Source organism: Octadecabacter sp. B2R22, assembly GCF_018861045.1.
In the GTDB taxonomy this organism is placed as follows: Bacteria; Pseudomonadota; Alphaproteobacteria; order Rhodobacterales; family Rhodobacteraceae; genus Octadecabacter.
Genome location: NZ_JAHKQJ010000007.1, coordinates 749,250 through 864,272, shown reverse-complemented (window position 1 = coordinate 864,272; position 115,023 = coordinate 749,250). Strand labels below are relative to the sequence as shown.

General features: G+C 55.7%; 109 protein-coding genes and 2 tRNA genes (2 of these 111 running past the window's edge). 46 read left to right on the top strand and 65 right to left on the bottom strand.

Features of this window, described 5'->3' with window-relative positions; translation table 11 throughout:
* On the top strand, positions 1–1,401 hold the 3' portion of the coding sequence (gene uvrA / locus KO486_RS09705; protein ID WP_216037031.1) for an excinuclease ABC subunit UvrA. Its footprint begins 1,455 nt before the window's first position; only the last 1,401 of its 2,856 coding nucleotides appear in the window; its start codon lies off the left edge, out of view; it ends in the stop codon at positions 1,399–1,401.
* Here uvrA and mmsB read toward each other — a convergent pair whose 3' ends face one another.
* Genes mmsB through KO486_RS09690 form a run of 3 tightly spaced genes read right to left on the bottom strand, consistent with a single transcriptional unit; the run spans position 1,402 to position 4,424 of the window.
* Entirely contained in the window at positions 1,402–2,262 is an 861-nt protein-coding gene (gene mmsB / locus KO486_RS09700) for a 3-hydroxyisobutyrate dehydrogenase (protein ID WP_216037030.1), read from the bottom strand.
* A complete protein-coding gene (locus KO486_RS09695; protein ID WP_216037029.1) occupies positions 2,259–3,302 on the bottom strand; it encodes an enoyl-CoA hydratase/isomerase family protein in 1,044 nt (347 codons plus the stop codon). Before KO486_RS09695 ends, mmsB begins: the two co-directional genes overlap by 4 nt.
* 3 nt (positions 3,303–3,305) lie before the next feature.
* Positions 3,306–4,424, bottom strand: a complete 1,119-nt coding sequence (locus tag KO486_RS09690) for a carboxylate-amine ligase (protein WP_216037028.1) — start codon at positions 4,422–4,424, stop codon at positions 3,306–3,308.
* A 162-nt stretch (positions 4,425–4,586) separates the two neighbouring features.
* On the opposite strand from KO486_RS09690, the gene KO486_RS09685 reads away from it, so the two are divergent.
* Positions 4,587–5,048 (top strand): DsrE family protein, encoded by a 462-nt coding sequence (locus KO486_RS09685; protein WP_216037027.1) that lies wholly within the window; start codon positions 4,587–4,589, stop codon positions 5,046–5,048.
* A gap of 63 nt (positions 5,049–5,111) precedes the next feature.
* On the opposite strand, the gene KO486_RS09680 is transcribed toward KO486_RS09685, so the two are convergent.
* The 3 genes from KO486_RS09680 to KO486_RS09670 form a co-directional block, all read right to left on the bottom strand.
* A complete protein-coding gene (locus KO486_RS09680) occupies positions 5,112–5,684 on the bottom strand; it encodes a L,D-transpeptidase (protein ID WP_216037026.1) in 573 nt (190 codons plus the stop codon).
* Between the two features lie 79 nt (positions 5,685–5,763).
* Complete coding sequence (locus tag KO486_RS09675; protein WP_216037025.1) at positions 5,764–6,102, bottom strand: cupredoxin family copper-binding protein; 339 nt, start codon at positions 6,100–6,102, stop codon at positions 5,764–5,766.
* Between the two features lie 110 nt (positions 6,103–6,212).
* Positions 6,213–6,659, bottom strand: a complete 447-nt coding sequence (locus KO486_RS09670; protein ID WP_216037024.1) for a hypothetical protein — start codon at positions 6,657–6,659, stop codon at positions 6,213–6,215.
* 225 nt (positions 6,660–6,884) lie between these two features.
* Between KO486_RS09670 and KO486_RS09665 the strand changes: the two genes are divergently transcribed.
* On the top strand, positions 6,885–7,322 hold the full coding sequence (locus KO486_RS09665) for a CBS domain-containing protein (RefSeq protein ID WP_216037023.1): 438 nt from the start codon (positions 6,885–6,887) through the stop codon (positions 7,320–7,322).
* 62 nt (positions 7,323–7,384) lie between these two features.
* Entirely contained in the window at positions 7,385–7,885 is a 501-nt protein-coding gene (gene coaD / locus KO486_RS09660; protein ID WP_216037022.1) for a pantetheine-phosphate adenylyltransferase, read from the top strand.
* A gap of 62 nt (positions 7,886–7,947) precedes the next feature.
* Here coaD and KO486_RS09655 read toward each other — a convergent pair whose 3' ends face one another.
* The 5 genes from KO486_RS09655 to gap (KO486_RS09635) all read right to left on the bottom strand — a co-directional run bounded on the left by KO486_RS09655 (position 7,948) and on the right by gap (KO486_RS09635) (position 11,487).
* Positions 7,948–8,109, bottom strand: coding sequence for a hypothetical protein (locus tag KO486_RS09655; RefSeq protein ID WP_216037021.1), 162 nt, complete (start codon positions 8,107–8,109; stop codon positions 7,948–7,950).
* A 228-nt stretch (positions 8,110–8,337) separates the two neighbouring features.
* Entirely contained in the window at positions 8,338–9,339 is a 1,002-nt protein-coding gene (gene gap / locus KO486_RS09650) for a type I glyceraldehyde-3-phosphate dehydrogenase (protein ID WP_216037020.1), read from the bottom strand.
* A gap of 102 nt (positions 9,340–9,441) precedes the next feature.
* A complete protein-coding gene (locus tag KO486_RS09645) occupies positions 9,442–9,585 on the bottom strand; it encodes a hypothetical protein (RefSeq protein WP_216037019.1) in 144 nt (47 codons plus the stop codon).
* The gene (locus tag KO486_RS09640; RefSeq protein WP_216037018.1) at positions 9,582–10,433 is read right to left on the bottom strand and encodes a hypothetical protein; all 852 of its coding nucleotides are present in this window, start codon (positions 10,431–10,433) and stop codon (positions 9,582–9,584) included. The genes KO486_RS09645 and KO486_RS09640 overlap by 4 nt, the downstream gene beginning before the upstream one ends.
* Before the next feature lie 52 nt (positions 10,434–10,485).
* The gene (gene gap / locus KO486_RS09635; RefSeq protein WP_216037017.1) at positions 10,486–11,487 is read right to left on the bottom strand and encodes a type I glyceraldehyde-3-phosphate dehydrogenase; all 1,002 of its coding nucleotides are present in this window, start codon (positions 11,485–11,487) and stop codon (positions 10,486–10,488) included.
* A gap of 293 nt (positions 11,488–11,780) precedes the next feature.
* Between gap (KO486_RS09635) and KO486_RS09630 the strand changes: the two genes are divergently transcribed.
* On the top strand, positions 11,781–12,749 hold the full coding sequence (locus KO486_RS09630; protein ID WP_216037016.1) for a DUF808 domain-containing protein: 969 nt from the start codon (positions 11,781–11,783) through the stop codon (positions 12,747–12,749).
* A 12-nt stretch (positions 12,750–12,761) separates the two neighbouring features.
* Here KO486_RS09630 and KO486_RS09625 read toward each other — a convergent pair whose 3' ends face one another.
* Together KO486_RS09625 and tkt are read right to left on the bottom strand one after the other, a co-directional pair.
* Positions 12,762–13,358, bottom strand: coding sequence for a DUF4329 domain-containing protein (locus tag KO486_RS09625; protein ID WP_216037015.1), 597 nt, complete (start codon positions 13,356–13,358; stop codon positions 12,762–12,764).
* An 87-nt stretch (positions 13,359–13,445) separates the two neighbouring features.
* The gene (gene tkt / locus KO486_RS09620; RefSeq protein ID WP_216037014.1) at positions 13,446–15,467 is read right to left on the bottom strand and encodes a transketolase; all 2,022 of its coding nucleotides are present in this window, start codon (positions 15,465–15,467) and stop codon (positions 13,446–13,448) included.
* 255 nt (positions 15,468–15,722) lie between these two features.
* Between tkt and KO486_RS09615 the strand changes: the two genes are divergently transcribed.
* Together KO486_RS09615 and zapA are read left to right on the top strand one after the other, a co-directional pair.
* Positions 15,723–16,238: a hypothetical protein gene (locus KO486_RS09615; RefSeq protein WP_216037013.1), complete on the top strand. Its 516-nt coding sequence runs from the start codon at positions 15,723–15,725 to the stop codon at positions 16,236–16,238.
* Positions 16,225–16,605, top strand: a complete 381-nt coding sequence (gene zapA / locus KO486_RS09610) for a cell division protein ZapA (RefSeq protein WP_216037012.1) — start codon at positions 16,225–16,227, stop codon at positions 16,603–16,605. Before KO486_RS09615 ends, zapA begins: the two co-directional genes overlap by 14 nt.
* Before the next feature lie 3 nt (positions 16,606–16,608).
* Here zapA and KO486_RS09605 read toward each other — a convergent pair whose 3' ends face one another.
* The 7 genes from KO486_RS09605 to KO486_RS09575 all read right to left on the bottom strand — a co-directional run bounded on the left by KO486_RS09605 (position 16,609) and on the right by KO486_RS09575 (position 21,529).
* A complete protein-coding gene (locus tag KO486_RS09605) occupies positions 16,609–16,956 on the bottom strand; it encodes a hypothetical protein (RefSeq protein WP_216037011.1) in 348 nt (115 codons plus the stop codon).
* Positions 16,957–16,965: 9 nt separating this feature from the next.
* The gene (gene grxD, locus KO486_RS09600; RefSeq protein ID WP_216037010.1) at positions 16,966–17,325 is read right to left on the bottom strand and encodes a Grx4 family monothiol glutaredoxin; all 360 of its coding nucleotides are present in this window, start codon (positions 17,323–17,325) and stop codon (positions 16,966–16,968) included.
* Positions 17,322–17,546, bottom strand: a complete 225-nt coding sequence (locus tag KO486_RS09595) for a hypothetical protein (RefSeq protein ID WP_216037009.1) — start codon at positions 17,544–17,546, stop codon at positions 17,322–17,324. Before KO486_RS09595 ends, grxD begins: the two co-directional genes overlap by 4 nt.
* Positions 17,547–17,602: 56 nt before the next feature.
* The gene (locus KO486_RS09590) at positions 17,603–17,797 is read right to left on the bottom strand and encodes a hypothetical protein (protein ID WP_216037008.1); all 195 of its coding nucleotides are present in this window, start codon (positions 17,795–17,797) and stop codon (positions 17,603–17,605) included.
* On the bottom strand, positions 17,794–18,030 hold the full coding sequence (locus tag KO486_RS09585) for a BolA family transcriptional regulator (RefSeq protein WP_216037007.1): 237 nt from the start codon (positions 18,028–18,030) through the stop codon (positions 17,794–17,796). The genes KO486_RS09590 and KO486_RS09585 overlap by 4 nt, the downstream gene beginning before the upstream one ends.
* Positions 18,031–18,100: 70 nt before the next feature.
* Positions 18,101–20,260 carry a phosphoribosylformylglycinamidine synthase subunit PurL gene (gene purL / locus KO486_RS09580; RefSeq protein ID WP_216037006.1) on the bottom strand — a complete coding sequence of 720 codons (2,160 nt, stop codon included), beginning with the start codon at positions 20,258–20,260 and terminating at the stop codon, positions 18,101–18,103.
* 357 nt (positions 20,261–20,617) lie between these two features.
* Positions 20,618–21,529: a LysR family transcriptional regulator gene (locus KO486_RS09575; protein WP_252734636.1), complete on the bottom strand. Its 912-nt coding sequence runs from the start codon at positions 21,527–21,529 to the stop codon at positions 20,618–20,620.
* A gap of 159 nt (positions 21,530–21,688) precedes the next feature.
* Here KO486_RS09575 and KO486_RS09570 point away from each other — a divergent pair, with 159 nt between their 5' ends.
* From KO486_RS09570 to KO486_RS09525, 10 genes are all read left to right on the top strand, one after another.
* Positions 21,689–25,102, top strand: coding sequence for an indolepyruvate ferredoxin oxidoreductase family protein (locus tag KO486_RS09570; protein ID WP_216037004.1), 3,414 nt, complete (start codon positions 21,689–21,691; stop codon positions 25,100–25,102).
* Between the two features lie 63 nt (positions 25,103–25,165).
* A complete protein-coding gene (locus KO486_RS09565; RefSeq protein ID WP_216037003.1) occupies positions 25,166–26,056 on the top strand; it encodes a lysophospholipid acyltransferase family protein in 891 nt (296 codons plus the stop codon).
* Complete coding sequence (locus tag KO486_RS09560) at positions 26,056–26,865, top strand: aspartate/glutamate racemase family protein (RefSeq protein WP_216037002.1); 810 nt, start codon at positions 26,056–26,058, stop codon at positions 26,863–26,865. Before KO486_RS09565 ends, KO486_RS09560 begins: the two co-directional genes overlap by 1 nt.
* Positions 26,866–26,918: 53 nt before the next feature.
* Positions 26,919–27,947 carry an N-acetyl-gamma-glutamyl-phosphate reductase gene (argC, locus tag KO486_RS09555; RefSeq protein WP_216037001.1) on the top strand — a complete coding sequence of 343 codons (1,029 nt, stop codon included), beginning with the start codon at positions 26,919–26,921 and terminating at the stop codon, positions 27,945–27,947.
* A 9-nt stretch (positions 27,948–27,956) separates the two neighbouring features.
* Positions 27,957–28,424 (top strand): cytochrome c maturation protein CcmE, encoded by a 468-nt coding sequence (ccmE, locus tag KO486_RS09550; RefSeq protein WP_216037000.1) that lies wholly within the window; start codon positions 27,957–27,959, stop codon positions 28,422–28,424.
* A 78-nt stretch (positions 28,425–28,502) separates the two neighbouring features.
* Positions 28,503–29,114: a holin-associated N-acetylmuramidase gene (locus KO486_RS09545; RefSeq protein ID WP_216036999.1), complete on the top strand. Its 612-nt coding sequence runs from the start codon at positions 28,503–28,505 to the stop codon at positions 29,112–29,114.
* Complete coding sequence (locus KO486_RS09540) at positions 29,105–29,680, top strand: holin family protein (RefSeq protein WP_216036998.1); 576 nt, start codon at positions 29,105–29,107, stop codon at positions 29,678–29,680. Before KO486_RS09545 ends, KO486_RS09540 begins: the two co-directional genes overlap by 10 nt.
* Positions 29,681–29,746: 66 nt before the next feature.
* Complete coding sequence (locus tag KO486_RS09535) at positions 29,747–31,792, top strand: heme lyase CcmF/NrfE family subunit (protein WP_216036997.1); 2,046 nt, start codon at positions 29,747–29,749, stop codon at positions 31,790–31,792.
* On the top strand, positions 31,789–32,235 hold the full coding sequence (locus tag KO486_RS09530) for a cytochrome c-type biogenesis protein (RefSeq protein WP_216036996.1): 447 nt from the start codon (positions 31,789–31,791) through the stop codon (positions 32,233–32,235). Before KO486_RS09535 ends, KO486_RS09530 begins: the two co-directional genes overlap by 4 nt.
* A 79-nt stretch (positions 32,236–32,314) precedes the next feature.
* Positions 32,315–33,091 (top strand): enoyl-CoA hydratase-related protein, encoded by a 777-nt coding sequence (locus KO486_RS09525; protein WP_216036995.1) that lies wholly within the window; start codon positions 32,315–32,317, stop codon positions 33,089–33,091.
* 29 nt (positions 33,092–33,120) lie between these two features.
* Here KO486_RS09525 and KO486_RS09520 read toward each other — a convergent pair whose 3' ends face one another.
* The 4 genes from KO486_RS09520 to gltX form a co-directional block, all read right to left on the bottom strand.
* Positions 33,121–34,365 (bottom strand): calcium-binding protein, encoded by a 1,245-nt coding sequence (locus tag KO486_RS09520; protein ID WP_216036994.1) that lies wholly within the window; start codon positions 34,363–34,365, stop codon positions 33,121–33,123.
* A 140-nt stretch (positions 34,366–34,505) separates the two neighbouring features.
* Entirely contained in the window at positions 34,506–35,645 is a 1,140-nt protein-coding gene (locus tag KO486_RS09515) for a calcium-binding protein (protein WP_216036993.1), read from the bottom strand.
* 382 nt (positions 35,646–36,027) lie between these two features.
* Entirely contained in the window at positions 36,028–37,320 is a 1,293-nt protein-coding gene (gene gltA, locus KO486_RS09510; protein ID WP_216036992.1) for a citrate synthase, read from the bottom strand.
* A 96-nt stretch (positions 37,321–37,416) separates the two neighbouring features.
* Complete coding sequence (gltX, locus tag KO486_RS09505; protein WP_216036991.1) at positions 37,417–38,820, bottom strand: glutamate--tRNA ligase; 1,404 nt, start codon at positions 38,818–38,820, stop codon at positions 37,417–37,419.
* A 188-nt stretch (positions 38,821–39,008) separates the two neighbouring features.
* On the opposite strand from gltX, the gene KO486_RS09500 reads away from it, so the two are divergent.
* Positions 39,009–41,000: a ComEC/Rec2 family competence protein gene (locus tag KO486_RS09500; protein ID WP_354667492.1), complete on the top strand. Its 1,992-nt coding sequence runs from the start codon at positions 39,009–39,011 to the stop codon at positions 40,998–41,000.
* Here the strand turns inward: KO486_RS09500 and lexA are convergent.
* The 7 genes from lexA to KO486_RS09465 form a co-directional block, all read right to left on the bottom strand.
* Positions 40,997–41,698, bottom strand: coding sequence for a transcriptional repressor LexA (gene lexA / locus KO486_RS09495; protein ID WP_216036989.1), 702 nt, complete (start codon positions 41,696–41,698; stop codon positions 40,997–40,999). The two genes, KO486_RS09500 and lexA, sit on opposite strands and share 4 nt — an antisense overlap.
* 87 nt (positions 41,699–41,785) lie before the next feature.
* A complete protein-coding gene (gene glp, locus KO486_RS09490) occupies positions 41,786–42,970 on the bottom strand; it encodes a gephyrin-like molybdotransferase Glp (protein ID WP_216036988.1) in 1,185 nt (394 codons plus the stop codon).
* Complete coding sequence (gene moaC / locus KO486_RS09485; protein ID WP_216036987.1) at positions 42,967–43,446, bottom strand: cyclic pyranopterin monophosphate synthase MoaC; 480 nt, start codon at positions 43,444–43,446, stop codon at positions 42,967–42,969. Before moaC ends, glp begins: the two co-directional genes overlap by 4 nt.
* 5 nt (positions 43,447–43,451) lie before the next feature.
* On the bottom strand, positions 43,452–44,258 hold the full coding sequence (trpC, locus tag KO486_RS09480; protein WP_216036986.1) for an indole-3-glycerol phosphate synthase TrpC: 807 nt from the start codon (positions 44,256–44,258) through the stop codon (positions 43,452–43,454).
* Between the two features lie 79 nt (positions 44,259–44,337).
* Positions 44,338–44,574: a hypothetical protein gene (locus tag KO486_RS09475; RefSeq protein ID WP_216036985.1), complete on the bottom strand. Its 237-nt coding sequence runs from the start codon at positions 44,572–44,574 to the stop codon at positions 44,338–44,340.
* Between the two features lie 3 nt (positions 44,575–44,577).
* Positions 44,578–45,606, bottom strand: coding sequence for an anthranilate phosphoribosyltransferase (gene trpD, locus KO486_RS09470; protein WP_216036984.1), 1,029 nt, complete (start codon positions 45,604–45,606; stop codon positions 44,578–44,580).
* Positions 45,603–46,196: an aminodeoxychorismate/anthranilate synthase component II gene (locus KO486_RS09465; RefSeq protein WP_216036983.1), complete on the bottom strand. Its 594-nt coding sequence runs from the start codon at positions 46,194–46,196 to the stop codon at positions 45,603–45,605. The genes trpD and KO486_RS09465 overlap by 4 nt, the downstream gene beginning before the upstream one ends.
* 170 nt (positions 46,197–46,366) lie before the next feature.
* Here KO486_RS09465 and KO486_RS09460 point away from each other — a divergent pair, with 170 nt between their 5' ends.
* The 4 genes from KO486_RS09460 (at position 46,367) to KO486_RS09445 (ending at position 49,511) form a co-directional block, all read left to right on the top strand.
* Positions 46,367–48,010, top strand: a complete 1,644-nt coding sequence (locus KO486_RS09460) for a divergent polysaccharide deacetylase family protein (protein ID WP_216036982.1) — start codon at positions 46,367–46,369, stop codon at positions 48,008–48,010.
* A 6-nt stretch (positions 48,011–48,016) separates the two neighbouring features.
* Positions 48,017–48,508: a hypothetical protein gene (locus KO486_RS09455; protein ID WP_216036981.1), complete on the top strand. Its 492-nt coding sequence runs from the start codon at positions 48,017–48,019 to the stop codon at positions 48,506–48,508.
* A gap of 29 nt (positions 48,509–48,537) precedes the next feature.
* A complete protein-coding gene (locus KO486_RS09450) occupies positions 48,538–48,984 on the top strand; it encodes a hypothetical protein (RefSeq protein ID WP_216036980.1) in 447 nt (148 codons plus the stop codon).
* Between the two features lie 122 nt (positions 48,985–49,106).
* On the top strand, positions 49,107–49,511 hold the full coding sequence (locus KO486_RS09445; RefSeq protein ID WP_216036979.1) for a hypothetical protein: 405 nt from the start codon (positions 49,107–49,109) through the stop codon (positions 49,509–49,511).
* 52 nt (positions 49,512–49,563) lie between these two features.
* Here the strand turns inward: KO486_RS09445 and trpE are convergent, their stop codons facing one another.
* The 5 genes from trpE to fabI all read right to left on the bottom strand — a co-directional run bounded on the left by trpE (position 49,564) and on the right by fabI (position 55,544).
* Positions 49,564–51,066 (bottom strand): anthranilate synthase component I, encoded by a 1,503-nt coding sequence (gene trpE / locus KO486_RS09440; protein ID WP_216036978.1) that lies wholly within the window; start codon positions 51,064–51,066, stop codon positions 49,564–49,566.
* Positions 51,067–51,079: 13 nt separating this feature from the next.
* Positions 51,080–52,927 (bottom strand): peptidyl-prolyl cis-trans isomerase, encoded by a 1,848-nt coding sequence (locus tag KO486_RS09435; RefSeq protein ID WP_216036977.1) that lies wholly within the window; start codon positions 52,925–52,927, stop codon positions 51,080–51,082.
* A 79-nt stretch (positions 52,928–53,006) separates the two neighbouring features.
* Entirely contained in the window at positions 53,007–54,173 is a 1,167-nt protein-coding gene (locus tag KO486_RS09430) for an aminotransferase (protein WP_216036976.1), read from the bottom strand.
* Between the two features lie 2 nt (positions 54,174–54,175).
* A complete protein-coding gene (gene gpt / locus KO486_RS09425; RefSeq protein ID WP_216036975.1) occupies positions 54,176–54,694 on the bottom strand; it encodes a xanthine phosphoribosyltransferase in 519 nt (172 codons plus the stop codon).
* Positions 54,695–54,731: 37 nt separating this feature from the next.
* Positions 54,732–55,544, bottom strand: a complete 813-nt coding sequence (gene fabI, locus KO486_RS09420) for an enoyl-ACP reductase FabI (RefSeq protein ID WP_216036974.1) — start codon at positions 55,542–55,544, stop codon at positions 54,732–54,734.
* Between the two features lie 157 nt (positions 55,545–55,701).
* On the opposite strand from fabI, the gene pdxH reads away from it, so the two are divergent.
* The 5 genes from pdxH (at position 55,702) to KO486_RS09395 (ending at position 62,230) form a co-directional block, all read left to right on the top strand.
* On the top strand, positions 55,702–56,322 hold the full coding sequence (pdxH, locus tag KO486_RS09415) for a pyridoxamine 5'-phosphate oxidase (RefSeq protein ID WP_216036973.1): 621 nt from the start codon (positions 55,702–55,704) through the stop codon (positions 56,320–56,322).
* 124 nt (positions 56,323–56,446) lie between these two features.
* Complete coding sequence (locus tag KO486_RS09410) at positions 56,447–56,971, top strand: cold shock protein (RefSeq protein ID WP_216036972.1); 525 nt, start codon at positions 56,447–56,449, stop codon at positions 56,969–56,971.
* A gap of 8 nt (positions 56,972–56,979) precedes the next feature.
* Positions 56,980–57,435 carry a DUF192 domain-containing protein gene (locus KO486_RS09405; RefSeq protein ID WP_252734635.1) on the top strand — a complete coding sequence of 152 codons (456 nt, stop codon included), beginning with the start codon at positions 56,980–56,982 and terminating at the stop codon, positions 57,433–57,435.
* Positions 57,436–57,495: 60 nt separating this feature from the next.
* A tRNA-Pro gene (locus KO486_RS09400) sits at positions 57,496–57,572 on the top strand.
* 983 nt (positions 57,573–58,555) lie between these two features.
* Positions 58,556–62,230, top strand: a complete 3,675-nt coding sequence (locus tag KO486_RS09395; RefSeq protein WP_216036970.1) for a vitamin B12-dependent ribonucleotide reductase — start codon at positions 58,556–58,558, stop codon at positions 62,228–62,230.
* A 426-nt stretch (positions 62,231–62,656) separates the two neighbouring features.
* Here the strand turns inward: KO486_RS09395 and KO486_RS09390 are convergent, their stop codons facing one another.
* The 6 genes from KO486_RS09390 to tyrS all read right to left on the bottom strand — a co-directional run bounded on the left by KO486_RS09390 (position 62,657) and on the right by tyrS (position 68,068).
* The gene (locus KO486_RS09390; RefSeq protein WP_216036969.1) at positions 62,657–63,076 is read right to left on the bottom strand and encodes a cupin domain-containing protein; all 420 of its coding nucleotides are present in this window, start codon (positions 63,074–63,076) and stop codon (positions 62,657–62,659) included.
* Positions 63,077–63,172: 96 nt separating this feature from the next.
* Positions 63,173–64,447, bottom strand: coding sequence for a phosphopyruvate hydratase (eno, locus tag KO486_RS09385; RefSeq protein WP_216036968.1), 1,275 nt, complete (start codon positions 64,445–64,447; stop codon positions 63,173–63,175).
* A gap of 50 nt (positions 64,448–64,497) precedes the next feature.
* Positions 64,498–65,400, bottom strand: a complete 903-nt coding sequence (locus KO486_RS09380) for a DMT family transporter (RefSeq protein WP_216036967.1) — start codon at positions 65,398–65,400, stop codon at positions 64,498–64,500.
* A gap of 10 nt (positions 65,401–65,410) precedes the next feature.
* Entirely contained in the window at positions 65,411–65,827 is a 417-nt protein-coding gene (locus KO486_RS09375; protein ID WP_216036966.1) for a Fur family transcriptional regulator, read from the bottom strand.
* A 74-nt stretch (positions 65,828–65,901) separates the two neighbouring features.
* The gene (locus KO486_RS09370) at positions 65,902–66,669 is read right to left on the bottom strand and encodes a GNAT family N-acetyltransferase (RefSeq protein ID WP_252734633.1); all 768 of its coding nucleotides are present in this window, start codon (positions 66,667–66,669) and stop codon (positions 65,902–65,904) included.
* A 148-nt stretch (positions 66,670–66,817) separates the two neighbouring features.
* The gene (tyrS, locus tag KO486_RS09365) at positions 66,818–68,068 is read right to left on the bottom strand and encodes a tyrosine--tRNA ligase (RefSeq protein ID WP_216036964.1); all 1,251 of its coding nucleotides are present in this window, start codon (positions 68,066–68,068) and stop codon (positions 66,818–66,820) included.
* Between the two features lie 61 nt (positions 68,069–68,129).
* On the opposite strand from tyrS, the gene KO486_RS09360 reads away from it, so the two are divergent.
* Entirely contained in the window at positions 68,130–69,239 is a 1,110-nt protein-coding gene (locus KO486_RS09360) for an anhydro-N-acetylmuramic acid kinase (RefSeq protein ID WP_216036963.1), read from the top strand.
* Here KO486_RS09360 and KO486_RS09355 read toward each other — a convergent pair.
* The 6 genes from KO486_RS09355 to soxR all read right to left on the bottom strand — a co-directional run bounded on the left by KO486_RS09355 (position 69,231) and on the right by soxR (position 76,217).
* Positions 69,231–70,949: a glycosyl transferase family 90 gene (locus KO486_RS09355; protein WP_216036962.1), complete on the bottom strand. Its 1,719-nt coding sequence runs from the start codon at positions 70,947–70,949 to the stop codon at positions 69,231–69,233. The two genes, KO486_RS09360 and KO486_RS09355, sit on opposite strands and share 9 nt — an antisense overlap.
* Before the next feature lie 62 nt (positions 70,950–71,011).
* A complete protein-coding gene (locus KO486_RS09350) occupies positions 71,012–72,562 on the bottom strand; it encodes a trimethylamine methyltransferase family protein (RefSeq protein ID WP_216036961.1) in 1,551 nt (516 codons plus the stop codon).
* A gap of 238 nt (positions 72,563–72,800) precedes the next feature.
* Positions 72,801–73,643 (bottom strand): TPM domain-containing protein, encoded by an 843-nt coding sequence (locus KO486_RS09345; RefSeq protein WP_216036960.1) that lies wholly within the window; start codon positions 73,641–73,643, stop codon positions 72,801–72,803.
* 11 nt (positions 73,644–73,654) lie between these two features.
* Positions 73,655–74,467: an isocitrate lyase/phosphoenolpyruvate mutase family protein gene (locus KO486_RS09340; protein WP_216036959.1), complete on the bottom strand. Its 813-nt coding sequence runs from the start codon at positions 74,465–74,467 to the stop codon at positions 73,655–73,657.
* Positions 74,468–74,570: 103 nt separating this feature from the next.
* Positions 74,571–75,743, bottom strand: a complete 1,173-nt coding sequence (locus KO486_RS09335) for a pyridoxal phosphate-dependent aminotransferase (protein WP_216036958.1) — start codon at positions 75,741–75,743, stop codon at positions 74,571–74,573.
* 42 nt (positions 75,744–75,785) lie between these two features.
* The gene (gene soxR, locus KO486_RS09330) at positions 75,786–76,217 is read right to left on the bottom strand and encodes a redox-sensitive transcriptional activator SoxR (RefSeq protein ID WP_216036957.1); all 432 of its coding nucleotides are present in this window, start codon (positions 76,215–76,217) and stop codon (positions 75,786–75,788) included.
* A gap of 74 nt (positions 76,218–76,291) precedes the next feature.
* Between soxR and KO486_RS09325 the strand changes: the two genes are divergently transcribed.
* Positions 76,292–76,687, top strand: a complete 396-nt coding sequence (locus KO486_RS09325) for a VOC family protein (protein WP_216036956.1) — start codon at positions 76,292–76,294, stop codon at positions 76,685–76,687.
* Here KO486_RS09325 and KO486_RS09320 read toward each other — a convergent pair.
* Positions 76,684–77,349 carry an alpha/beta hydrolase gene (locus KO486_RS09320; protein ID WP_216036955.1) on the bottom strand — a complete coding sequence of 222 codons (666 nt, stop codon included), beginning with the start codon at positions 77,347–77,349 and terminating at the stop codon, positions 76,684–76,686. The two genes, KO486_RS09325 and KO486_RS09320, sit on opposite strands and share 4 nt — an antisense overlap.
* Positions 77,346–77,693 carry an MmcQ/YjbR family DNA-binding protein gene (locus tag KO486_RS09315; RefSeq protein ID WP_216036954.1) on the bottom strand — a complete coding sequence of 116 codons (348 nt, stop codon included), beginning with the start codon at positions 77,691–77,693 and terminating at the stop codon, positions 77,346–77,348. Before KO486_RS09315 ends, KO486_RS09320 begins: the two co-directional genes overlap by 4 nt.
* Positions 77,694–77,927: 234 nt before the next feature.
* Here KO486_RS09315 and cysS point away from each other — a divergent pair, with 234 nt between their 5' ends.
* Genes cysS through KO486_RS09300 form a run of 3 tightly spaced genes read left to right on the top strand, consistent with a single transcriptional unit; the run spans position 77,928 to position 81,741 of the window.
* Complete coding sequence (gene cysS / locus KO486_RS09310) at positions 77,928–79,382, top strand: cysteine--tRNA ligase (RefSeq protein WP_216036953.1); 1,455 nt, start codon at positions 77,928–77,930, stop codon at positions 79,380–79,382.
* The gene (gene cimA / locus KO486_RS09305; RefSeq protein WP_216036952.1) at positions 79,379–80,995 is read left to right on the top strand and encodes a citramalate synthase; all 1,617 of its coding nucleotides are present in this window, start codon (positions 79,379–79,381) and stop codon (positions 80,993–80,995) included. The genes cysS and cimA overlap by 4 nt, the downstream gene beginning before the upstream one ends.
* A complete protein-coding gene (locus KO486_RS09300; RefSeq protein ID WP_216036951.1) occupies positions 80,992–81,741 on the top strand; it encodes a squalene/phytoene synthase family protein in 750 nt (249 codons plus the stop codon). Before cimA ends, KO486_RS09300 begins: the two co-directional genes overlap by 4 nt.
* Here the strand turns inward: KO486_RS09300 and KO486_RS09295 are convergent.
* The 3 genes from KO486_RS09295 to cobA are packed head-to-tail and all read right to left on the bottom strand — an operon-like array spanning position 81,738 to position 85,167.
* Entirely contained in the window at positions 81,738–82,994 is a 1,257-nt protein-coding gene (locus tag KO486_RS09295; protein WP_216036950.1) for an MFS transporter, read from the bottom strand. The genes KO486_RS09300 and KO486_RS09295 overlap by 4 nt on opposite strands.
* 52 nt (positions 82,995–83,046) lie before the next feature.
* Positions 83,047–84,309 carry a cobyrinate a,c-diamide synthase gene (locus KO486_RS09290; RefSeq protein WP_216036949.1) on the bottom strand — a complete coding sequence of 421 codons (1,263 nt, stop codon included), beginning with the start codon at positions 84,307–84,309 and terminating at the stop codon, positions 83,047–83,049.
* Positions 84,310–85,167, bottom strand: a complete 858-nt coding sequence (gene cobA, locus KO486_RS09285; RefSeq protein ID WP_216036948.1) for a uroporphyrinogen-III C-methyltransferase — start codon at positions 85,165–85,167, stop codon at positions 84,310–84,312. It lies immediately after the preceding gene.
* A gap of 109 nt (positions 85,168–85,276) precedes the next feature.
* On the opposite strand from cobA, the gene KO486_RS09280 reads away from it, so the two are divergent.
* From KO486_RS09280 to KO486_RS09250, 7 genes are all read left to right on the top strand, one after another.
* The gene (locus KO486_RS09280; RefSeq protein ID WP_216036947.1) at positions 85,277–86,338 is read left to right on the top strand and encodes a cobalt-precorrin-5B (C(1))-methyltransferase; all 1,062 of its coding nucleotides are present in this window, start codon (positions 85,277–85,279) and stop codon (positions 86,336–86,338) included.
* Positions 86,335–87,075, top strand: a complete 741-nt coding sequence (locus tag KO486_RS09275) for a cobalt-precorrin-6A reductase (protein WP_216036946.1) — start codon at positions 86,335–86,337, stop codon at positions 87,073–87,075. Before KO486_RS09280 ends, KO486_RS09275 begins: the two co-directional genes overlap by 4 nt.
* The gene (locus KO486_RS09270; protein ID WP_216036945.1) at positions 87,072–87,701 is read left to right on the top strand and encodes a DNA-3-methyladenine glycosylase; all 630 of its coding nucleotides are present in this window, start codon (positions 87,072–87,074) and stop codon (positions 87,699–87,701) included. The genes KO486_RS09275 and KO486_RS09270 overlap by 4 nt, the downstream gene beginning before the upstream one ends.
* On the top strand, positions 87,698–88,366 hold the full coding sequence (locus KO486_RS09265; protein ID WP_216036944.1) for an alpha/beta fold hydrolase: 669 nt from the start codon (positions 87,698–87,700) through the stop codon (positions 88,364–88,366). The genes KO486_RS09270 and KO486_RS09265 overlap by 4 nt, the downstream gene beginning before the upstream one ends.
* A gap of 69 nt (positions 88,367–88,435) precedes the next feature.
* A complete protein-coding gene (locus tag KO486_RS16445; RefSeq protein WP_216036943.1) occupies positions 88,436–89,155 on the top strand; it encodes a GGDEF domain-containing protein in 720 nt (239 codons plus the stop codon).
* 178 nt (positions 89,156–89,333) lie between these two features.
* Entirely contained in the window at positions 89,334–89,924 is a 591-nt protein-coding gene (locus tag KO486_RS09255) for an HNH endonuclease (RefSeq protein WP_216036942.1), read from the top strand.
* Between the two features lie 347 nt (positions 89,925–90,271).
* Positions 90,272–90,835, top strand: a complete 564-nt coding sequence (locus tag KO486_RS09250; protein WP_216036941.1) for a hypothetical protein — start codon at positions 90,272–90,274, stop codon at positions 90,833–90,835.
* 626 nt (positions 90,836–91,461) lie between these two features.
* Here KO486_RS09250 and KO486_RS09245 read toward each other — a convergent pair.
* Positions 91,462–92,784: a VPLPA-CTERM sorting domain-containing protein gene (locus KO486_RS09245; protein WP_216036940.1), complete on the bottom strand. Its 1,323-nt coding sequence runs from the start codon at positions 92,782–92,784 to the stop codon at positions 91,462–91,464.
* Between the two features lie 280 nt (positions 92,785–93,064).
* Complete coding sequence (locus tag KO486_RS09240; protein ID WP_216036939.1) at positions 93,065–94,969, bottom strand: tetratricopeptide repeat protein; 1,905 nt, start codon at positions 94,967–94,969, stop codon at positions 93,065–93,067.
* A gap of 642 nt (positions 94,970–95,611) precedes the next feature.
* On the opposite strand from KO486_RS09240, the gene zwf reads away from it, so the two are divergent.
* The 4 genes from zwf to KO486_RS09220 all read left to right on the top strand — a co-directional run bounded on the left by zwf (position 95,612) and on the right by KO486_RS09220 (position 101,280).
* A complete protein-coding gene (gene zwf / locus KO486_RS09235) occupies positions 95,612–97,066 on the top strand; it encodes a glucose-6-phosphate dehydrogenase (RefSeq protein WP_216036938.1) in 1,455 nt (484 codons plus the stop codon).
* A 3-nt stretch (positions 97,067–97,069) separates the two neighbouring features.
* Positions 97,070–97,744 (top strand): 6-phosphogluconolactonase, encoded by a 675-nt coding sequence (gene pgl / locus KO486_RS09230; RefSeq protein WP_216036937.1) that lies wholly within the window; start codon positions 97,070–97,072, stop codon positions 97,742–97,744.
* A gap of 9 nt (positions 97,745–97,753) precedes the next feature.
* Positions 97,754–99,370, top strand: a complete 1,617-nt coding sequence (pgi, locus tag KO486_RS09225; protein ID WP_252734632.1) for a glucose-6-phosphate isomerase — start codon at positions 97,754–97,756, stop codon at positions 99,368–99,370.
* A gap of 245 nt (positions 99,371–99,615) precedes the next feature.
* Positions 99,616–101,280, top strand: a complete 1,665-nt coding sequence (locus KO486_RS09220; RefSeq protein WP_216036936.1) for a calcium-binding protein — start codon at positions 99,616–99,618, stop codon at positions 101,278–101,280.
* Here KO486_RS09220 and KO486_RS09215 read toward each other — a convergent pair.
* From KO486_RS09215 to KO486_RS09185, 7 genes are all read right to left on the bottom strand, one after another.
* Complete coding sequence (locus KO486_RS09215) at positions 101,277–101,747, bottom strand: thioesterase family protein (protein ID WP_216036935.1); 471 nt, start codon at positions 101,745–101,747, stop codon at positions 101,277–101,279. The genes KO486_RS09220 and KO486_RS09215 overlap by 4 nt on opposite strands.
* Entirely contained in the window at positions 101,744–102,094 is a 351-nt protein-coding gene (locus KO486_RS09210; RefSeq protein ID WP_216036934.1) for a RidA family protein, read from the bottom strand. The genes KO486_RS09215 and KO486_RS09210 overlap by 4 nt, the downstream gene beginning before the upstream one ends.
* Before the next feature lie 27 nt (positions 102,095–102,121).
* Positions 102,122–102,195 (bottom strand) — tRNA-Gly (locus tag KO486_RS09205).
* A 67-nt stretch (positions 102,196–102,262) separates the two neighbouring features.
* Positions 102,263–102,793, bottom strand: a complete 531-nt coding sequence (locus KO486_RS09200; protein ID WP_216036933.1) for a GNAT family N-acetyltransferase — start codon at positions 102,791–102,793, stop codon at positions 102,263–102,265.
* Positions 102,790–104,829 carry an ASKHA domain-containing protein gene (locus KO486_RS09195; RefSeq protein ID WP_216036932.1) on the bottom strand — a complete coding sequence of 680 codons (2,040 nt, stop codon included), beginning with the start codon at positions 104,827–104,829 and terminating at the stop codon, positions 102,790–102,792. Before KO486_RS09195 ends, KO486_RS09200 begins: the two co-directional genes overlap by 4 nt.
* Before the next feature lie 100 nt (positions 104,830–104,929).
* Entirely contained in the window at positions 104,930–105,883 is a 954-nt protein-coding gene (gene speB / locus KO486_RS09190; protein ID WP_216036931.1) for an agmatinase, read from the bottom strand.
* Positions 105,884–105,914: 31 nt separating this feature from the next.
* Positions 105,915–106,979 carry a calcium-binding protein gene (locus tag KO486_RS09185; RefSeq protein WP_216036930.1) on the bottom strand — a complete coding sequence of 355 codons (1,065 nt, stop codon included), beginning with the start codon at positions 106,977–106,979 and terminating at the stop codon, positions 105,915–105,917.
* A 209-nt stretch (positions 106,980–107,188) separates the two neighbouring features.
* On the opposite strand from KO486_RS09185, the gene guaB reads away from it, so the two are divergent.
* The 3 genes from guaB (at position 107,189) to KO486_RS09170 (ending at position 112,290) form a co-directional block, all read left to right on the top strand.
* Positions 107,189–108,637, top strand: coding sequence for an IMP dehydrogenase (gene guaB, locus KO486_RS09180; RefSeq protein WP_216036929.1), 1,449 nt, complete (start codon positions 107,189–107,191; stop codon positions 108,635–108,637).
* Positions 108,638–108,649: 12 nt separating this feature from the next.
* Positions 108,650–109,810 carry an RsmB/NOP family class I SAM-dependent RNA methyltransferase gene (locus KO486_RS09175; RefSeq protein ID WP_216036928.1) on the top strand — a complete coding sequence of 387 codons (1,161 nt, stop codon included), beginning with the start codon at positions 108,650–108,652 and terminating at the stop codon, positions 109,808–109,810.
* Positions 109,811–109,959: 149 nt separating this feature from the next.
* Positions 109,960–112,290 (top strand): ATP-binding protein, encoded by a 2,331-nt coding sequence (locus KO486_RS09170; protein WP_303435030.1) that lies wholly within the window; start codon positions 109,960–109,962, stop codon positions 112,288–112,290.
* Between the two features lie 10 nt (positions 112,291–112,300).
* On the opposite strand, the gene KO486_RS09165 is transcribed toward KO486_RS09170, so the two are convergent.
* The 3 genes in view from KO486_RS09165 to KO486_RS09155 are tightly spaced (at most 26 nt apart) and all read right to left on the bottom strand, a layout consistent with a single transcriptional unit that may run on beyond the window.
* On the bottom strand, positions 112,301–113,281 hold the full coding sequence (locus tag KO486_RS09165) for an ROK family protein (RefSeq protein ID WP_216036927.1): 981 nt from the start codon (positions 113,279–113,281) through the stop codon (positions 112,301–112,303).
* Positions 113,281–114,603, bottom strand: coding sequence for a GH1 family beta-glucosidase (locus tag KO486_RS09160; protein ID WP_216036926.1), 1,323 nt, complete (start codon positions 114,601–114,603; stop codon positions 113,281–113,283). The genes KO486_RS09165 and KO486_RS09160 overlap by 1 nt, the downstream gene beginning before the upstream one ends.
* Before the next feature lie 26 nt (positions 114,604–114,629).
* Positions 114,630–115,023 carry the end of a substrate-binding domain-containing protein gene (locus KO486_RS09155; RefSeq protein ID WP_216036925.1) on the bottom strand. It continues 635 nt past the right edge of the window, so 394 of the gene's 1,029 nt are visible here — the last part of the coding sequence; its start codon lies off the right edge, out of view — the gene reads right to left on this strand; its stop codon occupies positions 114,630–114,632.

Sequence of the window (115,023 nt, the reverse complement as noted above, 5' to 3'; positions counted from 1 at the left end):
TTAAGCCGTAATTCCGGCACGTTGTCTGGTGGTGAAAGCCAGCGCATCAGGCTGGCCAGTCAGATTGGGTCGGGGTTGCAGGGTGTGCTTTATGTCTTGGATGAACCCAGCATTGGGTTGCACCAGCGCGACAATGACCGCCTTTTGACGACGCTGAAGAACCTGCGCGATCAGGGCAATACGGTGATTGTGGTCGAACACGACGAAGAAGCCGTGCGTGAGGCGGACTACGTCTTTGATATTGGTCCAGGGGCAGGGGTCCACGGCGGGCAGGTGGTGGCCAAAGGCACGCCAGCTGAAATTATTGCCAACCCGAACAGTATCACGGGGGACTACCTTGCGGGACGTCGTGAGATTGCGGTGCCTAAGGTGCGCCGCAAGGGTAACAAAAAGAAGGTTACTGTGAAAAAGGCGAGCGGGAACAATCTGCAAGCCATCACAGTTGATTTTCCTTTGGGCAAGTTCGTCTGTGTAACGGGCGTGTCTGGTGGTGGTAAATCCACGCTGACGATTGAAACCCTGTTCAAGACGGCCTCCATGGCGCTGAACGGCGCGCGCCAAACGCCTGCGCCGTGTGAAACCATCAAAGGGTTAGAGCACCTCGACAAGGTTATCGACATTGACCAACGTCCTATTGGACGGACACCTCGTTCGAACCCCGCCACCTATACGGGGGCCTTTACGCCGATCCGTGACTGGTTCGCAGGTTTGCCAGAAGCCAAAGCGCGCGGATATAAACCAGGGCGGTTTAGCTTCAACGTAAAGGGTGGGCGCTGTGAGGCCTGTCAGGGCGACGGTGTCATCAAGATCGAGATGCACTTTTTGCCGGACGTCTATGTTGAATGCGAAACCTGTAAGGGCAAACGCTACAATCGGGAAACCCTCGAGATCATGTTCAAAGGCAAAAGTATTGCCGATGTTTTAGATATGACCGTCGAGGAAGCGCAGGGCTTCTTTAAGGCCGTGCCAAGTATTCGTGACAAGATGGATGCGCTGATGCGGGTCGGTCTGGGATACATCAAAGTGGGCCAGCAAGCGACGACGTTGTCGGGCGGTGAGGCGCAGCGTGTGAAGCTGTCCAAAGAACTGGCCAAACGGTCCACAGGTCGCACATTGTATATTTTGGACGAACCAACCACCGGTTTGCACTTCGAAGATGTTCGAAAATTGCTAGAGGTGCTGCATGAGTTGGTCGAGGGCGGCAACACGGTCGTGGTGATTGAGCACAATCTTGACGTCGTGAAAACCGCCGACCATGTGATCGATATCGGCCCTGAGGGCGGCGACAAGGGCGGGACCGTGGTGGCCGTCGGCACACCTGAACAGGTGGCTGAGGTTGAGGGGTCACACACGGGCCGCTACCTCAAAGAGATGCTCGCGGCCCGCGTGGCAGCTGAGTAGTCAGTCGCCTGCGAGGAATGGCAGCATGGCCGAGAAATCCATGCCGCCCATGCCCTGAAGCTCGACGAAGTCGGCATAGACTTCTGTGGCGCGTTCACCCATCGGGGTGGATGCGTTTACGGCACCTGCGGCTTGCTGGGCGAGACGCAGATCTTTGAGCATGAGTGATGCTGCAAAACCAGGGATGTATGAATTGTCAGCTGGCGTCTCTGGTCCCACGCCTGGCGCGGGGCAATAGGCGTTCATGGACCAGCTGTAGCCTGATGATGTGCTCACGACGTCAAACATCTTTTGGCGATCAAGGCCCAGCTTGTCGGCCAAAGCAAAGGCTTCGCAGGTGGCGATCATTGTTGCGCCGAGTATCATGTTGTTGCAAATTTTGGCAGCCTGACCTGCGCCTGCCTCGCCGCAATGCACTGCCTTTTGACCCATGATATCGAACAACGGATCGGCAATTGCAAAGGCAGCATCGCTGCCGCCCGCCATAAATGTCAGCGTGCCGTTTGTGGCACCACCAATGCCGCCAGAAACAGGCGCATCGACGGACAAAAGCCCTGTTTTTTCAGCGGATGCAGCCACATCTCGGGCTGATTGGACATCAACGGTAGAGCAGTCCAGATGGAGTGCGCCCTTGGTCATGGCGGGGTGAATGTCTTCGGCGACAGAACGCAAAATGTCACCGTTTGGCAGCATGGTGATCACCACGTCCGCCCCATCTACAGCGGCTGCAACAGTTGGCGCACAGGTGATGTCATCGGGTGCAGCCATGGTATCAAAGCCCGTGACGGTATGGCCGGCGGTGATCAAACATCGTGCCATTGGGGCACCCATGTTTCCGAGACCGATAAAGGTGATTTTCATTCTTGGGCTCCTGTTAGATCCAGTGGTGGTTTTGTGGGGTAGCTCATGGCTAGAACGTCCGCGCCGGTGACGTCTGACCAGTCATCGTGACGCCATTTCGGTTGGCGGTCTTTGTCAATAATCGCGGCGCGAATGCCCTCAAGGAAGTCGCTGTGTTCCATACCGCGTGATGTGAACCGGAATTCATGATCCAGCGCCGCTTCGATCGTGTCGGCCAAGCGCACTTTATGGATCAGGGCCACTGTCGCACAGAGCGAAAGAGGTGAATGCCGCTGCATTAATTTCTTCCCATGGGCGATTGTTTCGGGGGGCGCGTCTGGCATAGCGCGCCAAATGTCGCCCATGGTTTCGCCGCCAAAGACAGCGTCGATGTCTGCTTGCCATCCCTTAAGGCGACTGTCGGGGTGGGGTTTGGCGATAGCATCAACAGCCGTCCAATCGCCTGTTTTGCAAAGGTTCAGGATCAAAGAGTCCCAATACTCGCGTGGGACAAAGTAGTCTGCAAACCCAGCGTAGATTGCGTCCCCTGCGTCCAACCTGTCTGCGGTCAGCCCGATGTATTCCCCCAGACGCCCCGGTGCGCGGGCAAGGATCAGGGATCCGCCGACATCGGGGACCAGACCGATGGACACTTCTGGCATCGCGATCTGACTGTTTTCACAAACGATACGGTGAGAACCATGACAGCCGACACCGACGCCACCGCCCATGGTAAAGCCCTGCATGAAGGTGACGACGGGTTTGGGGAAATTGAACAGCTTGGCGTTCATCCGGTACTCGTCGCGCCAAAACCGTTCACCGTAGCTGTAATTCTTGCGGGCTCCGTTGTCATATAAATCTTGGATGTCCCCCCCAGCGCAAAAGGCTTTGTCGCCTTGGGCATCAATCACAACAAGTTTGATGGCATCGTCGCCAGCCCAAGTGTCGAGCGCAGCTTCAATCGCAAGGCTCATGTCCCAAGTGAGTGCGTTCAACGCATCGGGACGGGTCATGGTGATACGGCCTGCGCGGCCTTCTGTGCGGATGTGGATGTCGTCCAAGATTCAAATATCCATGCTAAATTCGGTGATAAGATGATCAACGACGGCGTTTGTTTTCGTCGCTTTGTCGCCTTTGGTGGCGTGAAACACCGCGCGTTGGCGTTCGCTACTTGTGCCGTCAGACAGGATGGGCCGCAACCCTTCCAATTCAGTGATGCAGTGTAACGCGTCGGCGTCCTGTTCGACCAAGCCCATAAGTTCGTTGAACAATTCTGGGTAAGGCACAATTTCGCCACGGCCAAAGTCGATCAATCCTTTGGTGGTTCCGTAGCGCTGCGCGCGCCAGCGATTTTCACGCACCAGAAACGTGTCATAGCGCCGCCAGCGTTGGTTTTTCACCCGCAATCGCCAAAGCATCCGGCACAGACATTGCACCAGCGCAGCAATTCCGACGGCATGGCCGAGGCGGGGGGAAACGTCGCAAATACGGGTTTCCAATGTCGGAAAGCTGGCGGAGGGGCGTAAGTCCCACCAGATTTTCGAGCTGTCCTCAATCACGCCGACATCCACCAAAGCCTGAACAGAGCGTTGGTATTCGTCCCAACTGTCGAGGGTCGGCGGGAGGCCAGTGCGGGGCAAGTTGTCAAAAATAGACAACCGATAGGACGCGAGGCCCGTATCATCCCCTTGCCAGAACGGCGAGGACACCGACAACGCAAGAAGGTGCGGCAAGAAGTAGGTCAGTTGCCCCATGAGATCAGCGCGCAGGGCATCATCATCCAAACCCACATGCACATGCATGCCGCAGATCAACATCCGTCGGCCCACGCCGCCCAGATCATCACGAAGCTGATTGTAGCGGTCTTTGTCGGTGTGGTGCTGTTCTTTCCAATCCGCTGACGGATGGCAGGACGCCGCGATTGGGGTCAATCCATATTTGGCGGCGCAATCGCGAATGGTACGCCGCAGATGCGCGAGATCCTCGAACGCGTCTGCAGCGGTCTTGCACACGCCGGTACCGACTTCGATTTGGCATTGCAGGAACTCGGGGCTGACCTGGCTGCCCAATAGGGATTGGCATTCGTCCATCATCGCGTCAGGTACCGTGGCCAGCGCGTGTGTTTTAATGTCGACCAGAAGATATTCTTCTTCGACCCCTATGGTGAAATCTGGTTCCGTCATTGTGCCCCCCCTTAAGTGACAGAGTGCAGACCCATCCAAGAAAACGCAATTCCAAAGCTGGGGCCGCGACAACGTGTAATATATTCAAGATTTGACATATATCATGGCACGCACCTTCCAGCGCTGGAAGGTTGTGCGGGCAACCAAAAAGAGGAGGCTTGCATGAAACGAATTATAGCCGTGTTTGCGATGGTTCTTGGCATCGCATTCGCAACCAGTTCTGCGATGGCACAAGAGGGTCCGAATGTAGGCGAGGGGCCGGGCCTGTTTATCAACTTGACCACCGATGATACCTGGGCCGCTGCCAAGGCAATCAGCTTTGGGCATCAGAAAGCGTTGGAAAACGGATACCGCGTTGCCATCTGGATGAACGTGCGTGCGGTTTATTTGGCAGACGAACGCCGCCCCAGCCACATTCATGGTCTGATGGCCGAAAGCGGCACGTCAATTCAGGATATGTTGGCCGCATTCATCGAGGACGGTGGGACCGTGTTGATGTGTCAGGCGTGTTCTGCAGCGGCAGGGCTAACGCTGGATGACTATATCGATGGCGTTGAAATGGGCAGCTGGCCGACCATCGAAGCGTGGTTGTTTGACCCTGAGGTGCAGACCCTGTCTTGGTAAGAAAGACGTCTAAACAGAAACGCCGCGTCCATTCGGGCGCGGCGTTTTGCTGTAGAGGGGCAGTTACAGAAGTCGGACTTGCGTGCCCACTTCAACGACTGAAAACAGCTCTGCGATGTGTTCGTTATAGAGCCCGATACAACCCGATGAGCTTTGGCGGCCAATCTTGCGGGTGTCATGGGTCCCGTGGATCAGATAGGCGGGCCAATCGAGGTACATTGCGTGCGTTCCAAGCGGATTGCCTGGCACACCACCTTCAATGCTTTGGGGTAGATCAGGATCGCGTTCGCGCATGGATGCTGTTGGGGTCCAGCTTGGGCCAACGCGCTTACGTACAATCTGCGAATAGCCGCGTCGTGTGAGCTCTTCGGAAATTGGTACGGAGGACGGGTACAAACGATATGTGCCATCCGCTGCCCAGTAGTGCAAAGCACGGCTGGCTATATCCGCAAGAATTGCGCCATTCCCGAGCGCGCTAAAATGGTCCTGCCATTCTTGCGTGACGAACGAGGACGAATTGCGCTCTGGTGCATCTTGGGCCGCCAAGACGGAGGGGGCCGTCAAAAGGGACGGAGTCGCCAATGCGGCTGCCCCACCAATTAAAAAGCTACGTTTCGTCTGCATGCTTTGCTCCATTTGTTTGTCCCTCTGGTGTCACATGAAGAGGGTCGGATCAATCCGTGCGGTGTCACAATCGCTTGAGGCTGTCGGACGTTTAACTAACGGTAATTGATCCGCGCATGTTGCCATGAGGGCGACAGCGATAGTCGAACGTTCCGGCGGAGCCAAATGTCAGGCTGGCGCTTTCACCCGATCCAATGAGACCAGTATCAAAGTTATTGCCGTTGCTTTCCCATGCGCTGTGACGAACGCGGTCTTCGTTGACCCAAGTGATGGTGTCGCCAACAGAAACCGTCAAGTTTGGGGGGGAGAATTGCATATTCTTTATCGTAACTGTGTGTGTGGTTTGGGCCTGTGCTGTCGTGGCCAAAACGGGCAAGGCGGCCAGTGTCGCGGCCCCCATGTGCATAAATTCGCGGCGTGTTTTCGTCATATTATGTCCTTCTCAAAATAATTGCCGTCACGTTGAGCTGTCCCTTGGAGTAACGCAAGGACTTGCGTTTGGGTCTCACCTGAATGTTATGTGCTCCACATTCAATCTGACTACGCAGGGGCGTCCTCGGCAAGTCGATCTATCAAGGACACAAGATCGGCCCGTGGGCCGCCCAGAATGTCCAAGGCTTCATTCAATGTGAACGCGGCGCGTATGATCGCTGTCTTCGACCCTTCCCAAGGCTTTCGAGCCATTTCGGCCATTTCGGCGGGGGGGCCTTCTGGGGCATAAAAAACGAACAATTGCTCGCCGTCCTCTTGCGGGTAAATGTCGGCCAGTTGCGCCATGAACGCAAAGTATTTGGGGTAATCAATATCGTAACTGGCGACTCGGCTGAAGTCGAAGAAATGCGGCAAGCCCGGTTCCAGTGTGGGTTCTTTTGCAAATCGCGTCGCCGCGCAGATCAGATCGTCGGCGGTGATGTGGCCTTGGTAATAAATGAATGCCAGTGAAGGATTGCTTAGAAATTGATAATCGATCGGCATAACGTCTCTCACCCCGCCTCGTGCGCCCAGGATTGGGTGCCTTTCTACATTAGCCTTTAATCGCCGCCATGGGTGAGATTTTTGTGAATCTGCTGCATGAAGGCAGGCGACCCAGTTTTTCGCATGCCAAACGTGCGGTTGTTTAGCGGATGATCAATTGTTTTGCCTTTTGCCTTCTTGACAGGCACGGGGGCCAAGAGCGTAGGCTAGTGATACCGAAAACATAAGGAATCTGCCATGCTCGTATCCCAAATCCTCAAGTCTAAGGCACAAGACGGCGTGTTGACTTTGACGTCAGGCTCATCAGTTGGTGAAGCCGCCGAAGTCATGTCATCCAAGAGGATCGGTACGATTGTGGTGAGTGACGATGGTGGTGCAACGGCAGCTGGTATTTTGTCGGAACGCGATATTGTGCGTAATTTGGGTGCTTCCGGGACGTCCTGCCTGACGGGGACGATCGGGGATATGATGACCAAAAAGCTCGTGACGTGCAGCCCATCGGACACGTCACTTTCCGTTCTGGAAAGCATGACCGAAGGTCGATTCCGGCACATGCCTGTTCTTGAAGACGGCAAACTGGTTGGTTTGGTGTCCATTGGCGATGCGGTCAAAGCACGGCTCGCGGAATTGGCGATGGAAAGAGATGCCCTTGAAGGCATGGTCATGGGCCACTAGAACGCCTGCCAACACGGGGAGGCGAGGAAAGACACCTCGCATTGGCTTTTTGGGGAACATCTATGCGTATCGGTCTTTATCCAGGGACGTTTGATCCCGTAACACTCGGGCATTTGGACATTATCCAGCGGGCCTGTTCGCTCGTGGATAAGCTGGTCATCGGCGTTGCGATTAACCGCGACAAGGGGCCAATGTTTTCCTTAGAAGAACGTGTGGCGATGATTGAACAGGAATGCGCAGAGCTGTCTTCCAAGACTGGGTGCGAGATCGTCGCGCATCCGTTTGAAAACCTGCTGATCGATTGCGCAAAAGATGTCGGGGCATCTATTATTGTGCGCGGTCTTCGGGCTGTGGCTGATTTTGAGTACGAATATCAAATGGTTGGCATGAACCGCCAATTGGACGCCAGCGTTGAAACCGTGTTCTTAATGGCCGATGCCCAACATCAGGCGATTGCCAGTAAGTTGGTCAAGGAAATCGCGCGGCTCGACGGGGATGTCAGTAAGTTTGTCCCCTCGGCAGTCAATGTCGCGCTTAAAGAACGGTTGCAAAAGACATCCTGAAACGAAAACACCCCACCGATTGACGGGCGGGGCGTTGAATGTCTGTAAAGCCGTATGTTGGCTTAGCCGTAAACTGCGCGCGTTGCGATCTTGTCAGCGTCGGATGGGAAAATTCCGAGGTCTTCAATCGCGCGTTCTGTTGGCAAATGTGCGATTGCGTCACGTGTCCGGTTGTAAGCTGCACGTTTTGCGAGGCGGTCACGGAGTGTGTTCATCAATGTCATGTCTATCTCCTTGGTTCGGTTTGTATGTTGTCTTGCCATTGAACATAGGGATGCTGCGCTGCAGCGGTAGCGCTAAAATTTCAAAGCCCGCTATGCGTTGAGTGCATGGGTGTGTCTTAACCTATTGAAAATATTTAATTTCGTTTCTCTGACGATCAACGTTAAACTCTGAAACAAAAAAGACCTCCCGATTGGGAGGCCTTTTTAGAATTTAATCGAGGGCGGACTTTAGATCAATTTGCCCATAGCAACGGCTGTGTCGCTCATCCGGTTGGAGAAGCCCCATTCGTTGTCATACCACGTCAGGATACGAACCATGTCGCCTTCCATGACCTTGGTTTGGTCCATGTGGAAAGTGGACGACGCCGGGTCGTGGTTGAAATCACAGCTCACCATCGGGAGGTCCGTATAGGCCAGTACGCCTTTCAGCGGGCCGTCTGCCGCAGCGCGGATGGCGGCGTTTACTTCTTCCACGGTTGTGTCGCGGGTTGGTTCGAACGTCAGGTCTACAGCCGATACATTTGGAGTAGGGACGCGGATTGCGACGCCGTCCAGTTTGCCCGCCAGTTCAGGCAGGACGAGGCCAACAGCCTTGGCTGCACCAGTGGATGTCGGGATCATGGACAAAGCCGCGGCGCGGGCGCGGTAGAGGTCTTTATGCATGGTATCCAGCGTCGGCTGATCGCCGGTATAGCTGTGGATCGTTGTCATGAAGCCTTTTTTGATGCCGATTGCATCGTTGAGGACTTTAACAACAGGGGCCAAGCAGTTCGTTGTGCATGATGCGTTGGACACGACGATATCGTCAGATGTCAAAAGGTGGTCGTTCACACCGTAAACGATTGTTTTGTCCGCGTCTTTGCCTGGAGCAGAGATCAGCACGCGGCTTGCGCCGTTTTCAAGGTGCGCTTGGCAGGCTTCTTTGCTTGTGAAGATACCTGTGCATTCCATTACGATGTCGACGTCGCCCCAAGGTAGGTCAGCAGGGTTGCGCAAGGCTGTGACGCGTATTGGGCCACGGCCAACATCGATGGTGTCTTCGGTGGTTGTTACCTTTGCAGGGAAACGGCCATGAACGGAATCAAACTGCAATAGGTGCGCGTTTGTCTCAACAGGGCCAAGATCGTTGATGGCGATGACTTCGATGTCAGTGCGGCCGGATTCGATAATGGCGCGCAAGATATTGCGGCCGATGCGGCCAAAGCCGTTGATTGCTACTTTTACGGTCATGGGAGCCTCCACAGTTTGGTCAGCGAAACGTGGCGTCGGAATGCAGCCACTGTTGGCGCTAACATCCCCAAAATCGCGAGAAGGTCAACCCATGGAGGAGTTTTAGCGCCAGATCGCGAGATAGTTGATCAATTCGATACCTTTTTTGGCAAGGAACACCCCTGCATCAAGATGCAGGACGTAATGGTCCAGTACAAAGAACCCTACGATGAGCAGGATAAGGATGATCGAAAGTTTAGTGGTCATGGACCCACTGCGTACATCTTTCCGTCAGCATATTGAAGGCGAATTTCGATTAGCTCCAAGCCGCCTGATGCAGTGCGGTCGTAAATCTTTGCCGAATAGCCTGGTGTGATTGCGGGCCAGTAGGACGGCAGAGGCGGGTTCGGAGGGATGATTGGAGTGCGATTGACTGGTGGGGTCGTGTCGGGTGCATCGTCAGGCGGAGGAGTAGGGGCTGGCTGCACCGTGGGGCGCTCGGGATACGTGCGGGGCGGTTGTTCAACGCGGGTGGCGACTGAAAGTTGGCTTGCGTTTGGGTCGACTGTAATGGTTTCGTTTCCGTCAAGATCGACTAGGATTGAAACGCCTTGGTAGGTTCCGAAGCGTTCGAAGTGAGCCGCGCGTTTGTTCTGTTGATCAAACCACCGCAGTGAGATCCAGATCATGAGAATCGCAACGGCCGCCAAAAGGCGAAGGATCAGTAGAATTTTTAACCGGCGCCGCATGTGGAAGACATCCGGCCCGAGGTTTTCTCCGGTCCGAATGGCCGAATGAGCCGCTGCGACGCGGGCGCGTTTTATTGAAGTGTCGTGGATCGATGTCGTGGGCCAGTAGTCCCGCCCACTAAGGAGCAATCCAAAGACGTTTCGAGGCGTGTAGCCGATCAATATGAGAAAGGAGAAGATGGCTGTAACTAGGGCGAGAAGGCTATAACCCGCATCGTGGTGTTCAAACGCCGAGTAGATAAGAGATGCGGCCAGCCCAAAACTGCCAAAACCCAGCGCCGTCCGCAGGTAGCTGCGAATTAGCTTTTGTTTCAGCAACGCTTTCGCGTCGATCATGAGATATTTGTCGGTTGAAATATCAGCCAAAGGAGCCTCCGTTGACCGGAGACCTATCATTGCTTTCGGGCGAAACTTTGACCTAGTTCAAGCGGCCCATGTGTGCGGCAACGTCAGCCATCCGAACGCTAAAGCCCCATTCATTGTCATACCAGGCCAGCACGCGAACGGTGCGTCCGCCGATGACCTTGGTTTGGTCAGGCGCAAAGATCGAGGAGTGCGGCGTGTGGTTGAAGTCGATCGAAACTTTGGGTTCCGGATCGTATGACATGACCATGCCCATGTGACCGGAGCACGCTTCTGCGACGACTTCGTTTACGTCTGCAACGGTCACGTCTTTGGCAGCTTCAAATGTCAGATCAACACAAGACACGTTCGGAGTAGGGACCCGCATCGCGGTGCCGTCCAGTTTGCCGGCCATTTCAGGCAGCACGAGGGAGAGGGCTTTTGCGGCGCCTGTGGACGTCGGGATCATGGCCATCGCAGCAGCGCGCGCGCGGTATAGATCGCTGTGGCGGCGGTCCAATGTCGGCTGATCACCTGTGTAGCTGTGAATTGTCGTCATCAAGCCGCGATCAATGCCGATTGAATCGTTCAACACTTTAACAAGCGGCGCGAGGCAGTTTGTCGTGCAGGACCCGTTGGACACCATGCGGTCCTGTTTTTCCAGATCGCGGTGGTTCACGCCGTAAACGATGGTTTTGTCGACATTCGTTGCGGGGGCAGAGATCAAAACCTTGCCCGCACCGCGGTCGAGGTGAACTTTAGATTTCTCACCGTCGTTGAACTGACCTGTGCATTCCAGAACCACATCGCAACCCTCCCAGTCCAATTCGGTAGGATCGTATGTAGACATCATGTCGATTGGGCCGCGTCCAAGGTCGAGCTTGCCGTCATTGACCGTAATTTCACCCGGGAAGCGACCGTGAACACTGTCATAACGCAGCAGGTGCGCATTGGTTTCGACCGGGCCTGTCGCGTTGATCTTGACGACTTGAATGTCGTTACGCGCGCTTTCAGCGATATGAGACAGCGTGCAGCGGCCAATTCGGCCAAATCCGTTGATACCTACAGTGACGGTCATGTCTGATTTCCCTCAGGTTTTCGATTTGCCTCGTTCTAGGGGGATGCTGTGCTGTGACCAAGGGAAATATGACTATCTTTCAGCATGTTAGCGTTAACCGTGCCGTGTTACGACAGGTTTGCGCTAACACTTTTGGGGCGCAGCGGGACGTTTGCGCTAACCGTTGGTGCAGCTGCAGCATTCTTGCAGCCGCAAAGAATCAGCATGGCGTCAATGACCCCTGTACCCACGTCAGGCCTTGCGGCCCGCGCTGTGATGGCTAATTTGGCGCAACACCAGTTGGAGACTTAAAGATGAGCGGTTTGATTGCCCTGTTAGATGATGTTGCGGCGCTGACGCGGATTGCAGCGACGAGTATTGATGACGTCGCAGGCATGGCAGCCAAAGCAGGGACCAAGGCGGCCGGTGTCATCATTGATGATGCTGCGGTCACACCGAAATACGTCACGGGCCTAAACCCAAAGCGTGAACTGCCGATCATCTGGAAAATCGCACGTGCGTCTTTCTTTAGTAAACTCGTGATCCTGCTTCCGGTGGCGATGCTGCTTAAGGCCTTTGCACCAGTGCTGTTGATCCCGCTGTTGATGCTGGGCGGTCTTTATCTATGTTTTGAGGGCGCCGAGAAAATCTATCACGTGTTGGTGCCCCATGGGGATTCCCACGTAGAGGCGGATATGGATGTCGGTGATCCGGCACATCTGGAAGAAACCCGCGTCAAAGGCGCGATCAAAACCGATTTCATTTTGTCTGCAGAAATCATGACGATTTCGCTGAACAGTATTGTCGAAGAATTCCCCGAAGCGAGCCTCATGCTGCAAGGCATGACGCTTGCTGCGGTGGCCATTGCGATTACCATCGTTGTCTACGGAACGGTCGCTTTGATCGTTAAGATGGATGACGTCGGCGCATGGTTCGCGTTGAACGGCAAGACGGGTTTTGGTCGGTCTTTGGGCAAAGGTCTGGTGCACGGGATGCCGCATCTTCTGACGGTTCTGTCCGTTGTCGGAACGGCGGCGATGCTTTGGGTCGGTGGATCGATCATTGTACACGGCCTGCATGACAGCGCGTTCTTGGGGTGGGCACAGCCTTACGGCTTTATCAAAGATCTGTCTCATACGATTGCGGGCGACAGTGGCTTTGGCAATTGGGCTGTGACGGCCTTTGCGGACGGGGTGCTTGGGTTGGCTGTCGGGTTGGTCCTAATCCCGATCGTGACCCGTGTGATTGCCCCGCTCTTTGGTGGTGGCAAAGCGGCGCATTAAACGGCGCGTGAGTCAGTACACCTGAGACTGTGAATAGGACTGCTGGATATCGGCATCGTAGCGGTCATCGTATCCGGTGTCAGAAAAAACGCAGGCACGACCGCACAGTTGGCGCGTGCTGCGGGTGGCATAGTCATTCAGCCAAACACGTCCGCCCGGCGTTGAGACATAGCCGTTTATGCCGTAGTTGAAATCCCCCTGCAGATCGATCCCAGACGGTATTTCGCCCCTCAGGCGCGGGGAATAAGCGCCGTGGGTGTGATAGCTGGCAAGGATACCGGTGCCGATCTGGGGCTCGTTCATTTCACAGCCCGTGCGCGTGCCGGCAACAGGGACAGTGGCTTGCAACTGGCCGAATTGATCCTGCCAGATATAGCCGCAGTATTCACGCTTTTCGGCAATAGATACGGTTTGCAATCCGTTCAGAACACCAATCGCGAACTGGTCAACCGCGAACCCTGTCGGCGATCCCGCTGCAACCACACTAAAGCCCGCGTTGCCAGGTTGAAGCCCCGACGGGGTCACTTGCTGGGAATTAAGCCCCACTTGAGGGGCGCAGGCCGTCATTGCGAGGACGGCGGTGGTTAGCAGAGCGGCAATGCGGATCATAATGTGGCCTCCTCTTTGCGCTATGCTAACAGACATGAAACGGGCCACAATCCAGAGCATCGCCCGGAACCGTGGCCCGCACATCGTTTAGCCGAGAAGGTCGCGCACTTTTTGTGCGGTTGCTTCTGCGGTGATGCCGAACTTTTCGAACAGTTCTGGGGCAGGGGCGGACGCACCGAAGCTGTCCATACCAATGAACCCAGCTTTGGCTTCACGGCCACGTTCGCCGAGCAACCATTTGTCCCAACCAAGACGCACGCCAGCTTCGATAGCGACGCGCACAGGGCCACCTGGCAACACGCGCTTACGGATGCTTTCGTCTTGCGCCTCAAAGAGTTCCCAACATGGCATGGACACAACGCGTGTCCCGATGCCTTCGGCCTCAAGGATGTCACGCGCGGCCATCGCAACCGCGACCTCAGAACCTGTCGCCATTAGGATCGCTTGGCGTTTGCCGTTTTCGGCGTCAGCCAGAACATATGCACCTTGTGCGGTCATGTTCTTGGTTTTGTGATCCGTGCGAACAACTGGCAGCCCCTGACGGGACAGGCACAAGACGGATGGCGTGGTTTTGGATGTCAGGGCAAGTTCCCAAGCCTCGGCAACTTCAACGCTGTCGGCTGGGCGGAATGTGTTGGTGTTCGGCGTCGCGCGTAGCATGGCGAGGTGCTCAACCGGCTGGTGTGTCGGGCCGTCTTCGCCAAGACCGATGGAATCGTGCGTCATAACGTAGACCGTTGGCACGTTCATCAAGGCAGACAGACGCATGGCGCCACGGGCGTAGTCCGTGAAACACATGAATGTGCCGCCGTAGGGGCGGATACCGCCGTGTAGGACCATACCGTTCATCGCGGCGGCCATACCGTGCTCACGGATGCCGTAGTGAATGTAGCGGCCATCGCGGTTGTCTGGTGTGAACACGCCCATGTCAGCTGTTTTGGTGTTGTTGGAGCCTGTTAGGTCAGCAGATCCGCCTACAGTTTCCTGCATGATCGGGTTGATCACTTCCAGCACGCTTTCGGAGCTTGAACGCGTCGCAGCCTTCTTGCCAGCTTCAGACGCCTGTTTCTTGAACGCTTTGATTGTTGCGGACAGTTTCTTTGGGGCCTCAAGGGCGAAGGCACGGTTGAATTCGTCTTGCTTGGCTTTGCTCAACTTAGCGAATTGGGCGTTCCATTCTGCACGGGCTTCCCCGCCGCGTGTGCCCATGGCTTCCCACTGGGATTTAACATCCGCTGGGATTTCAAAGGGGCCGTAGTTCCAGCCATAGGCTGCTTTGGCGGCTGCCATTTGGTCTGCATCCGTCAAAGCGCCGTGACCTTTGGATGTATCCTGTGCTGCGTGTCCCAAAGCGATATGGGTCTTGCAGGAGATCATGGACGGGCGCGGATCGTTTTTGGCGGCAACGATCGCTTCGTCGATCGCGACAGGGTCGTGGCCGTCGATTTCCAGAACATGCCAACCGGACGCCTCGAAACGTGCGCTCTGATCGGTGATGTCGGCCATATCGACAGTGCCGTCGATGGTGATGTTGTTGTTGTCAAAGAAGCAGATCAGGTTGCCGAGCTTTTGCATGCCAGCAAGGCCGATGGCCTCTTGGGATACGCCTTCCATCAGGCAGCCGTCGCCTGCGATGACGTAGGTGTGGTGGTTGATGACGTTCTTGCCAAAGCGTGCGCGCAGGATTTCTTCTGCAATCGCAAAGCCAACCGAGTTCGCAATCCCCTGACCAAGCGGGCCAGTTGTGGTCTCGATGCCTTCCATGTGGCCGTATTCAGGGTGACCCGCTGTGCGTGCGCCCCATTGGCGGAAGTCTTTGAGCTGTTGCAGCGTGGCCTGTTCGTACCCTGTGAGGTGCAGCAGGGAGTAGAGCAACATTGAGCCGTGGCCCGCAGACAGGATAAAGCGGTCACGGTCGGCCCAGTTTGGTGCTTTTGGGTCAAAACGCAGGTGGTTTTGGAACAACACAGTCGCTACGTCTGCCATGCCCATCGGCATGCCTGAGTGGCCGGAATTGGCGGCCGCAACGGCGTCCAATGTAAGGGTCCGGATCGCGGCGGCGCGCATCCAGTGCTCGGGGTGGGCGGTGCGAAGGGCTTGGATGTCCATGATGGCGGTCCTTGATGCTGCTGGTATTGGCTTTGTAAGCCTCATATCAGGGCGGCCCCCAAGATCAAGGCGACACCGCCATCGCATGAAAGCTGCATTGTATCGCTATGATAACGAACAACTTTCATCGTTTGATGCTTTGGGGTGCATGGCTTAGTCTGGGGGGAACTGGGCGCGATTCGTGAATGAAGCCCATATTCAGCGGTTGTTTGGTGTGTCTTGATGGTACATGCGGCGGCCGGAAAGGACAGGCAAATGAGCGAACTTTCCCAACTCGAAACCCGTATTTCAGCGGCGCTGGACCGGATCAAGCAAGGTGTCGAAGGCCTAGAAGCCCCTTCAGCGGCCCCAGAGGCGCCAGCGCCGGACGCGGCGGCGAGCGGACGGGTCGTTGAACTCACTGCGATGCTCGACGATGAGAAAACAGCGAATGCGCAGCTCGAAGAGCGCGTGAAGCTTCTGAAAGAACGCCAAGACGGCAAACTTGCGGAACTTGAAAGCAACGTAGACGCAGGGCGGTCGCGGTCGGCTCGTATGGATCGTGAATTGCAGCGGTTGCGTCAGGTCAACGCCGAGTTGCGTGACATCAATAGCCAGTTGCGCGAAGCCCTCTCCGATGGGGTGAGCGAGCCGCATTTGGTCAACAAAGCCATGCTTGCCGAACTCGAGGCCCTGCGCGCAACCCGTGCCGCGGATGCCGCAGAGATGGATTCGATCCTAGAAGAGCTGACACCGATCATTGAAAAGGAGGCCAGCGATGCCACAGGTTGAGATCACCATCGGAGGCCGTAGTTTCGAAGTCGCTTGTCAGGAGGGCGAAGAACAGTTCCTCATGACAGCCGCTGCTATGCTTGACGTTGAGGCGTCATCCTTGTCCACACAGATCGGACGCATGCCCGAAAGCCGGATGCTTTTGATGGCGGGTCTATTGTTGGCGGACCGCACGGCGGGACTTGAAGACAAAGTGCGCGAGGCCGAAGGCAAGCTGGCGCAGGTTCAGGCGCAGCTTGAAAGCAAAGGCACAACAACCGAGCGTGTCGAAGTGCCTGTTGTTCCGGCTGAAACTGTTGAAAGCCTGACAGAACTTGCCCGTCAGGCCGAATATCTTGCCGAAGAGATCGAAGGGCGGTCTGCCTAAACGCTAATTGTTCGCCGCCGCAATCGCGGCGACGTTTGCGGCGTTGTAGTCCACACCGATATAGTCAAACGCCCGCGCCAGCTCACCAGAGCTGGCGGCGGTGAGGATCGTGTAGGCATCCGAGAAATACTGACCGTTGATAAACACCACCGGAAGATCAAACCCGAGCGAGCTCGCGCGAACCATGCGTTCTAGGTCGGGCTGTCCCGTCAGGTTGACCGTGTGGAATTCGATTTCAGAGAACGTCAGAATATCGTTCGCCGCTTGCGCCGCCGCGTCCTGCTCAAGCATGAACAGAACGGCGGTGTGGGCGTCGATGATATCCTCTAACTCTTCGTATTCCTCTTCCATGTCAGAGGCTTATGCGTTCGCTTCGCGGATTTTGTCAGCGGCGTCCTGATCGAACGTCACGCCGTTTTCGCTGAACAATGTGTCGAGCTCACCGGACAGGGTCATCTCTGTGATGATGTCGCAACCGCCTACGAATTCGCCTTTGACGTAAAGCTGCGGAATTGTCGGCCAGTCAGAGTAATCCTTGATGCCTTGGCGCAGGGTTTCATCAGCCAGCACGTTCACGTCTTCAAATTCAACGCCCATGAAGTTCAACACACCTGCGACGCGGGACGAGAACCCGCACTGCGGCATGGATTTGGTGCCTTTCATGAAAAGCACAACGTCGTTGTTTGTGACGGTATCTTTGATCTGTGTTTCAGCAGTCATGTCTTGTCCTTCTTGCGGGCTTTCGCAGGCATCATAGCCTGTGCGTGTTTATTTGGGTCTTTGGTGTGGCGGATGGTGATGGTTTGGCTTGTCCCCATTGAGTTGTGGGCGGGCATGTGGATTTGTCGAACGGTATCTCCTTTGCCCGGAGCGGTGCCGCGTTGGGGTTTCTCGCCCCATTTACGTGGGTTGCCAAGAACAACAACGAAAAGCAGCACCACAAGCAAAAGGCAGAGAGACAGTACGATTAAATTGCCGCTGTTCGTTGAAAGACTTCCTAATCCCTTTTCTTAGCAATCTTTTGATTGGCGTTTGTGATGTCGAGTTCTTCCATCCCGGTGTAACCCTTCAGCGATTTCGGGTCGGGTTTCATATGGCTGAGAGGGCGACGGTGGCGATTGGCGAGCCAATCGTCAGCAAGGATCCCAATCACAAGCACGACGCCTGCAAATGTGATCCAGCCCAGCATCACTCAGGTGCCTTTGTTGTCAGGGCCAATGCGTGCAAATCGCCGTTGCTGCCGTCCATCTTGCCTTTGAGCGCTGCGTAAACGGCGCGCTGTTGTTGCACGCGGTTCTTGCCCGCAAAGCTCGCGTCGATGACTTCGGCGGCAAAATGCGCGCCGTCGTCACCTTGTACGGTGATTGCTGCGTCTGGAAACGCGTCCCGCAGGAGCGTTTCGATTTCTGGTGCTGTGATCGCCATTGGTGTGTCCTGTATTTCTTACTTAAATGTAGGCACAGGGCGTGCCTGCGACAAGCCCGTTGGGGCCGACTTACGCAAACGTGTCCGCAAAAGTTGCGCGGAACTGTGCGGCAAGATCGGCCAAAGGCGCAGATGTGGCACCGAATGTTACGTGATCGCCACCGAATTTCCCAACCGTTTGAAGCGGTACGCCAGCCTTACCAGCCGCGATCATCAGCGCCTCGGCCTTGTCGAAGTTACAGGCGATCAGGTAGCGCGCTTGGTCTTCGCCAAACAGGGTCGGGGTGTCGTCGGCGTCTAGCGTCACACCCGTTTCCGCGGCTTCGGCCATTTCAAACGCCGCAAGTGCAAGACCACCGTCAGCGAGGTCCGTGCAAGCATCAATCCATTCAGCGTTGTCGCGGATAAAGTCTCCGTGGAGCTTTTCAGCTGCCAGATCTACAGTTGGCGCATCGCCGTCTTCGCGGTTGTAGGCTTCGGCGAGAAGGGCGGACTGGCCAAGGTGGCCGTGCGTTTCACCGATCAGCAGCGCAACGTGCCCTTCGCGGGCAACGCCTGCGATGATGTCATCTGCGTGCTTTAGAAGACCGACCGCACCGATTGTTGGCGTTGGTAAAATGCCAGTGCCGTCGGTTTCGTTGTAAAGAGACACGTTGCCAGACACGATTGGCATATCCAGCGCGATACATGCAGCACCAATACCTTTAATGGCACCAACAAACTGGCCCATGATTTCTGGTTTTTCAGGGTTGCCGAAGTTCATATTGTCTGTCGTTGCCAGTGGCTTAGCGCCGACAGATGTCAGATTGCGGTAGGCTTCTGCGACCGCTTGAGCACCGCCCATTTCTGGGTTCGCTTTGACGTAGCGCGGGGTCACGTCTGATGTAAATGCAATCGCCTTCTCTGTGCCGTGAACGCGCACAATACCAGCGCCGAGGCCCGGTGTGCGGACCGTGTCGGCCATCACTTGGCTGTCGTACTGTTCATAAACCCACTGTTTGCCCGCGTAGTTCGGAGAGGCCAGCAAGGATTTCAACCCGTCGATTGGGTCGATGCCCGGGACGTCAGCCATTGGTTCGGCTGCAGGTGTTTCCACCCATGGACGGTCATATTCAGGTGCAGAGCCGGACAGAGTGGCAAGCGGCAAGTCTGCCTTCACTTCGCCGTTGTGGAGGATCAAGAAACGGTCTTCGGCGATGGTTTCGCCCACAATCGCAAAATCGAGGTCCCACTTCACGAAAACAGCGCGGGCTTCAGCCTCAAGTTCCGGTTTCAGAACCATCAGCATGCGTTCTTGGGACTCAGACAGCATCATTTCGTAGGCTGTCATGTTTTCTTCGCGCTGCGGCACGTCTTCTAGGTTCAGCTTAACGCCAAGCCCACCTTTGTCGCCCATTTCAACGGCAGAACAGGTCAGGCCAGCGGCGCCCATGTCTTGAATGGAAATAACCGCGCCAGTTGCCATCAGTTCCAACGTCGCTTCCATCAGGCGTTTTTCGGTGAACGGGTCACCAACCTGAACGGTGGGGCGTTTTTCTTCGATTGTGTCATCAAATTCCGCAGAGGCCATGGTCGCGCCACCAACGCCATCACGGCCGGTTTTTGCGCCAAGGTAAACAACGGGCATGCCGATGCCGGATGCCGCAGAATAGAAAATTTTGTCTGTATCAGCCAAACCAGCCGCAAACGCGTTTACAAGGCAGTTGCCGTTATACGCAGGGTGGAAGCGTACTTCGCCGCCAACAGTCGGAACACCAAAACAGTTGCCGTAGCCACCGACACCTTCAACAACACCGTGCACAAGCTGGCGGGTTTTGTGGTGATCGGGTTCACCGAACGACAGCGAGTTCATCGCCGCAATCGGGCGTGCGCCCATTGTGAAAACATCGCGCAGGATGCCGCCAACGCCCGTCGCCGCGCCCTGATAGGGTTCGATATAGCTGGGGTGGTTGTGGCTTTCCATTTTGAAAACAACACACTGGCCGTCGCCGATATCGACGATGCCTGCGTTTTCACCGGGGCCGCAAACAACCTGTGGACCTTCGGTTGGAAGGGTGCGTAGCCATTTTTTGGAGGATTTGTAAGAACAATGTTCGTTCCACATCGCGCTGAAAATACCGAGTTCTGTGAACGTCGGCTCGCGGCCAATAATCTCAAGAATGCGGTCGTATTCGTCAGGGCTTAGCCCGTGAGAAGAGATCAGGTCTGGCGTGATGGTTGGTTCTTGCATGTGGGTCCCCGTGCTGGCTTGGGCGTCGTTTAATCCAAGGGGCGGTCAGGGGCAACGGGGAAGGAGAAAACGCCGCATAACTATGGGCAAGGCGGTTCGGCGTTGCCTAGTTGGCAAGTGTTACCAAGCCGGTGCTTCAAATCTGAATTGGGAAAACGGGGCCCTAGAAAAAGAAACGCCGGGCACAAGGCCCGGCAAAGTCCAACAGGGAGGTATAAAGCGGCTATGCCACTCTATATGAGATTAAATAAATGGCAGCGATGAGTCGATCAAGATCAAATGACCACATTGCGCGCAGACCCGCTATGCGTGTGGCGCAAGGGTCACGGCTATATTATCTCGGATCGAGCGCGACCTTTACGCGATGATGGAACCTGCTTCGCGGATTTTCCGGCGGTGGGAGATGATCTCGTCCTGAACAAAATCGCGGAACGCCATGATCCGTTTGGATTGCCGCAGTTCTTCGGGATAGGCGAGGAACACCGGCACTTCGCCGCTTTCGATATCGGGCAAGACCCGAACAAGCTCTGGGAAATCTTCGATGACGTAATCAGGCATGACGCCAATCCCAAGATCCGATATCACTGCCTGTAACACACCGAAGTAGTTGTTAACGTGTAATAAGTTTGGCTTGTCATAGGCCAGCAAATGCTGAACAAGCGTTGCACCCGCAGACACTTGGAACGCATTGGGGCTTTGGCAGATCAGGCGATGCGCCCCGATTTGTTCTATCTTGTCGATCGGTTTGGTTTTGTCGAGGTAAGCCTGCGACGCATAGAGACGCATCCGGACAGACATCAGTTTCTTGCGAATAAGGTCGGCCTGGGATGGTTCTTTCATCCGGATCGCGACGTCTGCTTCGCGCATGGGCAAATCCAGAACACGTTCTTCCAGCATTAAATCGATATTCAGATCAGGGTATTTTTCATAAAGTGCGGGCAGGCGGGGTGCGAGCCAAAGAGTGCCAAAGCCGGTTGTTGTTGTAACTTTCAGTTCACCGAACACTTCTTCGGCGCTATCTTTGATCCGAGCGCTTGCGGCTTCTAAGCGGTGCGACATGGATTTGGTCGCATCAAACAGCAGCTCACCCTGTTCGGTCAGGATCAACCCGCGTGCGTGACGGTGAAACAGAATTGTCGAGAGCGATTCCTCAAGCGCGCGAATCTGGCGCGACACGGCGGATTGCGACAAATGCAAAGTCTCGCCCGCGTGGGTCAAAGACCCTGCGTCCGCAACGGCGTGAAATATTCTTAGCTTATCCCAGTCCATCGGGTATCCTTGTTGCATTGGTTTACGCTCACACTGTTGCACTTGTTACGGGGGTATTATGTCTGTTTCAGTTCGTGATGTCAGGCAGAAATAGCTTTCAAAGGTCAGAAAACGTGACCTATCGTGGCATTAAAGCGGCATCACGTTGGGAGGCGTTTGATGGCACATCGTGAAATTAGTCTAAATGATCGCTTCGATCTGAGCAAAACGCAGGTGCTTTTGAACGGCACGCAGGCGTTGGTTCGCTTGATGCTGATGCAAAAGGCCCGAGATACGCAGGCAGGTCTGAACACGGCCGGATATGTGACGGGCTATCGTGGCTCTCCACTGGGGGCGGTCGATCAGCAGATGGACCGCGCACAAGCTGATCTCGCGGCGTCTGACATCTTGTTTCAACCCGGATTGAACGAAGACTTGGCCGCGACAGCACTTTGGGGAAGCCAGCAGGCCGAGTTGCGCGGCGAGGGGACCCATGATGGCGTGTTCGGGCTTTGGTACGGCAAAGGCCCCGGTGTAGATCGATCCGGTGACGTGATGCGCCACGCCAATATGGCGGGCACGTCGCCCCATGGCGGTGTCGTTATGGCGATGGGGGATGATCACACGGGCGAAAGCTCGACCACTTTGCACCAATCTGACGGGGCGATGATTGAGGCCTACATGCCCATCGTATCGCCCGCTGGCGTTCAAGAGGTCATGGACTACGGCCTTTATGCTTACGCGTTGTCACGGTTTTCTGGCAATTGGGTTGGCCTGAAGACGATGAAGGACACGATCGAGGTCACAAGTGTGGTGAACGGCGACCCGCATCGGTTGGGTTTTGTGCAGCCCGAATTCGAAATGCCGGATGGTGGGGTGAATATTCGCCTGATTGACACACCTGCTGATCAAGAAGCCCGCGCAATCGACTACAAACGCTTTGCCGCACAGGCTTTTGCGCGCGCCAACCGGATCGACAAGGTGATCTGGCCGCGCGAGGGCGCAAAGATCGGGTTTGTTGCTGCCGGTAAAAACTGGCTCGATCTGGTGCATGCGATGTCCCTGCTGGGCGTAGATGAGGCCGAAGGCAAACGGATGGGCATTTCCCTTTATAAGGTTGCACAGGTCTGGCCGTTGGACGTCGAGAGCTTCAATGAATGGGCCGCTGATCTAGACCTGATCGTTGTGGTCGAAGAGAAACGCAAACTGATTGAAACACAGATCAAGGAAGCGCTGTTTGATGATCGTAGAAATCGGCGGGTATATGGTTGGCACAAAGGCGACGCTTGGGAAAATGGTCGTCAGATCGAATTGTTCCCGACGCGCTATGCGCTGGACCCGATCTGGATCGCCGAAAAGATCGGCCCGATCCTAACTGAAGAAGGCTGTGGATCAGCGGCGATTGAGGCTGGGTTGGCCAAACTGGACGCCGCAAAACGTGCAGACAACGCGCCTGAGATCGCGTCGCGTTTGCCGTATTTCTGTTCGGGCTGCCCGCATAATACCTCGACCAAAGTGCCCGACGGGAGCCGTGCTTATGCGGGGATCGGCTGTCATTACATGGTGCAATGGATGGACCGCGAGACCGTCGGGTTTACCCAAATGGGCGGCGAGGGTGCGAATTGGGTCGGCGAGGCGCCTTTTACCAAACGGGACCATGTGTTCCAGAATATCGGTGACGGTACCTACAACCATTCAGGCGTGCAGGCGATCCGCTTTGCAGTGATGGCTGGTACGAACATGACCTACAAAATCCTTTATAATGATGCGGTCGCCATGACGGGTGGTCAGCACAATGATGGTGACTTGACCGCCGCACAAATTTGTCGCGAAGTTTTGGCTATGGGGGTGCAAAAAGTTGCGCTGGTCTACGATTCAAGTGAGGAGCTCGATCTTTCTACCATTCCGGCAAAAGTGAAGATTTACACCCGCGATCATCTTGATGATGCGCAGAATATGTTGCGAAAGGTAAAGGGTGTGTCGGTGCTGGTCTATGCGCAAACCTGCGCCGCAGAGAAACGCCGTCGCCGAAAACGGGGGCTATTCCCTGACCCAGACAAACGCGTTTTCATCAATACGGATGTCTGTGAAGGTTGCGGCGATTGCGGTGTACAATCCAATTGCGTGTCCATCGTTCCAGTTGAAACCGAACTGGGCCGAAAGCGCGCGATTGATCAAAGTTCCTGCAACAAGGACTTTTCCTGCGTGACCGGTTTCTGTCCGTCATTCGTGACGGTGCAAGGGGGCACGCCCAAGAAAGCGGCGACCACGCAGATCGATTTACCGGACATGCCAGACCCTGTTTTGCCGTCAATCAACGGCACCCATAACGTCGTGATAACCGGTGTCGGCGGAACAGGTGTTGTCACCATCGGCGCGGTACTCGCTATGGCGGCGCATGTCGATGGCAAGGCTGCGGGCATGATGGAGATGGCGGGGTTGGCCCAAAAGGGCGGTGCGGTCCACATCCATTGTCGTTTGGCGAACAAGGCCGAGGACATAAACGCCATTCGGGTCGCCACGGGCGAATGCGATGCTTTGATTGGTGGAGATTTGGTGGTCTCTGCGGGGGCTAAAACACTTGGGCTGATGGCGACAGGGCGAACCCGCGGCGTCGTCAATAGTCATCAAAGCATCACAGGCGATTTCACCCGTGATACAGAGTTTAAACTGCCTGCGGACCGGCTGACGTTGGCGTTGCAAGCGCGTTTGCAAGAGCAGTTGAAGATGTTTGATGCATCAGAACTGGCCAAGGCGCTGATGGGGGACGCAATTTATTCCAACATGATGGTGTTTGGTGCGGCATGGCAGGCGGGGGCGATTCCCGTTTCGGGGGATGCAATCCGTGCCGCGATTGAGCTCAATGGCACTGCGGTTTCCCAGAACCTACAGGCTTTCGAGTATGGCCGATGGGCAATTTTGCATCCTGACGCCGCCGCGTCGGCATTCGCCCCGAACGACGTCGCAGCCCCCAATTCCCTCGATGAGAAAATCGCATTTCGCATTGCCCATCTTACTGACTATCAAGACGAATCTTACGCTGCGCGCTACAGTGATTTTGTCGGGTCGTTTGATGGTGACCTGCGTGAGGCCGTCGCCCTCGGGTATCATAAACTGTTGTCCTACAAAGACGAATACGAGGTTGCTCGGTTGTTGCTGGATACCCGCGCGAAGGCCGAGGCGGAATTTGATGGTGATCTGAAGCTAACACACCTCCTTGCGCCGCCATTACTCTCTCGAAAGGGTTCGAACGGGCGACCCCGCAAGATAGCAATGCCGCAACTCGCCGTGAAACTCTTTCCGTTTTTGGCGCGCTTGAAACGTTTGCGTGGAACTCGGTTAGATGTCTTTGGACATACAGCCGAGCGTCGCATGGAACGCGCCCTTATTGAAGATTACGAACGCGACATGGTGGGGGTGCGGGGTGCTCTTCGCCCAGACACGCGAGATGCCGCAATTGCGCTGGCAAAGCTGCCCCTCGATATTCGCGGGTTTGGTCCTGTTAAGATGGAATACGCGGCGAAGGCCGCCAAGCGACGCGAAGAACTTCTCGAGATCCTACATGGTCCAGAAACGAAAGTTGCCGCAGAGTAGCTTTCGCTGGAAATCCTTCTGCGCACCGCTTACTTAGGCGCAAGCCATTCTGCGACGGATAATATGCCCAAGAACGAAATTGCCCGTGATATTTCCTATGCTCATTCCGCTGCCACACGGCGCGGGCGGGCTTTGATCCGCGTGATGGAGAACGCGACGGGTCGTTTGCGGCTGATCCGCAAGGCGCGTGGGTATGACGCCGAAGTCGCCAATGGCGCTGATTTTTGGCGCGTAATGACTGAGCGCTACAAGATTAACATCAAGGTCATTGGTGGATCGCTTGAGACTATTCCCGAAGACGGGCCCTTGATCGTAGTTGCCAACCACCCCTACGGAATTTTGGATGGCATGACGTTGGGCCGTATCCTGTCTGAACGGCGCGGCGGTGATTTCAAGATCCTTGCCAATTCTGTGTTTCGCAAATCGCCTGATCTGGCGCGGGTCGTTTTGCCCGTGTCCTTTGATGAAACCAAAGAGGCGGCCAAACTGAATCTGGACACCCGCAAAGAGGCGCTCAGGTATCTGGGTGCGGGCGGGGCGGTTGGGGTTTTTCCCGGTGGAACCGTCAGCACCTCTGCTCGGCCGTTTTCCAAGCCGATGGACCCGCAGTGGCGTAATTTTACGGCCAAGATGGTTGCCAAAAGTGACGCTGTTGTCGTGCCTGTTTTCTTTGAAGGCACCAATAGCCGTGCGTTTCAATTGGCCAGCCATTTGCACACCACATTGCGGATGGGGCTTTTGGTGCGCGAATTCAAAGCGCGCGTTGGGTCCGACGTCTGTGTTGTGATTGGCAAACCTATTCCCGTGGCGGATTTGGAACCCTATAAATCAGATGCAACAGCCTGCATGGATTTCTTGCGCAAAGCGACGTATGAGCTGTCACCTAACCCCTTAGCGACAGACGTGTTGGGGCATGAATTTGATGCGAAATATAAACGTAAGGAAAAGTCGTAATGGCCGTTGGGATTTTCGATAGTGGGCTCGGTGGGTTGACCGTTTTGGACGCCGTACAAAAGCGTCTTCCGGATGTGCCATTCGTTTATTACGCCGACAGCGCCCATGCGCCTTATGGTGTGCGCACGTCAGATGATATTTATGATCTGACAACAAAGGCCACACAGGCGCTGTTTGATGCAGAGTGTGATCTTGTGATCCTTGCCTGTAACACCGCGTCTGCGGCCGCACTGCGGCGTATGCAGGAATCCTGGATTCCAGACGGCAAACGCGTGCTGGGTGTTTTTGTTCCGCTTATTGAGGCTTTGACCGAACGGTCTTGGGGGGACAATTCCCCGCCACGTGAAGTTGATGTTAAACATGTGGCGTTGTTTGCAACGCCGGCGACGGTTTCGTCACGGGCGTTCCAACGGGAACTGGCGTTTCGAGCGATTGGCGTTGACGTCGAAGCACAGGCTTGTGGCGGTGTTGTAGATGCGATTGAGGACGGTGATATGATTTTGGCAGAAGCCCTGGTGAACAGCCATGTGGATGCATTGAAACGCAAGATGCCAACGCCAGACGCGGCCATTCTGGGCTGCACGCACTACCCCTTGATGCAGGACCAGTTTCAGGCGGCATTGGGTGAGGACGTAAAAGTGTTCTCACAAGCCAATCTCGTTGCCGAGAGCCTTGCAGATTACCTTGGCCGTCGCCCCGAAATGATCGGCGGCGGAGAGGGCGGTTTCCTGACCTCTGGCGATCCAAAACGGGTCAGCGATCGTGCAACACAATTCCTGCGACGACAGATCACATTTGAAGCGGCCTAATTTCCCTTTATGTGAACGACAACAGCGCGAACATGTCGCGCAAGGATACTAAAATGACCTATAAAATCGCCATTCTTGGCGCGTCTGGATACACAGGCGCAGAACTCGTCCGGTTGATCTCTGGCCACCCGTCGATTGAAATCGCGGCACTGTCCGGCAATTCCAAAGCAGGGCAAAGCATGGCTCAGGTGTTTCCACATCTGCGCCACCTTGATTTGCCGGTTCTCACAACGATTGATGATGTGAACTTTGACGGCATTGACCTTGCGTTTTGTGCGTTGCCACACAAGACCAGCCAAGAGGTGATTTCAAAGCTGCCTAAGACGTTAAAGATCGTTGATCTGAGCGCGGACTTCCGGCTGCGTGACCCTGCGGCTTATGAAAAATGGTACGGCAACCCGCATAGCGCAATTGAGATGCAAAAAGAGGCGGTCTATGGCCTCACCGAGTTTTACCGCGATGAAATTGCGGGCGCGCGTTTGGTGGCGGGCACGGGCTGCAACGCCGCGACAGGGCAGTTTGCCTTGCGGCCTTTGATTTCGGCTGGGGTGATTGATCTGGATGAAATCATCTTGGACCTCGCCTGTGCGGTGTCTGGTGCAGGGCGGTCGTTGAAGGAAAACTTGCTACATGCCGAACTGTCTGAGGGCGCACATGCCTATGCGGTAGGCAGCACTCATCGCCATTTGGGTGAGTTCGATCAGGAGTTTTCGGCACTGGCAGGGCGGCCTGTTGAGGTGCAGTTTACGCCGCACCTGATCCCTGCGAACCGCGGTATTCTGGCGACGGTTTACGTTAAGGGTGATGCGCAAATCATTCATAAGACGTTGGAAAATGCCTACATCGATGAGCCGTTCATCGAGATGCTTCCGTTTGGGGAACACCCAAGCATTCGCCACATTCGCGGCAGTAATTTTTGCCACGTGGGCGTGGTTGCGGATCGGCGCGACGGACGTGCGATTGTGATCGCAGCGCTTGATAACCTCACCAAAGGATCAAGCGGGCAAGCCTTGCAGAACGCAAATCTAATGTTAGGTCTACCAGAGACCGAGGGGCTGATGATGGCTCCGCTGTTTCCATAGGGGTGGCACATGGCTGGTTTTAAGAATCTTAAGAAAACACGCAGAAAACAAGTGCTTGGGGTTGCATTTCTCGCCTTGGGCGGTGTCTTTGCTATCCTCGTTCTTATGCCTAAGGACGCGTTTCAATATTTCCGATCGCCGACGGAAGTGGTCGAAACGCCACCGATTGAGAGTGAATTGTTCCGCATTGGCGGGATGGTTCAATCTGGGTCCATCGTGCGCGGCGAAGGCACCGTGGTGTCCTTTGTCGTGACCGACTGTTTCTCGGCTGTGCCAGTCACGTTTGACGGCATTTTGCCAAGCCTGTTTGAAGAAGGTCAGGGCATGGTCGGTCAGGGTCATTACATTGATGGCACATTCCAAGCCGTTGAAATTCTGGCAAAACATGACGAAACCTACATGCCTGCCGAAGTTGAAAACATGCATGAACAACAAAATTACTGCGACACTGTTGAGACAGGCGACACCAACACTTAGCCCACGCGCAACGGACGGTGCCGCCATGGGCGGTTAACCAAATCTCGGCAGTCTTTTCCTATTTCCAGAGGAGAAGACATGCACGACGTCCAACAAATCGCGAGAGATATCGTTGCCCGTGAAGGTGGTTATGTGAACGACCCCGATGATCCGGGTGGGGCCACAAACCACGGCGTGACAATCCATACAATGCGCAGGCTTGGCCTCGATCTGGACCGTGACGGCGCTGTGACCGAGAACGATGTGCGCGTATTAAGCCAGGATCAGGCGGTTTCGATCTTTGTGGATCATTATTTTGACCGTCCACGGATTGCCGCCTTGCCAACGCCTTTGCACGCAACGGTTTTTGATATGTATGTGAATGCAGGTGCCAACGCGGTACGGATTTTGCAACGCCTGCTGCAAGACATGCGCATCCAAGTTGTCGCGGACAGTGTGATCGGCCCGCAGACCATCGCCGCGACACAACAGGGCATGGCCGCTGCGCCAGATCACTTCGTTGATGCCTATGGGATCGCGCGGCGGAACTACTATTACGCCTTGGCCGATACCCGCCCAGCAAGCCGGAAATATGCGCGCCGGCGGGATGGCGGGAAGGGTGGTTGGATCATCCGCGCAGAAGAATTCATTTCGCCGCGCTACCATCTGAGCGACGCGCAGCACCGCGAAAGGACCGCACAATGGGTCTAATTGAGCGTGTTTTTACAGGCGTGTTCGGGGACGGGCGCAATGTGATCGTGGAAACGGCCGAAGTGTTTCGCGAAAACGCCGAAAGCGGCGCGGCGCGTGATGCCTCCGTCAAAGAGCAAGCCATGCAGCAATTCGCGTCGGAATTTGCAGTGCGCCGAGTGGGGGTGTTTGATCGGTTGATGGATGGGCTGAACCGGCTGCCGCGCCCCTTACTGGCGTTTGGAACGATCGGATTGTTCATCGTCGCGATGGTGGACCCGATCTGGTTTGCCAGCCGGATGCAGGGGATATCGCTGGTGCCGGACCCTTTATGGTGGCTCATGGGGGCCATCGTCAGTTTTTATTTTGGCGCACGTCATCAGGCTCATAGTCAAGACTTCCAACGTTCTATCGCGCAAACGCTTGCGCGGGTCCCTACAGTGATCGCCAATACCCAACAATTGGACATTTTGCGTGCAGATACGCCGCAAGTGGCGGATGCGGCCCCATCCGCCTTGGCTACTGAACTGGCGACCAGGCCGCAGGACAATCCAGCCCTAGATGCGTGGAGCACCGGCCGACCGTGACGTTTCGTCCATCGGGCGCACGATGGTTTGACTGGCGGGCGCGGGTGCGGTGTCTATACTGCGCCCATGATTATTGAACTCGGACATTTCGCGTTGATTCTTGCGGCCCTTGTGGGGGTCGTGCAAATGGTAGTGCCACTGATAGGGGCCCATAAGGGCTGGCGTGGGTGGATGTCCTTGGCGGACCCCGCCTCGGTGATCCAACTGGGCTTGGTCAGTTTCAGTTTTGCAGCACTGACCTATGCGTTTGTGGTGTCCGATTTCTCGGTCGAACTTGTCGCGTCAAACAGTCATTCCGCCAAGCCGATGCTCTATAAAGTGTCTGGTGTTTGGGGAAACCACGAAGGGTCCATGCTGTTGTGGTTGTTGATCCTCGTGTTGTTTGGCGCTTGTGCCAGCCTGTTTGGCGGCAACCTTCCACCCAGCTTGAAGGCGCGTGTTTTGGGCGTTCAGGCTGCTGTAAGTGTCGCGTTCTACGGCTTTATCCTTTTCACCTCGAACCCTTTTGAGCGGCTGGAATTCCCACCCTTTGACGGGCGTGATCTGAACCCGTTGTTGCAGGACCCAGGCCTCGCGTTTCATCCGCCGTTTTTGTACCTCGGTTATGTGGGCCTAAGCATGGCGTTTTCCTTTGCAATCGCAGCACTTCTAGAGGGGCGTGTTGATGCCGCATGGGGTCGTTGGGTGCGCCCTTGGACGCTGGCTGCTTGGGTCTTCCTGACCATCGGCATCGCGCTCGGGTCGTGGTGGGCTTACTATGAACTCGGTTGGGGCGGTTTCTGGTTTTGGGATCCGGTCGAAAACGCGAGCTTTATGCCATGGCTTTTGGCGGCTGCTTTGCTTCACTCTGCCATCGTTGTTGAAAAGCGCGAAAGCCTGAAGGCTTGGACGATCCTGCTGGCCATTCTGGCCTTTGGATTCTCGTTGCTTGGGACGTTCATTGTGCGCTCAGGCGTTTTGACGTCGGTTCACGCCTTTGCAAATGATCCCGAACGTGGGGTGTTCATCCTTGCGATCTTGGCGATTTTTACAGGTGGTGGATTGTTGTTGTTCGCCCTTCGTGCCAGCGCGATGGAAGCCAAAGGCGTGTTTTCGACCGTCAGTCGAGAAACCGCATTGGTTGCCAACAACGTGCTGCTGGCGGTGTCCTGTTTCGTGGTTTTTGTTGGAACCATATGGCCTTTACTGATCGAACTCGCGTCCAGCAAATCCATGTGGCAGTTCGGTGGGGCACTGGTGCAGAACCCGTTTTATGCCATGGGTCTGTTTGATAGGCCCGAACAGGTTTCTGTTGGCCCGCCGTTCTTTAACGCCGCCTTCACGCCGTTCATGGTGGTGCTGGCGATCATCCTGCCTGTTGGCGCGGTTCTGGCGTGGAAACGTGGTTCTTTGGGGCGTGCGGTCAAATCCATGGTACCTGTCGCCATTCTTGCGATTGCTTGCGGTGCTTTGGCATTTGCCATGCAAACAGGGCGCACAGCGATGGGGCCGATTGGCGTTGTCTTGGGCGTTTGGGTTGTTGGTGGGGCAACCATGGACATCTGGCTGCGGACGGGGCGAGGCGACATTGGCTCTCGGCTTGGTCGTCTTGCACGTCTGCCGCGGGCGGACTGGGGTAAATTTACAGCACACTCAGGCCTTGGCATCACAGTGTTCGCCGTAGCCGCACTTCTTGCGTGGGAAACCGAGGACATTCGCGTCGCCCAAGTCGGTGATCAGTGGGACGTTGGTATCCACACCATTCGCCTGAACGAAGTCGGCCCGCTGAATGGGCCGAACTACTACGGTGAACGCGCTGATTTTACCGTCCTGCGCAATGGCCGCGACGTCGGGCATCTGTATCCTGAGAAACGCATCTATCCCGTGGCCAGCATGCCCACCACAGAAGCCGGCATTCGCAACGGTGTGTTGCGTGACGTCTATGTTGTGCTGGGCGATCCGCAAACGGGCGGCGGTTGGGCGGCGCGAACCTATATCAAACCCTTTGCCAATTGGGTTTGGGGTGGCGCGATCTTGATGGCCATTGGTGGCTTTATTTCCCTGTCTGATCGCCGTTTGCGCGTGGCAGCGGGGGCCGCCAAAGCGAAACCGCAAGGGGTGCCTGCAGAATGAGATGGCTTGTCCTTGTGTTATGTCTGCTCGCCGCGCCCTTGGCTGCGGTGCAGCCGGACGAAGTGTTAGACGATCCGGCGCTCGAAACGCGAGCACGGGATTTGTCCGCTGGTCTACGCTGCCCTGTGTGCCGCAACGAAAGCATCGATGAATCCAACGCCGGTATTTCCCGCGATCTGCGTTTGTTGTTGCGCGAACGGCTTGTGGCCGGGGACACGGACGAGCAAGCCATCGCGTTTCTTGTGGATCGTTATGGCGATTACATCCTGCTGAAACCCACCACGGACGGGGCAAACATCCTGTTGTGGCTGGCTGCTCCGATCATGCTGCTGCTTGCAGGTGGGGTGGCTGTGGGGTCAGTTCGGGCGCGTTCAAAGGCGGCAGTGCCCGAGGATTTGTCGGACGACGAACAAAAGCGCCTCGAAGAAATTCTAAAAGACTAAGCTCTGACGTCGCGTTTAGGGTTTCGCCAATCGCTGGCGGGCCTAAAGTGCGCTTATGTAACATCAAAGGACGCCGTTCATGGACTATTCCGCCATCCGCTTTGAGATCGCTAACGACGTCGCAACGCTGACGCTGAACCGGCCACGCTCAAAGAACGCATTGAATGTTCAGATGCGGGCGGAAATTGCCCATGCTGTTAAGGTGGCCGAAAGCGACGCGCGTGTGTTGGTCATCGGCGGTGCGGGGGATGCGTTTTGTTCAGGCCAAGACCTTGGCGATGGTGGCAATGCCACGAGCCTTGATCTGGAACGCACCTTGCGAGACGAATACGTGCCGATGCTACGCGCGATTTTTGATTGTACGATCCCGACGATTTGCGCCGTTCATGGCGCAGCGGCGGGCGCTGGGGCGAACCTTGCGTTGGCAGCTGATGTCGTGATCGCGGCGGATGAGGCTTATTTCATCCAAGCGTTCACCCGCATTGGCCTGATCCCGGATGCAGGCGGGACCTATTGGTTGCCTCGTCAAATGGGTGCGGCCAAAGCAATGGGCGCGGCACTGTTTGGCGATAAAATCACGGGGCGGCAAGCTGCGGATTGGGGCATGATCTATGAATCCGTGCCCTTGGCTGAATTTGACACTCATGTCGCCAAGCGCGCGCTGCATCTCGCGGCGGGGCCAACGGCGGCTTATGCCCGCGTGAAATCCGCCATTCGTGGATCGTTTGAAAACACTCTGGATGAACAATTGGCAGTTGAAGCCAAGCTCCAAGGGGAATGTGGCAAAACCCGCGATTTCCAAGAAGGCGTATTGGCCTTCATGCAAAAGCGCCCCGCGAAATACGAGGGGCGCTAAAGCGTTTCACATCTAAAGGGCAGGGCTGTTTAGCCTGTAACCACTTCGAGGACGGGTTCCTCAACGATGGTCTGCTCAACGGTTTCCTCAACGACGTCCTCGGCCACGGCCTCGTCTTCCGCTGGGGCTTCGTCTTCAGCAACAGCTTCTTCCTCAGCAACCGGTGCCTCTTGTGGCACGTAAAGTTGCGTGATGATGTTTTCGCTAAGGTCCGCGTCATCTGCGAAATCACCGGCAAGATTGGCAACCACAGCACCATCGATCAGGACTTGTGCGACCCCATCAACGATCTGGCTACTTACCACGGCATCCTCGCTTTGAACTGCGACGATGACCACATCATCCTTCTGGTCAAAGTCCGTGATCTCGGCTGAAGTGTCTTCTTCGATCCAGTCGCCAACGACAAAGCTATCATCACCGTCGCCACCACGCGCTACGTCAGAGTTGCCCATAAAGATCGTGTCGTGACCCGCGCCACCGGACAACATGTCAGCGACATCGCCGTCGTCTTCACCCGACAGGCCCCAGTCTGCAAGGATGGGTTCGCCGTCCTCATCATCCGGCGTTTCATAGCGGGCCAGCTCATAGTCGTCGGCCGTGAGTTCGCGGTTGAACAGGGCAGAGGCCCCGATCACATCGTTGCCGTCGCCACCAAACACGCTGTCAGACCCTTCGCCGCCGAGAACGATGTCATGGCCTGTGCCGCCACGCACAAGGTCATCGCCTGCGCCGCCTTCGATCATGTCAGAGCTGTTGCCGCCGCGAATGATGTCGTTGCCGTCGCCGCCAAACAGCCCGTCAACCCAGCCGCCGCCGTTCAGCACGTCGTTGCCGTCACCGCCGTCCAGCATATCCTTGCCTTCGTCGCCGAACAGCTCATCGTTGCTGTTGCCGCCGTAGATGTTGTCAAAGCCAAAGCCACCGTAAAGCGTGTCGTTCCAGCCACCACCATAAAGATCGTCTTCGCCGTCCCCACCATAAATTTCGTCTTGGCCAAGGCCGCCTTCAATGGTGTCGTTCCCTTTGCCACCATAAAGCGTATCAAAGCCTTTGCCGCCGTCGATACTGTCATCGCCTTCGCCGGCTTCGAACGTGTCGCCACTGTCGCCGAGCGTTACGACCTCACCATCTTCGGTACCGTCACCATCTTCGGTACCGTCACCATCATCTGTTACCTCTTCATCGTCGTCCAAAGTCGGGAAATCATTATCCCCGCCAAAATCAAAAAAGGACCCGATGCCCAAAGTAAGCAAAAGAAAAATTACGATTTCCATAACCAACAACCCCCACGGTTTTAAGTTTAATTAACTAAACGTAAACACGTTTTGGATGAGAGTCTTTACCTGTTTGAAAACAAATCGTTTCCGGTTGGGAAACAAGGGGCAGATCGCGATTTTTCTATTAAATAAATACGTTAGGTCCCGGTGTAGGAGTAAGTAAGGATGCTACCTGCAAGCCCATCGAAGGGATCAAAGGTTCCTTGAACCTGTGCCACAGCGTTACCGTCGATCATGATAATCTCGTCCCCTTCAACAGACATCGTGGTGATTTCCGCATCAAGGTTGTCTTCCTGCAGGAAGACGATAATCAAGTCCTCTGTCGTATCGAAATCCGTGATCAAGACCTGTTGCTGATCCGTGATCCAATCCCCAATGACAAAGTCATCCCAGTCATCTCCACCTGTCGCGATATCATTGTTGCCCATCAGCAAGACATCGGCGCCTTCACCACCAACCAACGTATCGGATTCGGTGTCCAAATCAGTGCCGCTGAGGTTCCAGTTGTTGAACACCCCTTCGCCATCTTCATTGTCGGGAAGGGTATTGTTGCGAATGTCTTCATAGTCGTCTTCGTTCAATTCACGGTTCAACAATTGCGACCCAATGAGGGTATCGTCACCGGATCCGCCTACAAGGGTATCTGCACCGGGACCGCCATCAAGAATGTCTTCACCGTCCTGACCATCAAGCTCGTCATCGCCGTCGCCACCCACCAAGAGATCATCCCCGATGTAGCCCAATAGCGTGTCATCGCCGTCACCGCCGAATAGGCCGTCATCCCAGCCATCGCCATCCAGAACGTCATTACCAGTGCCACCGACAAGAAGGTCCTTGCCCTGACCGCCAAACAGCGTGTCATTTGAGGTTCCTCCGTCGAGATCATCAAAACCCTGACCGCCATACAGCGTGTCGTTCCAGCTGCCCCCCGACATGTCATCGTTACCGTCTTCGCCATAAAGGACGTCTTTGCCGAGCCCGCCTTCGAGCACGTCATCGCCAGCCCCACCCAACAGAACGTCAAAGCCTGCACCGCCGTCAACGCTGTCGTCACCGCGCATGGCATCGTACACATTGGCACTGCTGCTCAGAGAGACCACATCGTCATCATCCGTACCGACAGCCGTGTCCGGTTCCACAGGTGTGTCCGGTTTCACAGGTGTGTCGGGCTCATCAGGTGTATCAGATGTGTCGTCAACAGACGTATCATCATCGGAACCGAGTGAAAAAAATGCGCCCAAGCCGGCGGTAATGAGAAGAGCGAGAATAATTTCCATAACTAAGTATTAACTTTCTACTAACGCGTTGATCTTACTTATCAAGACGTCGCGTCAATTTCATCTAATTTCGAGAAACAGCGTGTTTCCGATCTGGAAAATGGCAAGACTCGCCAGAGTATTTCGTCCGCGTGAGCGCAGAATGAACTCTGTCCGCACAAGCGCGATTGACGAAAAGCCCGTTTGGCGCGGTGCGTTTTGCGAAACCCAAAGGACGTTAGATGGCCTATGGACGCCTCGTTGTGCGGGGAGATGTCCGGCGTTAGGCCAACATGATCCTTCACGATTTACAGGTGAAGAAGGGTCAATCGCCTGGTGGGAAACATAAAAAGGCCCCCCAAGATCAATTGGAGGGCCTTTCAGTAGTCGTCTAAAGCGCGGTTTAGCGGCTTTCGATATCTGTGTAATCGCGTGCTGTTTCACCCATATAAAGCTGACGTGGGCGACCGATTTTCAACTGTGGATCGGCCAGCTGTTCTTTCCACTGGGAAATCCAACCCACGGTCCGCGCCATGGCGAAGATCGGTGTGAACATGTCTGTCGGGAAACCCATCGCTTCGAGGATGATGCCGGAATAGAAGTCCACGTTCGGGAAGAGTTTCTTCTCAGCAAAGTACGGATCGGCAAGCGCTTGCTTTTCAAGCTCCATAGCGACCTGCAAGAGCGGGTTGTCTTCAACGCCGAGCAATTCAAGCACTTCGTCAGCGGACTCTTTCATAACAGTCGCACGTGGGTCGAAGTTTTTGTAAACGCGGTGGCCAAAGCCCATCAAGCGATAGTTGTCGTTCTTGTCTTTCGCGCGGGCGATAAACTCAGGAATACGATCAACGGAGCCAATTTCTTTCAGCATCTCAAGGCACGCTTGGTTGGCGCCGCCGTGGGCAGGGCCCCAAAGGCAAGCGATACCAGCTGCGATACAGGCGAACGGGTTCGCACCAGAAGACGATGCGAGACGCACTGTAGATGTAGATGCGTTCTGTTCGTGATCCGCATGCAACGTAAAGATACGGTCCATCGCGCGGGCGAGGATCGGGTTAACGTGATATTCTTCTGCCGGAACGCTAAAGCACATGTTCAGGAAGTTGGACGCGTAATCCAGATCATTGCGCGGATATACGAACGGTTGACCGATCGAATATTTATAAGCCATCGCAGCGATTGTCGGCATCTTGGCGATCAAACGGTGGGACGCAACTTCGCGCTGATGTTCGTCATTGATGTCTGTGCTGTCGTGGTAGAACGCCGACATTGCGCCAACAACGCCAACCATTGTCGCCATAGGCGGCGCGTCACGGCGGAAACCACGGAAGAAGTTGTGCATCTGCTCGTGGATCATTGTGTGGCGGGTGATCGTACTTTCAAACTTTTCAAGTTCAGCAGCGGTCGGAAGTTCACCGTAAAGAAGTGCGTAGCAGACTTCCAAATAGTGGGACTGGCCCGCCAGTTGATCGATCGGGTAACCACGGTGCAGCAATTCGCCTTTGTCGCCGTCGATAAAGGTGATTGTGCTGTCACAGGCCGCTGTGGACGTAAAGCCTGGGTCATAAGTGAACACGCCAGCCTGTCCGTACAGCTTACGGATGTCGAGAACATCAGGGCCTGCGGTCGGGGAATGGATCGGCAATTCGTAAGATTTGCCATCAATGGTCAGTGTTGCTGTTTTCGTATTGGCCATGGTTTTCCCTTTCTAGGACCGCAGCCCGAATTCGGGGCGGCATTATCGGTTTTAGCAGCTCACACCCCGTTACCTATGAATAGTAACTAAAATGTTTCAGCCGCAGGCGTCCTTGATACGAGCGATTGTTTCGTCGCGGCCAAGGACCAGCATCATATCGAACACAGAAGGGGAAACTGCGCGCCCGGCGAGTGCTGCGCGCAGCGGTCCAGCCAGTTTGCCAAGTTTGGTGTCATGGGCCTCAGCGAGGGCGGCCACGATCCCCTCTAGGTCGTCTCTGGACCAGCTAGCAGTTTGCAGCTGCGGCGTCAATTCGTTCAGTATACCTTTGTGCACAATGTCCAGAGACTTTGCAGCTTTCTCGTCTGGTGTGATCGGGCGTGATGTTAGAACAAAGTGAGCCTTTACAAGAAGTTCCGGGAAGGTCTTCGAGCGTTCTTTCAGGCTGTCCATTGCGGCCAGTAATCCGTCACGTTGCGGAACCGTGAACGCAGCCGCATCTGTCGCAGCCCTAAATGCCTCAATTTCATGCAGCAGTGCAGCATTGTCACTGATGGCAATGTGTTGACCGCATAGGTTTTCCAGTTTTTTGGTGTCAAAACGTGCAGGGCTTTTGCCGATTCCACCTAAATCGAACCACTCACGCGCCTGCGCATCAGTGAAGAATTCATCATCCCCATGAGACCAGCCCAAACGGGTCAAATAATTGCGCATTCCAGCTGCTGGGTATCCCAGTGCCTGATATTCTGCCGCACCCGTCGCACCGTGGCGTTTGGAAAGCTTTTTGCCATCCGGGCCAAAGATCAATGGAACATGCGCCAAGATTGGTTTGTCCCAGCCCATCGCCGTGTAGATCAGGTTCTGACGGAACGCATTTGCAAGGTGGTCGTCGCCACGGATGACGTGGGTTACGCCCATATCGTGATCATCCACAACGACCGCCAACATATACACGGGGCTGCCATCACTGCGCAGCAAGATCATGTCGTCGAGCTGTTCGTTCTGCCACGTCACATCGCCCTGAACTTCGTCGCTCAGAGTTGTCGCGCCCTCACGCGGGGCTTTGACGCGCACGACGTAGGGCAGGTCTGGGTGATCGCCCTCTGCCACATCGCGCCATGGTGAGCGATAGAGCGTAGACGTCTTATTGGCGCGGGCCTCTTCGCGGAACGCTTCGATTTCATCTTGGGTTGCGAAACACTTATATGCGGTGCCGTCGGCCAACATCTGATGGGCCACTTGCGCGTGACGCTCTGCGTTCGCAACCTGAGAGAACGGCTCACCGTCCCAATCAAGGCCCAACCACGTCAGACCATCAAGGATCGCTTGGGTGTTCTCATCGGTGGATCGTGCCTTGTCGGTATCTTCAATGCGCAACAGGAATTTGCCGTCACGACCACGGGCATAAAGCCAGTTGAAAAGCGCAGTACGTGCGCCGCCAATGTGCAAGGCCCCCGTCGGAGAGGGTGCGAAACGGGTGACAACGGGCTTTTGAGTCATGGGAAATTAACCTTTTGCTAACCACCAATTGCGAACATCAGCGGGTTTGGTGCGCAGATACTAAGTGCAGGGGGTAAGGACAAGTGTACATGCTGCAATCCCTCTGGGCGCAGGTCATGGCCCAAAGGGGTCATTTGTTCGGCTGGTCCCCAGTTGCAATGGGCATTGGCATTGCATGGTATTTTTCAATGAGAACTGAACCGACGGCGGGTTTGTGCGCAGCGTTGTTGGTTTCAAGTGTCTTGGCGCTTGCGTCTCAGCGGCTGTGGCCGGATGGGCCTCGGATCTTTGTTGTGGGCGCGGCCCTTGTTGTTGGTGGCTTTGGGTTGGCAGGAATGCGCGCCAATCTGGTTGCCGAACCTGTGCTTGGCTTTCGCTACTATGGCCCGATTGAGGGCCGCATCATTGAAATTGATCGTTCGCAATCTGACGCTGTCCGGCTCACGTTGGACCGTGTTGTTCTGGCACGGATGGAGACCCGGCGCACGCCTGCGACAGTTCGGGTCTCGCTCCATGGGGATCAGGGTTATGTTGATCCGCAACCGGGGCAGGTGGTGTTGATGACGGGGCATCTTTCGCCGCCTTCTGGCCCCGTTGAGCCGGGCGGCTTTGATTTCCAACGCATGGCGTGGTTCGAGGGGCTTGGGGCTGTTGGATATACGCGGAACCCTGTGGTGCTGGGCGCGGAGGCGATGGAAGGGGCTGCTGGCCTTTGGGTTTATCGTCAAAGGGTGGCCATCAGCAGTGGCGTCCAAGCCCGTTTGCCATCCGAAAGCGGCGCCTTTGCAGCAGCAATTATGACGGGGGATCGTTCAGGCATGGGGCGCGAAAGTCTTGCCGCGCTTCGGGCGTCCAATCTAGCGCATTTGCTGGCGATTTCTGGTATGCATATGGGCATCTTGGCCGCGTTTGTCTTTGCGTCAATCCGCTATGGTTTTGCGCTATTTCCGTATGTCGCCCTAAGGTGGCCCGTGAAAAAGTTCGCGGCAGGGGCATCTTTGGTTATCGCTGCTGGATATTTGGCGTTATCGGGGGGGAACATTGCAACCGAACGCGCGTTTATCATGGTGTCCGTCATGTTGGTGGCGGTGCTGTTTGATCGCCGCGCGTTGACGCTTCGAGCGGTGGCCATTGCCGCGCTCATCGTGTTGACCCTGCGCCCCGAAGCCCTGTTTGGCCCTGGTTTCCAGATGTCGTTCTCTGCAACCACAGCCCTTGTTGCGGTGTTTGCCATGTTGCAACGGATTGAGACGCCTAATTTGCCCAAGTGGCTTAGGCCCATCGGGGCGGTGGTCATATCCTCCCTTGTTGCGGGGCTCGCGACGGCGCCCTTTGCGGCCTATCACTTCAACCAGATAGCACAGCTTGGCCTGATAGCGAACCTATTGTCAGTTCCGCTTATGGGGACAATCGTGATGCCTGCTGCTGTCGTGGCGGTGGTTCTGGCGCCTCTCGGGCTTGAAATGTTGGGGCTCTGGGTGATGGACCTTGGCCTACGCTGGATCTTGGCCGTTGCACAGTTTGTTGCCGCGCAAGAAGGGGCGTTGCGCCATGTGGTGACACCAGATCCCATTGTCATTGCAATGATTGCCTTGGGCGGGGTGATGGTGGTTCAATGGCGTGGATCTTTGCGGTGGGTCGGCGTTGCGCCCGTCCTTTATGGTTTTATGTTGTGGCATGTGGCTGAGAGGCCCGCTTTGCTGGTCGCGGAGTCAGGGTCCTTGATTGGGGTGATGACTGCGGATGGCCGCGCGGTATCAAAAGAGCGCGGTGAGAGTTTTGCAGCCTCGGTTTGGCTGGAAAACGACGGTGCGCCGGTTGAGCAATGGGTTGCCTACAACCGCGCGGGGCTTGATGAACAGGGGCGTGCAGTCTGGACGGTGATTGGCGACACGCGACTGGTTAACCTACGCGGCGCGACCGCATTGGCGGCGCTTCAGGGCTGTGGCGGTGCGGATATTCTGATCACCAATCAGGAAGCACCAGCGCGGGCAGGGTGCGAGACATATGACATCACACGTTTGCGCGAAACCGGATCATTGGCGGGTTGGATGGTCGATGGATCGCTCAAGCTGGTCTCAGCGCGGGATCTTTCTGGTGAACGGCTTTGGAACACTTCAGCCATGCGCCGCCGAGGCGGCGCAATAACAACTTTACTGGCAGGGCTTCACGCGCCTTAGTAGGACCGGATCAACCCGACCAAACGCCCTTGCACCTTCACCTGATCATCACGGAACAGGCGGGTTTCATAGGCAGGGTTGGCGGCTTCTAGGGCGATGGCATTGCCGTTGCGACGAAAGCGTTTCAGCGTCGCCTCAGCGTCTTCGACCAATGCAACGACGATTTCACCGTTATCGGCGGTCGACGTCTCACGAATGATCACAACATCGCCGTCATTGATCCCCGCGTCGATCATGGAATCCCCTTTGACTTCAAGGGCGTAGTGTTCACCTTTCCCAACCATAGAGGCTGGAACGGTCACTTTGTGACTGACCTCGGAAATCGCAGCAATTGGTACACCAGCCGCAATTCGACCCATCACAGGAAGAGAGATTGCACCGGAGTTTTCAAGGGATTGTGCGCCAGTCGGGCGGTTGTCGGGTCGATCCCCGTCAATCACCTTGGGCGTGAACCCAGTCGTCACGCCAAGCTTGGATTGCAGCGCATCAGGCATTTTAACGATCTCAAGGGCGCGGGCACGATGGGCCAAACGGCGGATGAAACCGCGTTCTTCCAAGGCCGTGATCAAACGGTGGATGCCAGATTTAGACCGCAGATCAAGGGCTTCTTTCATTTCATCAAAGCTTGGCGGCACGCCATCGCGCTGCACCCGTTTGTGAATGAATTCCAGCAGATCAAGTTGCTTCTTGGTGAGCATCAGCCCTCTCCCTCAACGGTTTTCGTTAAGGATGTTCTATCTGTGTTCTTGTTTTGTGTCAATATGTTCTCACGGACGGCGATGACACTAGATCGGAAGGATCGTGACACTGTCGCCAGTTTCCTTTGCCGCGCTTCCGATCGGGGACAACATTAGGCAATTGGCGTCAGCCAGAACCGTCAACATTGAGCTGTCTTGTCGATCAAACCCGATAACGTGGCGTGCGTCTGGCCCTTCATGAAAGCGCGCCCGCATGTAATGGGCGCGCGGCCCGCCTTTGGGCAGAGGCGCATCAAGTTTGGCCGTAAGGATGCGCGGCAGCACATCAACCTGTCCCAAGGCACGTCGCACCAGCGGCAGCAGAAACAGGTGACCGCAAACAACAGCGGACACCGGGTTCCCTGGTAATCCCAAAAACGCGACATCGCCTTTAGACCCAGCCATCAACGGCTTTCCTGGACGCATCGCGATTTTATGAAAACTGCGGGTGACACCAAAACGATCCAGCGCGGGGGCGACAAGGTCATGATCCCCAACAGAGGCCCCGCCAATAGTGACGACGATATCTGCGCCCCAGTCGCGTGCTTGTTGTAGGACGGTATCCAATGCCTCTGGGGTATCTCGTGCAATGGGCAATACATTCGGCTTTGCGCCCGCGTCCTGCAACATGGCCTGTAACGCAAAGACATTAGACGCAATGATCTGATCGGGAGCGGGGTCGCCGCCCGGCATCAGCAATTCATCGCCCGTTGAGATAAGCGCGACCTTAGGTCGGCGCGCTACGCTAATCTCGGGATGGTTCATTGCCGCAATAAGCGCGAGGTCAGCAGCGGAAAGCACGCGAGGAGCATCGAGTGTGAAATCGGAGGAAAAGTCAGCGCCTTGTGGGCGAATGTTTGTCCCAAGATTGATTGGTTCAACCAGTGTAACCCGATCACCTTCAAGGCTAACGTTCTCCTGAATGACAACGCGGGTGGCTCCATTCGGGACAGGGGCGCCAGTGAAAATCCGCACAGCTTGTCCTTGCGCGACAGTGCCGTCCCATCCATGGCCCGCCGCAGACTCGCCGATGACATCCAGAACGTCACCCTGCGCTACTTCGCACACCGCATAACCATCCATCGCCGAGGCGGAAAACGGAGGCTGGTCGCGTTTCGCTTGAACAGGTGCAGCCAACGTCCGACCAAGGGCATCTGCAAGTGCAATTGTTTCAGAATGTCCTGTCCGAACTAACTCCAGACACATCGTTTGGGCGTCCTCGACAGGGATCATCCTTCAAATCGCCCTGACTTGCCGCCGTCTTTCAAGGTGACGCGTACGCCTCCGAGTTCCATGTCTTTTTGGACGGCTTTAAGCATGTCATAGACCGTCAGGCCCGCGACGGATGCGGCGGTTAGGGCCTCCATCTCGACACCAGTTTGGCCTGTTGTTTTGACTGTTGCGGTGATCCGAACGCCAGGCAGTGTCGCGTCTGCTTCAAGGTCCAAGGCAACTTTGGTGATCGGCAATGGGTGGCACAACGGGATCAAGTCGCTGGTTTTCTTGGCGGCCTGAATGCCAGCGATGCGGGCAATGCCCAGAACGTCGCCTTTTTTTGCGGTTCCGGCGGTGACGTGGGCTAATGTTGCATCCGACATTTTCACCCAAGCGGTTGCTGTGGCAATACGGTCCGTCACGTCTTTGGCCGACACATCAACCATATGCGCTTGGCCTTGAGCGTCGAAATGGCTGAGCTTATCGTCGGCCATTGCGCTTAAATCCCGCCCATGGTGGCTGGATTGGCCAGCAGGGTCCGAGTGGCAGTCGCAACGTCGTCCTGTCGCATCAGGCTTTCGCCGATCAAGAAGGTACGTGCGCCGTAACGTGCCATATCGGCGAGGTCTTCGGAGGAATTCAGCCCGCTTTCGCAGACGATCAAGCGATCCGGCGGAACCATGCGCGATAGGGTGCGGGTGGTGTCCAACGTGGTCTCGAAGGTCTTCAGGTTGCGGTTGTTGATTCCCATAAGAGGGGACTTCAACAGGCTGGCGCGTTCCAGTTCTTCGGCGTTGTGGACCTCAAGAAGAACATCCATTCCCCATTCAAAGGCGGCTGCTTCCAGTTCGGCGGCTTGGCCGTCCTCAACAGAAGCAAGGATGATCAGAATGGCATCTGCACCAAGGGCGCGGGCTTCGGCGACTTGATAGGGATCATACATAAAATCCTTGCGCAGCGCCGGAAGGTCACAGGCATCGCGCGCGGCGACCAAATATTCATCAGCCCCTTGAAACGATGGCCCATCCGTCAAAACGCTGAGGCATGTCGCGCCGCCAGCAGCATAGGCCTGCGCGAGTTCTGGTGGATTGAAATCCTCGCGGATCAAGCCTTTGGAGGGGCTGGCTTTCTTGATTTCAGCGATCAGCCCGTAACCTTCGCGGCTCGCCTCAACCAAACGGTCCGCAAATCCACGTGTCGGGGATGCCTGTTTTGCAGCGGCGACCATGTCGGACATGGTGCGTTCTTTTTTGCAGGCTTCGATGTGCTCAAGCTTGTAGGCTTTGATTTTGTCTAGAATATCCATGGGGCATTGGTAACGCCGCACGGGGGCAGGTGCAATCAGCGGGCGGGCGAAATTTGCAGTCTTGATTGACGCTGACCCGTTAAGAGAAACGCGCCTTAAGTGCAGCGAGGTTTCCGCCGCTTAGGGCCAAGCGCACCCCGACCAGACAGAGCACCCCCCCGAACAGGACTTGGCCCCAAGGTGTGCCATCCGTCATCGCGTCCGCGCGGGTAAACCCGATCAGGGCGGCAACCAGAAAGCTAAAGGAAAACAGTACCACAGCGCAACCAACCCAAAAGCGGCGCGTAAAGCTAGGGCGAGGGGTCCAGTCTGTCATGGCTTAGCTGCCTGCCTTTGCCTCTTGGGTGATTTTTGCGAGCGTTTCGATGCTGTGTTTGGCGGCGCCACTGTCGATGCTTTCACGGGCCAGTTCGACACCAGCTTTGAGGCTTTCGACTTTGCCACCGACCAACAAAGCCGCGGATGCGTTAAGTAGGACAGCGTCCCGGTAGGCGCTTTGCTGACCGTCTAGCAGTGCGCCGAAGGCTTTGGCGTTGTCTGCTGGCGTGCCCCCCACGATGGATTCAAACGGATGCACTGGCAATCCTGCATCTTCCGGGTGGACTTCGCGGGCGGTGATCATCCCGTGTGACAGCGCCGCAACGGCTGTTGGGCCGCAAATTGTGATTTCATCCGTGCCGTCAGACCCGTGCACCAGCCATGCGGCTTCGGTGCCCAGGCTGTTCAACGTTTCGGCCATCGGAAAGATTAGATCTGCCGAAAACGCGCCTGTCAGTTGACGTTTGACGCCCGCTGGGTTGGTCAGTGGTCCGAGGATGTTGAAGATCGTTTTGCAGCCAAGTTCTTGACGGGTTGGCATCACATGTTTGATCGCGGGGTGGTGCATCGGTGCCATCATGAACCCGATACCAGCCTCGGCGATGCAGCGTTCGACCACGTCGGCGCCAACCATCACATCAACACCCATCTGTCCCAATGCATCCGCTGCCCCTGACAGAGAGCTTAGGTTGCGGTTGCCGTGTTTGGCGACAGGAACGCCAGCGCCCGCCACAACAAATGCCGTCGCTGTGGAAATGTTCAGCGTGCCTTTGCCGTCGCCGCCTGTGCCGACGATATCCATCGCACCAATAGGCGCAGTCACAGGCACGCAGCGATCCCGCATCGCTTTGGCGGCAGCTGCATATTCAGTCACCGATTCACCACGCGTGCGCATGGCCATCAAAAGCCCGCCAATCTGCGCATCTGTTGCATTGCCTTCAAACAGAGCATTGAATGCTTCCGCCGCTTGCTCGCCCGTGAGTGGGCCTTCAGATGCTGCGTTAATCAGGGGCTTCATCAAATCGCTCATGCGGGAACCTTTTGTGCTGCGGGCATAATATCTAGGAAGTTCTTCAGCATCGCGTGGCCGTGTTCCGACTTGATGCTTTCGGGGTGGAATTGCACACCATGGATCGGCAATTCGCGGTGCTGCAATCCCATGATTGTGCCGTCTTCCAGCTCGGCAGTGATTTCCAGACAGTCGGGCAGGGACTCGCGCTCCACCGTGAGCGAGTGATAACGCGTCGCCTCAAAAGGGGATGGAAGACCTTTGAACAGGCTTTTGCCCGTGTGATGCATGGTGCCCATCTTGCCGTGTACGATTTCGTGGCAGCGGATGACCTTGCCGCCAAATGCTTCGCCGATGGTCTGATGCCCAAGACACACGCCCATCAAGGGGGTCTTGGTTTCTGCGGCGGCCTTCGTAAGAGCCAGACAAATGCCAGCCTGCGCAGGATCGCATGGACCCGGGGACAGCACGATCCCAGCCGCGCCCATACCCATGGCTTCTTGGACATCAATGGCGTCATTACGTTTCACGACCACATCCGCGCCAAGTTCGCCGAAATAATGCACCAGATTGTAGGTGAAGCTGTCGTAGTTATCGATCAAAAGTAGCATGGAATTGCCGCCTTACGGATGGGTTAATTTTAGGCTATCACCCACGTGGGCGACGCTTATATAGTGCCGCCATACATGGGCCGCACGGCAAGGTGCGTCAAGGCCCGGTTTGGCAGGAAAAGCCCTCGAAACTTTGGGGGCAGGCAATCACAAAAGAGGGCAGCAGCAGAATGCGTGGAATGATTGGCGGATTATTGACGGGCGGATTGGTCTCTGTGGTGGGACTTAGCACGGCGTCTTTGGTGTCAGAACAACCAGCCGGAACAATGCCGCCCGAGGCCCCTTTGGTCGAGGCACCCGTGGTTGAAGCCGTTGAACCAAGCACCGACGACACGCCGGATACTGCGGTGTCATCCGATACGCCAACCGCCGCGCCGTCCTCTCCTGTGGGCAGCGTAAGTATTGAAGAACCCCAAGCGCCTGAATTGCCTGACGCAGACGGCACAGTAAACGAACCCTCCGCACCAGAAGCCAGTAGCCCGGAAGCCGCCGCGCCGCGTGCAGACACGGATCCGCTGGACGAACCTGAGGTCGCAACCATCGAAGGGTCACTTCAAGCGCCAGAGGCCAGCGAAGGCGCAAGCTTTGCCGTTGATCCAGTAGAACCGGTCTTGCCCAATCCGCAAGCTATGGCTCCGCAAACCCCAATACCAGAAGCCGATTTGACCGTCTCAACCGCGCCCGCACAGCCTGTCGTTGTGGCCGAAACAGAGGTGGCACCAGAAGCCGATGCGGCAATGGAAGCAAAAGACCCGGACGAAGAAACATTTGTCGTGGACCTGAGTGCCCTCGGCCCGAACGACACGACGACGCCGGACGTGGACCCAGTTCCAGATACGTCCATGCCAGAGACGTCCGAAACCGAGACTGAAACAGACGAAACGTCTCCTGAAGACTCAGAGACCGCGATGGACACAACGGCCCCGGCTGAGCCCCCAGAAGAAGACATCCCAACAACGCTTACCCCAGATGCCGAAGCGCCTGAGACCGAAGACATCGCCACGCCGCGCCTCCAGCTTCAAGGAGGCGAGAACAGCTTATTGGCGGATCGCGGGACAGGCGTCACTATTCGACGCCCCGCAACCGAAGAGACAGCCACCGAAACCGCAAGCGAGACGGCGCCAGCGGTCGACAGCACAAACGTTAACGCGCTAGTCGATTTCGCGGCATCCACTGTGGATGTCGGGACTAGGCCAACGATGTCGATCGTTTTAATTGACGATGGAAGCATGTCCGCCGCTGCCGCCGCTCTTTCAGGACTGACGTTCCCCGTTACAATCGCCATTGATCCCGCAAAGGAAAACGCAGCGGACTTGATGGCCGCCTACCGTGAGAGCGGGTTCGAGGTCGCGGTGCTTGCCAAATTGCCCGAAGGGGCGTTGCCAACGGACGTTGAAGTTACGTTTCAAAGTGTCTTTAGCACGGTGCCTGAATCGGTTGCTGTTCTTGATGTGGGCGACGGTGGGCTGCAATCTGATCGCGACGTGACCGAACAAGCGATGGATATCCTCGCGTCCCAAGGGCGTGGCTTTGTCACTGCCAGCCAAGGGCTCAACATGGCCGGGCGTGCGGCCGATGCTGCCGGAGTGCCATCTGCGGTGATCTACCGTGAACTGGACGAGGATGACCAAGACGCCCGTGTAATCCGTCGATTTGTGGATCAAGCGGCCTTTCGGGCGCGCCAAGAAAGCGGTGTTGTTCTTGTCGGGCGTGTGCGTCCGGACACGATCTCAGCGTTGATCCTATGGGGCACTGCAAATAACGACGATCAAGTCGCTGTGGTGCCGTTGAGCACTGTTTTGACCGCTGAGTAAGTTCTAATGTCGATCGGCCAAGCCCTAGACGTTTTTCGAACCTGCTACCTCGCGGATATTTCCTATCCGAACGGTTTCCCCGAACGCCTCGTTGCGCTTGGCTTCGAAAAGACTGCCGAAAAGCAAAGCATGGACGAAGAGGGCGGGCGCAATTCGCGGCATTTGTATCAGCGCACCGGATCGCCTTACGGCTTTTCGTTTTTGCATCTCGATGGCGGCGGGGTGTCAGATGGGGCCTTGGTGCTGTCAGACACGCCAGACGCACGCGCAGAGTTGCTTTCTTTTGTAAACGCCCAGCCCAACCTTGCTGAAACGACACAAGAAGTACGCGACTTCCTTGCGTTTGCGCCTGAAGACGTCAGCTGGGCGCTTGTCGCCTCGCGCTTTTGGACATCCAAGGCGATTGGGGAAACAGGGGCAATTATACTCTCGGACCCGCGCTGTTTGACCTTGCGGACGGCACCAAAGCCATTGCTCTCACCGCCAGCCGCAATCTGAGCCTACAAGACCCGCTGACGGATGACAGCATGGCGGACCTGACAGGCCCAGAGTCAAAGCTGCAAAAGCTCATCCTGACCTTTAGCGAGATCGCCACCAAAGCCTGCCCTGATCTGGATAAGATCATTTGGGCCGCCGATGCATTTGGGTTTAAAGGTGACGAAGACATGAAAGAGGGGGCGACCTCGTTTCTCTTGAGTGGCGGGCAAGGCCCGAACGCCCGCCCGTCTGATGTGACCAACTCCATCCATGTGAACTGTGACACGGAGTATGATTTTGAGTTCGCTTTGACGTTTTCCTTGGATGAACGACTGACGGATTACGTGATCCGCACGGCGTTGTTCAACCACCTTGGTCTAACAGCTATCAACGACGACGGAACTGCCACCCTTAATCTTGGGGGTGCAGACTTTACTGTGCGTCATTGGGTGACCAATAGAACCTTTGGAAACCACGCTTTTTTGCTTCAAGCCTAGCGGTCTTAGCGCCCGCTGAGGGGCTGCGGCCTCTTGGCGCGGGGCCTCAAAAAACACTGCTTCCGAACCTATATATTGGGTGAGCAAGACCTGCTCGTTCACCTTGGATAAAGGAACATCTCATGACAAAAACACTTATTTTTGCGACGGCTCTCGCTGCAACGACGGCACTTCCAGTACTGGCCGATCCGGCTCTTGGATTTGGTGTCAGCTTGGCTTTTGGGGGCGGTAATGTGGAAACCGGCGTTGGCCTGCGTGCCTTTTCGGATGATGAAGAAGACAGCTTTGTGGCCAGCGTTGGAGTTGATTACATGTTTCAATCCCAACGGGTTCGCCCGACAGTCGGGGCCGCTTACCTCGGCGATGACACCTATTTCGGCGTCGATATGGGCTTTGGCCTAAATGGCGAAGGCGTTGATTTTGGGGTCGGTGTCGGTGGCCTTGATACCCAAGGCGCAGAGACCTCAACCTCTTCAACGAGCATGACCGTCATAGATGCTGGGGATGATTACCTCAGCGACAGTTAGGCCATGTAACTCTGTCCTTTGGCCATAACTTGGCCAAAGGGCGTCTTCCTGTTTACGAATTTCCCGACCGGAACATCCCAGCATCCGCCGCAGCACGTCGGATCGCGTTCGATTTGTGGACGGTTTCCATGTATTCGGCTTCTGGGTCGCTGTCATAGACAACCCCGCCACCGGCCTGAATATACAGCTGGTCGCCCTTTAGAACCGCAGTGCGAAGGGCTATACACATGTCCATATCGCCATTGGCGCTGAAATAACCGCAGCCGCCGCCATAGACACCGCGTTTTTCTGGTTCCAGTTCGTCAATAATCTCCATCGCGCGCACCTTGGGTGCACCTGACACGGTGCCCGCCGGCATGCCGGCAAAGAACGCAGACAGGGCGTCTTGGTCTTCCGCCAATTCTCCGACAACGTTGGACACGATGTGCATCACGTGGCTGTAGCGTTCGACGATAAACTGTTCAGTTGGGCGAACGGTCCCAATCTTGCTGACCTTACCCGCATCGTTGCGCCCAAGGTCAAGCAACATAAGATGTTCGGCCAGTTCTTTTTGGTCGGCCATCAAATCCGCTTCGTTGGCATTGTCGATCTCGGGCGTTTCACCACGTGGCCGAGTGCCCGCGATCGGACGGATCGTGACCTCATTGCCGAACACGCGCACCAAAATCTCGGGGCTCGCGCCAATGACCTGATACTCACCGTAGTTGAAATAGAACATAAACGGAGAGGGGTTGGTGCGCCGTAGGGAACGATACAATGCGAACGGTGGTTCGCTAAACGTCTGGGTCCAGCGTTGGCTGGGAACACATTGAAAAATGTCGCCAGCGCGAATGTAGTCTTTTGCCTTTTCAACGGCTTCCATGTAGCCGGACTTGGTGAAATTCGACACAGGGTCGGGCGCAGTGTCAGCCGCACCCAAGGTGCGTTCGGCCATTGGCACTGGCATCTCAAGGCTGCGTTGCGCGTCCATAACCCGTTCCGCCGCTTGCGCGTAGGCGGCTTTGGCGCTTAGTCCCGAGGTTGCATAGGCAGGGGCCACAAGGATCACTTCGCCCTTAACACCGTCCAGCACCGCAACAACTGAGGGGCGCAACATAACCGCATCGGGCAGGCCGAGCGGATCAGGGTTCACGTCGGGCAGATGTTCCACAAGGCGGATCATGTCATAGCCCAAATAACCGAACAGCCCCGCAGAGGCGGCAGGCAAATCGGCAGGCAAATCTATGCGGCTTTCGGCGATGAGGCTGCGCAAGTTTGCCAATGGATCGCCTGACTGGTCCTCAAACGCAGCATCGTCGAAACGTGCGGTGCGGTTGATGCGGCTTTGTGTGCCTCGGCAGTCCCAGATCAGATCAGGTTTCATGCCGACGATCGAATAGCGACCGCGTACTTCGCCGCCTGTCACGGATTCCAGCAAGAACGCGTGTTCACCGGCACCTGTGAGTTTCAGCATCAAGGAGACCGGAGTGTCCAAATCCGCAGTCAGACGTGTGTAAACGATCTGGTTTTCGCCCGCGTCATATCCTGCGCTAAAGCTGTCAAAATCCGGGGTCATGTCAGTCCTCAGCCTAGCGGAAATTCGCATGTACGGCGTTCACCGCAGCATCGTTGATTTGAACGTCGGTCTGCATCTGGATCGCACGCCCGTATAGCTCATAGACGTCCTGTGCGATGCCTTCGCCAGCGGATTCGGCGACGGCGGCAACTTCAGCAACATAGGCTTCGTCGCTCGGGTCCGCACCGGACACATCATCCAAGCGCACGATAATCGCGTCTTCGCCGTTTGCGATCACGCGCACATCGCCGATCTCCATTTCGAAAACTTCAGTAAGGAACGACGTCGGCGCACCATTGATGAAACCACGACGGGTCATGGCGTTTTCTTGTACGGTCTCAAGATCGAACGCGCCAAAGTCCTGAACGGTCGTGCGCAATTCTTCGGCGATTGCTTCGGCGTCGGCCAAAACGGCGTCAGCCGTCGCTTGAATGGCCCAACCTGCGGCGGCATCAACTCGCGCATCTTCCAACGGGATCAGAGCAGGAGCGCGGACTTCGGTGACTTCAATTGCGAACAGCCCTCCATCATCAAGGTCCGTCAGTTCTGCGTAATCACCAACATTTTGCGCGGCTGCCAGTTCGCGGAAGGACGCATAGGCGGCGATGCCTTCGCTGTTGTCTTCGCTCCACTCAATCTCGCCCAATTCCATGTCGGTCTGTTCGGCGACGTCTTCAAGACCCGCACCGCCAGCCAGCAGGTTGGTGATCGGGTCGATCTGGTCTTCGATGATACGGCCCGCACGTGCGGCGGCTTCGTCTTCGCGCAAGATCGGCAGGGCTTCTTCGAATGTGGTTTCACGGGCGGACAATACGGCGTTCATACGGAACAAGGCAGGGCCAAGATCGGTCAAGAACGGGCCGGTCACGTCGCCTGTCTCGGACGCAAAGATCGCAGGGCCAGCGTCGCCGCCCATTTCAGAAAGGCTCACATCGCCGGCATCCACATCATCCAACGTCAGGCCACGTTCTGCGACCAGTTCTGGGAAGGACGTCTCGTCAGCGGCAATCGCATCAAGCGCGGCCTGTGCTTCGGCTTCGTCACCAAACACCAAACGTTCGATCAAGCGGCGCTCGGGAACGACAAACTCGTCGATGCGGGCATCATATTCTTCGCGCAGCTCGGCTTCGTCCACGGGAACATCGTCCTGGATCATCGCAGGGGTCAGCCAGACATAACGCACGACGCGCACTTCCGGTGTGGTGAAGGACGCGGGGTTTGCATCGTAGAAGGCCTGCAAGTCAGCGTCAGAGGGCTGGTTCAAAGCAACTTCGACGTTCGCCTCAGTCACGGGCGCCCATGTGAATGTGCGTCCTTCGCGGGTGAATGCGGCCACAGCTTCGCCAAAGGCTTCTGGGTCAGGCATGCCTGTGTAAACGGCACCTTGAAGAAGCGCACGTGCTGCGCCTTCACGCAGGGTTGTCTCGTATTCGCGCACACTTAGACCAGAACGCGCAAGCGCCTCACGGTATTGTGCCTGATCGAATGTTCCGTCACCACCGCGAAAGGACGGGTTGCCCAAGACTTGTTCGCTTATCGTCGCGTCACCGACAGAAAGCCCCAAAACCGCGGCTTCGTTGTCCAAGCTGCGCTCAGCAACGGCAGACTGTAATGCACGGATCGGTAGACCCTCTGCCTCGGCCTCAGGGAAGGACATCTGGCGCCCAATCTGGGAACTGCGGATCGCGATCTGGGTCTGCAATTCATTGAAATATGTCTGCACCGGCAGGGACTTTTCCCCGACAGAACCGATAGAGCTGATATTGCCGCTTAATCCACTGGCGCCGAAGCCCATAAGGCCGACGAACAGAAGGCCCAGAATGATCCAGACAAAGAAGTTTTTGGTTGAGCCTTTGGCCATGGTTCGCGCGCCTTCGTGTTGCGGTCGTTATACTAGTTTGCAACTGAATAAGCGGGCCATGAGCCACGTGCAAGCGAACTTAAGGCTGATAGTCGACCAGTCGATCAAACAATGCCGTGATTCCTGCGCTGTCTACGTTGGCAAAGGCAACCCGAAGGTGCTGCTGGCCCATACCATCGGGCATGAACATTGTGCCGGGCAGGGTCAAAACACCCGCCTGTTTGACCAAATCCTTTGCGAAGTCATCTGAGCGCATCTCAAACGGGTGTTTCATGTAGGCAAAATACGCGCCGCAGCCTTCTAGCTCCCAGCCGAGAGCGGCGAGCCTTGGGAATTGATCTTCGATGGCGGCACGGCGGTCGAGGATTTCCAAGCGTTCCCCTGCCAGCCAATCGCCTAAATTTCGCATGCCCCAAAGGGCGGCGTGTTGGCCAAGTTGGTTAGGGCAGATCGTCACCGTATCAAGGAACTTTTCGACCTCGGCCAGTCGCTCCGGCGAAGCGACCATGGCCCCAACGCGATGGCCCGTTAGACGGTAGGCTTTGGAAAAGGAATAGAGCTGGATCAGCGTGTCCTGCCATGCGGGATCTTTGAACAGATCGTGGGGCGCACCCTCACGGCTGTCGAAATCGCGGTAGGTTTCGTCGATGATCAGGGCAATTCCGCGGGCGCGGGCAAGGACCGCAAAGCCAGCCACAACATCGGCTGGGTATTCAACACCACCCGGATTGTTCGGTGTGACCAATACAATGGCGCGTGTTTTGTCAGTTATGAATTCGGCGGCGTCATCCGCGCTTGGTGTTAATCCATTCTCGGCCCGCAATGGCACTGTTTTAACACCCGCCATATCCAGCCACATACGGTGATTGAAATAATAGGGTACTGGTAGGATAACCTCGTCACCCTCAGCGCAAAGCGTTGAAATCGCGGCGGTAAAGGCTTGGTTGCAGCCTGACGTGATTGCGACGTTCTCGGGTTTGATCGCACCACCATAGGCGGTTGACCATTGCGCGGCGACCTCGGCTCGCAAATCAGGCAACCCCAACACGGGCCCGTAAAGATGGGTTTCGTCCATCTCCACGATCATTCGTGCCATCGCTTGGCGCATTGCTAAGGGGGGCGGATCAACGGGCGCGGCTTGGCTGACGTTGATCAATGGTCGATTAGAGAAATCTACCCCGTCCAACCAGCGACGTGCTTCCATGACGGGTGGCGCAAAAGTCGTGGCGGTGCGGGGTAGGGTCATGATCAGTCCTTACCGCGATAGGGTTCAACGTATTGTAACGCCATGTCCCACGGAAAGAAAATCCATGTGTCTTGGCTGACGCCAGTGATGAAGGTATCCACCATCGGTTCGCCTTCTGGCTTGGCATAAACGGTGGCCAAATGCGCCTTTGGGTACAGCTTGCGGACCAGTTCCAGTGTTTTGCCACTGTCGACCAGATCATCAATGATTAGAATGCCTTCGCCATCGCCCATCAGGTCAGTGTCAGGCGCCTTGAGAACCTTGGCCTCGCGGCGTTGATCCGCTTTGCCGCCACCAGAATGATAGGACACCACGGAAATGGTATCGACTGTGCGCACGTCAAGTTCGCGCGCGATGATCATGGCGGGCGCCATACCGCCACGGGTCACCGCAACAATCGCCTTCCAAGCGCCATCATCAGGGCCTTTCCCGTCCAAACGCCACGCCAAAGCACGGCTATCGCGGTGGATTTGATCCCAAGAGATGTGGAATCCTTTTTCGTGGGGCAGGCGGTCGGTCATGGTTCGGTTCCTTTAGAAGGTATAGCAGCGAAAGGGGTTAGCCTTTGTTCGGTGACATGTCTGGCGCGTCGACGGCTTTCATGCCGACAACGTGATACCCCGCATCCACGTGGTGTGTTTCGCCCGTCACCCCATTGCTCAGATCGCTCAGCAGATAAAGAGCGGACCCGCCGACTTCATCAATCGTCACGTTCTTACGAAGAGGCGAGTTATATTCGTTCCATTTCAGGATGTAGCGGAAATCGCCAATGCCAGATGCCGCAAGCGTCTTGATCGGGCCCGCGGAGATGGAGTTCACGCGAATGCCATCTTTTCCGAGGTCTTCGGCGAGGTAACGCACGCTGGCTTCCAATGCGGCCTTGGCCACACCCATGACATTGTAGTGCGGCATAATGCGTTCAGCGCCGTAATAGGTCAGCGTGATCGCGCTGCTGCCCGGGTTCATCATCTTTTCTGCGCGCTGCATCACGGCGGTGAAAGAATAGACGGAAATATCCATCGTCATGCGGAAGTTATCTGCACTGGTATCAACGTAACGGCCACGCAGCTCGTTTTTGTCTGAGAAACCAATAGCATGAACAACGAAGTCAATGTTGTCCCATTTCTCCTTAATACCATCAAAAAGCGCATCAATAGATGCGGCGTCGCTTACATCGCAAGGCAACACCATGTCGGACCCAAGGGACGCAGCCAATGGGGCCACACGTTTCTTCAAAGCATCGCCTTGATAAGAGAACGCAAGTTCCGCCCCCGCATCACCCAAAGCTTTGGCGATCCCCCAAGCGATGGATTTGTCATTGGCGAGACCCATGATCAGTCCGCGTTTTCCCTGCATCAAATTAGATGGCATAGATGTCCCCTAAAAGTTTACCCGCGCCTTTGGCGGTTTATTGTTCAGAACGGTGTAGGGGATCGGGGCGGTTGCTTCAAGATGTTGTAGATCAGGTCTTGACCAATGACGGCGACGGGCCACCTATAAAGGAGCACCCAAAACAAACGAGGTTCCCATGGCAGACCGCAGTGGAAAATTTGCAGGTGACAATCCTTTCGCGATCGCGCGGGATTGGCTCGCCGAAGCGACAGCCAGTGAGATCAATGATCCTAACGCTATGGCTTTGTCGACTGTTGATGAAGATGGGCTTCCGAATGTGCGGATGGTCTTGTTGAAAGAAATCGAAGTCCTTGATGATGGGGATGGGGCGTTCGTCTTCTATACCAATTACGGGAGCCAAAAAGGGCAAGAGATCGCCGCCACCGGCAAAGCTGCATTTGTAATTCATTGGAAGTCTTTACGGCGTCAGATCCGAGTACGTGGTCTCGTGACCCGTGAAGAGGGACCGCAGGCGGATGAATATTACGCCTCGCGAAGCCTCAAGAGCCGCCTTGGCGCTTGGGCGTCCGATCAGTCTCAGCCTCTGTCATCGCGCTCGTCTCTCCTTGCAGGTGTCGCCAAGGTGACGGCAGCGAAAGGGATCAATCCTGAACGTCCTCCATTTTGGGGTGGCTTTCGAATCTCTCCAGTTGAAATCGAGTTTTGGGCCGATGGGGACTTTAGGTTGCACGATAGATTTAAATGGTCGCGGGAAGGGCGAGTTGACCCGTGGGTAATCCGGCGATTGCACCCGTAATTTTTCACGTAACGTGAAATTTGGCGTGGTCAAAGCCTTGTATTATCCTCTATAGGGGGCCACGGTCGAGTTGGATGGGACGAGCTGATCTGGATGTGGGGTCCAGTTTGGCGAGGGGTTTAAGATGCAAGATATAGAGAATGACGGCTACGAAATGCAGGGCCGTGTTAAATGGTTTGATCCGGGCAAAGGGTTTGGATTCATTGTCGCTGATGATGGTGGGCCAGACATTTTGCTGCATGCAAATGTGCTTCGGAATTTTGGTCAAAGTTCGGTTGCCGATGATACGGTAATCGAAGTCTTGGTGGTCAAAACGGATCGCGGCCTACAGGCCGCCGAAGTTTTGAATGTCCAATACAGTGACCAACCGCCAAGCGCTGGACTCGCGGATTTTGCCGAGTTTGACCCGGAGGCCGTTGCGGCGGCCCCGATTGAACCGGCCCGCGTGAAGTGGTTCGACAAGGCCAAAGGTTTCGGGTTTGCCAATGTATTTGGTTCGGACGCTGACATATTCGTGCACATAGAAGTCTTGCGTCTCTCTGGTCTGGCTGATTTGCTTCCCGGCGAAGCCATTGCCGTGCGTGCCATTGAAGGTAAGCGCGGGCTTATGGCAGCTGAGGTTTTGCCATGGGAAGTCGCCATTTCTTAAATTTATGTTTGGTCAGCGTCTTTGCCGTTCTTACGGCAGGCGCGTCCTATGCAGAGTGTTCGAACGAACACCTGTCATTGCGCGGCCCATTTGGGACCGCGCAGTTTTCCGTCGATGTTGCGGATACCGAAGATGAACGCAGTCGTGGTCTGATGTTCGTCGAAAGCATGGCTACGATGCAGGGCATGCTGTTTGTTTATGATCAGCCGCGCAGTGCCAGTTTCTGGATGCGCAACACGTTGATCCCGCTTGATATGCTGTTTGCCGATTCCACGGGCACCATCCAGCACATTCACGCCAATGCGCAACCGCTTGACGAAACACCGATATTTGGCGGTCGTGATATCCAGTTCGTGTTGGAAATCAACGGTGGGCTTGCGGAACGCCTTGGCCTGAAAGAGGGCGATCAGATGCAACATCCCAGCTTTGGAGCCAACAGTTCTTGGCCCTGCACATCTAATTGAACATTTTTTGATTTTAAGGCTTTTCAACACCGCAAACAGGCCTTAAACGAGGCCTCGGATCGGGGCGTGGCGCAGCCTGGTAGCGCACCTGTTTTGGGTACAGGGGGTCGGATGTTCGAATCATCTCGCCCCGACCACTTCTACAAAAACCCAACCTTCTTTAGAGTATCGAGACTTTTAGAAGGGCCGCCCGCCGGCGGCTCGAAGCAGCTCCATAATATTCAGATTACTGGTTCATCAGAAAACCGCGCCACGCGTGCCTGACTGGTGCGTTGCGTAACGTGTATGCCGCAGCCTGCCACCATATAGGAACATGATCACGCGAGCTGATTCTGGGGTGGTTAGGGATTCGCATCATGCTTCGTTTTGGTTTGGATGTGCGACTGTCTGGCCCAGACCATCGCGTTCGGTGTCCGCAGCTAAGAATTTCCGCATTGTATCGTGTTGAAAAACAGGCGTTTGGCTTCGTCTGGGGCTGTTGTAACTGCGGATCCCGCCCGTGCGTCTGAATTTTCAGCACATCCAATAAGACCGATTCCAGGTTCTAGACGAGCAGTGCGTCTGACGATTTCTTCCGCGCGTTGAGGCATAAGAGTGACACAGTCACGGAGGCGTGCCAGTGATGTTTTCCCCAGCCCCAAGTCTGTGGACAATGCCTGTGGATAATTCATGTGATTTGTAAACTGCGGACCCTATGCGTTTGGCTTTACAGAAGTTTTTGTTGGAAGCTCCGTAACCGTGAACGGGAACAACCTTGTGTGTAATCCTGAGGGAGAATCGGGGACCTTTGGAAGGGGGGCGAGGACAACTCGGGGTCAAGAGAGTTTAATCCATATTTAGGGTAAAAATTTCGTTGACCCACTAGGTATAGATCAGTCATGTTGTGCGAACTAGGCGAGACGGCACAACATATAGTGCTGACGCCAGCAAGGGACAGGGTAGCAGGCACAAGATGCAGTAAAGCATCCGATTGTTTGGTGAAATCACCTTAGATTTAAGGTGTTTCTTCCATGTTTTTCGCTTGGCGTGTTCATCTAGGTAGCTGGGGCTGGTTCTATTTGAACTGGTATTTGTAGGGACAAGGGCCGCAACGACGGACCGCATTATCAGAGGCGATATCATGAAGATCGAACGTAACTTCACCAAATCCGGACAGGACGCATACGCAGAAGTGCCTTTCAAGGCGGCGACGTCTGAAATCCGGAATCCCGACGGGACTATCGTCTTTAAGCTTGACGATTGTGAAATCCCTGACGCTTGGTCGCAAGTTGCTTCCGATGTTATCGCTCAGAAATATTTCCGAAAGGCGGGCGTTCCGTCTGAAACCGTCAAAGTAGAAGAGAAGGGCATCCCTGAGTTCCTTTGGCGTTCTGTTCCTGCTGAAGGCGCGGAAATGTCCGGCGAGATCTCCGCCAAGCAAGTTTTTGATCGTCTGGCTGGTGCTTGGACGTACTGGGGCTGGAAAGGTGGGTATTTCACCACCGAAGAAGACGCCCGCACATACTTTGACGAAATGCGTTACATGCTCGCCACCCAGCGCGCAGCCCCGAACTCCCCACAATGGTTTAACACTGGTCTGCACTGGGCCTACGGCATCGATGGCCCTGCACAAGGCCACCACTATGTTGATTACCAAACCGGTGAGCTGACAAAATCCACGTCGTCCTATGAGCACCCACAGCCACACGCCTGCTTCATTCAGTCCGTAGCTGACGATCTGGTCAACGAGGGCGGCATCATGGACCTTTGGGTCCGCGAAGCACGCCTCTTCAAATACGGCTCCGGCACGGGCACGAACTTCTCGTCTTTGCGTGCAGCGGGTGAAAACCTCTCTGGTGGTGGCAAATCTTCTGGCCTTATGGGGTTCCTGAAAATTGGCGACCGCGCGGCGGGAGCGATCAAATCCGGCGGTACAACACGTCGTGCGGCGAAGATGGTGATCGTTGATGCCGACCACCCGGATATCGAAGAATTCATCAACTGGAAGGTTCTCGAAGAACAGAAAGTGGCGTCCATCGTTGCTGGTTCCAAAATGCACGAAGCTAAGTTGAACGAAATCTTCAAGGCGATCCGCTCTTGGGATGGCGCTGAAGCAGACGCTTACGATCCAAAGGTAAACGACACGCTGAAGACAGCTGTTCGCGAAGCCAAAAAGGTCGCAATTCCAGAGACCTACATCAAACGTGTTCTTGATTACGCGAAGCAGGGTCACACATCCATCGAATTCCCGACATACGACACAGACTGGGATTCCGAAGCCTACAACTCTGTGTCCGGTCAGAACTCCAACAACTCCATTCGTGTTACAGATGAGTTCCTGAAGGCAGTTGAAACAGACGCCAACTGGAAGCTGATCAACCGTAAGAACGGCGAAGTCGCCAAGGTTATCAAAGCACGTGATCTATGGGAAAAAGTTGGCCACGCGGCTTGGGCCTGTGCCGATCCGGGCATCCAGTACCACGACACCGTCAACGCATGGCACACTTGCCCAGAAGACGGCGCAATCCGTGGGTCCAACCCGTGTTCCGAGTACATGTTCCTTGATGACACGGCGTGTAACCTCGCATCCATGAACCTTCTGACGTTCTACAAGGATGGTGAGTTCCAGGTCGAAGATTACATTCATGCGTCTCGCTTGTGGACTGTGACCCTCGAGATCTCTGTGATGATGGCGCAGTTCCCATCTAAAGAGATCGCACAACGGTCTTATGACTTCCGCACATTGGGTCTGGGCTATGCAAACATCGGCGGCTTGCTGATGAACATGGGCTACGGCTACGACAGTGATGAAGGCCGTGCGATGGCAGGGGCGCTGACTGCGATCATGACGGGCGTGTCATATGCAACATCCGCGGAAATCGCAGGCGAGCTTGGACCATTCTCCGGTTACAAGAAAAACAAAGAGCACATGCTCCGCGTAATCCGTAACCACCGCAACGCAGCTTACGGTGCGTCCGATGGCTATGAGGCGCTCGACGTGAAGCCGGTTCCTCTGGATCATGCCAACTGCCCAGACGCGCGTCTGATCGATATCGCCATGGGCGCATGGGACGAAGCGCTTGAGCTTGGCAAAAAGCACGGCTACCGCAACGCTCAGGCCACTGTGATTGCGCCGACAGGCACAATCGGTCTGGTTATGGACTGTGACACAACCGGCATCGAGCCTGACTTCGCTCTGGTGAAGTTCAAAAAGCTCGCTGGCGGTGGATACTTCAAGATCATCAACCAGTCGGTTCCAGCCGCTTTGGTGAAATTGGGCTACAAACCAGCGCAAATCGAAGAGATCATCTCCTATGCGGTTGGTCACGGCACGTTGGGCAACGCGCCTGGCATCAACCACACAGCCCTTGTGGGCCACGGTTTTGGTCAGGCTGAGATCGACAAGATCGAAGCAGCGCTTCCATCCGCTTTCGACATCCGGTTTGTGTTCAACCAGTGGACGCTGGGCGAAGAGTTCTGCAAAGACGTGCTGGGCATCCCAGCTGACAAGTTGAACGATCCAACGTTTGACCTGCTGAAATCCTTGGGCTTTTCCAAAGCAGACACAGACGCAGCCAACGACCACGTTTGCGGCACTATGACACTGGAAGGCGCGCCACACCTCAAAGAAGAGCACTATGTGGTCTTCGATTGCGCCAACCCTTGCGGTAAAAAAGGTAAGCGTTTCTTGGGCGTCGAAAGCCACATCACGATGATGGCAGCGGCTCAATCGTTCATCTCTGGCGCGATCTCTAAGACGATCAACATGGCCAACGATGCGACCATCGAAGACTGCCAGAAGGCCTATGAACTCTCATGGTCCTTGGGCATCAAGGCGAACGCACTGTACCGTGATGGCTCCAAGCTGTCCCAGCCTTTGGCTGCGGCCTTGGTCGAAGACGATGAAGAAGCAGCAGAAACACTGGAATCCGGCTCCACCATGGAGAAGGCTCAGGTGATTGCAGAAAAGATCATCGAGAAAGTCATCGTCAAAGAGGTTATCAAAAGCCACCGTGAAAAGATGCCTCAGCGGCGCAAAGGCTACACCCAGAAAGCCAACGTTGGCGGTCACAAAGTGTACCTGCGCACAGGTGAATATGAGGATGGTAACCTCGGTGAGATCTTCATCGACATGCACAAAGAGGGTGCCGGTTTCCGCGCCATGATGAACAACTTCGCAATCGCGGTGTCTGTTGGTCTTCAATATGGTGTGCCGCTCGAAGAATTCGTTGACGCGTTTACCTTCACCAAGTTCGAGCCAGCAGGCATGGTTCAGGGCAACGACAGCATCAAAAACGCGACGTCGATCCTCGACTACATCTTCCGCGAATTGGCTGTGTCTTACCTCGATCGCACCGATTTGGCCCACGTTAAGCCGGAAGGCGCATCCTTCGATGACCTTGGGCGCGGCGAAGAAGAAGGCGTGTCCAACGTCAAAGAGATGTCCGAAAGCACAGCGTCCAAGTCTTTGGAAGTGCTGAAGCAAATCAGCTCAACCGGTTACCTGCGCAAGCGTGTGCCAAATGAGCTTGTGGTTCTTCAAGGTGGTGCTGGTGCAGTGGCCTTCGGATCGGATGTGGACGCCGCAACGGCTTTGGAAACGTTGGTTCCAGCGGCTGTCGCGGGTGGGATGACACAATCCGTTACCACCACAACTGCCGTTTCATCTGGCACCGTGAGCCTGAGCGCCCGCGATAAAGCGAAAATGCAAGGCTATGAAGGCGAAGCTTGTGGTGAATGCGGCAACTTTACCCTCGTGCGCAACGGCACCTGCATGAAGTGTAACACCTGCGGCGGGACATCCGGCTGTAGCTAAGAAAATGCGGGGGCGGCTTCAAGATCGCCCCTGACACGGAACCCGGAAAGGCTGAGGTCTTTCCCGGCGACGTCTAGGCCGCAGGCAGAATACCGGGCGGTACACTAGAATGAGCCTAGATGGCGAGACTTAGGGGGGACTTCGGTTCCCCCTTTTTTCTTGCGGCGGGCTTTGGGTCGAACTTCCGCTGCGCGCAAATTCGACCCGCTGGGGGTTTTGCACCCCCAGACCCCCGCAAGGTATTTTAGAACAAAAGAATTCACTTTTTTTTAACCTAGCCGCGTCAGCATGTTGGAGCGGTACAGGCTGAGGAGCCGATGGCCGTAACGGAAGAAGGCTCCCGGGTCCGCAATGGCTCGGGAGTTTTCGCTTCTTTTGTTCCTAAATACCTCCGCCGGAGGCGCACATCGGCCACGACTGCAGCGTCTAAGGAATGTCAAAATCTGGTTCGGCGAGGATGAAGCCTTCAAACGAAAAACCCGGGCTCACGGTGCAGCTTACCAAGGTCCAATCGCCCGTCGTTCTGGCTGCCTGCCATGCATTTTTGGGAACGATCCCTTGCGGGCGTTCACCGGCGGCGATGTTAGGGCCAAGAACCGTTTCTGTTTTCGGCCCGTTATCTGTTTGCGAGATACTGAGAACCAGCGGCGCCCCTGAATGGTGGAGCCAGATTTCCACCGCATCGACCCGGTGCCAATGGCTGGCTTCGCCGTCTTTCAACAGGAAATAGATACAGGTGCCGGACGGGCGGCCGTCTGATGTTTCGTCGACCCACGTTTGGCGAAAATAGCCGCCTTCGGGGTGCGGCGCGAGGTCGAGGGCGGTAATGATGTCATCTGCGGTCATAGGGGCAGGCTAGGCGGGTTCGTTCCGAAGGCCAAGGACTGCACACAAAAAAGGCCCCCGCAATTTGTGGGGGCCTTGTGTCTTATGTGTCCGGATTTAGCGCAGGATAGAACGACCAGCGTAAATAGCTGTTTCTTCTAGCATTTCTTCGATGCGGATCAGCTGGTTATACTTTGCCAAACGATCTGAGCGAGACAGGGAGCCCGTTTTGATCTGGCCACAGTTCGTTGCCACAGCGAGGTCGGCGATTGTAGCGTCCTCAGTCTCACCGGAACGGTGCGACATAACATTTGTGAACCGCGCGCGGTGCGCCATATCAACCGCTGTGAGTGTCTCTGTCAGCGTACCGATCTGGTTCACTTTGACCAGCATGGAATTCGCGGATTTCTGTTCGATGCCCATGGCAAGGCGGGCAGGGTTGGTCACGAACAAATCGTCACCGACCAGTTGGATTTTGTCGCCCAAACGTGCGGTCAGAGCAGCCCAACCATCCCAGTCATCTTCGGACATGCCGTCTTCAATTGAGATGATCGGGTAGTCATCGCAAAGCGCCGCAAGGTAGTCGACGTTTTCGGCAGATGTCAGCGAGGCGCCTTCGCCTTTCATTTCGTATTTGCCGTCTTTGTAGTATTCCGTCGCCGCACAATCGAGCGCGAGGTAGATGTCTTCGCCCGATTTGTAGCCAGCTTTGTCGATCGCTTTTAGAATGAAATCAAGTGCATCGCGTGTGGAGTTGATGTTCGGGGCAAAGCCACCCTCATCGCCGATCCCTGTCGACAAGCCAGCAGCAGAGAGTTCTGCCTTAAGCGTGTGGAAGACTTCGGACCCCATGCGGATCGCTTCTTTTACGTTGCTCGCAGAGACGGGCATAATCATGAATTCTTGAATGTCGATCGGGTTGTCGGCATGTTCGCCGCCGTTGATGATGTTCATCATAGGGACGGGCAAAACGCGTGCAGCCGTGCCTCCGATGTAGCGGAACAAGGGTTGAGCTGTGAATTCCGCAGCAGCGTGTGCAACGGCCATGGAAACGCCCAAAATAGCGTTCGCGCCCAAGCGGCCTTTGTTGTCTGTGCCATCGAGCTCAATCATCGCCATATCGATGGCAACCTGTTCAGTCGCATCGAAGCCAAGGATGGTTTCAGCGATCTCACCGTTGACGGCTTCGACGGCTTGCAGCACGCCTTTACCTTTGTAGCGGGCTTTATCGCCGTCGCGCTTTTCAACCGCTTCGTGGACGCCTGTCGATGCGCCTGATGGAACTGCAGCGCGGCCCATTGTGCCGTCTTCGAGTGTGACATCTACTTCAACCGTCGGATTGCCTCGGGAGTCGAGGATTTCGCGGGCGTGAATGTCGATGATGGTGCTCATGGCGTTTTCCTTTGGAAATGTTAGCGCAAACAGAAGGTTCGTTACGAACCCTATAACGGGTCGTGTAACGCTTGGGAAGGGCGGCGCAGTTTGGCCGCTTGGCGGGCTTCGCGTAGGAACGTAAAGACACCCGCACCAATAACGATGGAGACCCCGATTAGGGTCATTGTGTCGGGACGTTCGCCCAGCACCATCATCCCCAGAACCAGGGCGAAAACCATCCGTGTGTAGCGAAACATTGAAATGAATGCCGCGTCGCCTGTGCGGGTCGCGGTGACGATGCTTAGGTAGGCGGCTAGAACGATAAAGACGCAGGCTGCAAGAATGAGGGTATCACTGAACCGAGGGACAACGAGCGCGTCGCCGTCGATCCAACATAATAACAAGCCAGCTGGGATCAGCGCGATGAAGGCATGCATGGCCATATGTGGTCCAGAGATGTCGACATTAACCGCGCGTGTCGCGAGGTCGCGCGCCGCAAGGCAGAGCATCCCCAAAATGCCAAGGACCATGGTGCCTGACATTCCGTCCACTCCCGGTCGGATGATCAACAAAACGCCGCCAAACCCGATCAGAATAGCCGACCAACGTCGCCAACCGACAGTTTGACCCAAGAACAAAACGCCGCCGATAGCGACAACAAGTGGCGTGGCCTGAATGATTGCCGACAAGAGGGACAAATCCATGCGAACAAGTGCCGAGATGAACAACATCGTCCCAAGCACGTCAAACATCGTCCGTTGTAATACGCGCGGGTTTTTATGAGCCGCAACAAAGACAGGCGTCCGTTGTTTCAAGAACCAAACCGCAAAGGCCAGCGCGGCACCGGCGCCCATTACAGTAACGATCTGCCCCGCGGGGACACGACCATCCAACAGCTTGATCAACACATCCTCAATGGCAAACGCCAACATGGAGAATGTCATCAAGGCGGCGCCCTTTAGATTACCCACAGTGTTCCATTCATTTGGTGTCTTCCTTCTTCACACCGTAGAGCTCTAAACGGTGGCCGCGCAGCTCATAGCCGAGCTTGTCGGCGATCTTTTCTTGTAGGGCTTCGATTTCGGCGTCGATGAACTCGATCACTTCGCCGGATTGCAGATCAATCAGGTGGTCATGGTGGTCTCGGTCGGCGGTCTCGTAGCGGGCACGCCCGTCACCGAAATCATGTTTGTCGAGGATGCCGGATTCTTCAAGCAGTTTGACAGTGCGATAGACCGTCGCCAAAGATATCCGCGGATCAGCCGTAGAGGCTCGGGCATAAAGCTCTTCAACGTCAGGGTGGTCGTCCGCGGCCTCCAGAACGCTCGCGATTGTGCGGCGTTGTTCGGTCAGGCGCAGGCCCTTGGCCTCGCAACGAGAAAGAATGGTGTCTGGCATGTCGGCCTCACGGGTATTGATGTGATAAGAACCTGTTACGCCATCGTTTCGGCAGGGGCCAGTGTTGTGATGGGCTAGGGCGCGCGCAATCTAACCCATGTGCCGCCAAGCGGACGCAGCGCCGCGCCTGATCCTAGCTTAAACCGTGCCAGCCCCGCGGCATGGTCGGTGTCTACAGTTCCTAGATCGAAATCCTCATGGCCAAGGGCGGCCAGCCGTTTGGCTGCGGCCCATAACACGGCGCGCGGAGCCTGTAAGGCGTGGCCCGTTGGGGTTGACCAAGCGGTTTGATAGGTCGCCGTTTGTCCATGACGTAGGACCAGACAGGCGGCACAGAGGGTGCCACGATCATAGGCTTCAAACAGCAGTGCATCATTGGGGTTAATCTGTGCAAACGTTGATAACAAAGCGGTCGGATAGGTGCCGTAGCGGCGTTTGCGGGCCAGTGTTTTCGCGGCGGCAAACATCGGGTGTGCGCTGCCGTCCCAAGTCGTTTCCCTGATCCGGACGCCGTGACGCTCTGCTTTTACCAAACGGTTGCGCCACTTGCCGGACATGCCCGCTCGAAGGTCGTCGCGCGTAAGATCCAATTGTGCGATATGGGCCGGGGTCATGATCTGGCGAAACCCGGCCGCGCGATAAGGGCGTTTGCAGGGTGTTTCACCATTTAGGATTTGAACGGGGGTGTCCGCAATATCTGACGGCACCGCCCGTGAGGCAAACATCACCCGACCATACCGCGCAAACCTGCGACGGAGGATGACAGGGGCTACCGACGCGATGTCTGCGCCATAAGCCGTCAAAGCGCGGGCAAATTCGGGGGATTGTTGCAGGGCTGTCATTGGCCCCATTAACGCGCTCTTTACCTAACAGCGCGTTAATGGGGGTATGAAACATTTGCCCGATATCCCCGCACCCCGACTGACACCGCTTGCGCTTGCGGTGGTGGCACTTGTCATCGCGCTGATCGGGGGGGGCGTATTGGCGGTGTTAACCTAGTGTCACCAGTGCATGGCGCTTCTTGCCCGCGCTCAGTTTGACTGGGGTCGCCAGATCATCGGCGCTAACCATGAGGCCTGCGTTGTCCAAAGTTGCGTCATTCATCTTGGCTCCGCCCTCAGAAATCAGGCGCTTTGCTTCTTTGCCGCTGCTTGCAAGGCCAGACTTCACGATCAACTGCACGATCGAAATGCCATCGGCCACGTCTGCCGCATCCAGCGTCAATGTTGGTAAGTCATCCCCGACGCCACCTTTTTCAAAGACTTCCTTTGACGTTTTCGCAGCCGCATCAGCAGCCTCGCGACCATGCAAAAGTGCGGTCACTTCGTTGGCCAGAACGATCTTGGCATCATTGATTTCGGACCCTTCAAGCGCACCCAGACGGTCACATTCCTCAACCGGAAGCTCGGTGTAGAGCTTCAAGAAACGGCCCACATCAGCATCGGTCGTATTGCGCCAGAACTGCCAGAACTCATAGGGGCTGAGCATGTCTGGGTTCAGCCAGATCGCGCCAGACAGGGATTTGCCCATCTTTTTGCCGTCACTGGTGGTCAACAACGGAGACGTCAGGCCGTAAATTTCATGATCCAGCACGCGGCGGGTCAGGTCGATCCCGTTAACGATGTTGCCCCATTGATCGGACCCACCCATCTGCAACAGGCAGCCGTAGCGGCGGTTGAGCTCCAAGAAGTCATAGGCCTGCAAGATCATGTAGTTGAACTCAAGAAAGCTTAGGCTTTGTTCACGATCCAAACGCGATTTCACGGACTCGAAAGACAACATACGGTTGACCGAGAAGTGCTTGCCAATGTCGCGCAGGAAATCGAGGTAATTCAGCTCGTCCAGCCATTCGGCATTGTTCAACATCAACGCCGGTGTGTCTGCCTTGTCGTAATCAATATAGGCCGAGAACACCTGTTTGATGCCCGCGATATTGTCGTCGATCATCTCGGGCGTCAGCAAGGGGCGCTCATCGGCGCGGAAGGACGGATCGCCCACTTTTGTTGTGCCGCCACCCATAAGGGTAATCGGTTGGTGGCCGGTCTTTTGCAGCCAACGCAACATCATGATCTGGATCAGGGACCCAACGTGCAGGGATTTCGCCGTAGCATCAAAACCGATGTAGGCCGGCACTACGCCCGCCGCGAACGCATCATCCAAGCCTTGATAATCCGTGCAATCGGCGAGAAAGCCGCGCTCGATCATGATACGGATGAAATCGGATTTGGGATGGTAGGTCATGGTCAGTTCCTGCTAGCGTTCACTGCAGTCTATAGGGTCCGTTCGGGCAGAGGGAAAGAGCATGTTGAAAGATCAGCAGGTGCGTGTCGTTGGAGCCATGTCTGGCACATCGCTAGACGGGGTGGATGCCGCTGAGATCGTGACAGACGGTCACCGCATACTCGCGTTCAAAGACAGCGCATTTTTACCCTACACAGACATCCAACAAGGGGTGTTGCGCGCCGCTCTTGGTAAATGGGCCGAAGATGATGTCGCGGATGCGTCCGAGCTTGTCGAAACCGTTCATGCGCAAGTGCTATCAGGCTTTGAAAATGCGGATTTGGTTGGTTTTCACGGCCAAACATTGGCCCATGATCCCCAAGGTCTGTTGGGCGCGCCACGTACCCATCAAACGGGTGATGGTGCTATATTGGCCGAGGTACTGGGCAAACCGGTCGTTTGGGATTTTCGCAGTGCGGATGTTCAAATGGGCGGCGAGGGCGCGCCCCTTGCGCCGTTTTACCACTTCGCGCTCGCTAAAAAGATGGACGCAAAGGCCCCACTCGCAATCCTGAACCTCGGCGGTGTGGGCAATGTCACGTGGATCGACCCCAGCCTGCCGCACCCTGACAGCGACGGCGCGTTGTTGGCGTTTGATACCGGTCCGGCCAATGCACCGATCAATGACCTGATGCAGGCGCGACTTGGTCAAGCATATGATAAGAATGGGGAACTCGCCGCGAATGGCACAGTCAATCAAGCTATTGTTGATGACTTTTTGAACCACGCCTATTTTTATCGTATGCCACCCAAATCCCTTGATCGCGATGCCTTTGCGGGGCTGGTCGCTGCCGTTGCACCCTTGGCGGATGCGGACGCCGCCGCGACATTGACCATGGCCTGTGCTGCCTCTGTCGCCCATGGCATGACGTCCTGTCCAACACCCCCAGACCGGATCTATGTCACGGGTGGAGGGCGCAAAAATCCGGTATTGATGGCAATGCTAACGGACGTTTGTTCTTTGCCTGTCGTGCCGATTGAAGACGCAGGGTTTGACGGTGATATGCTCGAAGCGCAGGCTTTTGCGTTCTTGGCCGTTCGGGTTGCCAAAGGCCTGCCGACGTCCGCCCCCGGGACCACAGGCGTTGCGGCCGCCGTGGGTGGTGGAACGCTGTCGCGCCCGTCAGTCTGACGTGTTCAAGTGTTCGGCAATGCCACGCAGCAGGGTGGCGCGATTAACAGGATCGGCCAATTTGTCGTAAACCTCAGTCGCGGCGCGGGCCATTGCTGCGGACTCCGTGGGATGCGCGCGGGCCCATTCCAGCTTTTCGACCACATCCTGCGCGCCTTCCTCCAGTGGCACATAATGAACCCACGGTTTGAACGCGTCAGTGTAGAACAGCTCCCATCCGTCTTCTTCTTTCAAGATCAATGAATTGGATGCCGCAGCTGAGAGAAAGTTTGACCCCGTATCATTGCCAGAAATGCTCAGGACATAGCGGAATTGATGAAACCATTCACGCGGGCGTTTCGCAACTGACATGCCAACGAAAGCGGGCGATTTGGCGAGACGTTTCCATTTGTCTCGCAGGACAAGCCCGACCGCGTAGTCAGGATGATCGCGTAAGGATTTAACAAGGTTATATCGTGGCACGCACATCAAGTCGGCGATCACATCAGCCCATTCGGGGGCGGTGCGCGTTAGATCGAGTGCTTGTGAGCGGATGCCGTAAACGCTGCGCAATGTGCGTCCTTCGGGCGCCAGAACAGGTGACATGCGGCCCGTCATATTGCCAAGCCACACACAGCGGTCGGTCTTGTTTTCAAACGCAATCTTATCCGCTGGGAAACCACCTGACGCCCCCGTTGGCGCCAGGCTGTGATAGGCGGGTAACGGCCAAAGGGTTAGGTTCTTGGCCCCGATCCGACGGTTATATACGACCGTGCGATGGGGCGGCGTGCGATTGTCGGGCGTGCCCAAGAACCGCGCGTCCATCATGTCAATAAACAGAGGTGGTTTGACCCCATGGGCGATCATCTCTGTGAGGGTGCCTTGGGCGCGGTCCAACCCGCTTGAGACATCCGTAAGAATCATTCCGTTCTCGGCCTGAACGAGTCGCGTGGGCTCTGCCATGCGGTTGGCGAAAGTTCCATCGTCTCGCCAATGAACCGCATTGGCGTTTAGCACCTTTGCGACGCCTTTTTTTCCACGTTTTTCTAACGCAAAATCAATTAGATGCTGCGTGAAGCTCGCGTCACTCTTAGGCGCGATCTGCGCCGCCTCGAGGTTTGAAACATACGATAGAACCGTTTCAACGTCGCTGGCGAGCACGTCGAAGTCAGGCAACGCCTCTGCGTGCGCGAGATCGAAGTCTCGTTTCAGAAAGTCATGAATATTTTCAATAGGGTCCGTGGTGACATTAAAGTTAAGGTACCGCCTTTTCCCGCGCAAACGCTCTTTGCAAAACGCTGCATGGGCGTCGTGTTCGGCGGCCCAATGATCGAGTACCTGCGCTTCATTAGTTTTGGCATGCCATGCGCTGGCCACACGGTGGTCGCCACCGTCGGCCAAGAACCTTGCGGTGATCCAATCGGCGGGATCGCGGTGGGTATGGATGAAATAAGCGTCCGGATAGCGGGCAATCAGGAATTCCAGAGTGTCGCGCGGGGTCAAGGCTGGCAAATGACGTTTATCTGTGCGGTAAAGTCCCGAAAATCCGACCGCATTTGGCCACTTCTTGAACGGTTCGCCATCAGTTGCTTGTGCGTAGGCAAGATCAACGGCCAGTTTGCCGCCCATGTAATGGGACCAAGCATACCCGTTGTCCTGAAACAGGGCCGGCAGAATTTTCCCGCCGCTGTGGGGCAGGCCGATCCCAAAGACCAAGGGCCATTTTGCCATGTTTGATTCCCGTCGTTACCTGTTGCGCAGTGTGGCCTGTCCACGGCTGCGCAACAAGGCGATCAGGCGGGAAGGTGAATGTTGAACCGTGCGCGGATCTCTGCGTCGATGGTAGGGTCAAACCGTGCGGCGGAACGTGTCGCGAGGATTTGTTCCTTCTTGGCGATCGTCTGTTCGATCAAATCAGGACGGTCGTTTTCGGCCCATTCTTTCGGGCTCATCCGGTTGCCAAGGGCAGGGTAGACGCAGTCGCGTTCCATATGAGACAGGGTGCGATCGGTGCCAAGGTAATGGCCCGGGCCACCGATGCAAACCTCGGCCATTTGATCCAGCGCGAGGGTCTCATCATTGACTTCAATGCCACGCACACAGCGTTGCGCTTGTCCAATCAGATCATCTGCAAGGATCAGGCTTTCAAGGCAAAAACCCAGCAAAGACGCATGCATTCCTGCGGCTTCATAGATCATGTTGCAGCCGGCGAGACCGGCCATAACATTGGAACACATGGCTTCCCAGCCCGCCTGCATATCGGGCATTTTACTGTCGCTTGCGCCGCCCGCTGCACCACCAGGAACGCCATAAAACGCATGCATTTGGGCGCACCCTGCAGAAAGGAGGGCCTGTTCGCCCGATCCGACAGTCATCGCGCCAGTGCGCAAGTCCAACCCGAACGGCCATGTTCCGAAGACAGCTGGATATCCCGGTGAAATGGCATTGACGTAGACAATTCCGGCTAGGCATTCCGCGCAGGCTTGGGTGATTGCTCCTGCGATGGTGGATGGGGCCGTCGCGCCAGACATGCCTGCGGACAACAGCAACACGGGCATACCGCCCTTGATGCAAATCTCCATGGCTTCGCAGCTTTCGGTGGCAAATTTCATCGGCGGGACGACAAAACAGTTGGACATCGAAATGAAAGGTCGTTCGCGGTATTTTGCCTCACCACCGGCAATGGCATAGGCCATTTCAAGGCATTGCGCCGCGTGGGACGGATCCGAAATCGACGTGCCGACGTGTTTCGTTGTGCCTGAACAACAGGCGTAGATGGTATTCAAATCCATTTCCAAGTTGTCGGTAATATCGCGCGCAACCATAGGGCGCTGTAGGAAGTGTACGTTGTCCAAGGTATCGGTAATTCGGGCAGCGTCATGGATATCCTGCAGGGTGCTTTCGCGGAAATTATTGCCAGCGACGTCGACCACATTAACCGCAGCACCAGCTGTGCCGTAATGAACGCGCTGACCCGAGAGATCGAGGTCATGGCGCGGATCGCGACCGTGCAGTGTCAAGTCTTTGCAAGATTTCGCCAGCATGTCCTCAACCAAGGCACGTGGGAAGCGGATGCGCCCGTCGTCGCCAAGGATCGCACCCGCACCCGTTAGTATTTCAACACCCGAGGCAGGGGCATCCGCCAGACCAATGGTTTCAAGGGCGGTGAGGGCGGCTTCGTGGATTTTAAGGACATCGGCTTCGCTGAGCGGTTTGTAGGTGCCACCTGTCATGCCCGCACGGATCGGGCGCATGTCTTCAGTGAGGGGGGCGGAGCGCATCGCGTGGCGCGCAGCGCGACCACCACTGCGAGAAGGACGGCGGGATGGTGAGGAATCGTTCATGTGAATGGCCTTGTATTGGAGGTCTAAAAGGGGTGGTCAGACCTCTTCAGGGCGTCCACGAGCCGCACGTCCACGCCGTGCGCCAATGGTCACGCAAACGCGTGTAGGCTTGGTGGTTTGGTTGACATCACAACATCTCATAAGGTCAGCGTTGCCCCGAAATTGGGGCGTTTCTATCGCTTTTGCGACCTTTGGTCGTTTTTGGGCAGACCTAAGCGGTCTGCTCTACAGTTTTTCGTTAGAATTTGCCCGTCGTGCCGCCGCCTTCGGACTTTCCGCCGCCTTTAGGGGCTTCAGGGCGCAATTTTGAAATCGTGTAAGGGGTCACGTCCACATGGCCGCAGGACGGGCAGGTGATGCGGGTTTCGCCTGCGCCTTCGGTCTCTAACGTCGCCGCACGCAATACCTCGCGAGATTTTACCAGCCCGGGTTTGCCACAGCTGGAACAAGGCTGCGCTGCAAATTTCGCAGCACTGCGTCGGTTCAGCCCGACGAGGCCTGCAATCCCGGCCACGATCGCGCCAAGGATGTAGTAAAGCGTGCCGCCGGAGCCTTCGGTGGTGTCTGTCGTGGGAGTCGCTGTGTCATTTGCCGCTGGCGGGTCGATCAAGCGCGCAAGCAGACCGTCAACGCCAGCCTCTAGGCCTTGGGCGAAATCATCGTCGCGGAAATGGCCGATGATGTCCTCGGACACCACGAGGTCAACTTGTGCTAGGGCGGCGGCGTCATATCCGCTGCCTGTCTCGATGCGCATAAGCCCATCATCGCGAAACACAAGGATCAGGATGCCGGTGTTGGCCTCGGCGTCGCCGATGCCCCACGTGTTGAACAGGTTTGTGGCGTACTCCGCGATGTCGGTGTTCTGGGCATAAAAGCGCACTGAAGAGAGCGTGACGATCACGACTTCGGTGTCGTGACCGTCTGCAATGTCGGCGAGTTTTTCGATGATCCGTGTTTCGGTGCCAGCATCAATGATGTCGGCGAAATCATTGACGCCGTCGGCTGTGCGGTCTGGGTAAGTTTGGGCGGTAAGTGGGCTGGCGAAAATCAGAGCTGCCAAAACGGCAAATAATCGTATCATTGGAAAAATCCTTAGGTGAGTAATTCGTCCACCTTATCACCGGATATTGATTGCCCAAGTAGGGAAAAACTGCCCCCAGCCGCGCCACCGCCAAACATCTCAAGCGCGGCGTCATGGATCACACGATGTGTTGCGCGTGCCAATGCCGAACCAAGGGACAGCCGTGCCGCCCCCATCGCACCGTAAGAGCGCAGCGTTTCCGCTGTATATACCGGACCCGCGACCAGAACATTCACCGGAGCTGTCACGGAGGCGCAAATGCGAATGACATCGTCGATAGATTTGGGCACAGGTGCATAAAGGCAATCGGCGCCGGCAGCCTCAAAACCCTGAAGTCGGGCAATGGCCTCGTCGATGTCATACGCATCCGTCATGATGCCGTCGGCGCGGGCGGTGAGCACAAAATCGTTTGGCAATGCGCGGGCGGCGGCGGCGGCGGCCTTGATCCGTTCAATCGCAAAAGCCCGATCATATGCATCAGGGGTCGGCAGCTTGATGTCTTCGATACAGATACCAGCCAGACCTGCTTTGCCAGCAAGGCCGACCGTTTCTGCCACGGTATCGGGATCATCGCCCCAACCGTTTTCAAAATCCCCTTGAACGGGAAGGCCGGTCGCCGCGATGAGGTCTTGGGCATGGGCGAGTGCTTCGTCACGAGTCACGCCAAGCCCGTCCGGACGGCCAAGTGTAAAGGCATGGGCGGCAGAACTCGTGGCGATAGCCTGTGCGCCGAGAGATTTCAGCATCTTGGCAGAGCCTGCATCCCAAGCGTTGGCAAGGATGAACGGTTGGCCCGGTTTGTGTAGGTTTCTAAAGGTTGTCATATCGGCGTCCTTTCGTTTCGAATGGGCTGCGCCCCTTCGATCCACTGTGGGCCAGCCCCCAGACCCCCGAGGTATTTATAAAACAAAGGCAAGGGCGGCGTGGTTAGCGGACCTTTGTCGCTGCGAAATCGAGCAAAGTGTGCAGGGCGATGTCGTAGCTGTCATCGTCTACCGTCATAGCTACGCGCACGTGACCAGCGGCTGAGGTGCCAAAGCTTTCGCCCGGCATGGTCGCGATTTGATGCGTGTCGAGAAGGTCATTGGCGAAGTCGAATCCGGACATGCCAGTCGCACGTATGTCGAGCATGGCATACATCGCGCCTTGTGTCGGGCTGGCTTTGACCACGTTTTGGGTTGCAATCAAGCGTTCGGTGATTTCACGGCGACGGGCAAACGGTGCGGAGACTTCGTCTTCTAATGGGGTGCCTTGGCCCAGCGCGAAATGGGCTGCGTCTTGGATATAACCCGGCACGCCATAGGTGGTGTGGGTGGCGAGGTTGATCATATGTTCGATCACCTCTTTGGGGCCACAGACCCAGCCGACGCGGCTGCCTGTCATGGCGTGGCTTTTGGACATGGAGCCGACGACCAATGTGCGTTGCGCCATGTTGGGCAGGGCGCGCGGGCTGATGTGAGTGCCATCCCAGATTTGAGTGTCATAGACTTCATCCGAGATCAGCCAAAGATCATTTGCAATACAAGTGTCCGCAATCGCGGCCAGTGTTTCGAGAGAATAGACAGCGCCCGTCGGGTTGTTGGGCGTGTTGACCAGCAGGCTTGTCGCCCCAGCCGCATTGGCGTTCAGGTCGGCCGCGCTGGGTTGAAATCCGTTTTCGGGACGCGCGGGGATGGATTGCGGGATGGCACCGACGCCGCGGATCGTACCGGGGTAGGTGGCATAATAGGGGTCGATAAACAGGGCGGTGTCGCCTTCGTCGCACACCGCATTGTGGGTCGCGAACAGGGCGGCCTGACCGCCTGGTGTAATCAGGATGTTTTCATGTGTAGTCGGGACGCCGGTGCGTGCCTCTATTCGTTCGGCAACGGCTTTGCGCAGATCAAGCGTGCCAGGGACAGCGGCATAGCCCGTATGACCGCTTTTTGCGCTTTCGTTCATCGCAGTCAGAATGTCAGGGTGTGTGCGGATATCGTGCTCACCGATGGTGAGTTCGATGATCGGTTCACCCTCGGCGACCAAGGCGCGGGCTTTGTAAAAGACTTCCCAGCCGTCCGAGCCGGAGGGGGTGAGATGGGTGATGCGATGTGACAGTTTCATGGGTGCACGTGAGCAGCGAAGTGCGTCGGTGTCAATCGGAGATCACGGCAAAAGTGCGCGTGGTCCTGTCCCCTCATTGGCGCGGCTGTCATCGGGGTTATACAGCGCGCAGCTGTCCAGGCTTAGGCAGCCGCAGCCGATACAACCGTCAAGGCGATCGCGTAGCAATTCAAGCTGGGCGATCCGGTCGTTGAGGTCTGTTCGCATGTCTGTCGAAACACGGGCCCAGTCCGATTTGCTGGGGGCTTTGTGACGAGGGAGGTTTGTCATCTGATTGGCAATGTCGGCAAGTGAGATACCAAGTTTCTGGGCGATCATCGCAAAGGACAAGCGCCTTAGATCATGAGCGCCATAACGACGGTGGCCACCAGCGTTGCGTACGGGGTGGACGATCCCGTGGGTTTCATAAAACCGAATGGCCGACACCGCGAGGCCCGTGCGCGCAGAAAGGTCGCCGATGGTCAAACCAGACATGAAATTACTCCTTGATCTAAAGTGGACTTTAGAAATTACAAAGTGAGTCGTCGAGATTAATAAGGAGACAGACGATGACAGCTACGAAGGCGTATTTGGAACATGTGAACGTGACTGTGAAAGACGCAAAGGCAACAGCGGACCTGTTCGTTAATTTGTTTGACTGGCATATCCGTTGGGAGGGCGCGTCAATCCATGACGGCTATTCCGTACACGTGGGCAACACGGCATCTTACGTCGCGCTTTATAACAATAAGGGCGGTGATCCGATTGAGGGTGATGTTGTGAGTTACGATCAAAAGGCCGGATTGAACCATATCGCCGTTGTGGTGGATGATCTGGATGCGGTCGAAGCAAAGGTGAAGGCACATAACTTCGAGAGCCATAGCCATGCAGATTATGAACCCGGACGGCGGTTCTATTTTCAGGACGACAATGGATTGGAAATTGAGGTGGTGCAGTACGACTAGTTCAACAGTTTCGGCAGGACATGGGCCAGTGCACTATAGTGGCCCATGTCTCGTAACCTGTGCAGGGTTGCATTGGGCAAGTGTTGGCACAGGGCATCGGCCATAGAAATGGGCGCCCACGTATCCGCGCTACCGTGAAAGATCGTTACGGGGCAGGTGACGTCTTTCAAAAGCGGGGACCAGTCCTGCACGTAGTCTATGACAGCGTCCACATAGTCCGCGCGTCGGCTAACCATGCTTTGGCGCAGCAGGGCCGTGAGCTGAACTTGTGCGTCTTTGGTGGCGAAAAGGGCCAGATCCGCAGGCGCGGCATTGGAAAGCAGGACGCGGCGCAGCAAGCCCGGCGCGTAACGTGCCATTAAGGATTGACCGAAAGAGACCAGACCAAGCCGCGATTTGGCTGCTGCGCGAAAAACGGGTGCACCGTCCATATGTGGCAGGAAATCCCCAAGTGTTAGCGGGGCGGCTGGGGCAATCAAGACAATGCCGCGTGCGCCATTGTGAGCTGCGTATTTCAACGCGCGGTGTGCCCCTAGGGAAAAAGCGATCAGCTTCGCGTCAGGTGTTGCCTGTTCTTCTGGCAAAAGCGCATGCGGTGACACACCCGCGAATGTGACCTCATCGTGCCAACCCGGAACGCCGTGAAAATAAACTGGTTTCACAGGGGCCATTGTCCCAAGGCGGCTTGTGCTTTCTTAGTTAAAGACGTCCGTACAATCCCATAGGAGGTTTTAATCCGATGGCGCAGTTCTGCCTCGTCAGTGTTCAGAGGCAAGAAAGCCCATGAGCGGTGAAAATACGGCGCTTTGGGCCAGCCGAACAAATCTTCTAGGTGCAAGGCTTCCTCGACTGAGGCGCATTTGACCGCAACCCCGTCACCACGCGCCCCGATGCTGGCGAACATTTTGCCGCCAATTTTCCAAGCGTCATGGCCACCGCCCCACGGGTCAGATACCTCGGCGGAGGGGAGTGTTTTGCAGATGGTGTTAACGGTTTCGCGGCTCATAGGGGGATGATGGCGCAAGACGGTGCAAGCATGCAAGCGGGGCCGCTTGCTAAACTGGCCCTGACATCTGGGGCGTTGATTTGTGCGTCAGGGGCCGTTAGACAGGCTCTATGAAGAGCATTTGCATCATCTGCATTATTATTACCTGCTGACTTACGTCGCGGGCCGCTCTTTCACGTTTCCATAAACAGTTGAAGTTGCTAAGCCCGCGGGTGAAATCCGTGTGAGGCCAATATGACGATCCGACTGTATAATACCAAAACCCGTAAGAAGGTGGAATTCGAGCCAATCGATCCTGATAACGTGCGGATGTATGTCTGTGGGCCGACGGTCTATGACCGTGCGCACCTTGGCAATGCACGGCCCGTTATCGTGTTTGATACGTTGTTCCGCCTGCTGCGCCACACCTATGGGAACGACCACGTCACCTATGTGCGCAATTTCACCGACGTTGATGACAAGATCAACGCGACAGCACTGGCCCGCAAGGAAGCCGGCGCGGCTGGCACGCTTGAAGACTTGATCGCAGAGCGGACCGAAGAAACCATCGGTTGGTATCTGAACGATATGACCGAAGTGGGTGCGCTGGAGCCGACGCAGATGCCGAGGGCCACGAATTACATCGCGCAAATGATCGCGATGATTGAAGGTTTGATCGCTAAGGATCACGCCTATGCCGCCGAAGGGCACGCATTGTTTCGGGTGCGTTCATATGAAAACTACGGCGCGCTGTCTGGGCGGTCTGTCGATGATATGATCGCTGGGGCGCGGGTCGAAGTTGCGCCATTTAAAGAAGACCCGATGGATTTTGTATTGTGGAAGCCGTCATCTGACGATCAACCCGGCTGGGACAGCCCGTGGGGCCGTGGCCGACCGGGCTGGCATATCGAGTGTTCCGCTATGGCCAAGGCGTTGTTGGGGGATACGTTTGATATCCACGGGGGCGGGTTGGACCTGCAGTTCCCACACCATGAAGACGAGATCGCCCAAAGCTGCTGCGCCAATGATACCGATGAAATGGCACGCTATTGGATGCACAACGAGATGTTGCAGGTCGAGGGTAAGAAGATGTCCAAGTCCTTGGGCAATTTCTTTACCGTGCGCGACTTGCTGGAACAGGGTGTGCCCGGTGAAGTGATCCGCTTGGTGTTTTTGATGACCCATTACCGCAAACCAATGGATTGGACAAACGCCAAGCGCGGTGAGGCCGAAAAGATGCTGGGGGAGTGGATGTCTGTTCTTCAAAAGCACGGGTATTCGCCGAAAACCGTCGACATGCTTAAGGCGTCGGGGGATTGGGTTGCTGACGCTGAATTCATTGGTGTGTTGAGCAATGATCTGAACACATCCGGTGCGATTTCTCGGATGCATGTGTTGGCCAAAGCCAAGACTGCCGCAGGATTGGTCCCGTTGGCGCATGCTTTGGAAACGCTTGGGTTGGTAAACAACTGGTCGATCCTTGATCTGTCGCCGTCTCAAGGCGATGACATGCCGGAGTGGGCGACCACAGTCATTGATCGTTTGATCGTTGAACGCGGCGAAGCGCGTGTCGCCAAAGACTGGGGCGAGGCAGACCGTCTGCGGGATCTATTGAACGCCGCTGGGGTTCAGGTCACGGATGTTGCAGGAACCGCAAGCTGGCTTCCGGGTCCGGACTTTGATTCAAGCGTCTTGGAGGCGTTGAAATGACCGAACGTCTGTACCTTTACGACACGACGTTGCGCGATGGCCAACAAACCCAAGGTGTGCAGTTTTCAACGGATGAAAAACACGCGGTTGCCGCCGTCTTGGATGAACTTGGCGTGGATTACATCGAAGGCGGCTGGCCCGGTGCGAACCCGACGGACAGCGAATTCTTTGAGGATGCGCCCAAGACGCGGGCGATGGTCACAGCTTTTGGGATGACCAAACGCTCTGGCCGGTCTGCCGAGAATGATGATGTGCTGGCGGCGGTGATGAACGCGGGGACGCAGGCGGTGTGTCTGGTCGGCAAGACCCATGATTTCCACGTCAAAACCGCGCTTGGCATCAGTCTGGATGAAAACCTCGACAACATCGCAGGCTCGATCAAACATATAGTCAGCGCGGGCCGCGAAGCATTGTTTGATGCCGAGCACTTCTTTGACGGGTACAAGTCCAACCCAGAGTATACGCTCTCAGCCGCGAAAACGGCCTATGATGCGGGCGCGCGTTGGGTTGTTCTGTGCGACACCAATGGCGGCGCGTTGCCCCATGATGTGCGCGCGGCGACAAAAGCGTTGATCCAAGCCGGCGTGCCCGGGGATCACATCGGCATCCATACACACAACGACACCGAAAACGCGGTTGCCAATAGCCTGGTGGCTGTCGCAGCTGGTGCGCGCCAAATCCAAGGGACGTTGAACGGCCTTGGCGAACGCTGCGGCAATGCGAACCTGACAACCTTGATCCCGACGTTGCTGTTAAAAGAACCCTTCGCGAGCCAGTTCGAGACGGGTGTGACCCTTGATGCGCTTAAGGGGCTGCGTCAGGCGTCACGTATGCTTGATGAAATCCTCAACCGTGTGCCGCAAAAGCAAGCGCCTTATGTGGGTAGCTCGGCCTTTGCCCATAAGGCGGGGCTGCATGCCAGCGCGATTGCCAAAGACCCAAGCACCTATGAACACATAGACCCCGCATTGGTCGGCAACAGCCGGATTGTGCCGATGTCCAACCAAGCGGGTCAATCCAACCTGCGCGAACGCCTGAGCGCCATGGGCTTGGACGTCAAAAAAGGTGATCCTGCCTTGGCCCGCATTCTAGACCGCGTGAAAGACCGCGAGGCAGCGGGCTACACCTACGACACCGCACAGGCGAGTTTCGAGATTTTGGCCCGTGAAGAACTGGGGCTGATGCCCGATTTCTTCGAGGTGAAACGTTACCGTGTCACCGTTGAGCGCCGCCGCAACAAACGCAATCAAATGGTGTCCTTGTCCGAGGCGGTCGTCGTTGTGAAGGTGGATGGCGAAAAGACCATGTCGGTGAGTGAAAGTATCGGGCCGGATGGGTCCGATCAGGGTCCGGTTAACGCGCTTAGCCGTGCGTTGATGAAGGACCTAGGACGCTACCGTGATAAAGTGTCCGATCTTGTTCTGACGGATTTTAAGGTGCGTATCACCAATGGTGGCACCGAAGCTGTCACTCGGGTCATCATCGACAGCGCTGACGGGCAGGGCCGTTCGTGGTCCACTGTTGGTGTCAGCGCCAACATAGTGGACGCCAGTTTTGATGCTTTGGTCGATGCGATCCGTTGGAAACTGTTGCGTGATGGGGCTGATACGTGAGTTTTGATGCCTGCGCAGCCATCGTTGAAAAAGGCGATCCGCAACGGTTCATGGCGACGATGGCCAGCACAGTAGACGCGCGCCGCGTTTTGTTTCCGCTTTATGCGTTCAACGTACAGGTGGCACGCGCCCCTTGGGTGACCGAGGAACCAATGATCGCGGAAATGCGGCTTCAATGGTGGCGGGATGCCCTAGAAGAAATCGCCGAAGGTCGCGCGGTGCGCAAACACGAGGTGACGACGGCGCTGGCGGATATCTTGGATGTTGAAGGTGCAAAGGCACTCGATCGCTTGATCGCGTCACGCCGTTGGGACGTTTACAAAGATACCTTTGAGGACGCGGGCCATTTCCAAGAATACTTAGAAGCCACGGCTGGTGAGTTGATGTGGCAAGCCGCACGGTCATTGGGTGCTGATGATGCATCACGCGAGGGCGTCTTGGCTTACGGTACTGCAACTGGTTTGGCGCGGTATTTGGTGGCGGTTCCCGAGCTTGAAGACAAAGGGCGCAAACCCTTGGTTGACGGGCGCGCCGAGGCGATTGGGGAATTGGCTCACGCGGCATTGGCTAAGCTTGATCCAAGGGTGAAACGAACGCTTCCAAAATCGGCACGCGCAGCATTGGTGGAAAGCTGGGAAACTGTCCCGCTGTTGCGCCAGATCGCACGCCAGCCAGAACGGGTTGCGCAGGGTGCGGTCGGGCTTAGCCCATTTCGCAGCAAATTCCGTTTGTTGCGTTCGTCCTAAACGGAAGACCCGCGCGGCCGCATAGCAAGCCAGATCAATGCACCGCCAGCAAGCATCAGGAACGGTGCCATCGCGAGGTTTACAGCCGTCCAACCTTCCATTGGGTCGCCGCCCGAGCAGTTCATCAAACCGCCCGATGCAAGTGACGCGACCATCACTGACCCAAACACCACCATATCGTTTAGGCCCTGAACAACACCGCGCTCATGCGGTTGGTGTGATGAGGTCAGCATCGTTGTCGCGCCGATGAAACCGAAGTTCCAGCCGACCCCCAAAAGGATCAGAGCGGCGTAAAAGCTGACCAACGAGGGTTGACCGGCATCCGCAACATTAACACCAAAGAGGGCAGCCGCGCCCGCGGAAAAGAGGATCACAAGGCCTGTGGCCATGATGGACTTTACGCCAAAACGGGCGATCAAATGACCCGTAAAAAAGCTTGGGATATACATAGCTAGCACGTGGGCTGATACGATATTGTTTGCGTTATCAAGTTCATAACCGCATCCAACCACGGCGAGAGGCGTTGACGTCATCACCAAGTTCATCAGTGAGTAAGAGACCAAGCCGACGATGATTGCGACCAGCAGATTGGGGTCAGACAACAATTCACCACGTGAGCGTGGTGCTGGGCCTTCGACTTTGGGTTGGCCGCGCGTGCCTTTGGGCAAGTCGAGCGCCATGAAAAGAAACATCCCCACGAGGTTCAACACGATTACTGCAAGATAGATGCCAAGGAACGGAACAGCGAACGCATCTTCTACGGCTTTGTTAAGCTGCGGACCCAAAATAGCAGAGACCAAGCCACCCGCCATGACGTAAGAAATCGCTTTAGGCTTAAAGCTGTCAGAGGCGGTATCCGTGGCGGCAAAGCGAAAGAACCCTTGGGCCGACATATAGATGCCGGTGAAATAAGAACCAAGCAACAGAACCGGGAAGCTACCGAGGTATAGCCCATAAGCCGCGACCGCAGCGCCAAATGCGCCCGCGATTGCGCCGACATAGAACCCAAAGCGACGTCCACGATGCTGCATAAGCGGTGAGAGCCACGGTGCCGTCGTCATGGAGCCAAAGATGATCAGAGTGATCGGCAGGGTGGCCCAACAGATATTCGAGGCAAGTTGTTTACCAGCCAAGCCCCCAATCACAAAGATCATCGGCATCTGCGCACCAAGGATCGCTTGGGCAAGGACAAGGACGGTGACATTACGCTTTGCGCGGCTGTCGTCGATTTCTGGGGTCGCTGTATCAGTCATGAAAACTGGCTACGCCTGCGTGCAGGTCAAGGCAATGGGTGAAATGACGCGGCTAGGCGTGATCTATGATATGCGCAAAGGAACCTGACACCCGCCCCTCTGTTAGTCCGATGGGGCCAAGGTCGCGTCCTTCGGCATCACTTGCTTCAAAGAGGGGCGTTCCTTGGGCGTTGATGGTTGTTGCGTAGTGAAATTCATGCGCCGTGTAGGTTGCCGGATGCGAAGGCGTCAGCCCCCGCAAGGTTCTGTATCCGAGATGTAGTTTACGAGTGGCAAAACTGGTGGTGAGGCCAAGCAGGCCTGCCATTTTGTGGGGCGTGCCATCTGCATCGATCAAGGTTTCACCAAGGGTCATATATCCCCCGCATTCACCATATATATCAACTTGTTGTGCGGCGTTTCGTAGGCTTTGGATGAAGGTTTGATTGCCGGCGAGTGTTTCCGCATGAAGCTCGGGGTAACCACCAGGAAGAAACACTTCGTCCGCTGCTGGGACTGCTTCATCCGCAAGCGGTGAAAAAGGAATAATGGTCGTACCCTGCTCCTGCCAATCGGCAATGTGATGGGGGTAAACGAAAGAAAAGGCCGCGTCCTGTGCCAATGCAATACGGCGGGGCTGGGAGGTCTGCATACGGGTTGGGCTGGAGTTTGCGGGACGCATCAGAGCCAGAAGGGCCGTGAGGTCTATGTGCTGCGTGACTTGAGCGGCTGCGGTTTCGAGGAATACGTCTAGATCGGGCATTTCACCAGCTTGGACCAATCCGAGGTGCCGTGAGGGTCGTGACAAGGTTTCTGAGCGAGGAATTGCACCGAGAACAGGTAGACCAAGTGGTGCGATTGCTGTGCGCAACATGGTTTCGTGGCGCGGCGACCCAACGCGGTTTAGGATCAGCCCGGCGATCTGGACGGTCGGATCATGACTGGCGAATCCGCGCACAAGTGCACCAACGGAATGGGACATCGCTTTGGCGTCGATGATCAGCACGACAGGAAGGTCCAAGGTGCGAGCAAGGTCAGCGGTTGAACCTTTGCCAGCAGGGGGCGCGCCATCAAACAACCCCATTGCGCCCTCGACGATCAGGGGACCCGTGCCATCTGCTAGTCCGCGAATGCGTTCGGGCGACATGGCCCATGCATCAAGGTTTACACACGGGCGCCCAGAAGCGGCGGCGTGAAATTGTGGGTCGATGTAGTCGGGGCCTGATTTGCCGGATCGGACATTGTAGCCCGCATTGCGAAGCGCGCGAAGTAGGCCGAGTGTGATTGTGGTCTTTCCGGCGCCCGAAGACGGCGCGGCAAGGATAAGCCCCGTCATTTAAGCAGATTCAGCGGGGCGTCCGCGTCCTAATGGATCTAAGTTTTTAGGTGGAATCCCAGCGGCCTGCGCTTGCCAGTTTAGGACGTCGCGCATTTGAACGGCACGGCCAACACAGATGATCGCGGGGGGCTCAAATCCGCCTTTGGCGATGTCCTCGGTGATCGTCCCCAACGTGGTTTCAAGCACCTGTTGGTCTGGTGTTGTGGCGGTGGTGACAACGGCCACGGGTTCATCCGCCGTGCGGCCTGCGGCCATAAGAGAGGCTGAAATCTGGGCGATGTGTTTCATTCCCATATAAATCACAATCACTTGGCTGCCTTTGGCGATCGCCTCCCAATCAAGGGACTGTGTTGCATTGCCCGATTGATCATGGCCAGTAACGAAGGTCACGGATTGGTTCACATCGCGGTGGGTGACAGGGATGCCCGCATAGGCCAGACCGCCGATTCCGGCAGAGATGCCCGGAATGATGCGAACTGGCACGCCGTGTTGCACAAGGGTTTGGGCTTCTTCGCCGCCGCGCCCAAAGACAAACGGATCACCACCTTTAAGCCGCAACACGCGTTTACCCGCGTGGGCGAGGTCAACGAGCTGTAAAGAAATGTCGCGCTGCAAAGCACTTGGTTTGCCGCCGCGTTTTCCTGCGTAGATATGTTCCGCTTGTGGGGCCCAGTCGAGGATGGCTTCCTGCACAAGCGCGTCATAGATCACGACGTCAGCTTGACGCAGCGCATTCAACGCATGCAGGGTCAGCAAACCGGGGTCTCCGGGGCCAGCACCACATAGCCAAACCCAGCCTTTTTCAAGCTCGGGCCATTCAAAGCCGTTCGGTTGGGAAGGGAGTCGTAAATCCATGCCCCCTTATGGCGCGATCGCGCGGATAGGAAAAGGTGACAAACGACGTCTCTCTTGGGATTGGCGTCATGGGGGGACACGGGTAAGGTCGCCTTGAGGGTTGAATGAGATGACACGTAAACCAACAGGGGAATTGCGCCGTGGCTGGACCACGGGCGCTTGTGCCACCGCTGCCTGCAAGGCGGCGCTGTTTGGCTTGTGGGGCGATGCCCCAGCACGGGTTTCTATTACATTGCCTAAAGGGGAAGTCCCCCAGTTTGAGGTTGTCGAGTTTAAGCGCGGAGACGGTTGGGCCGAAGCGGGCATCATCAAAGATGCGGGCGATGATCCCGACGTGACCCATGGGGTGACGGTCATTGTGCGCGTGGCGCGTTCAGACGGTGGCGTGGTGTTCAGGGCCGGAGAGGGCGTGGGCACCGTGACAAAAGCAGGCTTGCCCATTGGCGTAAGCGAGGCTGCAATCAACCCAGTTCCACGGTCGATGATGGATGAGGTTGTCGCTGAGGTCGCGAGCGAGTTTGGCGAAAGCCCCGATATTGAAATCACGGTGAGCATCCCCAATGGTGAAGAAATCGCCCAAAAGACGTGGAACCCACGGCTTGGCATCAAGGGCGGTTTGTCTATTCTTGGGACAACTGGAATTGTGCGCCCGTTTTCGTGTGCTGCGTGGATCGCGAGTATTCATCGCGGCATTGATGTCGCGCGCGCGGATGGGGTGACCCATGTGGCGGGCTGCACCGGAAACATGAGCGAAAAAGCAGTTCAGGCGCTGTTTGGACTTCCTGATCATGCGATGTTGGATATGGGGGATTTCGTGGGCGGTATGGTCAAGTATATCCGCCGGCATCCCGTCGAACGCCTTACGATTGGCGGCGGGATTGGTAAGCTGACAAAGCTTGCGCAGGGGGCAGTTGATTTGCATTCGGGGCGTTCTCAAGTGGATTTCGCACAACTTTCGGAGTTGGTTGGCGATCCGCGGGTGGCGTGTGCGAACACCGCACTGGAAGCCTATGAAATTGCAGGTAAACCTTTGGCCGAACATGTGGCAAGGCTTGCCGCGATCAAGGCGATGGATATGTTTGATGGCGGCACGGCTCCCGCGCAATTGGACGTGGTCATCGTAGACCGTGCAGGACAGATTATCGCCCAAACGGAGACGCGAAAGTCATGACGGTGTTGCTGCTTGCGGGGACAGGAGAAGCCAAACGGATTGCGTGGGGGCTTGCCGATAAAGGGCGCAGGGTTGTGGCGTCTTTGGCCGGGGCCACGCGTTCGCCCGATCCACTGCCTGTTCCGACGCGGATAGGCGGGTTTGGTGGCGAAGACGCGTTTCGGGAGTATCTTGCGGCTGAAGGGATCAGTGCCGTTCTGGATGCGACGCACCCGTTTGCTGATCAAATCACGGATCGCACGGCGCGGGTGTGTGCCGCGTTGGAGATTCCTTATTGCCAGGTGCTGCGGCCGGAATGGAGCGCACAGGATGACGACAATTGGACGGCGATTGCCGCGCCCCGCGATGTCGCGGATTTGGTGCCTAAGGGTGCGGTGGTCTTTTTGGGGACAGGGCGCCAGACCTTGCCGGAGTTTGCCAACCTTGAGGGGCGGCGCGTTTTGGCTCGCATGATTGATCCGCCGACGACGCCGTTTCCGTTTGAAGGTGGGGAATTTGTGATCGGGCGGCCTCCGTTTGATCTGAAAAGTGAAATGCGGTTGTTTAAGGCGCTCGGGGTCACGCATTTGGTAGTCAAAAACTCCGGCGGGACGGGCGGGCGTCCAAAATTGGATGCGGCGCGCGAGATGGGGCTGCCGGTGTTCTTGTTGGATCGCCCCAAAGCGCCTGAGTTGAGCGAAACCGCCACCCGGGTTGAGACTGTTCAGGGCGCGCTGGCATGGGTTGCGGCACTATGACAGAAAGGATCATTCATACAGACGCCGATGTAGAAGAAGGTATGGAAGCCCTGTCTGCTCTCTGCCCACGGATGAAGGCCGCTTATGCTGAGACTGGACCTTTACCGTTGCGTCGAAAACCGGATGGGTTTGATCAGCTGTTGAACGCAATCATCGGCCAGCAAGTCAGCATCGCCAGTGCCGCCGCGATTTGGGGTCGGATGGAGGGCGCAGGTATGACGACTGTCACTGCCTGTGCCTCTGCCAGTGAGGATGAGTTGCGCGGTTTGGGGCTTAGTCGACAAAAGGCGCTTTATGCAGGTGAGTTGGCACGCGCGGGGATAGATTTCGATGGCCTCCGAGAGATGCCAAGTGATGCGGTGATTAAGACGCTCACGGCGGTCAAAGGGATCGGGCCATGGACGGCAGAGGTTTATGCAATGTTCAGCCTTGGTCGTGCGGATGTGTTTGCCCCCGGCGATTTAGCGCTGCAAGAGGCGGCGAAGGTCCTGTATGACTTGCCTGAACGTCCAAAAGAACGGGCATTTCGAGAGATGGCGAAAGACTGGGCGCCGTGGCGGTCGGTTGCGGCTCGGCTTTTGTGGGCCTACTACCGCGTTGCAAAGAAGAGAGAAGGTATCAGATGACACGGGTTTTGAATTCACTACAACGCGCACCAGTTTCCGGCGAGATGCGCTCGGCAGTTGTGTTTTTGCACGGTTATGGCGCCAATGGCGCGGACCTGATGGGGTTGGCTGATCCTTTGGGGGAACACCTGCCGGATACCGCGTTTTTTGCGCCGGATGCGCCGGAAGACTGTGCAGGTAGCCCGATGGGGTTTCAGTGGTTTCCGATCCCATGGATAGATGGGTCATCCGAGGAAGAATCCCGCGCTGGCATGGACCGTGCGGTTGAGGATCTAAACGCTTATCTGGACGGCATCATGGTCGACGAAGACCTGTTGCCAGAACAGGTGATGGTCTTCGGGTTTAGCCAAGGCACGATGATGGCGCTGCATGTGCTGCCGCGCCGCGAAGACCCTGTGGCAGGATTGATCGCGTTTTCGGGTCGCATGTTGCAACCAGAAGCCTTGGTGGATGAGGTCGTGAGCCGTCCGCCGGTATTGTTGGTTCATGGTGACGAAGATGATGTTGTCCCCGTTGAATCCTTGCCACAAGCCGCCGAAGCGCTGCAGGGGGCGGGCTGGAAAGAGGTCTACGCTCATATCCAGAAGGGCACGGGCCATGGTATCGCACCAGACGGGTTGCAGGTTGCACTGGCCTTTATGCGCGAACGCTTGGGCGTCGCCTAAGACGGCAGTTAATCGTTTTGAAATGTTTTCCCCGCTAGGTTTCGACAACTTAGCTGGGAAAGTCCGTTCGTGGAACAATTCGTTAATTTCGTATCGCCAAGGAATGCCGTGGATTTCATCGGCAAAGCCTTAGCGATGCTGGCGATTTTGGGCGCATTGAACCTGCTGCGCGATGTGCTCAGTTATGGCGATGGCCACGATAGTTTTGCAAACAACCTTTATGAGGCTGCTTTTGTCGGGACACCGTTTGTCATCCTATCGCTTGCGGCCCTTGGTCATATGCAAAAGTTGCAGCACAAGCTCGTGATGCTGGCCGCGACCGATATGTTGACGGGCCTCCCCAATCGCCGCGCGTTCATGGAAGTGGTCAAACACCCCAATCAAGAGACGCGCAGCGATGTTCTGATGATGGTGGATATTGATCATTTCAAGCGGATTAACGACACTTACGGGCACGCTGTGGGTGATAGATGCCTGCAAGAATTGGCGACGCGATTTCGCACCCAACTTCGTGAACAAGATGTCGTAGCCCGTATGGGAGGGGAGGAATTCGCGGTACTGTTGGTTGATGCAACACCGTCGCAAGCGGCCCCAATTGCAGAGCAGATTGCCCAAGGCGGATTGATTTCGCTGGAGGAGACCCCGATCCGCATCACGACCTCTGTGGGATATGCGCTGCGTGATGGGGATGAGCCTGCTGACACTGTTTTGCAAAGGGCAGATCAGGCCCTGTATCGTGCAAAATCTGAAGGGCGCGCCTGTGCACGTATGGCCCTGGATGCAGCATAGCGGGGAACTGTCATTTTGATGTTACGTAAGCCTGCGTAACATGTTCCTCATTCGGCGCGACTATATCTAGGGCTTGTTAGTTCAACATCCCAATATATAGTTAAGTTACGGCAGGAGCGGGCTCCCGCTCTGGTGCTATGAGATGGCAAACAGGGTGGGTACGGTTTTGCATAATGAAATGATCAATACGAGCGAATTTCGAACGGATTTTGTACGCCAACCAGCGGTCTTGAAACAACATCCTGCTTTGGTATTGAACGCAGATTATCGTCCACTGTCGTATTACCCGTTATCCCTGTGGCCGTGGCAAGAAGCGGTAAAAGCGGCTTGGCTAGAGCGCGTTGATATCATTGCTGAATATGATGTGGTGGCACGATCACCTTCGATGGACATTCGGCTTCCGTCGGTTGTGGTGTTGAAGGACTATGTAAAGCCACAACACCGCGTGGCCTTTACGCGGTTCAACCTGTTTTTACGTGATGAGTTTTCCTGTCAATACTGTGGCACTTCAGGTGATCTGACTTTTGACCATGTGGTGCCGCGCGCCGCTGGGGGGCGGACGTCATGGGAAAACGTTGTGGCGGCGTGTTCGCCCTGCAATTTGCGCAAGGGATCGATGTCGCTACGCCGGTCGGGAATGTCGCTGCGAAAACCACCCCGTCAGCCCGTTTCAGAACAGCTGCGAAACATCGGGCGAAAATTTCCGCCCAACCACTTACACGAGTCCTGGATGGATTTCCTGTATTGGGACGCTGAATTGGATGCTTAGGCCTTGTTCTGTTGGTGTAAAGGTACGGATAAATCTCACAAAATCGGTGGTTTTCCTTCCGAAACGGATGCATCGGATTCACCAGACACTGATTTACTCGGTTTTTTGCGTTAGGTAGGAGCGGCCATAAAAGACGCTTAGGTGCAATGATTAGAATATGGCTAATTGCTCATTTAACCAAACCGGAGATCTAAGTTTTTCTGAAGAGCGTCTTGTGAGAAAGTAGATGTTCGGCAGCACGTGGCACTTTCAACCGCAGCGAATGGCGGCTATGAGCCCAAAGTGACAACCATCAACAATGGAGTTAAGGTGGTTTTCATATTATTGGAGCCCGGTTGAGCTGAACCATGAATAGAAAAAATTTTGCTTTACTCTCATTGCTTCAAGTTCTTTGGGCGTGTTCGGAGCATAGCGGCCGTGTCAATTTGTTTACCGAAGTGGCACTTCCTGTTTCGGTCGAATGTGGTCAGCCGTTTTTGGCAGGAACTACTCAGGTCGAACTCCCCATCCGATCGCCGCAAACAACAGGGACGGCTTTCCAAGGGCGCGCGTCAGGTATGAATGATAAATTTCTGCTGTCTTGGGGTGATGGCAGTTGCCATTTGGTTATTTCTGAGTTGGGGTCAGATTGGTATCTAAGAAAACCGGAATCCGCGCCGATTGGTAGTCCATCGATGCCTTACGGGGCTCAAATTCTTAAGCGGCATGATGAGTTCTATTCCGACTGCAATGATAACCGAAGCGCGCATCCAAATTCCACGTTTCCACTTAGCTTACTGTTTGAAGAAACCTCATACTGTGGACGGGTCTGGCGTGCGAATTATATTCCGCTTTCTGTCATTGATCATGAAACAACCTACAGAATAATTGCGATTGAAGACACTTTCTTTGTTTGGGTGGCTGTTGAATGAGCGTTATGTTTGTAGACTTACTGTTAACGGCAGCTTTGTCCGCATCGCGGCCGTCCATCCACGCAAAATGCTGCATATGCCGGCCAATGTCCGCCTCGGGCAAGCTGCACTGCGGCGTTGAGAGCTTGCGAGAACGGCTGCTCACTACCCACTTTTGCCCATTCCCATACGCTCAACCTGCGCTCTGCCTTCGCTACCAGATTTGTCACTATTTTGGCCTTGGGGCGGATCACACGGTTGGCTAAGAACCAAGCATAATCACTGCATCCAACGTTGTATCCTTCGGCCAAGTTGGCAACATGCTCCGAACCAACCAATCTTGGACAACCGTGCGTACTGGGCCGAGTCCATTATGCAGGACAAGAACCAAATCGCCCAAGAACACGATCATTGTTTGACTCACAACGTTTCAACTTGGCCCGAAGTTGGTCCGGATCGAACAATTTCTCAGGGCGGATGGCGTCGGGTTAAGATGAAAGAACGTGGCCGATTGGGCATCTTTGCTCTGCGAGGTCGATGCTTTGAGGGTTGGAGGCGTCCAGTACAATGGACCAGACAAACTGTTCGTCAAATGCATCAAAAAACCCCGCCTGACAGAAGCAGGCGGGGTTCGCAATTTCAGAACTTTAGGCCTTCCGGCGACGTCGCATGACACCGAGAATTCCCAAACCACCCATCAGAAACATCGCCGAGGCAGGCAGCGGAACAACGTTTGGATCCGGCGGCGGTGGTGGTGGAGGTGACACACCAGGCGAGAAGGCCGATGCGATCGGTGTCAGGTAGCTATCAGCATTGTCGAAGCCAGAAATCGTGGCAAGGAATGCGTTATCAGCTTCCACGACACCGGCGCCAATTCCAACCGAGATCGTTCCGTACAGGATACCGTCAAGAAGTGTAAACATGGACGTGTCGACTGCGACACCATTCAGTTCAAGTGATGCAGCATCCGCTTGCGCGATCGCAATGTTGAGTTGGTTATCCGAGAATGCGTCCCCGCCAACGGGCGTCGTAAACGAATACGCGTCTAGGAGTTGGTCAACACTCGGGATCAAAGCAAACGCAGGGTCACCTGTTGTCCGTGTACCGCTAACGCCCCGCATAAATTGACCAACGCTTACAGGCTTGTCGGAGGTGATTGATGCGTTCCCGACGTTGTCGACTTCAAGCACTTCACCGGCATTGATCGTTCCCTGTGAAACATTATTAATGAACACTTCAGTACCGTCTTCCGCAGCAATCACGCGGATCAAATCTTTGTCTGCGCCCGCAAATGGCGTGCCCGCAACCAGAAATTCTGTATCGAAGTTTTCGACACCAAACTGTTGCTGGATCAAGTGATCACACGCGGCGACACCGCCCACATTCGTGCATTCGGTTCCGGCAAAAACTGCAACTGCACTCGTCGATTGAACGCGCGTACCGCTAAGGTCACCGCCTCCGCCCGACTCGTAATAAATCGTTTCGCCTTTGTTCAACACGACGTCGACCGGAACTCCATCGGTCAAGCCGCCGATGCCATCTGGCGTAATTGTGACAGTTGTATTATCCGCTGTCGCCGTGACTGACATCTGCGACCCGTCTCCGAAACCGCCTCCAATGGTCAAAACGCGATAGTCAGTGCTAAGCGCATCCAGATCAAGCAACGTCGTCATGTCTGTGGTGAAGCCAGCACGGTTCAGCGCCAAGCCGCTAATTGGATCGGCCGACTCGACCAGAACGGAAAGGTTATTGATGCTTGCAGACGCCGTCATCTCTCGACCACTTACGCCTAGCCCTAGCTCGAAGACACCTGTCGCATCAATTGAGAAGTTCTGCGAAAAGCCATCGTTACCGGTCGCGGTGCCGGTCGTGCCCTGATCACCGAAGATGAAGATAGTGTTGTTTCCGGCGTGATAATTCTCGTGAAAATTTGCAATGAAAGATGCTTGTGCTGCAGTGGTAGAAATCATTAAGGCGGCTACTGCGCACAGCGTACCTTTTAATCTTCTGTTACTGTTGGACATACGATTATCCCCCTAAAAAGTTAAAATAATTATTGTGTCTAAACCGAGCCGAGCTTCAGAAAAAAATGTACTGAACCAAGCCTTAAAAATAGAAATATTACTGTTGCGGCTCAAAAATATAGACCGGCGGTCGTGTAGAAATAAAAGTATTCCGATATTTTAGAGGTCTGTCAACAACTAGGTTAACCTGACGTTAACCTAGTTGGAGTGATCTTCCAGCCGCAGTTTATTGACTCGTGAGCTCCTGAACTTCGGCAAGGACGACTTCGGTCTTATCAAAAGATGAATCCGTTGAGGCAAGCGCGCGTCGTAAGTGCGTCACTGCATCTTCGCGCTCCCCCAGGGCGGATAGAACCATCCCATAATGGTAATTGGCCCAAGAATTATCAGGAATTTCCTCTAGTACGGATACCAGCACATCCTGTGCCGCTGCGTGATCGCCCTGTCTATGTAGCAGCCAAGCGTAGGTATCGCGCAGTTGTGGTATGGTTGAAACGCGCAGCTGCCCCGCTACCGAAGCAGCGCGCGCGAGCGTCTCCGGATCCTCTGGTGCGTAATCCGTCACCAGTGCAACATAATTGTTGGCGACCAAGGGGTTATCCGGATATTCGACAACCAGTTCATCCATAAGGCGTAACGCTTCGGCTACATCTTGGCGCCGCAGCAAAATCTCTACGAGTGGCATTTTTAATGTTGGCTCGCTAGGCAGAACTTCGAGTGCTGTTCGCAAGGTCGCTTCCGCATCTGCTGCACGTTCATTGCGCATTTGGTGCTTGGCGAGTGCGACATAAGCCATAGGGCTCTGCGGAAGAAATCTGATGACGGCCAAGTAGTCCGTCTGCGCCCTGTCGGCCTGATCGGTAATTTCGTTAAGCGACGCGCGCATGAGTAGCAGCGCTGGCGTATTGGGATACTGCTCAAGCAGATCGTTAATATAGTCCATTGCTGCCGCCGGATCATTCCGAGAAAGATGCCCGTTTATGATCTCAGCGACGACGCCGATATCTGACCCGCTCGACCCGATCTGCGCAAGCAGCGCCTGTGCTTCCTCCTCCTGTCCACGTCCGCGCAGGACAGCGATTCGAATTTTTTCGGAATCCGAAACCGCCAAAGGAGTGCCGAACTGACGCAGGGCGGTTGCAGCCAATTCAGCGCCGGCCCAGTCCTTTTGAGCCAGACGAAGCACGCCCAAAATCGCGACGAGCTGCGGCACATCAGCGTGCTTTTCTACTGCTGTCTCGACTATGGCCAATGCCTCATCGGACCTGCCGCGTTCTTGCAATACACCCACGGTATCTTGGACAATATCTGGCTGGTAATCCGATGCAGTCACCGCCTTAAGTAGGTTTTCTAGCGCCTGTTCTTGCTGACCCGCGCGCCAGTCCGCTCGCGCAGCAAGTTGCAGAAGCGATGGGCTTTCGGGCTCGACAGCGAGGCCCGCGTCGATATCGGCACGTGCTCCAGTAAGGTCGAGTGCATTGAGCCGGGACAACGCTCTGAAAGCCAGCGCATTAGCGTCAGCAGGATTGGCGGAGATTACGGTATCCACCTGTGCCTGCGCCGCCCCAATTTCCCCATCCTCGATCAAGTAGCGCGCGAACAAAAGGCGTAGCTTGCTAACCCGCTCTGGATTCTGTTCTGTCTCAATCATGCGCTCAAGGCTATTGCGTGCAAGGATAGGATCGCCGCGTTCGTTCTCCAGCTGAACCAGCGCAAGTTCGAATGGGAACGGGTCTTGTGCGGCACCGCGGAAGTCTTCCAGCGCTGTGCGCGCTGCCGATACACCGCCATTAACACCTGCTAGCTTGGCAATATCGAGCGCCAGAACTGCGTCGCCGGGGGCTACCAGATGCGCGCGCTCAAGCGCCACCTGTGCCTCTTCAAGTCGGCCCATACGGGTGTAGAAAACCGCGAGCGTCTTCAACGCCTCGATATTCTGCGGATTGGCCGCGACCATCCCCTTCAGGCGGTTTTCGATGTCGTTTGATAGAACCAGGGTGTCAAGTACGTCAGACGTGCCGCCATCGAGGGAAAGCGAGCTGTCGCCACCAAACCCATACGGCTCGAAGATCGTCTCGGGTGTTAGTACATCATCGAGCGTAGCGGCACATACAGCGGAAGCGTTACTCACGAATGAAAGGCCGCTGAATATAATGCAGCTTGCTATCAAAGGCTTGACGGAGCGTTTAGGTCTAGTCGCCATATATAGGAACCTTTCAATTATAGTCCGTAGGTATTTTGCCCCTCATTGCGTTGCTCAGCACTTACGGTAACGTGATGTAAAATTGTGTATAAAAAATTCTTAAATCGTTGAAACTATAAGCTGGGTCGCGACGACAAATCAAGCAACACAAGGACTTTCGCAAAGCGCTTCAGGTTGCAAATAGAACGAAAGCGGGCAGGGTGCACATTGATCAACGGCAGGCCGGTGAGCGCTATGCGGGTCAAAAAATGTATACTCCGCAGCCGCACTCCGCATCCCCAAAGCAAGACCGACACCCAAATCTGAGGGTAATAACCTGAAAACGGGTGAGACTGGTGAGTCCCATGTTTCCGATTGAACTGTCGTTAGGCCATTAGTTCTTTGAACTCGGGACATGGCGTGCAACTTTGTGATGATTATGCTTCGTTCTAAAGTTGGGCCAATGGCATTGCTGCCACTCAGCACATACAGAGCTTTGAGCGTGTTTGCGTGCTAGACTTGCGAAAACTTTGACGATATTGAAGCGGCGTTAGCGCTAACTGCGGTTTATTTCATAGAGGATGCCAAAAAATGGTCTCACGCGTGATTCCGGTCGAAGAATTCGACCTTGTGATTTTTGGCGGTACCGGTGATTTGGCCCGTCGCAAGATTTTGCCGGGACTGTACCGTCGTTTCCTATCGGGGCAAATGCCAGAAGGGTCGCGAATTATTGGTGCGGCGCGGGCCGATTTTGATAGCGATGGCTACCGTCAGATGATCCGCGAGGCGATTGCGGAATTTGGCGGCGAGGAGAAATCCGACACCGATGGCATCGAGAAGTTTGTCGCTCAACTGCACTACATTCCTGTGGACGCCAAGGGCGAGCAGGGCTGGAAAGAGTTACATGACCTGATCCGGTTTGAGTTGGTGAACGCCTTCTATTTCTCTGTCGCGCCAAGCTTGTTTGGCGATTTGGCGGAACGGCTCCATTTACACAAGATTGCCGACAGCAACAGCCGTGTGGTCGTTGAGAAACCGTTCGGGCGGGATTTGGAAACTGCGAAAGCGCTGAATTCCACTCTGGCCAAACATTTCGACGAAACGCAGATCTACCGGATTGACCATTATCTTGGCAAAGAAACCGTGCAAAACCTGATGGCCGTGCGGTTTGGCAATATGCTGTTCGAACCCTTGTGGAACAACCACTACGTCGATCACATCCAGATCACCGTCGCCGAAACCGTCGGCGTTGGCGGGCGCGGGGCTTATTACGATACATCCGGCGCTATGCGTGACATGGTGCAAAACCACCTAATGCAACTGTTGTGTCTGATCGCCATGGAAGCACCAGCCGAGTTTGGTGCGGATGCGGTCCGTGATGAAAAGCTTAAGGTTATTCGCGCGTTGCAGGACATTGACCCACACCACATGGTACGTGGTCAATATGATGCGAGCGGCGATGAGCCAAGCTATCGCGAAGACGCAGAGAACCTTAAGTCCCACACAGAGAGCTTTGTTGCGCTGCGGTGTGAGATTGCCAACTGGCGTTGGGCGGGTGTGCCTTTTTATCTGCGCACCGGCAAAAAACTAAAGGCCCGCACCTCAGAGATTGCAGTGGTGTTTAAGGATATCGGTCATTCGATCTTTCCGGGTGATGAGAAACGTCACCGCAATATTCTGTCAATTCAGTTGCAGCCCAATGAAGGCATTCAGTTGCAAGTGACAATCAAGGAACCAGGCCCGGGTGGGATGCGTTTGATTGACGTGCCACTGGACATGACTTTCGCGGAGGCGCTTGGACCAGACGCCGAAGATTCCACGGACGCGTATGAACGCCTGATTATGGATGTCATTCGTGGCAACCAAACGTTGTTTATGCGCGGTGATGAAGTTGAGGCGGCGTGGGAATGGACTGACCCGATTATTAACGGCTGGAAAGCCCGCAATGATGTCCCAAAGCACTATGATGCGGGGTCAGCCGGACCGGAAGACGCAATGATGTTGATGCATCGTGAAGGCCGCCGCTGGCGCGAGATTAAAGGATAAGACATGGAACTCATTGAATATCCCGACGCGGAAATGATGATGATGGACCTCGGTAACAGGCTTGCCGGAGAACTCGAAGGTTGCCTGTTGAACCATGACCGTGCGTCTTTTGCGGTCCCCGGAGGTACAACGCCGGGTCCGGTGTTTGACGTGCTTTGTGGCGCCAAACATATCGATTGGGCGCGGGTGGACGTGATGTTGACCGATGAACGCCGCGTGCCGGAAGATCACGAACGTTCTAACACCCGTCTTATCAAGAACCGCCTGTTGGTTGAGGCTGCGGCGGCAGCGAATTACGTGAATTACATCCCTGCGGATGATGCCACTGAGGCCGATCTGGCCGCAATGTCAGGCAAGATTGCAGCGCATCTTCCGGTATCGGTGATGTTGCTTGGAATGGGCGCAGATATGCACACGGCCAGCATTTTCCCGAATTCGGCTGACATTGAGACTGCACTTGGGACTGATTTGAACTTGGCGTTTGTCCAACCACCTGATGGGCTTGAACCAAGGGTCACGTTGTCTGGCAAAGTGTTGCGAGACGCGATGTCCTGCCACGTTGTCATTATCGGCGCGGAAAAACGCGCCGCTTTAGAGCAAGCCCGAAAATTGAAACCCGTTGATGCGCCGATTGCCAGTGTTTTAGCGAATGCGGCCGTCCATTGGGCTGAAAGCTAGGAGAACATCATGACACCTGAAATGACAGCGGCTTGGGCTGCGCTACATGAGCACCATTCAGGTGTTGCGGATCGCCGGTTTGAAACTTTGTTTGATATGGCCCGCGCGGATACATTCAGCGCGAACACCGAAGATTTCGTTTTGGATTATGCCAAAACCAACTTGGACGCCGATGGGGTGGACTTGTTGTTGGAATTGGCGAAAGCCGCCGACCTAACTGCGCGCCGTGATGCAATGTTTAGCGGCCAACCGATCAATGAAACCGAAGGTCGCGCAGTATTGCACACGGCATTGCGCAACATCGATGGCGATCCGGTATTGGTCGACGGTCAAGATGTCATGCCAGAGGTGCGCACGACGCTAACCGCAATGGAAAATTTCTCCGATGCTGTTCGGGATGGGTCATTTCAGGGGCAGGGTGGCAAGATCACAGATGTCGTGAATATCGGCATTGGTGGGTCTGATCTTGGACCCGCGATGGCTGTTCTTGCGCTGGCACCGTATCACGACGGACCTACTTGTCATTTCGTGTCCAACGTAGACCCAGAAGACATCCGTCAGGTGCTTGGCAAATGCGATCCGACGACGACTTTGGTGATTGTGGCCTCAAAGACCTTTACGACCATTGAAACGATGACCAATGCGCGCACCGCCAAAGCCTGGATGGGCGAAAGCGTCAGCGATCCAGCAGCACAGTTTGCGGCCCTTAGTACGTCTGATGAAAAGACGGCCGCGTTTGGGATCGCCGCTGAACGGGTGTTCGGGTTTGAGGATTGGGTTGGCGGGCGCTACTCCATGTGGGGTCCGATCGGGTTGTCCGTGATGATGGCAATCGGTGTGCAGGGTTTCCGTGCATTCTTGAATGGTGGCGCACAAATGGATCGCCATTTCCAAGCCTCAGAAGGCGCACAGAACGTACCGCTGATGCTGGCGTTGGTTGGCATTTGGCACAACCAGATTTGCGGATATACAACACGGGCTGTGCTGCCTTATGACAACAATCTCAGCCGCTTACCGGCCTATCTTCAACAACTTGAAATGGAGAGTAACGGCAAGGGCGTGTCCATGGACGGTGAAGATCTGACGATCAATTCCGGCCCCGTGGTTTGGGGCGAACCGGGCACCAACGGGCAGCACGCATTCTACCAGTTGATCCACCAAGGCACGCGGGTCATCCCGTGCGAATTCTTGGTCGCCGCTACGGGACATTCCGAAGAGCTGCATCATCAACATCAACTTCTTGTGGCCAATTGCCTCGCGCAGTCCGAAGCCTTGATGAAAGGTCGCGACCTTGATGAGGCACGCGGCAAGGTTGCCGATAAGTTTGAAGGCGCAGAACTTGAGCGCCAAGCGAAACATCGTGTGTTCCCGGGTAACCGTCCGTCTGTGACGCTTGCCTATCCAAAGCTGACACCGTTTAAATTGGGCCAGATTATCGCGCTTTATGAACACCGTGTATTTGCCGAGGGTGTGATCCTCGGCATCAATTCCTACGATCAATGGGGTGTGGAGCTTGGCAAAGAGCTTGCAACCGCTTTGCAGCCAATTGTTGAAGGCGCGGACGCATCCGGAAAAGATGGGTCGACTGCGGCTTTGGTCGGTTACCTACGGCAACAAGGCCTCTAACACCCCAAGGACATTGGTACATTTCAACGCAGCGCAAGAAATCGTGCGCTGTGAATGGCCGTGCCTTCGCTGCATTTCTTAAACGCTCATCTTGGGGAACTGGATGAACCGGTCACCGGTCTTGGTGCGCGGCGGCATTTACGTAAGTGTAACGGCACTTGATTTATGAGCCCGTCTGCGTGATCCTCCGCAAAAAAAAAGACGAACGCCATGTGGCGTCGCATTCAAATTGAGGAACCGATCATATGACCACCTACTTCATCACCACGGACGTTACGTCTCAATATTCAACTCTAGAGCTAAGTGATCAGCTCTTGATTACCGAGGACGGTTCGATTGTAAACCAAGGCGGTTTCGGCGTTTATGCGGATGAAATGGTGTATGACCTCAGCATTTCTGTTTTTGGTGACATCTATGCCCGAAACTCTGGGATCCTTCTTGGCGGGACAGTCGGCGGTTCTTTTGAAACGACATTCCAAGCCAGCAACACCGTTCTTATCGGCGAAGATGCAACAGTCGCGACCGGGAATGACTTCGATACGGCTATACACCTGTGGGGGCTCGGGAATTTGCTCACAAACCACGGGAACATCTACGCGACCGTTCAGGGGGTAACGTTCTCGGGTAGTGGGTCCACAGTCGTGAACACGGGCTTGATCAGCAGCGTCGAGGATGCTGCCGTCGAATTCGGATCACAGACCGACGCCGGCCAGTTTTCGAACGAAATCACCAATTCAGGGATGATTACCGGAGAGAGAGGCATCGTCGCGTCCAGCAATTACGGGTCATATATCGACAATTCCGGACAGATCGTTGGCCAGGATGGGTATGCGATTTATCTAATTGCGTCAGCCTCTTCGACTGAGGAAGTTGTTATCGACAACTCTGGCCAGATAAGGGGCACGTCCGGTGCGATCTATAACGCTGGCGATGCGACGACGGTTTCCAACTCTGGGGAATTGCACGGTACTGTCTATCTCTCTGTATTAGACGATACCGTGAGGAATACCGGAAGTATTTTCGGCACTGTCATTTTGAACAGTGGGGACGACACGTTTATTCAAAACACAGGCATCCAAGAAGGAGATGTCTATGGCGGGGCTGGCAATGACACCATCATTGTTCGCGGCGGCGGTGTTGATGGCGTAATTTATGGCGGGTCCGACGACGACACTTTTGTTGCGCGTGTCGCGGGCGTCGAAGTGGACGGCGGGAGCGGTTATGATGAAATCTATGCCTCTGCTGACGTAACCGCCCTTGATGGGGTGGAATATATCCGCTTGATGGGCGCGTCTGATGCGGCGGCGACAGGGGATACCGGTGACAACACTATCATCGGTAGTCTGGGCAGAAACGTGATCGAAGGTCTTGAGGGCGAAGATTTGATCCTCGGCAACGGCGGTAATGATGAAATTTACGCAGGGGCTGATGATGATCGGGTCCGCGGCGGTGAAGGTTCAGACGTGATCAACGGCGGCGCTGGCAACGACGTTCTTCTAAGTGATGGCGGCGATGATGCGCTCTTTGGGGATGCCGGAAACGATATCATGCGTGGTGGTAGTGGCGACGACTATTTGACGGGCGGTGAAGGCGCGGATGTCATGGACGGCGGCACCGGCGCTGACGTGTTCGTTTTTGACGATATGAGCGAAGTCGGCATAAACACGACGACTGCAGACCGGATCAAAGGGTTCACTGCGGGAGAAGACAGGATCGATGTGTCTGCCATTGAGTTTTCGTTCCGTGGCACAAGCGCGTTTACGTCAAGCGGCGATGCTGAGATCCGCTATTTCGTGAACGCTTCCGGACATGCAGTCATTAACCTTGATGACAATGGAGACGGCTCAACGGATGGCTACATCCTTGCGCTGAACACATCGGCACTGACGGCGGATGATTTCCTGCTTTAAGCCTGAACCGCACCATCGCGGGTCATCAAAACATCTCTGAGCGCGTCCGGAAGGGCGCGCTTGGTGTTGTCCAAATTCAAGAGCACCGCAACACAGGTGCCTGTGGTGGTGATTTGTCCGTCCACGAAGGTAGCGTACTCCATTGTAAAGCTGGTGTTTCGCAGAGCCACGGTGCGGGTCACATTGATATAGCTCGCGCCGCGTTTCACTTCAGCTTTGTAGTCTAACCCCACTGATTTCACGACGAATTTCGGATCATCACCCGCAAGGTCGTAGATATCATAGTGATCAAGGTAATGAACACGTAGGGTTTCATACCAACGCAGGTAGGCCACGTTATTGACGTGGTTCAAGGCATCGATTTCGCCAAACCTCACGCGGTCAGCCATTCCAAATGCCCACGGCGCAGGGACACCTGCGTCGCGGAGGTCAGTCGGACCGAGCGGCGTGAGATAAGGTGTCGTCATACCGCAGCGGTCACGATGATTTCGACGCGGTAGCCTGTGGTTGCGAGTTTAGCTTCGCCTGTCCAACGCGCAGGTGCGCAACCTTGGGCGACCCACGCATCCCACACAGCGTTCATGTCAGCGAATTCCGTGGCCATGTCAGCGCACCAGATTTGGGCGGTGATCAATTTGGTTTTGTCCGTCCCGGCTTTGGCCAGCAATACGTCAATCTTTTCAAGGATCGCTGAGGTTTGCTCAGCAACTGTGCCGCCTTCAGCGCCGACTTGACCGGCAAGGTAGGCAATGCCGTTGTGGACGACGGCTTGGCTCATGCGGGCGCCGGAATCGATACGTGTGAGGTTTGTCATGTGTGGTCTCCGTTGGTGCTGAGAAACTGGAGCGGGTAACGGGAATTGAACCCGTAACTAAAGCTTGGGAAGCTGCCGTGATACCTTTTCACCATACCCGCCGCGGGGATTTGGATACGCTTGAGAAACGGCGGCGTCAATGGAGGCGGCGCTGAATTTTTTATAGCATTAACGCTGCGCCGCCCAGTCGTTTTTTGACAGTTGGTAGCAAAGCCATTCGTCCGTTTTGCCCGCGACGGTTACAGCCTTTTGAGTCACAAACTGTGCACCCAGTTTCGCGGTCGCTTTCTGGCTTCGGATATTGGTGGGCGCAATGTGAAACCAAATAGAAGTGACTGTCTTGAAGGCGTGCGAAAGCATCAGTGTTTTCATCTGTCGATTGATCGTCCCACCCCAGTGATCGTGACTAACAAAGGTAAAACCAATCGCGATGCCGTCTGCGTCTTCGTCAGGCGTATAAAACCGTGAACAACCGATGATATGGTCGTTCAGGACCACCACAAGAGTTTCGCGACTTGCCAGCAAACTGTCGAAATATGGGTTGAAGATATCGGGTTGGTAGCGGTTACTGGCCGGATGGCCAGCCCAAGTCAGTGGATCGCGAGCCGCTTTGAAAAGGTCCGCACGGTCGTTTTCCAGGAGGGGACGAAGGGTGATTGGCCCGTCGGTTAATGTGGGCTGGCGATCGACATTATTCACCTTGAACGCCGCCGCCGTCTGCCACCATCACCGCTGCCGCCCGTGTTAAAGCTGACGTCAGGCAAAGGCGCGATAGAACGCAGAATGGTGAACGGGTCCGTGGCATGTGGGATCGCGTTGGCGTTGACGAAGTGTTCTTGGAACTTCGGTTCAATCGCGGTTTCGACCTTGGTGATTTCGCGGACCGTCTTTTCGATCGAGGCGCGGGCCTCGACGGAACAAAGCGCCATGCGGGCGCCTGTTCCAGCGGCGTTTCCTGCGGACGTAACTTTGTCGAGCGGCACATCGGGGATCATGCCCAGAACCATCGCGTGCTTGGGCGAGATATGCGCGCCGAATGCGCCTGCCAAAACCACGCGTTCCACGGTGTCGGTTCCCATTTCATCCATCAGAAGACGCGCACCTGCATAAAGCGCAGATTTTGCCAGTTGGATCGCGCGGATGTCGGTTTGTGTGACGGTAATCAGAGGGCCGCCATCGGCTGTGCCGTCATAAATCACGTAGGAATGGGTGCGCCCTTCGGGGATGCTGCGCGGCGTTCCAGTTTGTTCGGGCGATCCGATCAGACCTTTGGCGTCAAGAAGGCCGGCCATGCGCATTTCGGCAACGGCTTCGATGATGCCGGACCCGCAGATACCAGTAACGCCGGTTGTCGCGATAGCGGCGTCAAACCCGTCTTCGTCAGACCATGTGTCAGAGCCGATGACCTGAAAACGAGGTTCCTTCGTCGCAGGATCAATTTCGATGCGTTCAATAGCACCGGGGGCGGCGCGTTGACCGCTTGAGATTTGTGCGCCTTCAAATGCGGGGCCCGTGGGCGATGAACAGGCCAGCGTTTGCGTTGTATTACCTAGCAGGATTTCGGCGTTGGTTCCAACGTCCACAACAAGGGTGAGTTCTTCTTGCTCACCGGGGGCTTCTGATAGCGCGACGGCGGCTGCATCTGCGCCGACGTGGCCTGCGATACAGGGCAGGATAAACACCCGTGCGGCAGGGTTCATGCAGGTCAGGTCTAAGTCCGCCACATGCAGCGACAGCGATTTGCTGGTCGCCAGGGCAAATGGCGCTTGGCCGAGTTCAACAGGGTCAATGCCCAGCAAAAGGTGGTGCATCACAGGGTTACACACGAACACGGCTTCCATGATCTGACTTGGCTGGATTTCAGCCTCCGCCGAAAGCGTGTCGGTCAATGCGTTGAGCGCGGTGCGCACAGCGGTGGTCATTTCCACGTCACCACCGGGGTTCATCATGGAATAACTAACCCGCGACATCAGGTCTTCGCCGAAACGGATTTGTGGGTTCATGATGCCGCTGGACGCCACAACAGTGCCGTTGCGCAGATCGGTCAAATGGGCGGCAATGGTGGTGGACCCAAGGTCGATCGCAAGACCATAGAGGCGCGTTTCATCATAACCGGGATAAATGTCGAGAATACGGTGCTCGCTGTCTTGGTGGCCCTTGTGAAGCACCACGGTGCAGGTCCATTTGCCTTTGCGTAGGGTGGGTTGGAGCTTGCGCAGCACAGACATGCCAGCGGTGACACTTTCGATGTCCCATTGGTCTTTTAGCGCAGTTGCGAGGCGTTCAAGATCACCCGTTGGCGTGTGCATGTCGGGTTCATCGACTTCGACGTAGTAGGGGCGCACAGCCGGGTCCATGATCATTTCGCGGGCGCTGGCGGCCTTGCGGACCACTTGGCGGTGAACTTGAGACTCTGGTGGCACATCGATGACGATATCGCCTTGCACGGTGGCTTGGCAGCCGAGGCGACGGCCATCAATCAACCCGCGTTTGTCTTTGTAGCGTTGTTCAACCGAATTCCATTCTGACAACGCCCCCTCTGACGACGTCAGCCCGTGTTTTGGGAATTCGCCAAAGCTGGGCTGAATTTGGCATTTGGAACAAATTCCACGCCCGCCGCAGACCGAATCCAGATCGACGCCCAATTGGCGGGCTGCTGTCAGGATCGGGGTGCCTGCTGGAAAATGTCCGCGTTTGCCCGAAGGGGTAAAGACGACGAGTGGATCGGTGCTCATGAAAGGTAGTCCTGCCTAGTTTTAAGTATCTTAGCGGGCGGGCCGGCAAGTTACAGCCACTTCACGCCGTCTTATTGTTCAGGAACGTCATGAGGTGGGTTCAGGCGCTGCGTTCGTGAAAGATAAAGCCGAGCAAATTCAGCAGGATTTGCGCGGCTAGAATGCTGGTTGATCCTGTTGGGTCGTAGTCGGGCGCGACTTCCACAAGGTCGATCCCGACGATGGTGTGGGTCTTGGCGACCTGCTGGAGCATTTCCAGCACCTCGTAATAGAGAAACCCGCCGTGGGACGGCGTTCCAGTGCCCGGTGCGATTGACGGGCAGAACGCATCAATGTCGATGGTGATGTAAACCTTAGCGCCGTCTGGGATGCGTGCGATGGTTTGCACGGCACCAAGGGCGCGTTGTTGGCGCACTGACAGGATGTCCGATCCCATTTTGCGCGCATCCTCGTAGCCTTCTTTCGCGGTGGAGCTGACGTTGCGAATGCCGACTTGGGTCAGCCCTGTGACGTATGGTTTGTCAGCGGCACGGCGCATAGGGTTCCCGTGGCCGTTTCGCACGCCATGGCGTTCATCGACAAAATCAAGGTGAGCATCGATCTGAAGGATGTGAATGTCGCCTTGATCGTCAAACGCATTGATACAGGGAATATTGATCGAATGATCACCACCAATGGTGACGGGCAGGGCGCCAGCGGCGAGGGCAGCACGTACACCTGTTTCGATGTTTGCATGGCTTTTGATCGTGTCCGTGTGGACGATATCCGCATCGCCCATATCAACGATACGAACATCACCGCCCAGATAGGTAGCATCGTCTTCGTGATCGTAGGCACCGGCATGACCGAATGAAAACAAGGTTGAGGCTTCGCGCACCGCGCGTGGCCCGAACCGCGCGCCCGAACGGTATTGCGTCCCCGCATCAAAAGGCGCGCCAAGTACGGCGACGTCTGCATCAATCAAAGACCAGTCCGCCACGTAGGGCCGTTTGCCAAAGGTTGCGATCCCAACAAAGGGTAGGTCGAGTCGTCCGCTGTCATATCCATGTGTCATGGTATGAGATTGGATGCTTTGGTGGATGGGTTCAAGCGATGGTGTCGGCCCATTGATAGATTCCGACGCCATCGGCGCCATCGATGAAATCATCGGCAGAAAAACCACCAAGATCGACGTTGCGGATCACCAGCCGCCAATCGCCATCCCGCACAACCACGTTGCTTCCGACTTGTGTGGCGTGGTCCGTGAACAGCTCAAACGCATCATTGGCCGCGTGGGTGGAATTGCCCGTTGGAGAGAGCCAAAGAAAATCGCTCCCCATCTCGAAATCGCCAATGACCTGTAGGGCTTCACTTGCTTGTTCAATGCCGCCGAATATAAAGACAAAGGCATCAGCGTCCGCACCGCCAAACAGGCGCGCGTCGCCGCCTGTGCTGCGAATAACGTCCGTACCGCTGTCTCCGCGTAAAAGGTCGTTATCACCGTCGGTTCCCAGAACGTCGTTTCCCGTGCCGCCGATCAGAACATCACGTCCCGCTCCGCCGAACATGACATCGTTTCCATCCGCGCCAACCAACCGGTCATCGCCATCGTTGCCATTTAGCGTATCATCACCAAGGCCGCCGTTTATGAGGTCCGCTTGTGAGCCGCCATAAGCGCGATCATTTCCGACACCCAATCGAAGGGTCATAGGACCTGCATCGGCCTGAACGGTGACGTAATCATTGCCCGCGCCGAGGAAGGCGTCCCGGCCGTTGCCACCCAAAGTAACATGATCAGAATACCTCGTGGTCACGAGGCTTTCGGTCCCAATCTCATCGTGCAGGACAAGCCCAACCTGCCTTTCGACGTCGAGCTGCTGGGCCGCAAGGCCATAGACCAAGATGACTTGCGTATAGAGTTCTTCCATCGTTTGGGGAGTTGCAAAGACGTCGTCAATATCGACGGAATTTATAATTGCTTGATAAAGATGGGTGTCTTGCTGGCCCAAGTCTTCGAGGGTTGTGCTGTAATCAATCCAAAGCTCAATACCATCTACTTCGCCTGAAACGAGATCGGTATCAGGGTCAGCAATCAGATTGGTCCCAACGAGTCTGAAGATGACGGCGACGTTTTCGTCGATGATGCTCGTGTACTCAATCTCGGTTTCCATAACCGCTCCAACTACTTGTTACGACACGAATGTATGTTGGGTTATTTGCAAGGTAAACGGCCCGCTGTGGGGAATGTCGTCCGCTGCGCGTCAGTTTTGGACGGCAAGTCTGCGGGTTCGGGCCGAATTCGTGCAAAATGCACCTTTCCCTATGGGCGTATCCGTGCGAAAGGACCATGCCTAACGACGCCATGCTCAGGAGAGATGTAATGGAGATTCGCGAGGCCCTCACGTTTGATGATGTATTGCTGGTTCCGGGGGCGTCGAGCGTCCTTCCGAGTACCGCAGATACCCGCACGCGCGTAACGCGCAGCATTGATTTGAATATCCCTTTGCTGAGTTCCGCAATGGATACGGTCACCGAAAGCCGTATGGCCATTGCCATGGCACAAGCTGGCGGCATGGGCGTGATCCACAAGAACCTCAACGTCGATGATCAAGCCCGCGAAGTACGTCGCGTAAAACGGTTCGAAAGCGGGATCGTTTACAACCCTGTCACTCTGCGCCCCGATCAAACCTTGGCAGAGGCCAAGGCCTTGGTCGCTCGCTATAACTTCACGGGCTTCCCTGTCGTCGATGCTCAGGGCCGTGTCGTTGGCATCGTGACCAACCGTGACATGCGGTTTGCAACTTCCGAGGATCAGCCGATTTCAACCATGATGACAACGGATGACTTGGCTATTCTGCGTGAACCGGCCGATCGCGACGAAGCTATATCGTTGATGAAATCCAAGCGCATCGAAAAGCTGTTGATCACGGACGACAAGGGCGGGCTGACTGGTCTTTTGACGTTGAAAGACACCGAACAAGCCGTGTTGAACCCGACAGCCTGTAAAGACGGCTTGGGCCGTTTGCGCGTCGCGGCGGCAACATCCGTTGGCGATAGCGGCTTTGAACGCACCCAGGCGTTGATTGACGCTGGCGTGGATATTGTGGTGATCGATACGGCACACGGCCACTCTGAAGGGGTAATCGCTGCTGTTGAACGGGCCAAAAAGCTTTCCAATGAGGTTCAGATTATTGCGGGTAACGTTGCGACCGCTGAAGCCACCAAAGCGCTGATCGGTGCGGGTGCGGACGCCGTAAAGGTTGGCATTGGGCCGGGATCTATTTGCACCACCCGTATGGTCGCGGGTGTGGGCGTACCACAGCTCACCGCGATCGCTGATTGTGCCAAGGCTGCGGGCGATGTGCCAATTATCGCGGACGGCGGGATCAAGTTTTCGGGCGATTTTGCCAAGGCGATTGCGGCGGGTGCGTCCTGTGCGATGGTCGGGTCTATGATCGCCGGCACAGACGAGTCCCCCGGAGAAGTCATTTTGTATCAAGGCCGTAGCTTTAAGTCTTACCGTGGTATGGGCTCGCTCGGCGCGATGGCGCAGGGCTCTGCGGATCGGTATTTCCAGAAAGACGCCGCCAGCGACAAACTTGTTCCCGAAGGGATCGAGGGGCAGGTGGCCTACAAGGGGTCTGCATCTGCAGTTGTCCACCAGATGGTTGGCGGTTTGCGGGCCGCGATGGGCTATACTGGCTGCGCGACAGTCGAAGAGATGCGCAAGAACTGTCAGTTTGTGAAAATCACCGGTGCAGGGCTTAAAGAGAGCCATGTGCATGATGTGCAGATCACGCGCGAGTCTCCGAATTACCGCGCTCAATAGGACGCTGGGGATATGACACCTGCAGCACGGGTCGCGGCGGCGATTGAAATCCTTGATGATATCCTCGCCGGTCTGGTGCCTGAAAAGGCGCTCACAGGGTGGGGGCGTTCGCATCGGTTTGCTGGTTCGAAAGATCGCGCGGCAATACGCGATCATGTGTTTGGTGCTTTGCGGTGCCGCGCGTCTTATGCGTGGTTAGGTGGTGCAGAAACAGGGCGCGGAATTATGCTCGGCGCGATGCGCTCTGCGGGTCTTGTTGATGAGGTGTTTACCGCAGAGGGTCACGCGCCTGAAGTGGTTGGTGCAGATGAAGTCGCTGGCGATCTGGCTGACGCCCCACGGGCCGTCCGGTTGGATCTGCCTGAATGGCTCCTGCCACTGTTTGATGAAGTTTTGAAAGCTGAAGCCGACCCTATTCTGGAACTGCTACAGTCTCGGGCTGGCGTGTTTTTGCGCGTTAATGTCGCAAAAGGCGATGGTGCGGCCGCTATGGCGCTGTTGGCCGAGGACGGGATCGTTTGCGAACCCGTAATCAACATTAGCAATGCTCTTCAAGTTATTGAAAACGAACGCCGTGTCGCGTTGAGTCAGGCCTATGAAGATGGATTGGTTGAACTACAGGACACCTCTTCTCAGGTGGCTATTTCAGATCTTGAGATCACCAAAGGGCTGCGGGTACTGGATTATTGCGCGGGTGGCGGCGGTAAGGCTTTGGCAATGGCCGCGCTTGGTGCCGAAGTCAGTGCCTATGACATCGATCAGGCGCGGATGCAGGACATTACCCCGCGCGCGCAGCGGGCTGGCGTCACGATTGAGGTTCTTTCCTTAGAAGATCTAGAGAACGCTGAGCCGTTTGATTTGGTGTTGTGTGATGCGCCCTGTTCGGGCAGCGGGACGTGGCGGCGCACGCCTGCCGCGAAGTGGGACTTAACCGCTGAGAGGCTCGCTGAACTTAACGATATGCAAGACGATGTCTTACGATCGGCCGCACCTTTGGTGGCGCAGGGCGGCTCTTTGGCCTATGCGACCTGTTCCATTTTCGAATGTGAGAATTCTGAACGTATTAACGGTTTCTTGACGGCCAGCCCTGAGTTTAGTGCGCTGTCGTCTCGATTGATCACGCCCCATGCGAAGGGAGACGGTTTCTTTTTGGCGCGACTTCAGCGCAATTAGAACGCCAAACACGACCCGACCGGCAACCTTGAGTTGCATTTTCTTTGAACGACCTTAGGCTCCTGAGATACTTAAGGGGGAGTTAAGGTTTATGCCGTCTATTTGGACGGACGATTCGAAGGGATGACACCACATGGGAATGAGCGGGCGTGACTGATCACATCGATCCTGATGCAACGATGCGGCCAACCCTTGAGGGGGCAAAGCCCGCAGGTCCAAAGACCACACCGCAGTGGGCCTTGGTCTTGCTCGGCGCATCTGCAATCCTGGGCACAGCTGTCGTGGTTGATGTCCAAATTCGCCTCGGTTTGCTGGCTTTTGGGTCAGCGGTTTTGTTGTTTGCATTGGCCCTATTGATCGGTGGCGCAATAAAGGCTCGCCAGCAGGCTGCGGCCCGTAAAAGCGTGATTTCTTTAGTGGAACACGACCCCTCACCAAGCTTTTTGACCAACAGTGACGGGATTATTCTCAGCCGTAACGATCGCGCGGCGGCACGGTTCAGGGATCTGAACGTTGAGAGCCTTGGTCGTGTCTTCGCCGAGATGTTTGCGAACCCGAGTGCGGTCATGTTTCGCATTCAAAACAAAGCGCAAGCCCTTGGAAGTGCACGAGAAGATATCGTAACCCGCAAAGGGCACGTGCGCCTGTCGGTGAATGCGGTTGATGACACCTCGTTTCTGTGGCGATTGGAAGACCTGTCTGATCGTATGGGCGTCGGGAGGTCCGCCGACGCATTGAGCCTGCCGATGTTGACAGCCGGCCCAAGCGGCACCGTTCTTTATATGAACGAAGCTTTTCGGCGCTTGCTGGGCGGCCGCGCCAAGAACCTAGAGGGCGTTTTTTCGGATTTACCGATCGTATCGGGGCAAGTTCATCATGTACGGTGTGAGTCAGGTTTGAGCGAAAGCCTTGTTGCGGAGGTGCCAAGCCACGGCGGCAGAAGCGAAATCTATCTGTTGCCGTCAGATACCATCGGGGAGGGAGCCGCGATCCTAACAGAATGGGACGCGATTGAAGAATTGCCCGTCCCGTTGCTGAAGATTGGACTTGATGGCGGAGTGCTGTCCTCCAACCGGGAAGCACGGATGTTGCTGGATCACAAGATCGGGGCGGGAACGCGATTTAATGATCTAGTGGAAGGGTTGGGTCGCCCGTTGAACGATTGGATCACCGAGACGTACCAAAGCAAAATCCCGTCCGCGCCGCAGTATCTACAATGCGTGAACGATAGTAGTGAGACGTTCTTGCAGGTCTCACTCAATCCGGCGGGCCGTTCGGTGGAACCGCATGTGATTGCCGTTCTTAATGATGTGACCGAGTATAAAAACCTGGAACAACAGTTCGTGCAAAGCCAGAAGATGCAGGCGATTGGGCAACTGGCTGGCGGTGTGGCCCATGACTTCAACAATTTGCTGACAGCGATTTCGGGCCATTGTGATTTGCTCCTGCTGCGGCACGATCAGGGTGATAGTGATTACTCCGATCTTGTGCAGATCCATCAGAACGCCAATCGGGCAGGCGCGCTGGTTGGGCAGTTGCTTGCCTATTCTCGCAAACAGAACCTCCAGCTTGAGGTTTTAGACCTGCGCAACACCCTGTCGGACAGCACACATTTACTGAATCGTCTCGTCGGAGAACGGATCACGCTGACCTTGGATCACGATCCGGCCCTAAATCCGATCCGTGCGGATAAACGGCAGCTGGAACAGGTCCTCATGAACCTTGTCGTAAACGCACGTGACGCGATGCCAGAGGGTGGGAATATCCGGATTGAAACTGAGAACACCGTGTTGACCGAGGGTTTGACCCGCGACCGCGTCACGGTTCCACCTGGAAATTACGTTGTCTTGCGGGTTCATGATACTGGGTCGGGAATTTCGGAAGACAAACAGACCAAGATTTTTGAACCCTTCTGGACCACTAAGAAAACGGGAGAGGGAACGGGGCTGGGGTTGTCGACCGCTTACGGGATCATCAAACAGACCAGCGGCTTTATATTCGTTGATTCCACCGTCGGTGTCGGTACGAGCTTTAGTATCTTGATCCCAAGTCATGATGGCCCGATTGATCCCGTTGTTTCAACGCCAGTGGTTGAATCCGATATGACATCACAAGGGGATGGAGTCGTGTTGTTGGTCGAGGACGAAGCACCTGTTCGCGCCTTTGCCTCCCGGGCATTGCGACTGCGCGGCTTCACGGTGCTTGAGGCGGAAAGCGCCGAGGCCGCTCTGTCGATGTTAGCGGATAGTGATCTCGAGGTTGATCTATTTCTCACCGACGTCATCATGCCAGGCAAAGACGGACCAACGTGGGTAAAAGAGGCGCTGCAAGATCGGCCCAATGCAAAGGTCGTATTTGTATCTGGCTATGCGGAGGAAGCCTTTGGCGAGGCGCAAAAAAGCATTCCGAATTCGGTTTTCCTGCCCAAACCATTCTCCCTCAAAGAGCTGACAAAGACCGTCTATGGCCAGCTCCACTAGGCGACCTAGCCTAGGCTACCATGAGAGCTTGGATATGAGAGGCGCAGCCTGACAGCGCGGCATAGTCGTCCTCGACAACATGAACCGAAAAATTGGTCATGAACCCCGCAAACCGCCCTTTATCGTGGAATGCGTCGCCAAATCCGAACTCTGCCATATAGGGTGCCATGGCGCGCGCGACGCCCCCGACAAGGTAGACCCCGCCAAACGGTAGCTGAATAAGGGCTAAGTTGCCACAGACCGTGCCCAGAAACCGGATGAACAACGCCACGGCGTCGCGGGCACGTGGGTCATTGCCCTTCGCACACGCCGCCATAATATCCTGCGCGCGGGCCTCATGCGGATCATCGGCATCATGCCCCAAGAAACTGTAGACACGTTCAAGCCCGCGACCTGACACGACGTCCTCTACGGCTGGAAACCCGTGCGCTTTGGATACGTACTGTGCCAGACGCAGGTCTTGTTCTGTGCGGATTGGCAGGTTGGCATGACCTGCCTCGGAGGGGGGCACAAACCGGCCCATGTCTGTGTCAAAAACCGGCGTGGCGTTAAAGCCGGTCCCCACGCCAACCACCAGTCGGGCCGCATGAGAGTTGAGCGTTTCGTCCGTGCGATCAATGATCGGTCGTAATGCACTGCTGTCCAGATCTGCGAGCGCGTGCCCTTGTGCTTGTAGATCGTTCAGGATTGCGACGGTTTCTGCGCGTGTCGCGCGGGCAAGGGTGTCGCGGTCAATCGTCCAATCCAGATTTGTCATAGTGGCAACGCCGTTATGGACAGGGCCAGCGACAGCCACACAAGCGGCGGCAGGATCAACGTCGCCGGCATCCGCAAGGTACTGACGCAGGACCGTTTCCAACCCGTCAAAATCAGCGTTTGAATACCGACGCACAGTGTCTTGCAACACGCGTGGGCCATCCGCCAACGCGCACCGAGTGTTAGTTCCGCCGATGTCAGCCACGAGGGATAGGGTGTTTGCGGGATATTTCATTACTTTTCCAATGCGGCCTTGAGCGCGTGATAGGAGGCTTTCGGCGTGCGCTTCAAGGTGTCAAAATCAACATGCACGAGGCCGAAGCGCTTCTCGTAGCCCAAGGCCCATTCATAGTTGTCCAGAAGCGACCACACAAAGAACCCGTCAACAGGGACACCATCTGCAATGGCGCGGCGAACGGCCTCGAAGTGCTGGTTTAGGAATGAGATCCGTTCAGGATCATCGACCGCTCCATTTTTGATGACGTCAGGATTTGCCATCCCGTTTTCTGTAATGAAGAGAGGCAGATCGCCCGTGTATTCCTCTTTGGTCCGCTTGAGGAAATTGTACATCCCGTCAGGAAAAATTTCCCAACCCATCTGAGTCTTGGGCAGAGGGCCATCCTCGATCACGTCATGGGACGGCCATGCAGCGTCGTTTGAACGCACAATGCGGCGCGTGTAGTAATTGATGCCACACCAATCGAGGGGCGCTTGGATGGTCGGAAAGTCATCTTGCCAGCCCTGCGGCATATGGGGCTCGAAGGTTTTCATGATGGAATCTGGATATTTGCCCTGAAAGACACCACCGAGAAAGAACCGGTTGTAATAACCATCAGAAATTTCATTTGCCGTGGCGTCGGCCTCGGAGGCCGTTTCCGGAATTGTCCATTCGAGGTTAAACACGCCGCCCAGATTGGACATGCCTAACCCGCGCATGGTTTGGATCGCGGTGCCGTGGGCCAGCAAGATATGATGCATGGCGCGAGCGGTGGCGCGGATGTCACGCAGGCCAGGCGCATGGGCTCCGAGGAAATGCGACAACCAGCCGACACACCATGGTTCATTGATGGGCGCGACAGAGTGCATCCGGTCACCGATCCGTTCCATGATGCACTGCGTGAAATCACCGAACCATTTTGCGATGTCCGGATTTTGCCAGCCACCTTTGTCGGCCAGTGCCGAAGGCAGTTCCCAATGATAGAGCGTCGCGCAGGGTTTGATCCCGCGTTCCAACATGCCGTCTGTCAGGCGGTCATAAAAGTCCAATCCTTCGGGGTTGGGCGTGACGCCATCGGGCATCACGCGGGCCCAGCTCGTGGAAAAGCGGTAGGCGTCAAAGCCGGCATTGGCAATGATATCGAGATCTTCTTCATAGCGATGGTAGTGATCGCAAGCGATACCTCCATGTTCGGCGCGCACAACGTTTCCGGGCGTGGCCGCAAATGTGTCCCAATGGGTTTGCCCCGCGCCGCCAAAGCTGTGCCCTTCGATCTGGTAGGCAGATGTGGCCGTGCCAAAAAGAAAGGTTTCGGGGAAATCCGAGCGTTTGAAATTCATGATCGATCTTTCGATTGGGGAAGGCGTTAGGTCGCGGGGGCAGGGCCCGTGGACTGACCAACGGTGAGTTCAGCTTCTAATAGAATGTGGTCGGGTGGACGTGATGGATCGCTAATCTTTGCCAAAAGCAAATTGGACAATTGGCGACCAGCATCGCGCACAGAAGATCGGGTGGCTGTAAAGATTGGCACATCTATGCCGTTGGCCAGATAGGACAGGGTGTCATCATAGGTCACAACTGAAACATCGCGCCCCATTTTTAAGCCGCGGTCTTCGATCGCGCGACGCGTACCAAGAGCTGTAATAATGGATGACACGAGGATGGCGGTTGGAGGTGCTTCACTGTCGAGCATTTCACCCGCGGCGGTGTAGCCATTGCTTTCGGTCATTTCATAGGAGCGCATAATGAATGAGTCGATG

Excerpts from the sequence above, each read along its gene's own strand:
- KO486_RS09195 (WP_216036932.1), bottom strand. The coding sequence starts at position 104,829 with ATGAGCACCGATCCACTCGTCGTCTTTACCCCTTCGGGCAAACGCGGA.
- trpD (WP_216036984.1), bottom strand. The coding sequence starts at position 45,606 with ATGAGCGATTTGATGAAGCCCCTGATTAACGCAGCATCTGAAGGCCCA.
- KO486_RS09435 (WP_216036977.1), bottom strand. The coding sequence starts at position 52,927 with ATGGCCAAAGGCTCAACCAAAAACTTCTTTGTCTGGATCATTCTGGGC.
- gltA (WP_216036992.1), bottom strand. The coding sequence starts at position 37,320 with ATGGCCAATACGAAAACAGCAACACTGACCATTGATGGCAAATCTTAC.
- KO486_RS09455 (WP_216036981.1), top strand. The coding sequence starts at position 48,017 with ATGTCGATCGGCCAAGCCCTAGACGTTTTTCGAACCTGCTACCTCGCG.
- KO486_RS09250 (WP_216036941.1), top strand. The coding sequence starts at position 90,272 with ATGAATAGAAAAAATTTTGCTTTACTCTCATTGCTTCAAGTTCTTTGG.
- KO486_RS09165 (WP_216036927.1), bottom strand. The coding sequence starts at position 113,281 with ATGAAATATCCCGCAAACACCCTATCCCTCGTGGCTGACATCGGCGGA.
- KO486_RS09570 (WP_216037004.1), top strand. The coding sequence starts at position 21,689 with ATGGCACATCGTGAAATTAGTCTAAATGATCGCTTCGATCTGAGCAAA.
- cysS (WP_216036953.1), top strand. The coding sequence starts at position 77,928 with ATGACGATCCGACTGTATAATACCAAAACCCGTAAGAAGGTGGAATTC.
- eno (WP_216036968.1), bottom strand. The coding sequence starts at position 64,447 with ATGAGCACCATCATCGACATTCACGCCCGCGAAATCCTCGACTCCCGA.
- KO486_RS09605 (WP_216037011.1), bottom strand. The coding sequence starts at position 16,956 with ATGGAAGAGGAATACGAAGAGTTAGAGGATATCATCGACGCCCACACC.
- grxD (WP_216037010.1), bottom strand. The coding sequence starts at position 17,325 with ATGACTGCTGAAACACAGATCAAAGATACCGTCACAAACAACGACGTT.
- KO486_RS09545 (WP_216036999.1), top strand. The coding sequence starts at position 28,503 with ATGCACGACGTCCAACAAATCGCGAGAGATATCGTTGCCCGTGAAGGT.
- KO486_RS09625 (WP_216037015.1), bottom strand. The coding sequence starts at position 13,358 with ATGATCCGCATTGCCGCTCTGCTAACCACCGCCGTCCTCGCAATGACG.
- zwf (WP_216036938.1), top strand. The coding sequence starts at position 95,612 with ATGGTCTCACGCGTGATTCCGGTCGAAGAATTCGACCTTGTGATTTTT.
- moaC (WP_216036987.1), bottom strand. The coding sequence starts at position 43,446 with ATGGCCGACGATAAGCTCAGCCATTTCGACGCTCAAGGCCAAGCGCAT.
- KO486_RS09515 (WP_216036993.1), bottom strand. The coding sequence starts at position 35,645 with ATGGAAATTATTCTCGCTCTTCTCATTACCGCCGGCTTGGGCGCATTT.
- KO486_RS09275 (WP_216036946.1), top strand. The coding sequence starts at position 86,335 with ATGACGGTGTTGCTGCTTGCGGGGACAGGAGAAGCCAAACGGATTGCG.
- gap (WP_216037017.1), bottom strand. The coding sequence starts at position 11,487 with ATGACCGTCACTGTAGGTATCAACGGATTTGGCCGAATTGGCCGCTGC.
- glp (WP_216036988.1), bottom strand. The coding sequence starts at position 42,970 with ATGATCCCTGTCGAGGACGCCCAAACGATGTGTCTGGAGTTAGTTCGG.
- KO486_RS09335 (WP_216036958.1), bottom strand. The coding sequence starts at position 75,743 with ATGAAACTGTCACATCGCATCACCCATCTCACCCCCTCCGGCTCGGAC.
- KO486_RS09690 (WP_216037028.1), bottom strand. The coding sequence starts at position 4,424 with ATGACGGAACCAGATTTCACCATAGGGGTCGAAGAAGAATATCTTCTG.
- lexA (WP_216036989.1), bottom strand. The coding sequence starts at position 41,698 with ATGCTCACCAAGAAGCAACTTGATCTGCTGGAATTCATTCACAAACGG.
- KO486_RS09185 (WP_216036930.1), bottom strand. The coding sequence starts at position 106,979 with ATGGAAACCGAGATTGAGTACACGAGCATCATCGACGAAAACGTCGCC.
- KO486_RS09220 (WP_216036936.1), top strand. The coding sequence starts at position 99,616 with ATGACCACCTACTTCATCACCACGGACGTTACGTCTCAATATTCAACT.
- KO486_RS09360 (WP_216036963.1), top strand. The coding sequence starts at position 68,130 with ATGTTGAAAGATCAGCAGGTGCGTGTCGTTGGAGCCATGTCTGGCACA.
- KO486_RS09345 (WP_216036960.1), bottom strand. The coding sequence starts at position 73,643 with ATGATACGATTATTTGCCGTTTTGGCAGCTCTGATTTTCGCCAGCCCA.
- KO486_RS09630 (WP_216037016.1), top strand. The coding sequence starts at position 11,781 with ATGAGCGGTTTGATTGCCCTGTTAGATGATGTTGCGGCGCTGACGCGG.
- KO486_RS09500 (WP_354667492.1), top strand. The coding sequence starts at position 39,009 with ATGAGAACTGAACCGACGGCGGGTTTGTGCGCAGCGTTGTTGGTTTCA.
- mmsB (WP_216037030.1), bottom strand. The coding sequence starts at position 2,262 with ATGAAAATCACCTTTATCGGTCTCGGAAACATGGGTGCCCCAATGGCA.
- KO486_RS09530 (WP_216036996.1), top strand. The coding sequence starts at position 31,789 with ATGAGATGGCTTGTCCTTGTGTTATGTCTGCTCGCCGCGCCCTTGGCT.
- KO486_RS09245 (WP_216036940.1), bottom strand. The coding sequence starts at position 92,784 with ATGATTTCTACCACTGCAGCACAAGCATCTTTCATTGCAAATTTTCAC.
- purL (WP_216037006.1), bottom strand. The coding sequence starts at position 20,260 with ATGCAAGAACCAACCATCACGCCAGACCTGATCTCTTCTCACGGGCTA.
- KO486_RS09210 (WP_216036934.1), bottom strand. The coding sequence starts at position 102,094 with ATGACAAACCTCACACGTATCGATTCCGGCGCCCGCATGAGCCAAGCC.
- pdxH (WP_216036973.1), top strand. The coding sequence starts at position 55,702 with ATGGCAGACCGCAGTGGAAAATTTGCAGGTGACAATCCTTTCGCGATC.
- tkt (WP_216037014.1), bottom strand. The coding sequence starts at position 15,467 with ATGGACATCCAAGCCCTTCGCACCGCCCACCCCGAGCACTGGATGCGC.
- KO486_RS09215 (WP_216036935.1), bottom strand. The coding sequence starts at position 101,747 with ATGACGACACCTTATCTCACGCCGCTCGGTCCGACTGACCTCCGCGAC.
- fabI (WP_216036974.1), bottom strand. The coding sequence starts at position 55,544 with ATGCCATCTAATTTGATGCAGGGAAAACGCGGACTGATCATGGGTCTC.
- KO486_RS09450 (WP_216036980.1), top strand. The coding sequence starts at position 48,538 with ATGGCGGACCTGACAGGCCCAGAGTCAAAGCTGCAAAAGCTCATCCTG.
- KO486_RS09560 (WP_216037002.1), top strand. The coding sequence starts at position 26,056 with ATGGCCGTTGGGATTTTCGATAGTGGGCTCGGTGGGTTGACCGTTTTG.
- trpC (WP_216036986.1), bottom strand. The coding sequence starts at position 44,258 with ATGGATATTCTAGACAAAATCAAAGCCTACAAGCTTGAGCACATCGAA.
- KO486_RS09645 (WP_216037019.1), bottom strand. The coding sequence starts at position 9,585 with ATGACCACTAAACTTTCGATCATCCTTATCCTGCTCATCGTAGGGTTC.
- KO486_RS09375 (WP_216036966.1), bottom strand. The coding sequence starts at position 65,827 with ATGCCAGACACCATTCTTTCTCGTTGCGAGGCCAAGGGCCTGCGCCTG.
- KO486_RS09395 (WP_216036970.1), top strand. The coding sequence starts at position 58,556 with ATGAAGATCGAACGTAACTTCACCAAATCCGGACAGGACGCATACGCA.
- KO486_RS09290 (WP_216036949.1), bottom strand. The coding sequence starts at position 84,309 with ATGACGGGGCTTATCCTTGCCGCGCCGTCTTCGGGCGCCGGAAAGACC.
- KO486_RS09680 (WP_216037026.1), bottom strand. The coding sequence starts at position 5,684 with ATGGAGCAAAGCATGCAGACGAAACGTAGCTTTTTAATTGGTGGGGCA.
- pgi (WP_252734632.1), top strand. The coding sequence starts at position 97,754 with ATGACACCTGAAATGACAGCGGCTTGGGCTGCGCTACATGAGCACCAT.
- KO486_RS09340 (WP_216036959.1), bottom strand. The coding sequence starts at position 74,467 with ATGACAACCTTTAGAAACCTACACAAACCGGGCCAACCGTTCATCCTT.
- KO486_RS09520 (WP_216036994.1), bottom strand. The coding sequence starts at position 34,365 with ATGGAAATCGTAATTTTTCTTTTGCTTACTTTGGGCATCGGGTCCTTT.
- KO486_RS09655 (WP_216037021.1), bottom strand. The coding sequence starts at position 8,109 with ATGACATTGATGAACACACTCCGTGACCGCCTCGCAAAACGTGCAGCT.
- trpE (WP_216036978.1), bottom strand. The coding sequence starts at position 51,066 with ATGACCCCGGATTTTGACAGCTTTAGCGCAGGATATGACGCGGGCGAA.
- KO486_RS09315 (WP_216036954.1), bottom strand. The coding sequence starts at position 77,693 with ATGAGCCGCGAAACCGTTAACACCATCTGCAAAACACTCCCCTCCGCC.
- gltX (WP_216036991.1), bottom strand. The coding sequence starts at position 38,820 with ATGACTCAAAAGCCCGTTGTCACCCGTTTCGCACCCTCTCCGACGGGG.
- KO486_RS09460 (WP_216036982.1), top strand. The coding sequence starts at position 46,367 with ATGCGTGGAATGATTGGCGGATTATTGACGGGCGGATTGGTCTCTGTG.
- zapA (WP_216037012.1), top strand. The coding sequence starts at position 16,225 with ATGCCACAGGTTGAGATCACCATCGGAGGCCGTAGTTTCGAAGTCGCT.
- KO486_RS09390 (WP_216036969.1), bottom strand. The coding sequence starts at position 63,076 with ATGACCGCAGATGACATCATTACCGCCCTCGACCTCGCGCCGCACCCC.
- KO486_RS09535 (WP_216036997.1), top strand. The coding sequence starts at position 29,747 with ATGATTATTGAACTCGGACATTTCGCGTTGATTCTTGCGGCCCTTGTG.
- pgl (WP_216036937.1), top strand. The coding sequence starts at position 97,070 with ATGGAACTCATTGAATATCCCGACGCGGAAATGATGATGATGGACCTC.
- KO486_RS09525 (WP_216036995.1), top strand. The coding sequence starts at position 32,315 with ATGGACTATTCCGCCATCCGCTTTGAGATCGCTAACGACGTCGCAACG.
- speB (WP_216036931.1), bottom strand. The coding sequence starts at position 105,883 with ATGACACATGGATATGACAGCGGACGACTCGACCTACCCTTTGTTGGG.
- soxR (WP_216036957.1), bottom strand. The coding sequence starts at position 76,217 with ATGTCTGGTTTGACCATCGGCGACCTTTCTGCGCGCACGGGCCTCGCG.
- KO486_RS09280 (WP_216036947.1), top strand. The coding sequence starts at position 85,277 with ATGACACGTAAACCAACAGGGGAATTGCGCCGTGGCTGGACCACGGGC.
- coaD (WP_216037022.1), top strand. The coding sequence starts at position 7,385 with ATGCGTATCGGTCTTTATCCAGGGACGTTTGATCCCGTAACACTCGGG.
- KO486_RS09270 (WP_216036945.1), top strand. The coding sequence starts at position 87,072 with ATGACAGAAAGGATCATTCATACAGACGCCGATGTAGAAGAAGGTATG.
- gap (WP_216037020.1), bottom strand. The coding sequence starts at position 9,339 with ATGACCGTAAAAGTAGCAATCAACGGCTTTGGCCGCATCGGCCGCAAT.
- cobA (WP_216036948.1), bottom strand. The coding sequence starts at position 85,167 with ATGGATTTACGACTCCCTTCCCAACCGAACGGCTTTGAATGGCCCGAG.
- ccmE (WP_216037000.1), top strand. The coding sequence starts at position 27,957 with ATGGCTGGTTTTAAGAATCTTAAGAAAACACGCAGAAAACAAGTGCTT.
- KO486_RS09255 (WP_216036942.1), top strand. The coding sequence starts at position 89,334 with ATGATCAATACGAGCGAATTTCGAACGGATTTTGTACGCCAACCAGCG.
- KO486_RS09355 (WP_216036962.1), bottom strand. The coding sequence starts at position 70,949 with ATGGCAAAATGGCCCTTGGTCTTTGGGATCGGCCTGCCCCACAGCGGC.
- KO486_RS09540 (WP_216036998.1), top strand. The coding sequence starts at position 29,105 with ATGGGTCTAATTGAGCGTGTTTTTACAGGCGTGTTCGGGGACGGGCGC.
- KO486_RS09325 (WP_216036956.1), top strand. The coding sequence starts at position 76,292 with ATGACAGCTACGAAGGCGTATTTGGAACATGTGAACGTGACTGTGAAA.
- argC (WP_216037001.1), top strand. The coding sequence starts at position 26,919 with ATGACCTATAAAATCGCCATTCTTGGCGCGTCTGGATACACAGGCGCA.
- KO486_RS09465 (WP_216036983.1), bottom strand. The coding sequence starts at position 46,196 with ATGCTACTTTTGATCGATAACTACGACAGCTTCACCTACAATCTGGTG.
- KO486_RS09615 (WP_216037013.1), top strand. The coding sequence starts at position 15,723 with ATGAGCGAACTTTCCCAACTCGAAACCCGTATTTCAGCGGCGCTGGAC.
- gpt (WP_216036975.1), bottom strand. The coding sequence starts at position 54,694 with ATGACCGACCGCCTGCCCCACGAAAAAGGATTCCACATCTCTTGGGAT.
- tyrS (WP_216036964.1), bottom strand. The coding sequence starts at position 68,068 with ATGACCTACCATCCCAAATCCGATTTCATCCGTATCATGATCGAGCGC.
- KO486_RS09685 (WP_216037027.1), top strand. The coding sequence starts at position 4,587 with ATGAAACGAATTATAGCCGTGTTTGCGATGGTTCTTGGCATCGCATTC.
- KO486_RS09160 (WP_216036926.1), bottom strand. The coding sequence starts at position 114,603 with ATGAATTTCAAACGCTCGGATTTCCCCGAAACCTTTCTTTTTGGCACG.
- KO486_RS09295 (WP_216036950.1), bottom strand. The coding sequence starts at position 82,994 with ATGACTGATACAGCGACCCCAGAAATCGACGACAGCCGCGCAAAGCGT.
- KO486_RS09675 (WP_216037025.1), bottom strand. The coding sequence starts at position 6,102 with ATGACGAAAACACGCCGCGAATTTATGCACATGGGGGCCGCGACACTG.
- KO486_RS09575 (WP_252734636.1), bottom strand. The coding sequence starts at position 21,529 with ATGGACTGGGATAAGCTAAGAATATTTCACGCCGTTGCGGACGCAGGG.
- KO486_RS09265 (WP_216036944.1), top strand. The coding sequence starts at position 87,698 with ATGACACGGGTTTTGAATTCACTACAACGCGCACCAGTTTCCGGCGAG.
- KO486_RS09350 (WP_216036961.1), bottom strand. The coding sequence starts at position 72,562 with ATGAACGATTCCTCACCATCCCGCCGTCCTTCTCGCAGTGGTGGTCGC.
- KO486_RS09565 (WP_216037003.1), top strand. The coding sequence starts at position 25,166 with ATGCCCAAGAACGAAATTGCCCGTGATATTTCCTATGCTCATTCCGCT.
- KO486_RS09430 (WP_216036976.1), bottom strand. The coding sequence starts at position 54,173 with ATGACCCTACCCCGCACCGCCACGACTTTTGCGCCACCCGTCATGGAA.
- KO486_RS09585 (WP_216037007.1), bottom strand. The coding sequence starts at position 18,030 with ATGGCGATCACAGCACCAGAAATCGAAACGCTCCTGCGGGACGCGTTT.
- KO486_RS09445 (WP_216036979.1), top strand. The coding sequence starts at position 49,107 with ATGACAAAAACACTTATTTTTGCGACGGCTCTCGCTGCAACGACGGCA.
- KO486_RS09410 (WP_216036972.1), top strand. The coding sequence starts at position 56,447 with ATGCAAGATATAGAGAATGACGGCTACGAAATGCAGGGCCGTGTTAAA.
- KO486_RS09175 (WP_216036928.1), top strand. The coding sequence starts at position 108,650 with ATGACACCTGCAGCACGGGTCGCGGCGGCGATTGAAATCCTTGATGAT.
- KO486_RS09665 (WP_216037023.1), top strand. The coding sequence starts at position 6,885 with ATGCTCGTATCCCAAATCCTCAAGTCTAAGGCACAAGACGGCGTGTTG.
- KO486_RS09370 (WP_252734633.1), bottom strand. The coding sequence starts at position 66,669 with ATGACAGCCCTGCAACAATCCCCCGAATTTGCCCGCGCTTTGACGGCT.
- KO486_RS09475 (WP_216036985.1), bottom strand. The coding sequence starts at position 44,574 with ATGACAGACTGGACCCCTCGCCCTAGCTTTACGCGCCGCTTTTGGGTT.
- guaB (WP_216036929.1), top strand. The coding sequence starts at position 107,189 with ATGGAGATTCGCGAGGCCCTCACGTTTGATGATGTATTGCTGGTTCCG.
- cimA (WP_216036952.1), top strand. The coding sequence starts at position 79,379 with ATGACCGAACGTCTGTACCTTTACGACACGACGTTGCGCGATGGCCAA.